This is a genomic window from Clostridium cuniculi (assembly GCF_004353185.1).
Taxonomy (GTDB): domain Bacteria; phylum Bacillota; class Clostridia; order Clostridiales; family Clostridiaceae; genus Clostridium; species Clostridium cuniculi.
Map to the genome: position 1 here is coordinate 1 of NZ_SMUS01000016.1, position 87,432 is coordinate 87,432.

An 87,432-nucleotide genomic window follows, 5' to 3' on the forward strand; every position below is an offset into this window, starting at 1 on the left:
CATAGTGTTTACTATCTTAACTACTTTTATTACAACTATTTATTCTGTACTCTTCGTTATTTTTCTCTATGAAAGTATTATTTAAATTACTATAAATACGGTTTAGTTTCCTACACTATATTTCTTTAATAAATCACTAATATATAATTTTTATAAACTTCTATATGTTTATCTTTATATTTCTTTGTTAAAGATATCTTTTCTTTAAACGTTTTATATGGCATTGCTGTACATACTATATTGCCTATCATTTAAACCACATCTTTAAAATTAATTTGATTATTAACTCTTATAATTTCATCTAGTAAAGCTGTTGGAGCTTTATAATCTCTTATTATTTCTTTAGCCTTTTCTGCTTGACTTCTCTTTATAGCTTTATATGATTTAACTTGAAACTCTCTTTTTACTTGTCCATAAATATCTGCATAAACTCTTCCTCTTAAAGATTTATCTTTATATGCAGGTGTTCCATATCCTGTTACCCTAGTACACACTTTCTTTATTAAACTTGTAATTTCATCACAATCAACACCAAGTAACGGAAGGTTATCTTTTAAATCCTTAAAATCTTCTTTAAGCTCTATTACTTCTGCTTTAACCTCTTTTGCATATTTAAATTGAAGTTCCAACATTTCTTCTGTAGTAAGCGGTCTAGCTTGTCCACTATTAACTTGTTCTCTCATTTGGAAATATCCATCAACTAATTTATCGTATTGTTCCCATGCAAAATCATCTTCTAGAATTTTAAGAAGTTTTGAATAACCTCTTTCTGATAAAAGATATATATTTTCACTTCTATTTATTGCATTTTGAGTATAAATTCCGTTATCCTTCAAAAGGATATCGAAATTACCTTTTAAATCTAATACATCAATTCCATCTAAAAATCTTTTTCTATTTTTATTAATTAACTCATTAATCTTTCCAGTATCTCTTCCATGGATATAAGCAATTTCCTTAACTAACATTGACTTCTTACTTTCACCAAATCCACCTTCTATATCGTGGAACTTCATTCCATTAACATTTACTAATCCATTAACTTTTACATTTGGTTTTCTTGAACCGTGCTTTAAATTTTCCATTTGTTATCTCTCCTTTTTAAACTATTAAATTCAAACTCTTAGTTGTAATACTCTGGTATTCTCTTAACAAGTTTCGCAATTTCTCGTTTTCTTTTTCCAACCTCTCGGCTCTTTTTTCTAATTTTCTTCTTTCTATTGGTGAAAGAGGATTAGTATTACCTAATGATTCAATTTTTAATATTTCATCTATGTGATATCTTGGAGTTTGCAAGCCAGAAACTCTTGTTAATATCCCTAAAGATTCATATTTCTCAATAACTTTACTAGATGTAAAATCCCATCTTTTCGCTAAGCTTTGTCTACTTAACAATGTTTTTTCGTTATGTAAACTCACTATTATCCCCCTCCTAATCTACTACTAATTTTTACTCTATAAGAGTATTATTTAATATTTCATCTAAAGATATTCCTAACTCTTTTGATATATCAAAAGCAGTTTCTAAACTTGGTTTTTTTCTTCCACACTCAATATCACATATAAAACTTGGACTCTTAGAAATTTTCCTAGCTAAATCGCTCTTAGATAAATTAATCTCACTTCGTGCTCTCATCATTTCTTTTTTGAATTCTTCCAAATAAGTCATTTCTTCCTCCTTACTAACAATTACGCTTTACGAGTAATATTTTATTACGCTATAAGAGTATATTCAAGGTTCATTTTTTACGCTATCAGCCTAAATATTAAGAATAAACGAGATAATCTTCTATTCTCTTAAAATTTCTCTATTTTTCAAAGAATTACGCTTTTAGTGAAGTTTTACACCAATAGCGTAATATAATATACTGATTAAAACAGGAGGTTTTGATATGAGTATAGGTGATAAAATTAGATTCTTAAGAAAACAAAATTCTTTTACACTAAAGGATTTACACACTAAAACTGGATTATCTATATCTTTTTTATCAGATATAGAAAATAAAAGGCGTAACCCAAGTATTGAAAACTTAAAATTACTAGCAGATACATTTGGTGTAACTGTAAATGAGCTAATTAGCGATAAATCAATTTCATTAGAAAATAAGACGAAAAAGAAAAGAGACTATTCTTTAAATGAAAAAGAACAAAAAAATATAGATGTAGAAGCACAAAAAATACTTGATGAATTATCAATGTCATTTTCTAAAAATAAAGATATATTAACAGATGAAGATTACTTTGCTATAGAAAATGCTTTGAAAATTACTCTTGAGTCCATAAAAATAAAAAATAAGAAGAAATTTACACCAAACAAATATAAATAAAAATAGCCAAGGGGATGAGAACTTGAGTATTTATAGATATATACAAAACGTTGCAGATAACGTTATAGATACTTATGATAGCGTAAGACCTTTAGATATAGTTAAAAACCTAAAAAGAGTTGAATTTAAAGTCTTACCTTTAACAAATTCAATAAATGGATTTTATAAATATATTTCACCAAATAGACAAATGATTGTTATAAACGAAAATCTATCAGAAGAAATGTTTAACTTTACTTTATTTCATGAATTAGCTCATTATTTTTTAGGACATAAAAATACACTACTTTTAAACTCTTCTTTTACATCTACGCTAAAAGAAGAGTTTCAAGCAGACCTATATGCTACATATATGTATTTACATTACATAGAAGCATATACCTCTTGCTCTTTAGAAGAAGTTTCTTTGCCTAAAAGAGTAAATGAATTAATACATTATTTTTATTAATTTTTTTATAATTTTATACGAACATACATTCTTGAAAAAGGAGATTTGCTATGGATTTTAATAAATATGAAATACCAAAAGAATATACAGATAAATTTAAAGTTACTGAAAGAGATAAAAGACAATTCAAAAAATTCTGGAATGATGAATTGATTTTGTTAAATAAAATGAATAATTTATCAAAAGATGATATAGAGATAATTCACAAATCAATCATTTCTATATTTTGGATTGCTAAGGGTATAAATAAAGAAAAGTTTACCCCATCAAAATATAAAAAAAATATTTATTCAGATTAATATTAGATAATAAATTTAGGGAGGGATTATTAAATGGATTATAACATTACTTATAGACAAAAAGATAAAGGTTGGCAATATATAATAAGTTATAAGGTCAACGGTAAGTGGAAACAAAAATCAAAGCAAGGGTTTAAGACAAAAAAAGAAGCTAAGCCAGCTGCTGAGTTAGCTGCAAGAGAATTACAAGATACCTTAAGTCTAAATCAAGAGTTTAAAAACTTAACATTTGAAGAATTTAAAGATATGTATATTTCTCATATAAGTTTATATATGCAAGAAAATACAATAAGATTATATAATATGGCATTAAAACATTTTGAACCATTATACAAATTAGAAATTACAAAAATAAACACAATCCATATACAAAATTGTTTAGACTCAATGGTAAAGCAAGGTTTATCATATGGTACTATTATAACTTACAAAAATAGAATAAATTCCATCTTTAATAGTGCTGTAAATAAATATAATATTATTCCAAAGTCCCCTGCTATTAATTTAGAAATTAAAACCTCTAAAGATCCAAACAAGAAAAAAGCATTAACAGAGTATGAATTAAAAGACCTAATAGATAAAACTGCTAATCTTAAATATAAAGTTATATTTTCTTTAGCTGGTATGTGTGGTCTTCGAATCGGTGAAATTCTTGGTTTAACATGGGATAAAATAGATTTCAATAGGAATACTATTAATATTAATATACAGTGGAAGAACATTCAAAATAATAAAGTCGGATTTGGAGAATTGAAATCAAAAAACTCATATAGAATAGTTCCTCTTCCTCCTAAAGCAAAGGAAATACTATTAGAATGGAGAAACTATTCTTATGAGAATTCAAGTGATAGAGTTGTTGTTTATAATTGTGTATCTGGATTAACTAATATGTTAAGAAACTATACTAAAAAAATAGGTTACAATTTATCAATACATGAATTTAGACACACATATGCAACAACATTAATTTCTAATGGTGTAGATTTCAAGACCGTTGCTAAACTTATGGGGCATGATATAGAACAAACTATGAAAACATATTCTCACGTTACAGATAATATGTTGAATAATGCAACTAATTTATTGACTAAAATTTTTTAAAAGTTTTTTTGACGATTCTTTTGACGTTTTATATTTTATCACTCTAAACCATTGATTTTAGCTATATTTTATATTTTTATATTATTTTCCCTTGCATAATAGAATAAGTATTGTTGTGCAAGACCTGCAAGCTCTCCAAATTTATCCCTACCAAAAACTCTTATCTTATTTAATGATACATCTGGCGCTAAGTAAAAATGAATCATTGCTCTTTTTATCCATACGTCAACTGGAAAAGCTGAATGCTTGCTCATTGAAAATAGCATTATACAGTCTGCAACCTTAGCTCCTACCCCCATAAAGTTTTGAAGAGCCTTATGACACTCATCAACAGGTAATGACTTTATGTATTCTAAATCGAATTGTTGTAACTCTTCATTTAGAGTTCCATTATTTTTAGCTTCAATAGCAGCATTAACCTTTGATATAGTATCTATTATGTATTTACTTCTGAAAGATGCTCCTGTTTCTTTTATTTCTTCTAATGTTGCTTCTTTTAATTGCTCTGGAGTTGGGAATGCATAATAGATATTTCCTTTATATTCAATTTTATCTCCCCATCTTTCAGATATCTTTTTAATAGTCTTCATTATTGAAGGAATACTATTTCTTGCAGATATTATAAAGCTTATTAACATTTCAAAAGGATCTTGATTTAATATTCTTATACCATAACCAAATTCAACACTCTTCTTTAAAAGTTCATCTTTTGATAATTCCTCTTTTACCTCTTCATAATTAACATTTAAATCAAAGTAATCCTTCCATATTTCATCAAAATCTTTCATATTAGTATTAAGAATTGTTACTTTATCTCCTTCTTGAACTACTTCTATAACTCTTCTATATGCAACAATTATGTAATTTGTATCACTTATTCTTTCCCATCTAAAACATTGACCACATTCTAATATTTGTTTTATATTGAAATCTTTAACATTCTCTAATATTATTGAATTTTCTTTTTCTATTATATTTGTATAATTCATATTTACACCTCATTATTCATGGTAATTTCTAAAGTTATAATTACTATTTTTATTCTTTCTAAGTTTATAATTTTATATTCTACAGAAAATTATTATTAATAAATAATCTATATTTATTATGCTATATTAACTAATATGATTTTTCAATATTAAAGATTTATCTATTTATTGAATATACTTGTTTATATTCATTTATTATTTCTTCTAGAACTTCAGCGGATACCATCATCATTTTTGAACATCTTCTTTCAGAATCATAATATTTTTCCTTTAGCGGTATACAATTTAATGTTTCCATTCTGCTATTAAATTCACTTAAAAATTTTCCTGTCATCTCTCTTACATGTGGACTATTATGCCCTCTATCATCAGTAAACATAATTCCTAAAGTTGCTATTGCACCTGTTGCTGCACCGCACGTACTTCCTATAGCCATTCCACCACCAAATGATGCCATAGTCATTAAAGTTTGTTTAGAAATATTTAAATCATACTCTTCATTAGCTGCTACAAGAATACATTCAGCACAGTTCAAATCATACTTTTTATCGTAATATTTCATTGTTGTTTCTAATAACATTAAATTATTCTCTCTTTCTGTCCTAAACTTAATTTTTTATAAAGTTACATATTCATTTATAACATTAAATACCTTTCCAAGAAGTTGATCCATATTTTTACCTCTTAAGAATTGCATTTCTATTTCTATTCCTCCTGTTAAAAATAACTTAATTTCAGAATCAATATCAAAATGCCCTGCTGTCTCTATTGCATAAGTTACTATCTTATTATAAGGTATTGCATAATACTCAGTCTTTTTTCCAGTAATACCTTGTTTATCACATATTAATACTTTTTTATCTGTAAATAATGCCGCATCTCTAACAGTCTTTACAGCAAATAAAGCTCGCTCATTTCTACTCACAAAAGCCATTAATGATTGTGGAATTTCTATCTCTCCATAAAAATTAAACACTTTCTTATTATTTTCTTCCATACCTAAATTCCTCCCTAATACACATTGGCATCATAAAATTTTATTATATTATATCATAAGACAATAAAAGGTAACTACCCGTCAGCAGTTACCTTTTAAAGTTAAATTAAAGCGCATTTTTATTCTTTTTAAATATATAAGCAAATATTTTATAACATCAATTAAGCATTATAGTTGTAGAATCCTCTTCCAGTTTTTCTACCTAACCATCCAGCTCTAACATATTTTCTTAAAGTGCTGCTAGCTCTATATTTAGTGTCTCCTGTTTCATTATATAAAACATCCATGATAGCTAAACAAACATCTAGTCCAATTAAATCGCCTAATGCTAAAGGCCCCATTGGGTGATTTGCACCAAATTTCATAGCTGTATCTATGTCCTCAACTGATGCAATTCCCTCTTGAAGAATAAATGAAGCTTCGTTAATCATTGGGATAAGTATTCTATTAACTACAAATCCTGGTGCTTCTGCAACTTCTACCGGCTCCTTACCAATTGCTAAAGATAATTCCTTAACAGCATCAAAAGTTTCTTGTGATGTAGCCATACCTCTAATAATTTCAACAAGCTTCATCACTGGAGCTGGGTTAAAGAAATGCATTCCTATAACCTTTTCTGGTCTACTAGTTGCTGAAGCAACTTCTGTTATTGATAAAGAAGAAGTATTTGAAGCTAAAATAGTTTCAGGTTTACAAATCTTATCTAACTCTGCAAATATTTCTTTTTTAATCTTCATATTTTCAATTGCAGCTTCAACAACTAAGTCGCAATCTGCAGCTAAATTCATATCAGTAGTTCCTGAAATTCTAGATAATATATCTTCCTTAACTTCCTCTGTCATCTTTCCCTTAGAAACTAATTTAGATAGGTTCTTATTGATTCCAGCAAGTCCTCTCTCAACAAATTCATCCTTTATATCTCTAACGATAACTTCATAACCTTTTTGAGCAAAAGCTTGAACTATTCCAGCACCCATAGTTCCCGCACCTAAAACAAAAATCTTTTCCATTATAACCTCTCTCCTTTATTAACTCTCAAATATCCCATTTTTTATTTATATTTAAAACATTTTACCTGTATTATATTAAATTCTACAAACTAATGTTTCTTCAGTTTCTGAATATTCTTTTAATTTATTTATCATTTCTGGTATAACTTTATTTAAATCGCCAACTATAGCATAATCAGCAACCTTCATAATTGGAGCACTTTCATCTTTATTAATAGCTATTATCATATCTGATTCTTGCATACCCGCAACGTGTTGAATTGCTCCTGAAATACCACAAGCAATATAGATTGTTGGTCTTACAGTCTTACCAGTTTGTCCAACTTGATAATCTCTTTCTACCCATCCTTTATCTACTGCACCTCTTGATGCACCAACAACTCCTCCTAAAGTAGTTGCTAATTCTTGTAAAAGTTCAAAGTTTTCTTTACTTCCAACTCCTCTACCACCAGCAACTATAACTTTAGCTTCTCCAATATCAACTATATCTTTATTAGCTTTAACTACTTCTAAAACTGTAGTTCTAATATCTGATGCTTCTAAATGAACATCAACCTTTTCTATATTATAATTCTCTTTCTTTTCAGTTAATTTTGAGAATACTCCTGGTCTTACTGTAGCCATTTGAGGTCTATGATTTGGACAAGCGATTGTTGCCATTAAGTTACCACCAAATGCAGGTCTTGTTGCAAGTAAATCTCCATTAGTAACATCTACTTCTAAAGATGTACAGTCTGCAGTTAATCCTGTTGAAAGTCTAGCTGCAACTCTTGGACCTAAATCTCTACCTATGAAAGTAGCTCCAATAAATAATATTCCTGGCTTTCTTTCATTTGCTAAATCACAAAGAACTTTTGTATATCCATCAGTTGTATAATTTTCTAATTCCTCATGTTCAGCCACTAGTATTTCATCAGCACCATGTTCACCTAAAATATCAGCTAAACAAGCTACATTATTTCCTAATAATACAGCAGTAAGCTTAACCCCTAACTCATCTGCTAATCTTCTACCTTCTCCTAATATTTCTAAAGAAACCTTTTGTAATTCACCATTTCTTTGTTCAGCGAATACCCAAACGCCATTATATTCTGATATATTCATCTCCAATTACCCTCCTATTATCTTAGATATAGTGTTTTTCCTTTAACTTTCCTAAAACATATGCTACTGCTTCTGGAGCTGATTCCTTAATAACTTCTCCTGCGCCCTTAGCTTCTTTAGTCATTGATTTTTTAACCTTTGTTGGTGAACCCTTTAATCCTAGTTCTTCAACTGGTACATCAATATCTGCTGCAGTCATTATTTTTACTTCTTTATCTACTGTATCAAATATATATTGAACGTTCATATATCTTGGATGATTTAATTCCTCAATTGCTGTTAAAAGAACTGGAGTTTGAACTTTTATTAATTCATATCCATCCTCTAATGCTCTATTAACTATTAATCCATCCTCATCAACTTTAACATCTTGTACATATGTTACTTGAGGTACATTTAAATGTTCAGCTATTTCTGGTCCAACTTGTGCAGTATCTCCATCTATAGCTTGTCTTCCAGCGAAAATTATATCGTATTCTAATTCTCTAATTGCTGCTGCAATTGTTTTTGAAGTTGCTAATGTATCAGCTCCTCCAAACGCTCTATCAGTTAAAAGAATAGCTTCATCAGCTCCCATACATAAAGCTTCTCTTAACGCATTCTTTGCTTGAGGAGGTCCCATGCTGATTACAGTCACGTGTGCCCCATAATTGTCTTTTAATTGTAATGCTGCTTCTAAAGCATGTTTATCTTCTGGATTTATTATTGAAGGAACACCATCTCTTATAAGAGTTCCTGTTTTTGGATCAATTTTTACAACAGTTGTATCTGGTACTTGTTTTAAACAAACTACTATCTTCATTATTAAAGCCTCCTCTTATCTTAATGCAGCGCCTGCGATAACCATCTTTTGAACTTCTGAAGTTCCTTCGTATATTTCAGTTATCTTAGCGTCTCTCATCATTCTTTCAACTGGATATTCTTTAGTATATCCATATCCACCATGAAGTTGAACAGCCTTAGTTGTTACATCCATAGCAACTTCAGCAGCAAATAATTTTGCTTTAGCAGCATCTACTGAATATGGAAGTTTATTTTGTTTAAGCCATGCAGCTTTATAAACTAATAACTTAGCAGCTTCAATTTTTGTTTCCATTTCAGCAATCATCCATTGTAACCCTTGGAATGCTGATAAAGATCTACCAAATTGTTTTCTCTCCTTCATATATTTAATAGTTTCTTCATAAGCTCCTTCTGCAATTCCTAAAGCTTGAGCAGCTATACCAATTCTTCCTCCATCAAGAGTTTTCATTGCTATACCAAAGCCTTTACCTTCTTTACCAATTAGGTTTTCTTTTGGAACTATGCAGTTTTCAAATATAAGCTCTGTTGTAGAAGATGCTCTAATTCCTAACTTATCTTCTTTCTTACCAATTGAGAATCCAGGGAAGCCTTTTTCAACTATGAAAGCTGATATTCCTCTAGTTCCTTGTGACTTATCAGTCATAGCAAATACTATGAAAGTATCAGCAACACCACCGTTTGTGATGAATATTTTAGAACCATTTAAAATATAATTATCTCCATCTAATACAGCTGTAGTTTGTTGTCCTGCAGCATCTGTACCTGCACCTGGCTCAGTTAAACCAAACGCACCGATTTTTTCACCTTTTGCAAGTGGTACTAAATATTTTTCCTTTTGAGCTGGTGTTCCATTTTCATATATTAATGACGCACAAAGTGAAGTATGGGCTGAAAGAATAACACCTGTTGTTCCACAAACTTTTGATAATTCTTCTACTGCGATGATATATGATAATACATCTCCACCAGCTCCACCTAACTCTTTAGGAAATGGTATACCCATCATTCCTAGTTCACCCATTTTCTTTACATTTTCCATTGGGAATCTTTCTGTTTCATCAATTTCAGCAGCTATTGGTTTTACTTCATTAACTGCAAATTCTCTTACCATTTGTCTCACTAACTCTTGTTCTCTAGTTAATCCAAAATTCATTGCTTTTTTACCTCCCTGCAATACCCTCATTTATGTGTACAATACACTTGCTTATATATTTAAATTTAATTAAATAACTACTTATTTTGGAAGTTCTTTGCTCTTCTTTCTAAGAATGCAGTCATTCCTTCAACTTGATCTTCAGAGTCAAAACACTTACCGAAATCTTCTGCTTCAATCTCAATAGCTTTATCTATATCTACTTGCATACCTCTATTAATAGCATCCTTACAAAGCTTAACTGCTATTGGAGCATTAGCACAAATAGTAGCTGCCATTTTTTTAGCTTCTTCCATTAAATTTTCTAATGGTACAACTTTATTAACTAACCCAATTCTTAAAGCTTCTTCAGCATTAATCATTGCACAAGTATAAATTAATTCTTTAGCTTTACCTAAACCAACTATTCTAGGTAATCTTTGAGTTCCTCCAAATCCTGGTGTAATTCCAAGTCCTGCTTCTGGTTGAGCAAACTTTGCTTTTTCTGAAGCTATTCTTATATCGCATGCCATAGCAAGTTCACAGCCTCCACCTAAAGCAAATCCTGAAATTGCAGCTATAACCGGCTTGTCTAAATTTTCTAATCTTCTAAATACTCTATTACCTAAAAGTCCAAATTCCTCTCCAGCTTTAGAATCTAAATCCTTCATTTCAGCTATATCTGCCCCAGCAACGAAAGATTTTTCTCCTGCTCCTGTAAGTATTACACAATAAACATTACTATCATTTTCAATATTTGTGATAGCTTTATCTAAATCTTTTAAAGTATCTGAATTTAAAGCATTTAATGCTTTAGGTCTGTTTATTGTTATAACAGCTAAATTTCCATCCTTTTCAAGAGTTACATTCTTTAACTCTTCCTCTAAAATAACATTTTTAATTTCCATAAAATCTCCTCCTATTATCCCTATCAATACCATAAATACCCTTTTAATTGTTAGATAATTAACAAAGAATCTTAAAAAAAACTCTCTATTTCTTTTTTCTTTGGTTAGAAGATTCTGAATAATTATAACTCATCTATAATTATAATATCTAAATTTATCATTTGCAATCAATATTTTCTTAATTAGTATATAAATTACATTTTTTTGAATCTATTTCTTAGAATACGTTTTCTTTTTTCTTTTCAATTGTATACTTATTAACAAAAAATAGCTGTTGCATAAGCAACAACTATTTTAATTATCCTTCATTAAATATACTAAAGTTAATAAACTTTCTGATAAATGAACATTTTCTACTTTAACATCATCAGGTACAACTAAGTCTACAGGTGCAAAGTTCCAAATACCTTTTACTCCACTCTTAACTAGCATATCAGTAACTTTTTGAGCATTAATTCTTGGAACACATATAATTCCAATATCTGTACTATTTTCTTGTAAATATTGAGTTAATGTATCTATATCCTTAATTTCAATATCCCTTATTCTCATTCCTATAAGCTTTGGGTTAGCATCAAAAATACATTCAATAGATAAACCTGATTCAGAAAATCTAGTATAGTTTGCAATCGCCTGACCTAAATTACCTGCACCAATTATTACTCCTGTATATTCTTTATCCAGTCCTAAAATTAAACTTATTTGTTTATATAGTTCTTTTACATTATATCCGTATCCCTGTTGTCCAAAGTCGCCAAAATTATTTAAATCTTGTCTTATTTGAGATGCTGTAAATCCAATTTTCTCTCCTAACTCTTTAGATGAAATTCTATCTACATCATTTCTCATTAACTCTTTCAAATATCTATGGTATTTTGGTAATCTTTTAATTACTGCCATAGAAACATTCTTCTTTTTTTCCATAGTATATGAATCTCCTTAATAAACTTCAATAATATTCCTATCTCAATCAAACTTTGATAATATAATAACATAGTTTTCATTTTTTTTCTATATTTTAATATATAAGTAAAACTTTTTATTATAATTTCCAAAATTAGTTTTTACTATTTTATTGGTTTTTATTTAATTTTATTAATTTTTATATATGAATTTTTTTAAAGATTGGTAAATATTCGTACTTACTTAAAAAATAGAGACCTATGTATAACTTAGCAGATCAGTTATACATAAGTCTCGTATAGAAGCAAAGTCAGATATTATGGACTATCTGACTTATATACAAGCATCAAAGTGATCTTGTATGCTATGCCCTTACGCCTAAAATGTTCTCGACTTATTTTATTATAAATCAATGGGATATTCTTTGTCAATATTTATCGAATTATCCTCATTGAATTTAAAACTGCTATTAATGTTACTCCTACATCAGCAAAAACTGCAGCCCACATATTTGTTAAACCTAATATAACTAATAACATTACTATAATTTTAACACCTAATGAAAATATAATATTTTGCCATAAAATCATATTAGTTCTTCTAGATACTCTTATAGCCTCTGATATTTCTTCAATTTTGTCTTTCATTAAAACAACATCAGCTGCTTCTATAGCGGCATCTGAACCTATTCCACCCATTGCAACTCCTATATCGGCTCTTGCTAAAACTGGAGCATCATTTATTCCATCACCAACGAATAATACTTTTCCCTTTGAACTTTTTTTATTTAATATCTCTTCTATCTTACTAACCTTATCTCCAGGTAAGAGTTCTGAATATACCTCGTCTATTCCTATATCCATTGCAACTTTATCAGCAACATTTTTATTATCACCTGTAAGCATTATAATTTTCTTTATTCCAACTTCTTTTAATTCAGTTAATGCTTCTTTAACATTTTCTTTTATTTCATCTGAAATAACTATATTTCCTTTATACTCACCATTAATAGCAACATGAACTATTGTTCCAATAGAATCTATATCATTATAATCTATATTGTTACTCTTCATTAATTTGCTATTACCAAGTAAAACATCATTTCCCCTTATAGTTACCTCTATTCCGTGACCTGAAATTTCCTTATAATCCTTTATTTCATCTTTGTTAACTTCTTTTCCATAAGCATTTGCTATTGACATTGCAATTGGATGATTTGAAAGTGACTCTCCCATAGCAGTAATTTCTAATAATTCTTCCTTGCTCATATTTATAGAGTTTATTTCTGTTACTTCAAATATACCTTTTGTTAAAGTTCCTGTTTTATCAAATACTACTATCTCACTATCTCTAAGTGCTTCTAAATAATTTCCACCTTTAACCAAAATACCTTTTTTAGAAGCTGCTCCTATTCCTGAGAAAAATCCTAATGGAATTGAAACAACTAAAGCACAAGGACAAGATACAACTAATATTGAAAGTGCTTTATAAATCCACTCCGAAAAAGTAGCATCCTTAATTATAGTAGGTGGTATTATAGCCACTAATACAGCAATTGCAACTACTATAGGTGTATAAACTTTTGCAAATTTAGTTATAAACTTTTCTGTTGGAGCTTTCTTATTAGATGCATTTTCCACTAATTCTAATATTCTAGCAACTGTTGATTCTCCGTATTCTTTATCTACTTTAACTTTTAAAACCCCATTATTATTTATGGAACCTGATAATATTTCATTTCCAGTTGTAACTTCACGTGGTACTGATTCTCCTGTCAATGCAGAAGTGTCTATAAAACTTGTTCCTTCTAAAATAGTCCCATCTAAAGGTACTCTTTCTCCTGGTTTAACAATAATAAATTCACCTATTGATACATCTTCTGGTGATACTCTAATTTCCTTGTCATCTCTTAAAACATTTGCATGGTCAGCTCTTATATTCATAAGAGAAGATATTGATTTCCTTGACTTATTTACAGCATATCCTTGGAATACTTCCCCTATTTGATAAAACAACATAACTGCAACAGCTTCTGGATATTCTCCAATAAAGAATGCTCCTATTGTAGCAATACTCATTAAGAAATTTTCATCAAAAATTTCTCCCCTTATGATATTCTTAATAGCATTTAATATTACTTCTCCACCTATTATCAAATAACTTACGCCAAATAAAATAAATGATAATAAATTTTCATTGCTTTTATAAGCTAATGCAATAATATAAACTATAGTTCCTATTATTAATAATAAATTATCTTTAGCATATCCTAAAAATCCATTATTTTCTTTAAATTCATGGGTATGACCATGATGTTCTTCATTATTACTTTCATGTTCATGACTATTAGTACAACAACTACTAGTACATTCTGATTTATTAACTTTTGTATCTTTATTATCCGTTTTTTCAATTACCTTAACATGAGGTTCTAACTTTTTAACTATTGATTTAATCTCATTTACTATATTATTTTTTTCTTCTTCTTTATTAATTTTTACCGTTAATACTGTTGTTGAGAAATTTAATGAGGCATTTTCTATTCCATTTATTTTATTAACTTTAGTTTCTATTTTATTGGCACAATTAGCACAATTTAATCCACTTAAAACTAATTTAATTTCCATACAATATTATCCCCCTTATTTTTTTATTATATCTACTCAGTGATATGTTTTAATCCTTCATCAAATATATGCTTAATATGCTCATCATCTAAAGAGTAATAAATTATTTTTCCTGCTCTTCTAAACTTAACAAGTCTAGCAGATTTTAAAACTCTCAATTGATGAGATATTGCTGATTGACTAACATTTAGTAAAGCTGACAAATCGCAAACGCACATTTCCGACTCAAACAATGCACAAAGTATTTTTATTCTTGTACTATCTCCAAAAACTTTAAATAACTCTGCTAAATCATATAAAACCTCATCTTCAGGTAATTTATCCTTTACTTCACTAACTATTTCTCCATGTATAACATTACAGCAACAACTTTCAATATTATTATCAACTTTAGTCTTCATAGTGCATTCACTCCTATCATATATAGTATTTGAATTTAAATTAATATTTATTTTCACGTTTTAACATATGAATAGTTGTTCATATGTTTATATTATCATTATATGCTTATCATACTAAAATAGTCAACATTATTTTTCCAAATAATTCTTTAATTTTTATATAATAAAAAGTACCCAAATTAGTAATATACTTTAAACTAATTTGAGTACTCAACTTTTCTCGCTTTTAAGCTATGCTATATTTTTTAATGTATTATTTTCATTGCTTGAAATTTTTCTTTTTGATTTTTTATTATTTATTATTTCTCCTATAACCTTAGTAAATTGAATTATTAATGTTGGTATAAATGCTAATACATATATTGTGATGTACTGACTTGTCATTAAGTTTTCTACCTCAAATAACCCTTGAAGTCCAGGAATAAATAATACTGCATTTAATAATACTAATCCTACTCCAAATGCATACCAAACATACTTATTAGAAAATACACCTAATTTAAATATTGATCCTTTACCCCTACAATTAAACCCATGGAATAATCTAGCTAAACAAAGTGTTGCAAATGCCATAGTTGATGCTGTTAGAGGTGTTTTCATAGGATTTCCTGCATAAAAGGCAATTATAGTAAATATACCGATTAATAAACCTTCTACACCTAATCCTAATAAGAAATCTTTACTTAAAATAGATTCATCCTTACCTCTTGGTTTATCTTTTAATAAATCTCTATTTGATTGTTCCATTCCTATTGCTATAGCTGGTAAACTATCTGTTAAAAGATTTATAAACAATAAATGTACTGCTGCAAAAGGCATTGGTAATGCCATAATTGAAGAGTATAAAACTGCAATTATTCCTGAAGTATTACCTGATAATAGAAACTTTATAGAATTTCTTATATTGTTATAAATGCTTCTACCATTAGAAACAGACTTTACTATTGTAGCAAAATTATCATCTGTTAAAATCACCGAAGCCGCATCCTTAGATACTTCTGTACCTGTTATCCCCATAGCTATACCTATGTCTGCCTGTTTTAATGCCGGAGCATCATTTACACCATCACCAGTCATAGCAACTATTTGTCCCTTTTCTTGCCATGCTCTTACAATTCTAATTTTATGCTCTGGAGATACTCTTGCATAAACAGATATATGTTCAATATTTTCTTTTAATTCTTCATCTGACATTTTATCTATTTCTAATCCTTCGATTGCTCTATCTCCATCTCTTAAGATTCCTATTTCTTTAGCTATAGCTGATGCTGTTATTTTATGGTCTCCAGTAATCATTATTGGTTTTATACCTGCCATTATACAATCTGCAACAGCTTGTTTGCTTTCTTCTCTTGGTGGATCAATCATTGAAATTAATCCGATAAAAGTGTAATTATATTCATCATTTAAATTTAATTCCTTAACTTCATTTAACTCTTTATATGCAAAAGATAACACTCTTAAACCCGACTCTGATAATCTTCTATTTACATCTAATATTTCATTCTTATCATTTTCTGTTAATTCTCTTACTCCATCTGAAGTCATTATAAATTTAACTCTATCTAATATAACGTCCAAAGCACCTTTAGTAAACATGATATTTTTGTTATCAATTTTGTGCAGTGTACTCATAAGTTTTCTATCTGAATCAAATGGAATTTCTGCTAATCTTTCATATTTACTTCTTAACTCTACTTCATTTATTAAAATTTCATGTCCTAAGTTTACTAATGCTACTTCTGTTGGGTCTCCAATTTCTTTTCCATCCTTAGAAGTTGAATCATTACATAAAATAGAATTTTTAATTAAATATTCTTCAACTTTATTATTCACTGAAATCTCAGAACCATTAATTAATTTTCCATCAACATATATTTTTCTTACTGTCATTTTGTTTTGAGTTAAAGTACCTGTTTTATCTGAACAGATTATAGAAACTGATCCTAAACCTTCAACAGCTCTAAGTTTTTTAATAATTGCATTTTCTTTTGCCATCTTTTGAGTTCCTAATGCTAAAACAATAGTAACTATAGAACTTAAAGCTTCAGGAATAGCTGCAACCGCTAAAGCAACTGCAAACATTAACGAATCAAGAACTGGCATTTTTCTATATAAAGATAACCCAAATACAATTACACATATACCTAATATTATAATAGCAAGTTTTTTACTAAAATCATCTAAACTAACTTGAAGGGGAGTTTTCTTTTCTTGAGTTTCCTCCATAAGAGTAGCTATTTTACCTATTTCTGTTTTCATACCTGTACTTGTAACAACAACTAATGCTCTACCATAAGTCACTAAAGATCCAGAAAACACCATGTTTTTTTGATCACCTAAAGCTACTTCCTGACTTTCTATCTTATCAGTAACTTTATCTACACTTAATGACTCTCCAGTAAGTGAACTTTCATTTACTTGTAATGAATAACTCTCTATTACTCTACCATCAGCAGTAATCAAATCTCCAGCCTCTAAAACTAAAATATCTCCTGGAACAACATTTTTTGATGGTATTTCTATCTTTTTTCCATCTCTTATTACTTTTGCACTGGGTGCTGATAATGCTTTTAAGGAATCCAAAGATTGCTCTGCTTTAAAATGTTGCACCGTTCCTAATATTGCATTTAAAATTATTACAGCAAATATTACAATAGTGCTTTCTACATTGTTACTTAGCATTGATATTATTCCGGCTGCAATTAAAATAAATATTAACAAATCCTTGAATTGACTAAAGAATACTTGTACAATGCTTTTCTTCTTTTTTTGATTTAGTTCATTAAGACCATAGGCTTCTAAATTTTCTTTAGCTTGTTTACTACTTAACCCTGATTTTGATACATTAAAGTCATTTAATGATTCTTGTGTAGTTTTACAAAAATATTTTTCCATAAAATCCTCCTATTTAATAATAAATTTTATAATTACTTTGATCACTTTTATTAATAAATAAAAAAGAGACCCTTAATATAATCCTCAAACTTAAGATATAACAACTTAAGGATTATATTAAAAGTCTCGTAACCAAAATGGTATATAACACCAGGCAAAAGCCGCGATTGTTGATGCTATATTTTATACTACTCCCCTTTAATAGAGATATTTAGTTTTATAGAAATTATTATATTCTAGCCAAATCAATTTGTCAATTATTACCCATAATATTTTTGAATTAATTTCTTTTATTGTAATAACTCATAAAAAATATATTTTTCTCAAAATTATGAATATATTTCATTTTATTATTTGTATTTTTATGGTACAATTAATTCATAAACCTACCAGGCAAAAATAGGTTTGAAACAGGGGTATTCTGCTAGTGCTCCTGTTTTTGCATTTTTAAAACGTATTTTTGTAATCGTTTAACTTTTATTGAAATATATATGTATAGAAACATTAAAATTTCAATTTATATTTTAATAAGTGAGGGGTCAATATGGAGGGTATTTATAAACACAATAACGATTGCTTTGATGTATATATAAGCGATAAAGGTATAACAGATACTGATGAATTTCTAGGCAAAGTCTTAAAATACTTAATTAATAATGGTTTCTCAGTTTCTTTAAAAGGATTTGATAAATATGATCGTCCTTTAGTTGAAATTAATGGAGTAACTCATACAGCTGATAGAAATTTAGCTTGTTGTATTGTAGAAAGATTTATTAACGTTAAACATGAAACGTCTTTAAAGGAAAACTTAGAAAGGTATAATAAAATTTATAGCTTTATGCTCTAATATTAAATAATAACTTATAGAACATTCCATTTTTATATTAAAACGCATCGAGCACTAAAACGATGCGTTTTTATTTATTAATTTATATTAAATAAACTCTATAATTCCTTTACCTAACTTTCCAATTCTAGCTAAAGAGTAAACATCATATCCTTTTTCATCTAAAATAGCTCGTCCTGGTTGGAATGATTTTTCTATTACTATTCCTATTCCTCCAACCTTTGCTCCAGCTTCTTCAATTAATCTTATGGCACCTAAAGCAGCTTCTCCATTTGCTAAAAAATCATCTATTACTAATATATTATCTTCTGGAGAAATATACTTTTTTGATAATGTCAATTCATAATCAGAACCTTTTGTAAATGAATGTACTGTTGTTTGATATACATCTCCATTTAAAATTTTAGAGCTTTGCTTCTTTAAAGTAACCATAGGAAGTTCCATCTGCATTGCTGTCATTACTGTAGGTGCTATTCCCGAACTTTCAATAGTAAATATTTTAGTAATTCCATGGTTTTTATAATATTCCTTAAAATAAGTTCCTATATCATACATTAATCTTGCATCTACACCATGATTTAAAAATGAATCTACTTTTAATACAGTTTCACTTAATGCTCTACCTTCTTGTAATATACGTTCTTTTAAAATATCCATTATCTTTTCTCTCCTCCACAAACATCTTTATAAAAAAATAAACACCTCATATAAATTGAGGTGTTGACACTGCTTATACATAAAAAAAAATATATAATTTCAACTCCTCGTAGTCTACTGTTTTACGGTCAGTAGGTAGAAACTTTCGGACCAATTACCGATTTTATACGAGATTTTTACAAATTCACTTAATTGGTATTATACCACGAAGAATATTATTGTAAATATATATTTTATTTTCATATATTTTTATTTACTTCTATTTTTTATGTTAAATAATAATAACTTCGCAATACTATTAAATAAATGTATTGCGAAGTTATTACTAATATCTACAAATTATTGTAGTTTTATCTTCAATATTATTATAAATTGCCTCTGCTACACTATATGGCATGTTAACACATCCATGAGATCCATTAGTTTTATATATGCTTCCTCCAAAACTACTTCTCCAGCTTGCATCATGAAGTCCTATTCCTCCATTAAATGGCATCCAGAAGCTAACTGGTGAAGCATATCCATCACCTCTTAGTACAAAGTCTTTAGCTTTCCAATCTAATCTATATACTCCTGATGGAGTAGAATATCCTTTACTTACATCCCCTGTAACTACATTTCCTTGAGTAATTAATTCACCATTTTTATAATAAACAATTGTTTGATTACTTAAGTCAACTTCAACAAAAGTATTTATTACATAATCATCAGTTGCGCTTGGTGTTTTAAATGATAACTCTTTTGTTGTTTCAGCACCATTGCTTATAGCTTCAACAATTTCTGATACAGTTGAATCCCTATCTACATAATATATTCCTGGTGTAGTACTAACTTTAATAACTTCACCGGACCATCTAGTAAATGTTCTAGTACTTCCTATATTATCATAACTATCTCCTAATTCATTTATATACTCTCTAATAGAATCTTCATTAAGAGTAACATTAAAATCCTCATCTACATTAATCCATGTATTTATTAAGCTAGAATCTATTACTATTTCATCTCCTGAAGTAGTATAAATAATTTTTGATGATATATATTTATCAACAGTATTTTTAGCTTGAACCACAACATCTGCTTCACTAGTATACTTTGGATCTTCATAGCATTTCTCTTTATCTAAATCTAAAACATCATTTACATTTTGAATATGAGTCAATACCTTTGAATAGAATTCATCATATTTTATTCTATTACCATTATCCTCTTTTATAATTTCATATTCAGTACCTGTATAATTAATATACGCACTTACAGGTTCTTTTACATTTGATTCATCAAGACAATTAAGATTACCTAAAAATTGCTTTAATAATTCTTCATCATAAGAAATACCTTCAGTTACTGTGTACTTATTACTAACAAATATAGATTTAATCCATAAAAATGGATTTTGACTTTCTAATAGTTCATTTATTCCATTAGTAAAATCATATTTTAAATTAATATCTTTTCCATTTAACTCTTCAGTACTATCTTCTCTCTCTTTAATTGTTAAAACATAATTATCAGCTTTTTCCGCCATAAAATCTTGTGCTGATTTATTACTTTTTCCAGTAACATTAACTCCATTTATATAGGTTCTAAAGAAAAAATGACTATTAAAATATGCTGTCATTATTAAATATATAGCTAATAAACTAGCTACTATAATTCCTGTTGATATCCAAATCTTATTATATTTTTTATCTTTTCTAATCTTTTCAGTAACTTCTACCGTTGCCATCTCAACATTTTTTTCTATTTCTTTAGTTTTTATTGAATCTTCTAATTTAACTTTATCTGCAAACATCTTATTAAGCTTGTCCACATATTCTGAATATTCTTTAATACCCAGTTTATTAGCAAATAATACTATGTTTTCTTTAGCTTTATTTATATCTTCTTTAGTATTGTTTGGTAATCCTATATAATATTCATCTAATAACTTATGTTTATATTCATGTATATTATTATATCCTAAGAAGTCACCTAAAATCTCTAATTGATTATCCTTATCTCCATACTTATATAATAAAGCCTTATATATATTTTCATTATAAGGATTTAATTTTATTATTTCTTTTATAGTATTTTCTTCCTCACCCTGTGGAATTTTATTTTCTAATAACTCTTTAATTAAATTATTTGATTTATTTACATCTTCAGCATCATTATATGATTCTACTTGAGCTATATTATAGTGATTTAAAATATCTATTACTGCAAAATTAATATTAAATATACTCTCTACCATAGCATTTACTAATTTATTTATTATATCTAGAGAAATACCTCTTTCAATTTTATCACTATCTAATATTATATTTTTTTCTTTTAGTCTAAAAGGTTTCTTTATTAATTCAGAATTTATATTTAACTTAGCATATGTTATATCATTTATCTTATTACTATCTATATTTTCTTGATTATTTTCATTTTTTATTTCCTCTAAAGTATTTTCCCATGTACAATAATTATCTAAATAATAATTTTTATTAAATGTATCATTATCAATTTCTTTTACTCCAAATTCATTAACAATATCTATAGCTTTTGAAATGTAACTATTTAAATATTCATATCCAAAAGATTCTCCATCCTTTAACAGTTGCTCAATACTATCAAATTTTTTAATACATTCTTCAGTAAATATTGAAGTCGAATCAAAAGCATATTGTAAAAATTCTGCTCTTATCTCATTTAGCTTAACAAACTCATCTGAAAAATAAATATCCCCATTTAATACTTTAAAGTTCATACTTTCCTCCCATTTCATTAACATTTAATTAGTTAATGCATTACCCCATTTATTTCTGCATCTTTCATTATAATATTAAATCATTGTTAATTTATTACAATTTTAACACAAAAATCTTATCTTTCATATATAAATTTTTATAATAATATTTATTATTTTTATTTTAAAAATAAATAACTAAAAGCATAACCTGCATATATAAAGGCAAAATTCCAAATAGTAATTCCTATAACTGAATATAGAGTAAAATTTACAAATCCAACATTAAAAGTTCCTGCTACTAAAGATATTAATGTTCTAGCAACTGGTATTACCCTAGCTATAAGTATTCCACTGTTACCATACTTATCCATATATTTATAAGTTTTATCTATAGCTTTTTTTAATTTTGGAAATTTATTTTGTATCTTCTTTAAAATGGGTTTTCCACAATAATGTCCTAATGCATATAAAACAAAACTGCCTAATAATCCTGAAATTACCGATATTATAAGAGTATATATAAAGTTTAATCCATCATATTTAACTAATATACCTGCAGCTGGCATTATTATTCCTGCAGGTAAACCAGGCAAATTTAAATACTCTAAAAAAACTATTATAGCTAAGAATATATATCCATATTGCTTTATATATTGAAGTATGTTATTTATATCTGCCATATTTTACATTCCCTTCTATCTAACTAGTTCTATTTTATCATAATTTTCCTAGGAATATTATAACTGTTATCGATCCACATAAAACTCCTATTATTCCACCACCAATAACATCTGAAGGATAATGTACACCTAAATATACTCTTGAAAAAGCAATTAATCCTGCTAATAATATTATTCCTAAAGATGCTGCATTATCAGTTTTAATAAATACAGTAGCAACAGCAAAAGATGAAGCAGTATGTCCTGAAGGAAATGAATGTGTAATTGGCTTTGATATTAAAAGCTCCTTATCATCCTCATCATAAAAAGGTCTCTTTCTCCTAACAATGTTTTTTATTATTCCTTCACCTATAATAGTAGTAATTATAAGTGCTGTAAGTATCATTTGTCCTAATATCCTATAATCCTTTTTAGTCATTAATAAAACCGATATTGTAATCCATATAATTCCCAAATTCCCTGCTGAAGTTATAATTGGCATTATCTTATCAAAAGTTTTATTTCTAAGTTCTACATTTATCCATCTTAAAATTGTATTATCTATCTTTTTTAAAGTATCTCTCATCTTATTCTCACCCTTAATAATATACTTTTATGAATTATACTCTTTATATTCTTTCCCTTATATATATGCTATATTCATTGATATTTCCTATGAAAAAAGTGATATAAAAGTGTACTTAAACAAATTTACATCACATTCTAAAGAAAATTATTTACTTAATATTTTTGTATTTTCTATTCATTCCATAATTGTGAAGTATAAATGCCCTTATGTCCTGATATAAAGACTGCTATCATACATACAAGCATTGCAAATATAATATTATTCTCTAAGTACATCATAAAACATGCAATAGGTGCATTAGTTGCTCCTGAAAAAACTCCCACAAGACCTAATGCTGCTGAAAATGCAAAAGGTAAACCAAGTATATTTGACAAAGTTGCACCTAGTGTAGCACCTATAACAAATAATGGAGTAACCTCTCCTCCTTGATATCCAGCTCCTAAACACAAAGTAGTTAACATAAGCTTAATAATAAATGCTAAATAAGACACATTTCCATCAAAAGCACTACTTAATAGTCCTAAACTTAAATTATTATATAGATTATTTCCTAAAAGTAATGTAGCTAGTACCATTAAACTACCACCTACAAATATCTTTAGATATTGATTTTTACAATACTTTATTAGTTTTTCTTTAAACCAATGTGTCATATACACAAATAATCTACTCGCTAATCCAAAACAAATTGCTAATATAATAACTTTTAAAATATTAGTTAAATCAAAAGACTCTACTAGTGGTATTTTATAATGACTATGTTTAACTCCTAAAAGCTTAACAACTGAATTTCCTACAATTGCTGATGTTATTGCTGGAATCATTGAATTATAATTTAAACTACCTATATTAGAAATTTCTAAAGCAAATATTGTTCCTGTAAGAGGTGTGCCAAAAACGGATGAAAAACCAGCTGCTACCCCACTTATTAATAGTATTTTCTTTTCATAAGTAGAACATTTTAAAATCTTTGATAAAGCATTTCCTATAGTTCCTCCTATTTGTACTCCCGTTCCTTCTCTTCCAACTGAACCTCCAAAAAGATGAGTTAATACGGTTCCTAAGAAAACTAATGGAGCCATAATAAATTTTATTTCTTCCTTACTACCGTTTATATTTTCAATAATTAAGTTATTGCCCTTCTGTGAATTACCCCCATACTTACTATAAAGGAATGTCATTAACATACCTGATAAAGGAAGTATAAATACTAAAAATTTATGCTTCAAATTAATATCTACAACTTTTTCTAGAAATATTAGAAATATTCCTATAAACAATCCAGAAATTCCACCTATCAATATCGAAATTAATATTAATTTTAATATGTTTTTACTTTTCACCCATCTCACCCCATATATAATATTTATAATTTTAAGTTTCCCTAAGCCTAAAAATATATTTATTGATTAAATTTATTTGACTCTGTTTAATTTAATTATTTTAAACAACAATTTCTTGGTCATCCTTTCCTTGATTTAGTAATTTAGATGATGAAATTTTAATACCAATAGCTCCGATAGGAGCAGTAACTAATACACTTAAAATAGCAATAGCTTGCATTACTTCACCGCCAATAACACCCATTTGTAGAGGAATACCTGCTTTAGCAGATTGAACAGTTGCTTTAGGTAAATAAGCTATGATACAAAAGATTTTTTCTTTAAAAGATAAATCTGTTCCAATTAAGGAAATAACAACTCCTATTGATCTAACAGTTAGAGATATAATAAGCATTGCTAATCCTATCCATAAAAATTTCCCCACAAGAGAAGGATTAATTGCCATTCCAACAAAAGCAAATAAATAAATCTTTCCATATTTCCAAACAACATTTATTCCATCTTGAATTTTAAGAGCTAAATCATCTAAGAATGCTCTTAAGAAGAAGCCATAAATCATTATAGTTAATAAAGAATTAAACATTTTTAAATCAAAAGTAGTTTCTACTAATCTAATTAATAAACAAATTATAAATGCAAGAATAACTCTTAAAGCATTAATTTTAATAGATTTTAATAATTTTTTAGTTAAAAAGGCAAGTAGCCACCCTATAAATATACTTATAATAATGGTAATAGGAATTGAAAAAATCTCATTAGCAATAGAAATAGATTGTCCATTAGTACTAGACATATAAATTTCTAAAAAAGTTGTAAATAAAGTAATTGCAACAGTATCATCTGCAGAAGCACCAACTAAAAGCATTTGAGGAATTGCTTTATCTTGACCTACTTTTCTTTTAATTAAATCAACCATTGATGGTACTAAAACAGCTGGACTTACAGCAGCTATTATAAATCCTAATATTGCACCTTGTACAAAAGTAAAGTTAAGAAATATCATTGATAAAAAAGCAATTGTTAATCCTTCTAGAGTTGCAGGTATTATACTTAATAAAACAGCTGGTCTACCTATTTGCTTCATTTGATTTATACTTATTCCTAGTCCACCTATAAATAATACTGTTACTAAGGCAATATCCTTGATATAGGGAGAGATATTCAAGGTTGATTGTGGAACAAGATTTAAAAATGATGGTCCTATAAACATTCCAAGTAAAATCATACCTATAAGAGAAGGCAATTTTATAAACTCCACTAACTTCCCACTATAATTAGCCAATATTCCTATTAATATTAAGCTCACTATAATTACTAAAAATTTAATTAACATAAATAATCCTCCTAGAATAAATTAAAAATAAAAAAAGCTAATGATTTCTACAACAAAAAAAGTTGTAGAAGTCATTAGCTTATTAAGCGGTTTTGATAAGTATCAAGGGAGTACTTCATTCCCTGTTTTTTGATTATAGCAAAATTAAATATACTATACAAGTGTATAATTTAAAAGGCTATCTTTTTATTTTTTTATCTCTCTATTATTTTTCTAAGGGAATAATCATTATGAATTCACTCCCTTTATTAACTTGACTTTTGACTATTATCTCTCCACCATGAGCATTAATAATTGATTGAGCAATACTTAATCCAATACCACTTCCACCAGTTTTTCTTGTTCTAGAGCTATCAACTCTATAAAACCTTTTAAAAATATGTTTAATATGCTCTTCACTTATTCCTACTCCTGTATCTTTTATAGATATATATCCATTTTTATTATCACTATAACAGCTTATAGTTAAAGTTCCTCCTTTAGGTGTATATTTAATACTATTAGATATTAAATTAATCATTGCTTGAATTATTTTATCCTTATCTATATTAAGAGTTAACTTTTTAAGATTTGTTTTTAATTCTATCCCCTTATCAAATACTTGCTTTTCAAAATTTATAATAACTCCATTTATTAACTGGCAAATATCAATTTCTTCTTTCTTTAACTTTAAACTATCATTGTCATATTCTAATAGCTTTTCTAGGGATTCTACTAATCTTGTTAATCTAATAATTTCATATTGGATTCCTATAAGTCTTTCCTCACTAGCTTCCCATACTCCGTCTATTAATGCTTCTATTTGTAATTGTATAGTAGTTAATGGTGTTCTAAGCTCATGTGATATATCTCTTGTTAAATTCTTTCTCATTTTTTCATCCATTTCTAAACTATCAGCCAATTCATTTATAGAAACAATCATCTCATTAATTTCTTTAACCTTATTGTTATTACTTAATCTCTTTTTATATTTTCCATTTATTATCTCTTTAGTTGAATTAGCAATTTCTAATACAGGGCTACTTATATTAGAGGATATTAAAATTCCCATAACAACAGATAGTACTATAGCTAAAATTGTTACTATAATTAATGATATGTTAAGTCCATTAAAAAACATAATATCCGAATTGTTATAATATATAGGTCCATAATATCCTATTTCAACGTATCCTATATCTACTCCATTTACATCTAAATCATAATATTCTTCCACATACTCTCCTTGAGAACTTGGACTTATACTTTTAAAATTATCATTCATTTCATTTAACATAAACTGACACATATCATTATAATTATTATTAGCATCCCATATTATATTTCCACTATTATCAACTACCTTTATTATTAATCCTTCCTCAAGAGCCTCTACCCCTATTCTCTCAATTTCTTTAACATTCCATTTATTATGTAAGTATGTATAGCTTATACTTTTTAATACCGTACTCTTCTCACTATCTATTCTATTTTTTATATAATTATTAAAATTATTTTTAATTAAAATATTAGATATAAAACTAATTAAAAAAATTATTGATAGGGAAAATATAAATAATATTAAAATTATTATATTCTTAAGCTTAATCGTCTTTTTTACCATCAAATTTATACCCCATTCCATATACGGTTAATATATATTTAGGTTCCTTGCTATTATCTTCTATTTTAGATCTCAAATTTTTTATATGAGAATCAATTATCCTATCTATTGCGTCTATTTCTTCACCTATAGCCTTATCTAAAAGCTCATTTCTTGTAAAAAGTTTTTTACTATTTTCTGAAAAAATTAATAATAACTTATATTCTGATGGAGTTAATTTAACTATATCCCCATTTTTCTTAACTTCACACTTATCCTTATCTATAATTAAATCTCTATTATTAAATGACATAATTTCATTTTTATTAACTTTATATCTTCTTAAAATTGCTGTAACTCTTGCTATAAGCTGTTTTACACTAAATGGCTTAATAACATAATCATCGGCACCTTGTTTAAATCCATTTAAAACGTCATCTTCATTAACCTTAGCAGTTAACATTATTATAGGTATATCTATTTGATTCTTAATTTTTTTACATATCTCTTCACCTGATATATCTGGTAACATTAAATCTAAAATAATTAAATTAATTTTTTTATCATTAAATATTTTTAAAGCTTCAGTACCATTACTTGCTGTAAATACAGTATATCCTTCCTTTTTTAGGTATACCTCAATTACATCAACTATAGTTTTTTCATCATCTACTACAAGAATATTTATATTATTTTTCATATATTTTCTCCATTCAATTATTTAGTATCAATTATTAAAACCCACTATACACTAGTGGGTTTTAATGATTTTTACCTATATTAACTCTTAATATTAAAAGTTTTGAACTGCCTCATTACTATCTTCATTTAAACTTGTACCATAATTATTTCTCATCATATTATTTTGCATCATGTTATTTTGCATCATATTATTTCTATAATTTGAATTACTTTTATTATTTCCATGACAGTAATTATACATCTCATTATAAAAATCCTCTTCTGTTCCAAAATAGTTCTGATTATCATCACTTACTTTTGCGTATCCTAATTTATTAGTATCAATATTTAATTTATCTGTTTTTTCCTGTGCATTAGCCATTATAGCTCCTGAGCCTAATATAAATGCACTTCCCAAAACTAAGCTAATTATTTTCTTATAATTTTTCATAATTTCCTCACCTCATAATATATATTTTCAAAAACATTGTAAATTCAAATTATGTATAAATTATGAAGATAGCTTATAACAAAAATTTATTTAAATAATTTTGAAATTAAAAAACTGATATTGGATTCAATATCAGTTTTTTTAACTATATATTTTCTATCTTAATTACCTCATATCCCATGTCTTCAATTTTTTCTTTTATTGAATCATCAGCTTCATTTGTTTCTACTACTGCATACTTTCCTTCTAAATTAACTTCAATGCCTTTTGCATCATTTAATTCTTCTAAAGCTTCAGTTACATGAGCAACACAATTTTTGCAACTCATTCCTTCAATTAATATTTTCTTTTTCATAAAATCTCCTCACTTTCAACTTCTTTAATATAATCTATATTTTAATATTATTAATAACTATTTATACTTATTTATTAGGATTAAATCCTCTTAATCTTAATGCATTTGTTAAAACTGAAACTGAACTTAAGCTCATTGCTGCTGCTCCTATCATTGGATTTAACAATGGTCCTCCAAATATATGAAGTACTCCCATAGCCACCGGAATACCTAAGACGTTATATCCAAATGCCCAGAATAAATTTTGTTTTATATTTCTAATAGTTGCTTTACTTAACTTAATAGCTGTAGCAACATCTTTTAAATCACCTTTCATAAGTACTATATTAGCTGATTCAATAGCTACATCAGTACCTGTACCAATTGCAATACCAATATCTGCTTGTGCTAGTGCTGGGGCATCATTTATTCCGTCTCCAACCATGGCAACTTTACTACCCTTTTCTTGAAGCTTTTTAACTTCATTTGCTTTATCCTCTGGTAGCACTTCTGCAAGAACAATATCAATTCCAACTTGTTTTGCAATAGCATCAGCAGTTTTCTTATTATCCCCAGTAATCATAGCAACCTTTATTCCCATCTTATGAAGATTTTCAATGGCTTCCTTACTACTTGGTTTAACTGTATCTGCAACTGCAATAATACCTTCTAATTTATTATTTATTGCAATATACATAGGTGTTTTACCTTCATTTGCTAATTTATCTGATTTAACACCTAAATCTCCAATTTCAATAGAGTTTTCAGTCATTAATTTTTTATTTCCAAGTAAGATAACCTTACCTTCTATTTCAACTTGAATTCCATGACCTGGAATGGCTTTAAAGTTAGATATCTCTTTAAACTTAATATTTCTTTCCTCTGCACCTTTTACTATAGCTTCACCTAGAGGATGCTCTGAACCTTTTTCACTGCTTGCCGCTATAGATAATAATTCATCTTCTGATATTGTAGTAGTAATAATATCCGTTACTACTGGTTTACCTTCAGTAATAGTACCTGTCTTATCAAATACAATTGTATCAATTTGGTGAGTAACTTCTAGAGCTTCTCCACCCTTAATTAATACTCCATATTCTGCACCTTTTCCTGTTCCAACCATAATTGCTGTAGGTGTTGCTAGTCCTAATGCACATGGACAAGCTATAACTAAAACCGAAATAAATATTGTTAATGCAAATACTCCACTTTCACCAGCAATTAACCATCCGATACTAGCAAGTATTGCAAGACCAATTACTATTGGTACAAAATATGATGCAATAATATCTGCCATTTTTGCAATAGGAGCTTTTGATCCTTGAGCATCTTCAACTAACTTAATAATTTGAGATAATGCAGTATCTTTACCAACTTTAGTAGCTTTGTATTTAATAAATCCAGTTTTATTAATACTAGCTCCTATTACCTTACTTCCAACTGTCTTTTCAACTGGGATACTTTCACCTGTAAGCATAGCTTCATCAACTGCAGTAGCCCCTTCTATAACTTCACCATCAACAGGTAACTTTTCTCCAGGTTTAACTATAACTATATCTCCAACAATAACTTCATCTATAGGAATAACTAACTCTTTTCCATCTCTTACAATAGTAGCTGTCTTTGGGGCTAATCCCATAAGTTTTTTAATTGCTTGAGATGTTTTTCCTTTAGAAATTGCTTCTAGATATTTACCTAAAGTTATTAAAGCAAGTATTGTAACAGCAGCTTCATAATATAGACTCATAGCATAAGAACCATCGCCTGTATAAATTTTATATGTTCCATATAAACTATAAATAAAGGCTGCACTTGTACCTATTGCAATTAAAGAATCCATATTAGGACTTAATTTAAATAAATTTTTATACCCAATATAGTAAAACTTATATCCAATTATCATAACTGGTATTGTTAAAACCAATTGAATTATAGCAAAGTTAAGTGGGTTCATCATTGGATCAATAATCTTAGGTAATGGCATACCAACCATATGCCCCATTGTTATTGTTAAAAGAGGTACTGCAAATATTAATGATAATATTAATCTCCACAATAGCTTTCCTTTTTCATCTAATTTCTTTTTCTTTTCTTCTACTTTTTGCTCATCTTCTCTTATTAATTTATATCCTACCTTTTCAACCTTTGCTTTTATATCTCCAAAGCTTACAAAATCTGCATCATAACTTACTGAAAGTTTTTCTGTTGCAAAATTAACTACTGCATTTTCAACACCCGGCATTTTATTTGTAACTTTTTCAACTCTACTTGCACATGCTGAACATGTCATGCCTTCTATTTTGTAAGTATGTGATTGAATATTTTTTTCTACTTTATATCCTATTTTTTCAACCTTTTGTTCAATCTCTGCTTTAGTAATTATTTTATCATCATAATTAACTGTTAATGTTTCTGTTGCAAAATTAACATTTGCCTCTTTAACACCATCCATTTTGCTAACTACTTTTTCAATTCTATTAGCACAGGCAGAGCATGTCATTCCTCCTATTTTAAATTTATTATTCACTTATATCACTCCCTTTAACAAAAGTATTTATTTAAATTACTATCTCTTTTTATCACACCCCCCAGGGTGGGGGTATACACTTATTATATTCTTTTTTTTATTATTTGCAATAGTTTTTTTATTATTTAATGAAATTGTTTATCATTTAGAATATAAAAAATAAAAGTAACAAATTGAATTTAATATTAAAACTCAATTTATCACTTTTAACTCTTCATTAAATAAATGTTCCAAACTCTGGACTACCATTAATGTCATTAAGCAAATGCTTAATTTCCTGATCCTTATCTTTATCCATTACTAGGATAACATCACCTGCATCAACAACGACTAAATTATTAACTTCAAAACCTTTAATCTTTTTTACATAACATTATTATATTTATCTATAATAATGTTAAGCCTGAATTTATAATGTTATTTCTATTTTAGTGCCTTTACCTAAGGTACTACTAATCTTAATCTCTCCATTATGAGCATTTATAATTTCTTTTACTATGGACATTCCTAATCCTGACCCTTTATGAGCTTCCCCAGTATTTGTTCCTCTATAATATCTTTCAAATATATTATTTAAATCTTCTTCACTTATTCCTATACCATCATCCTCAATTATAATATATAGCTTTTCGTCTGTAAAAATAGTAACTATTATTTTTACATCTTCATTATTATGAATTAATGCATTATACATAAGATTATTTATAACTCTTTGAATTAATATCTTATCTATATTTTTAACTATTCTGATATTTTCACAATTAAACTCAATATTTGATTTATTATAATTAGAATCATTTAATATATCTATAATACAATTTTTTACTAAAGTTACTATGTTAACTTCTTCTTTATTTAAAATTAATTTATTACTTTTCAACTTCATATTTAAATTTAAATCATCTACTAACTCCTTAATATAATCAGCCTTATTATTTATTATTTCAGCATAATCCTTTATCTCTTTATTTGAAAAATTATAATCTTCACTTAAAAATTCTGCATATCCTTTTATTGATGAAAGAGGAGTTTTTATATCATGAGAAATATTTGCAATCCATTCATCTCTCATCTTATCTAATTTTTTGCGTTCAATTTCATTTTGTTTTAATTTATATGCTAAATTGTTTAACCTCTTAAAAACATTAGAATAAATACCTTTTTCCTCCATATACACTTCATATTTTCCTAAATATAAATCATCTATATAATCTATACTGGTTTTAACTGGTCTAAGCAAACCTTTACTAAATATATATCCAACTATGACTGCAATAAAAAAATCTACAATCACTATACTTATCAACGAATATTTTATAGATTCAATCATAGTTGATGTCTCTGCTATCAATACAAACTTTTGCAAATTTTTTTTTGGAAAACCTATTAAATAAGTGTAAGTTATATTATTGAATATTTTATCTCCAGCTAATATTTGTGAAGTATCTCCTAATCCACCAGCATATTTATATCCGTTTATAATTTCAATTGGTGTATACTTATTTTTAATAATTTCTGGTTTGTTATAACTATATACCTCTTTGTTATCCTCATTCAATATTTGAATCCATGCCTCTTTATCATCTATTAATTGTTTACCAGCATCAGTAACATATATGTTGTCATTCTCACTCTCTAAATATATTTCATACTCTCTTACAAAATCACTTATATCAACTTTTCTATCATTTTTATTTTGAAGGTTAATATTTTGTGATAAAAACACTATAGTCAGAATATTTATTATTACTACAATGATAGCAACTGTAGCTATACTTAAAACATATATAAAAGTTAACCTTATCTTCATCACTATTCATCCTTTATTTGCAACTTATAACCTAAGCCCTTTACAGTTATGATATACTTAGGATCTGATGGATTATCTTCTATTTTTTCTCTTAATTTTCTTATATGTACCATAATTGTATTATCAAAGCCTATAAATTCATCTCCCCATACTTCCTCACAAAACCTCTCTTTACTTATAATATGGTTTCTATGTTTAATCATATATACAAACATTTTATATTCCTTAGCTTTTAAATCAATCAATATTCCATTTTTTCTTACTTCCATTTTTTCTTCATCAACTTCAAATGGATGAAGTATTATTTTATTATTGACTTCAGCAGTATTGTGCTTTATCATCATACTCTTTGTAAGTTGTATTTTAACTCTAAGTGCAACTTCTTTAGGACTAAAAGGTTTTGTAATATAATCATCTGCACCTATAACTAGCCCCATTATTCTATCTAATTCTTCACTTTTTGCTGATAAAAATAATATAGGAACATTTGATGTCTTTCTTATCATCTTACATATATCATATCCTTCAATATCTGGAAGCATTATATCTAATATAGCTAAATCTATCCCAACATTCTTAAAAATCTTTATGCAATCTTCTCCATTAGTAGCCGTATATATTTCCTCAAATCCCTCTTTAATTAGAACCATTTTTAATAAATTTAATATTTCAATCTCATCATCTACTATTAATATTTTGCTTTTCTTTATGTTTTTCATAGCATGCTCCGTAATTATAATTTATATTTTATATGTTAAAAAAGCTATTTCAAAAATAGATCATTTGAAATAGCTTTCTAAATTAAATTCCCATTCCGTTTCCAATAAAAATTGAAAATAATAATAATAATAATAATAATACATAAATATGAACTAGATAATAAAAATAAAAGAAATATTTCATACTTCTCCTTTATTATTATACAGAAGAATTATTATTAAATCAAAAATCATAAACCATTGAATGTTTACACTGAAAAGTGCCACCATAACAACTCCCTTAGATATATTATTCACAACAAAAATAACTATACAATAAGCTATATGATTAGAAAATCCCTTTCAAACATCTATTTTCTTGTTCCTTGTTGTTCTATCTTTCCTAGAGCCTTTTCTGGAACATTTTGTTTTTCAACAATGCTCTCTCCTAAAGTTATTGTTTTGCTAGAATCAACTTTAATATATGTCCCTGGTGTATAGTAATTTTCTGGAGTTCCTCTTACAACAAAATTTAATTCTTTAGAGTTTCCTTGCTCATCATATCCAATTAAATCATATTTTTTCCCTTTTTCTTGTTTAACTCCATTAGCATCTACTAACCAAGATTCCTCATTTACTTCATCTATCGGTACTTGTGTATAATAGCTTTCTGTAGCTACATATCTATCGTTATAGTATCCTTTCGCCCAAAAAGCCCCTAATACAATTGCAATTACTACTGCTATAATTGATATTATTTTTTTCATATTAACCTCCTAAAATTCAAGTTCTTTCTTTTTAAATAAAATTATTGATATCATAACTGGTATAATTATATAAATAGCAATTCCCATAAAATTAATTAAATTAAAACTACCATTTTGTATAAAAATATTTTTTACTGAATATAGAATTAATGTATATAGATATTTACTTAAATCACCAAATGTATTAATAATGAAACTCTGTCCCAATATTAATGTTAATATTATAAATATTATATTTGATGTTAGTAAAAGATATCCCACAATACCAATTACTGCATTTTGCGCTGTATATACTAAAATTGATGATATACTTAAATAACCAACTATCTTTAATGTGCTTATTACAATATCTAAAATAGCTTCTATTATTTCAGCACCTGTAAATTGAATTTTTAATACTATTGGTATACTTAAAATTAAAATTCCAAATATAAATCCTATTACTATAGATAATAGAATAGATTCGATTACTTTGGATAATACTACTTTATATCTTGGAATACCATATCCTATTGCTATTTGCATAGATTTGCTTTTAAAATCATCATAATATACTGATAAAAATATAGGAATTCCTATTACTATTGGATAAAATTCCAAAAATGCTTCAGTTTTAGATATATATTCTATACCATTAAAATTAGGAGTATATATAATAAACATCATGATAAGAAATAATAATAAATATCCTAATGTAACATATAGAAATGATTTTTTATTTATTATTCTATTTAAATCTGCTTTAATGTAATTTAACATTCGCAGTCACCTCCTATAATCTCAAAATAGTAACTCTCCAAAGTTTTATTTACTATATTTTCCTCCAATATTTCTATATTATTTTGTTGTAGTATAGTCTTTGCTTTCGCTAAATCACTTAATTTTAGTTCAATAGCATTTGATTCTTTATCTAATTCTTCTTTTGAAATTTCACATAATACCTTTCCCTCATGAACTATTCCAAATCTATTTGCAGTATTCTCCAATTCACCAAGAATATGAGAAGAAACTATAATAGTCATTCCATATTCACTATTTAATTTTTTAATTAATCTTCTAATATCGGCAATACCTTGTGGGTCTAATCCATTAGTTGGCTCATCTAATATAAGTATTTCTGGATTACCTAATAAAGCATTAGCTATACCTAATCTTTGCTTCATTCCCAAAGAAAAACTTTTGTATTTTAGTTTTGTATTTTGTAATCCAACTATTTTTAACACTCTTTCTACTTCATCTTTATTTTTTATACCTTTTAATTGTCTGTAATAATTTAAATTATCTCTGGCATCAAGATAATCAAAAAAGTTTTTACCAATGAAAAACCCTATTTCTTTTCTATTAGAAAGTAATTCTTTATCATTAGAACCACCATTTATAGATAATTCTCCATCTTTAAAATCGGATAAGCCTAAAATTATCTTAAATATAGTAGTTTTTCCTGCTCCATTTTTGCCTACTAATCCATAAATCTCACCTTTATGTATATTTAAATTTAAATCTTTAATTACATGAAACTTATCATAATATTTATTAATGTTTTTTAATGTTATCATATTTGCTCCTTTTCATTTACATTATTCAATTTAATAAAATACTTTGCCATTTTTTATTTACTCTATTAGTATCAATATTGTTAATTTCATCTATATCCCATGAATCCTCTGTAGAACATCCTTTACTGACAGAACTACGAATTTTATTATATTCATTTAAACTTATGTCATTATAAATTTAACCTTAAATAAACCTTAAATTTTATTTTTATTTATTAACCATGTGAATCTATTCTATTTACTAACTATATATGTGTTACTTAACTTATCAAATATAAGTATTTTGTCATTCCTTTTAACATGAGTAATTATATTTATAATACAAGTTATATCAATGGCTAATTGAATAAGCATAAATAATAAAATAATGTTGCTATCACTTACCCCCAAAAAATTTCCTATAACCAGTAATAACTTATTAACCCCAAAAAATATGTAAATTATCATTCCATATCTCTTAAATAAAGATAATAAACTTAAAGTCTCTTTCGTTGATTTAATCCTTATTCCCACTATAAAACATCCAAAGGTAACTCCCTTTGTAATATAAGGTACTAACATAAAATAAATAAATGAAAAAATTAGAAATGATACAATGCTTGTTTTTTCACTAATAAATATTAAATTAAATAATATCCAATCTAAAACAAAAGCTATAAATCTCTTTGTAAATGATGCCATTTTTTTATATTCCACTGATTTATTTTCTAAGTCTTCTATGCTAGGTAATACATATTCAAATACTGGCTCAATATAAAAACCTATAACTCCACCTAAAGTATTGAGCATTAAATTATCTACATCAAATAATCTATATGGATATTTATATATTCCGTATATACCTGTTAATTGAGTTACCTCTACAAATATAGAAAATAAGAAGCAAACTAACATCGTTACCTTAATATCTTTTTTAAACAAATATCTTATATATACTCCAAGAGGTAAAGTTAATAAAACGTTAAAAAATGCTTGAAAAAAAGCTCTTCCTGTAAATATGCTTACGTATGTTCTTGGATTATAAATATTTATACTTGCTTCTTTTAATATATCTCTAATAAAATTGAAAGGTATCAGATAACATTATAAAAATAAAAGTGACAAATTGAATTCAATATAAAATTCAATTTGTCACTTTTAACTTTTCATTAAATAAACGCTCCAAAATCAGGATTATCATTAATATCATTAAGCAAATGCTTAATCTCCTGATCTTTATCTTTATCCATTACTAGGATAACATCACCAGCATCAACAACGACTAAATCCTTAACCCCGAAACCAATAATTAATTTTTCATCTCCTCCAAATATGGAGCAATTTTCACAATCCTGGATATAGACATTGTTACTTATCTTATTGTTCCTATATTCGCTTAAATACCTACTTAAGGCACTAAAGCTTCCTATGTCATCCCATTGAAAAGCTCCTTTTATTACATAGGCTTTTCTAGTTCTTTGCATTACTCCAAAATCTATAGAAATACCATCGATGTTTTCATATTCTTCCCTAATTACATCATCCTCATCTTCTTCTCCTAGATGTTGATAGATTTTCATTAATGACTTATACATCTTAGGCAAATACTTTTCAATTTCCCTTAATATAACATCTGCCCTAAAAACAAACATACCTGAATTCCATAGATAAGTTCCTTTTAATAAAAAATCCTTAGCTACTTCCATATTAGGTTTCTCTGTAAACCTTGCAATTTTATATGCTTGAGAAGCAGATGTTATTCGTTCTCCCATTTCAATATATCCATAACCAGTTTCAGGCCTAGTTGGAGTAATGCCTATTGTAACTATTCCTCTACGTCTATTAGCTATTTCAATAGCTTCTGATAGTGTATCTAAATAATCCTTTTGCCCATCAATGTGATGATCAGAAGGTAAAACTACCATTACAGCATCATTATCTTTTTTCAATAACTTAATAGCTGATAATCCTATACAAGTAGCAGTTTCTTTATTTGCTGGTTCAGTAAATATATTTTCAGAATTAACATCTGATAACTCATCTCTTATTTTTTCTACATAATCCCTGTTAGTTACCACATAAATATTGTCCTTCTTAATTAAAGGAGTAATTCTTTCAACTGTATTTACTAAAAAGCTTTTATTATTAATAACCTTTAAAAATTGCTTAGGTTGATTTGCTCTTGATAAAGGATATAGCCTTGTACCTTTTCCTCCAGCTAAAATTAGCGCGTATATCACAAAATTCCACTCCACGTAGTACTATGATTTATTATATGAGTGCCTTTTGTCAATTGTGAAATCATATTATTATTTCATTACTTTCTTTAAAATATTTATTTTTTCTTTATAAGGCGCAAATCTTACATTAAATTCTACAAATGTTCCTCTCTCCATAACTGACCTTTTATGAGTAAAAGTATCAAAACTAGCCTTACCATGATAATTACCAATTCCACTATTTCCTACTCCACCAAATGGTAAATTGCCATTAGCAACATGAATTACAGTATCATTTATAGTTACCCCTCCAGATGTTGTACATCTTAAAATATTACTTATGCTCTTTTTATTTTCTGAAAAATAATATAAGGCTAAAGGTTTTTCTCTCTTATTAATAAAAGTTATTACATCTTGTATATTATTAAATTCTATTACCGGTAATATAGGTCCAAATATCTCTTCAGTCATAACTTTGGAATTAACATCTACATTAGTTAGAATCGTCGGTTCCATATACAATTCAGTACTATCAATGTTACCTCCATAATATATATCTCCATCATTAATATATTCTTTTAACCTATTTAATGAAGCATTATTAACTACTCTCGGATAATCAGGACTATTTTTAACGTCTCTTCCAAACTGTTTATGTATTTCTTCAACAATTAATTTTAATAATTTATCTTTTATATTCTCATGAACAAATAAATAATCTGGTGCTACACATGTTTGACCTACATTTAAAAATTTTCCCCATACTATTCTCTTGGCTGCAAGTTCTAATTTGGAATCTTTATCAACTATACAAGGACTTTTTCCACCTAATTCTAATGTTATAGGTATTAAATTTTTAGCAGCCTTCTCCATGACTATTTTTCCTACTCTAACACTACCAGTAAAGAATATATAATCAAATGGAAGATCTAATAAGTATGATACTGCTTCTTTCCCCTCTAATGGACTAACTACTTTCAAGTACTCTTCATTAAAGTTTTCATTAATCATTTCTTCTAATAATAAAGATATATTTTTTGTATTCTCTGACGGCTTTATTATGGCTGTATTACCAGCAGAAATAGCTCCAATTAATGGAGCTATTACTAATTGAAATGGATAGTTAAAAGGTCCTATAATTAATGTTACCCCATAAGGTTCTTTATATATATAGCTTCTAGAAGGATAATATATTATTGGTGACTTTCTCTTTTCTATTTTTGCCCACTTTTTAATATTTTTTATGTGCATATTAATTTCATCATATACAATTCCAACTTCAGTTGCATAACCTTCAAAATTAGACTTTCCTAAATCTTTTCTTAATGCCTCTAAAATCTTATTTTCATTTACTTTAATTACTTGCTTTAGCTTTTTTAAAGTCTCTATTCTAAAATTAATATCATTTGTTTTTCCTAAATTAAAGAATTCTTTTTGTCTATTAAATATTGGTTTTATATAATTCATTCATTAACCCTCTTATTTGAAAATTTTGATTATATTTTACCATATTTCAAATTTCCTTCAAGAAGATTATTAGGGATAATAAACTCTGATATTCCTGCTGCATATGGAGCTATTTCATATAATCCAAAATAAATGATAACTGTATTATTTTTTATATAGAAATTTTGATTATCCCCTATTCCATTAAATCCATCTTTACCAGTAAAATACCTATCAGGATCTTTACTTATCTGTCTACTTATTTCCTTATTAATTACATCCTTATAATTATAATTATCTTTAAAAATATCCTTTAATTGCATCTCAATGCCACTTGATTTTTCTATATTATAAGCAATTCTATTTGTTATACCATGAGCTCCACCTGAAAATTGATAATAATCTATATAAAAACTAATAATATCTGAATTGTTAGTAAGCTTGTATCTTGCATATAATTGATATGGCATTAATGGTGTTGGCTTATCCTTAAAGTATTCATCTGCAACTTGTTTAACTTCATTAATCCAGTTTTCTGTCCACTTTATAATCTTATCATTAATTGCATCTTCTTGTTTTTTATCACTTATACCTGTTACTTGTGGAACAATTACATTAATGTCTAAATAATTGTTTTTAGATTTGTATATTTTATCCACAATTTTTACATTTGAATTATCTTCATTCAATCCACCACTTTTCAACATAGCCTGTGGATAACTTTGAATACTTATCAACAACACTAACACTACTAAAAACCACATTTTTAGCCATTTCATAAAATATCCCTCCTCTACATTCGCTAAATTTTACACTTATTTTATTATTATCTACAATAATGTTTATAATTATTAACTTATATATCAACATTTTTTTAACAAGTTATCCACAGGCACCTGTGGATTATGTGCGTAACCTCTAGTTTTTGTTAATTTTATAAATATATTTCATATTTAAATTTTATTTCTTGTTGATTTTATCCACAACCTATATATAGTATTAATAAAATGTCCTAAATCTAAACATCAAATAAAAAAATAAACCATAATATAATAATAAAATTTTATTATTATATTATGGTTAAAATTTATCTAAGCTAAATTCTCTTGAATTGATTTTAAAGTAATTTTAAATATTATTCTTCATCAACTTCCTTTGTTTTTCCTGATGTTGATATTAAGCTATTTAATCCTTTTAACTCTTTATAAGTTAAATCTCTCCATTCACCAATTCTTAACTCACCTAAGTTTATATTCATTATTCTAATTCTTTTTAATTTTACAACTTCATATCCTAAAGCTTCACACATTCTTCTTATTTGTCTATTTAATCCTTGAGTTAATATTATTCTAAATGTATTATTGCCTTCTTTTTTAACATAACACTTTTTAGTAACTTGCCCTAAAATCCTAATTCCATTACTCATTCTTTTCACAAACTCTTCATTAATAGGCTTATTAACAGTTACTATATATTCCTTTTCATGATTATTTCCTGCTCTTAATATTTTATTAACTATATCTCCATCATTAGTCATTAATATTAATCCTTGAGAGTCCTTATCTAATCTACCTATTGGAAATATTCTTTTTCTATGATTTACAAAATCAACTATATTACCTTTAACCTTATGCTCTGTTGTACAAGTAATTCCTACTGGTTTATTTAAAACTATATAAACTAAATCCTCATCTTTAGATATTAGTTTACCATTTACCTTAACTTTTTGACCTTTTGATACTTTTGTTCCCATTGTAGCTTTAACACCATCAATAGTAACTACTCCACTTTCTATTAACTTATCTGCTTCTCTTCTTGAACAAAAGCCTGATTCACTTATATATTTGTTTAATCTAACCGTATCTCCTCTATCATTATGAACAATTACATTTTTCTTTTTTATAGACCTTTGTTGCATATTTACCTTCCTTTGTTTTTCTTAATTTTAAATTAGAAATTAAACTTTTAACTTTTTTAAAATTTTACCTAATTTAACTTATGTTCAGATCCAGCATTATTTAATCTTACCTTTAAATCTTTTTTATAAACAAAATCCGCTGTTTCTTCTAAACTATTATGTTTTAAAGCTTTCCCAGTAATTGTTATAACTATTCCTGAATCCTTTACCATTTCATTTTCATTAGCATATTCTATTATTTTACATAGAGCTTTATCAATATTATTATCTAACACACTAGTTTCAGCAATTAATGTCTTCCCTTTTTCAGTAGATGAGCTAACATCTAAAACTCTATTAAATCCGTTTATTTCTAATCTAATTGGCGAAGTAGTTTCTACCACTACTGTACTGACAACATTATTATATTTATATATTATAGATAAAACAAAAATTAATGCAAAAATAGATATAATAGATACGTATAATTTATAATCCTTTAAACTCTTTTTTTCTATAGCTTTTATTTCTTCTCCCCTAAAACAAGTCTCTTTCAATTTAAGCTTCTTAAATTCACCTATAGATGTCATAACAATAGCATTTTTTTTATTGCTCTCTAAAACTATTCCATCATGCCCCATTTTTTCTTCATATTCTATTATATCTTTTCCTAAATCCTCTTCAGTATTTTCAACTATTTGAATATAATCTTGTAAATTTTTATAATTTGGGTTTCCTAATATTAATGTATATGCAATTATATAATCCCTATATTTATTAATATATTTTGAATCTACTCTAGCTGCAATACGTATTGCATCTACCGGAATATCTTCTTCTTTTATAAATCTATCATACAATTCAACGTTATTAGTTATAAACATTGCTATATTTAGTAACTCATTTCTTATTGAATAACTTACATTATCTTTAATTAAATCTCTCACTAAAACTTTATATTTTAATAGCTCTGAAGTAAGATTTATTACCTGTTGATTTCTAAACTCTATTACTTCATCACTAATTAATATCAATGGTTTTATTGAAGAAAATCTGTATTTATTTTTATGAAACTTGTCCATTTTTGCCTCCAACAATTACAAATCTTCTCTTCCTATTAGTTTTCCTGTTACTATTACTCTTCGTTTAGATCCTATAGTACATGTTATTAAAGTCATTTTCTCATAATCAGCATCATCCAAAACTTCAACCTGATCAGGATCAACTATAAAACTACTATCTACTTCATAAGTATATCTTCCATCTTTAGTTGTAACAATAACTTCATCTCCAACCTTAACTTTATATAAATTTATAAATGCATCTGTAAAATCTGAAACTCTATGTCCTGCTACCGCGAAATTTCCTACCTCTCCTGGCATTGCTGAATCTGGAAATCTTCCTAGAAAATATTTAATTACATCTTCTGTAATTCCATCAACAACTGGTTGTTTCAATTTAATTGATGGTATTTCCATTATAGCTACTGGTGTATATCCGTTTATTGGTTCTAAACTTACTGGCTCACTACTTTCTTCATTCTTAACCTCTACTAGCTGACTTTCAAAAGCTTCTAATAATTCATTTTGTTTGTGCGATGTTACTATTTTTTTATAAGCAACATTTACTATTATCCCAACACCTATAAGTATTAATACAATTCCAAATACTCTTCTAAACTTTCCCACTCATTTCACCCCTAAAAAATAATATTTTTCTATTTTTGTACATATATAATTTTTTCTACATATATTATAACATAAAGCATAAAAAAAACATTAATACATTTTAATGTAAGTTATATGGGGGAGTTTATGAAATATAATAAAGATAATGTGATTTACATCGATTTCATATTCAAAAGAAAAAGAATTAATTCTAAAATCATTTTATTTTTTTATAAGCTTTACTCAAAGCTAATTACAATATTACCAAGTAAAATAAAATTATCTAGAAATAAAAAAACATCTTTATATAATAATCGCAAAACTTCCAACTATTAATTATAAATATCCCATTTTTATTATATTCATATTTCATCTTGTGATAAAATATATTTAAAAAAATTAACGAGGTGATTTAATGAGAATAGGAATGGGATATGACGTACATAAATTAGTTGAAGAAAGAGATTTAATTCTAGGAGGAGTTAAAATTCCTTATGAACTTGGTTTATTAGGTCATTCAGATGCAGATGTATTATTACATGCAATAATGGATGCTTTACTTGGAGCTTCTGCCTTAGGAGATATCGGCAAACACTTTCCGGATACAGACCCTAAATATAAAGGAATCTCTAGTATTGAATTATTAAAACATGTAGGTAACCTTTTAAGTACACATAATTATAAAATTGGAAATATAGATGCAACAATAATTGCTCAAAAACCTAAAATGGCTCCACATATACCTACAATGAGAGAAAATATTGCCTCTGCTCTAAATATATCATTAGACCAAATAAATGTTAAAGCAACTACAGAGGAAGGACTTGGCTTTACTGGAGAAGGACTTGGAATTTCTTCTCAAGCTATTTGTTTACTTTTTAATTAAGAAATCAACCTTTTAATAAATCTTTTCTAATTAAAAAAAGTTAAGAGTTGCTAATTGCAACTCTTAACTTCTAAACTACTTTGTTTTCTTTAACTACAACATTTTTATTCTTTTTTCTATGATACCAAACTATAGCGATAATAGCTGAAATCCCCATTAAATATGGATAGAATAAATATTTCATTATTGCAAAAGGCGAAAGAGCTGCTAATCCTGCTGCAGATATAAGTTGTGCTCCATATGGTATAATTCCTTGGAATACACATGAGAACATATCCATAATACCTGCAACTCTCTTAGGTTCAAGTCCAACTTCATCTGATATATCTTTAGCTATAGGACCTACTGTAACTATTGCAACTGTATTGTTAGCTGTGCAAACATCTACTAAACTTACTAAAGCAGCAATTCCAAGCTCTGCTCCCATTTTACTCTTAAATCCTCTCAATCCCTTATTTATTATAAAATCAATTCCACCATTATATTTTATTATTTCTATAGTTCCTGCAATTAAAATTGATATTATTATAAGTTCACTCATTCCAGCAATACCATCTGCTATTGCTCCAAAGAAACCTAATAGATCAAAACTTCCTCCTATAAATCCTATAATTCCTGCTATTACTATTCCACCTAATAAAACCACAATAACATTTAAACCAACTAATGCTCCAACTATAACTGCTATATAAGGAACTATCTTAATTAAACTATAATCTAATGCTTCAACAGTAGTTACTGCTCCACCTTTTGCTATTAATACAAATATAAATGCTGTGATAATAGCTGCTGGTAATACTATCTTAAAGTTCATTTTAAACTTGTCCTTCATTTCACAACCTTGAGTTCTAGTTGCTGCAATAGTTGTATCTGAAATCATAGATAAGTTGTCACCAAACATTGATCCACAAACTACTGCTGCTACAGCAATAGCTGTAAGTATTCCTGTTTTTTCCGCAACTCCAACTGCAATTGGTACTAACGCAACTATTGTTCCCATTGATGTTCCAACTGATAATGATATAAAACAAGCAATTACAAATATTCCTGCAATCATTATATTACTTGGAAGTATAGATAATCCTAAATTTACAGTTGAATCAACTGCTCCCATAGATTTTGCAACTTGTGCAAAAGCTCCTGCTAGTATAAATATTAATACCATCAAAATAATATTAGTATTTCCTGCTCCCTTACAGAATATCTCCACTTTATCTTCAAATTTCACTTTTCTATTCATTACTAGCGCCACTAATGCTGCTGCTAAAAACGGAACTATTATCGAAACTGTATAAAAATCTTTAGCTAATAAAGCTGATGATATATAAACAATTATAAATACAAGTAACGGTAATAATGCCCATCCATTCCCTCTCTTGTTCATTATTAATTCCTCCTACATTAATTTTTTAACAAAAAAAGCTTCTGAGAAACTCAGAAGCGTAACTATCAAAACTACATATATTTCTCTCATCTATCAGGATTTAGCACCACGTTCTACTAGTGACAAGTTACAGATCACAAGTGACAAGTTAAAATTTAACAACTTGTCACTTATCACTTGTCCCTTGTCATCTACGACAGGTTGCCGGGTTTCATAGGGCCAGTCCCTCCACCGCTCTTGATAAGTTATTTTCAATTTTCATTAATAAGATTAACAAATTAATAAATTAATGTCAATAAAAAAATTTTTCCTATAATATTTTATTGTAATTATTGTAAAATTTTCTAATTTATTAAATTTAACTTTTTTAAATCTATTTACATAAAAAAAGGAAGTAACTACATTACTTCCCTTTTAATGGTGCGCCATCACGGGTTCGAACCGGGGACACCCTGATTAAGAGTCAGGTGCTCTACCAACTGAGCTAATAGCGCATAAAAAAATGGAGCGGGTAGTGGGAATCGAACCCACCTTTCCAGCTTGGAAGGCTGGAGTATTACCGATATACGATACCCGCATGTTCTTGACAGTAATAATTATAATAAATACTAATTACACTGTCAAGTTTTTTTATATTACTTCAGTAAGATTTTTTTGCAATATATTTCTAAATTTTTCTCCCGCTTGTTTATTACTAGTAGCATTTTTACACAAGTCTAACCATGCTATTATATCTTCCTTATTTTCTTTTCTAAATGCTTCTTCACTATTTGACATATAACTTGAATCCAGAACAAACTTTCCTAATTCCTCAGGTTTTTCAAAAATTTTTAAATATAAAAACTCACTACTATCTCCATACCAAGTTCTATTAAAGTCTCTTACAAATTTCTTTAGTTCTAGCATTAATTTATTCTTAGGTAAATCCCAACACTTCTTAATTATAGTAACTTGATGTCTCATCTTTTCTGCTTCTTCTTTAGTGATTTTTTTACTTCTTTCTCCATCACTTATTACTTGTTCTACAGGCTTTATAGGAATTGCTGATACTCTACCATCTCTAGAATTAATCCATATATAAAAAGCTTCTGGTAAAAAAGAGTATTGAATATACCCTATTAAGGCTCTAATATCTGGTACGTAACCCCAAATATTATTTAATCCACTCTGCCTGCAGAAAATCAATGTGTGAATATAGAGGCTTTTATCTGTGGGCCTCCTATTCATAAGCATATGCCCTCTAATAGTTTTGTTCTCACTAATTAGCTCCTTCCAATAGTCAAAAGAATTATAATTTTGCCTCACATTATCACCTTCTTCATAATTTTTAATATAATATATTATAATATATTATATATTAATACTAACACTTTACACTAAAGCTAATCAATAGTAATGGTTTAAAGTTATGTAAATTTGATATTTCACACAATTTAGATTATAATATAATAAAAGGATTAAAGGGGGCAATCCATTGTACAATTGTGAGATATGTGGCGATAAAGCGGATATTCATCATATAATTCATAGGAGTGAAGGTGGTTTTGATATCGAGATAAACTACAAGTATTTATGTGCTTTGCATCATAGAGGTAAAAACGGTCCGCATCAAAATCAATTCGTTGATCTTCAATATAAAATTGATATGCAAACTAAATTGTACAGCATTCTGCCAAAAGAATATTATTCTCCAAAAGAAATATCTCAAATTTTAGGTATTCATAATAACTCTTTAAAAAGGTTATTAAAAAATCTTAAAAGATATAAAGAAGGATATAAAAAAGAGGATATAATCTTTACTTTAATGGGTTGTGTCAGATATACTGTAGATACTTTAGAAGAACTTGCTTTAGATTTATTAATAGATGCTCTTTAATATTAAAATTCTGAAATTATAGTAGTATGTAATAAGTTTTCTTATTTCTACTACTTTTTTTGAAATAAATTCATTAATATATTCTTAAGATAACAACTTTTTAAATTCCTCTATACTCATTGGATCAACTTCAATTCTTTTTAGTTTATATCTATTACTTTTATAAGATATTTTCCCTTTCTGTATAGTTACAGCCGCTTTTATATTAAGTTCATTTGCTATATTTATTACTTTATTACTATACCATCCAAAAGGATAAGCTAAGTAATCTCCACTTGCACCAATATTATCTCTTAAAAATTCTTGTGCACCCTTTATTTCATTATAAATATTTTCTCTTGATAATAAACTTAATCTTGCATGATCTATAGTATGATTTTCTATTTCCATACCTGTGCTTTGCATTTCTTTTAACATGTCAGCTGTCATATAATAACCATCACCAACAAAATTTGTTATTACAAAAAATGTAGCTTTTATATTATTTTCTTTCAAAATTGGAAATGCATTTTCATAATTATCCACATATCCATCATCAAAAGTTATAACTATGGGGTTTTCTGGAATTAAATCATTTTCTAAGGCCATTATTGCCTCATCTAATGTTAATGAATTAAAATCATTATCATTTAACCATAACATTTGTTCTTTAAACATATTTATTGGTAAAACCATCTTATTTTCAGGATCATTATCATTTATGGAATGATACATAAGTATTGGAATCTTTATATTTTTGTTATTATATTTTTTATTTTCTTTAATAGATACTATTTCAAATTTATGACCATTATTTTCACTTATAAAAAATATACATAAAGACATTGTTATTACTAAAATACTTGTTAATAAGAGCCTCTTCATTTTATGCTAAAACTCCTTTTATATTAAATCATTACTTTTATCACCCTTAATACTTCATAATATTATTTTAACTATTTTAAGTTTTATTATAATAAATTATTTCTCTCTCTTAACATTACTGAAAAAATTTATCTTATTAGCATAATATTTTAGAAAATAAAAAAAGCTGTGAAAAAACACAGCTTTGATTTGGAGCGGGTAGTGGGAATCGAACCCACCTTTCCAGCTTGGAAGGCTGGAGTATTACCGATATACGATACCCGCATATTTATTTTTTATTAAGTTCCTCTGAACAATTAAGATTATATTATTATTAATACAACTTGTCAATATATTTTTTAAAATTTATATAATATTTTTATATTCTCATATTAAGTTGTACAAAAGCTTCTCCAGAAGGTTTTCTGAATTCGTAAGTATTCCCTCTTTCCTTATCCCCTATTATGAATAATCTTCTATCACTTATTATTGTAAATCTATTAAAAAATGCTTCTCTATTATTTCTCCAATATCTTAATACCCAATGATTAGATCTACTTGAAAAGTATTGAAGCCAATCATAAGAAGAAAATTCTATAGAATTATAATCATACATAAAACTCACTCCTTAAACTTTATTTATACAATAAAATACTATGCTACTTTACTTAATAATATGACTTGTTAAGCAAAAATATTTTCCCCTACAATTTATTGACATTACAAAGCTAGATAATTATAATTATTGTTAAGTAAAATTCTAAATTATTTTAATTCGATGAAGAGACGAGTAAATTAAACCTTCATTTTCAGAGAGAAAATACATTAGCTGGAAGTATTTTTAAATGAAATTAATTGAAGACTACCTCTGAGAGACTCTAATCAAGTCCGTCGCATCACGTTACGATGTTTACTTAAGTGGTCTATATTAGACAATTAAGGGTGGAACCGCGGGAATTATAATGCTCTCGTCCCTTTTCTATACTATTTTGTATAAGAAAAGCGACGAAGAGCTTTTTTTATACAGTAAATTAACACTATATTTAAGATAAAGCATAATTCATTTAGAGTTAATTTAAAATCTGCTACACAAACACTTTAATTCTTTTTATTACTGCTTAATTCTTAAATAATATAAAATGAAACTCATTGTTATATTCAATTCGATGAATAAGTTCAATTAAATGAAGGGAGATATAGAAATGATAAAAATCACTTTAAAAGATGGATCAATTAAAGAAGTTGAAAATGGATCATCAGTTTTAGACGTTGCTAAATCTATAAGCGAAGGTTTAGCAAGAGTTGCTCAATGTGGAATAGTTAATGGTAAAGTTGTTGACTTAAGAACAACTTTAAATGAAGATTGTGAATTAGAAATTTGTACTTTCGATTCTCAAGAAGGAAAAGATGCTGTAAGACACAGTGTTTCTCATGTACTTGCAGCTGCAGTTAAAAGATTATTCCCAGAAGCTAAAATCGCTATTGGACCTGCAATTGCTAACGGATTTTACTATGATTTCGATGTAGAAAAACCTTTCTCTGCAGAAGATTTAGTAAAAATAGAAGCTGAAATGAAAAAAATAATAAAGGAAAATCCTCAAATTGAGAGATTTGAACTTCCTAGAAATGAAGCTTTAGAGCTTATGAAAGATGAACCTTATAAGGTTGAATTAATAAATGATCTTCCAGAAGATGAAATTATTTCTTTCTATAAAATAGGTGATTTCACTGACCTTTGTGCAGGACCTCACGTATTATCATTAAAGAACATAAAAGCTATTAAGCTTATAAGAAGTGCTGGTGCTTACTGGAAAGGTGACGAAAAGAACAAAATGCTTTCTAGAATATACGGAACTGCATTCTTAAAGAAAGCTGACTTAGATGCTCATTTAGAAGCTTTAGAAGAAGCTAAAAAGAGAGATCATAACAAATTAGGTAGAGAACTTGGAATCTTTACTACTGATGAAAAAGTAGGTCAAGGTCTTCCTCTATTCATGCCTAAGGGAGCTAAATTATTCCAAACTCTTCAAAGATGGATTGAAGATGAAGAAGAAAAGAGAGGTTACGTTTTAACTAAGACTCCATTTATGTCTAAGAATGACTTATTCGTAGCTTCTGGCCACTGGAGCCACTATAAAGATGGTATGTTTGTATTAGGTGATGAAGAAAAAGATGCTGAAGTTATGGCTTTAAGACCAATGACTTGCCCATTCCAATTCACTGTTTACAATGCAGAACAACACAGTTATAGAGATCTTCCAATAAGATACGCAGAAACTTCTACTTTATTTAGAAAAGAAGCTTCAGGTGAAATGCACGGTCTTACTAGAGTTAGACAATTCACTTTATCAGAAGGTCATATAATCTGTACTCCAGAACAATTAGAAGATGAATTTAAAGAAGTTGTTGATTTAATAAACTACGTTATGGAAACTCTAGGAATCTCTGAAGATATATCTTACAGATTCTCTAAATGGGATCCAACAGACACTGAAAAATATATAAATAACCCAGAAGCTTGGGAAGCTACTCAAAACCAAATGAGAACTATATTAGATCACCTAGGAATAGATTATGTTGAAGCTGAAGGTGAAGCTGCATTCTATGGACCAAAACTTGATATCCAATCTAAAAACGTTCATGGAAAAGAAGATACAATAATTACTGTTCAAATTGACTTTGCTTTAGGTGAAAGACTTGGTATGACTTATATCGATAAAGATGGTGAAAAGAAAATACCATTTGTTATTCACAGATCATCAATTGGATGTTATGAAAGAACTATCGCAACTTTAATTGAAAAGTATGCTGGTGCTTTCCCAACTTGGATGTCTCCAGTTCAAGCTAAAGTTCTTCCATTATCAGATAAATACGCTGATTATGCTAATGAAGTTGTTAAAACTTTAAGAAAAAATGGTGTTAGAGTTGAAGCTGACCACAGAGTTGAAAAAATTGGTTACAAAATTAGAGAAGCTAGACTTGAAAGAGTTCCTTATATCTTAGTTGTAGGTGAAAAGGAAGCTGCTAACAATGAAGTTTCTGTAAGAAGCAGAAAGAATGATGATGAAGGAGCAATGGCTTTAGATGCATTTGTTTCTAGAATCACTTCTGAAATATCTAATAAAGAAAGATAATTAAAATAAATAAGGATCTATCGATTAAAACCCTTAATCGATAGATCCTTATTTTATATTAATTTTTATTTATATATATAAAAATCAGTTAAAAGCCATGAATCATTAAATTTCACAAAATTATAAGTTTGAGTAGCTACATCATCATTAGTAATTTGTTTGCTATAAACTGCCTTTAATGTTGTTTCAGTTTGTTCTATTTTTAAATCATCATATTCTACTGATATCTCACCACTAATACCAAAGTTTCCACACGCAATATATACTTGCCCATCTTTCTCAATAGTATAATTATCTATCAAATAATAAATTGTATCATTTGTACAATATTCAGATAAAGCCTCAATGATTTGTTGCTTTGTTTTATACTTATATGAAGGAGCAAAACTATGATTTTCTATAATATTGTCTAAATATCTACCCTCTTCTATAATATTATAGAAATCTAAATTTTTAGCATCCATTACACTATCAATTGCATTCTTAGCTCTCAATGAAATCTCTCTTATTTCTTCCTCTGTAAGTTGTCTATATTCAACATTCAAATGAACAATAAAACTTCTACCATATTGTTCATTTATACCTTCATAAATAAAGATACCTATATTATTGGTATTAACATCTTTTTCACTCCATGATATTGGAACACTAATATTTTCACCATTTACATTTATTACCCCTTCTGCTGGTAGTTCATATTTATCTCCTTGTGATACACTATAATTATACTCTATTTTATCAAATCTATTTTTTATATCTGTAGCTATTGAAATCATATTATCTACATCAACCTCATTATCTATAGCCATTTTTATTATATTGTAAGCATCATCTAATCTATTATAATTTATATACTCATCCTTTATTTCTATATATAAATCTTTATTCCTCTTATCCATTAATATTGCTTTTTCATATAATTTTTTTGCTTCATCAAAATTATTTTCTTTCAAATATTCACTTGCTTTTTTCTTTAAAACTTCTACCTCTTCTTCTTCTGCCTTTATATCATCTCTAACATTTTCAGATATAACAACTTCCTTTGCTATTGGTTTACATTGATCTAATAATATGCCAGCTACGCTCCCAATTAAAACTAATGATATAATTGATACAATTGCTCTTTTTTTCATTTTATTTATTCCCCCTTGCTCTTTATATTTACATTATATAAATTAAAATTTTCTAATTCTTATAATGTTGTTTCCAAATTGTTTCTAAAACAAGGAAGTTTTATATTAACAATAATTTTTTCTCCATTTGTTATAGTAATTTCTCCATCATGATCCTTAACTATTTCACTACATAAGTATAGCCCCAATCCTCTACTATCTTCATCTTCATAATTATTATTTCTAATGAATGGATCAAATATAGAGTTATATACTTCTTTTTGAATTATCTCTCCTGAATTTATAACTTCTATGATATAATTATCTTCTTTTACTTCTCCATTAACATAAATATCATTAGAATTTCTTGAATATTTTATGGCATTATCTATTATATTTATAATTAACTCTCGTATTTTGTTTATCCTACCATAAATAAATCCTTCATATATATCCCTATTTATATTAATTCTATATTTATTTGCTTTTATTTGCATATCATCACATATTTGATTAAGTACATCACCTAGATTTATATCCACTTTATTTTCATCTATTGTAGATATTCCTTTTGATATATTTATTAAATCTAAAACTAATAAATTCAGCCTTTCACTTTCTGAATATATTCTCTCTATAGATTTTTTCTTAAACTCCTCGTTATCAACGATATTATCTTTAATCATCTCAGCATATCCTATTATTGCTGTTAAAGGAGTTTTTATTTCATGTGTAACATTATCAAAGAATTGTTTTCTACTTTTTTCAAGGGTTTCAACCTTTTCTTTTTCTCTTTTTATTGTAGTAATTTGTTGTTGAATCTTACTATTCATATTATTAAATTCTTTTGATACTATCGCAATTTCATCATTTCCCTTATAAGAAATAGATATATCATAATTACCTTCACCAACTTCTTTTATTGCACTTGTAAGTAATGTTATTGGATAAGTAACTCTACTAGCTATTAAATATGATAATATTAATATAAATAAAAATATTATTATAACTGTTAATCTAATAAACACAATTACTTTATTATATTGTATATAGGTATCATCAAAATTCTTTTCTAAATGTAATACTCCTAAACTTTGTTTATTAATAAATATTAAATATGTTAAATATCCGTCTACTCCTGTATCTGTGTACTTTAGATTAACAACAACTTCTCCATCTAGAGCCTTTAAAAATAATGTATCTATATTATCGAGCTTATTCTTTATATTACTTATATATACTTCATTATCTAATCCCATAATTTTAGAATTACTTTCATAATTTAAAGATATATAATTATTCAAATACTCAGCTTCCTGTAATAACAACTTTCTTTTATCTACTGACGGATCAATAGTTAATCTATATTTTATTGCCTCCCTAGTACTTTTCATTACTTCTTCTAGAGAATTAACAATTTTATTTTCCATATCTTTTTTTAAAATAGCAGATATAGAAAAGTTCATGACTATTCCTAATATTATAAGAATAGTTAGAATACCTATAGTTAATTTATATTTTATTTTCATTATATCTCCTCATAATATAACCAATCCCAAATACGGTCTCTATTATAGACTTAGACTTCACCTGGTCTAACTTACTTCTTAATCTTCTAACATGTATATCTATAGTTCTTAAATCGCCATCATATGTAAATTCCCATACATTATCCAATAACTCTTCTCTTGAAAATACCCTATCTCTATTTTGAGATAAAAACTCTAATAACTGATACTCTTTAGGTTTTAAAACAACTTCCTCCGAATCTTTCATCACAGTTCTACTCTCATAATTTATTTTTATATGTGAATTTAAATTTATAAACTTCGATTTTGATTGGTCACTATACTTTTCTACTCTTCTTAATGCTATTTTAACTCTAGTTAATACCTCTTTAATATGAAACGGCTTTGTTATATAGTCATCTGCTCCCAATTCCAATCCGAGAACTTTGTCAAAAACATCATTGCGTGCTGTAAGCATTATTATAGGAATACCATAATTACTATTAATAAATTTACATAAATCAAATCCACTTTCATCTGGTAAATTTATATCAAGTAATGTTAAACTAGGTAAAAAGTTATCCAACAATTCTCTAGCTTCGTTTCCATTAAAAGCACTTCTCACTATATATCCCTCTGACTTTAAAGAATTTACTAAAATATCATTTATACTTTCATCATCTTCAACTACTAAAACCTTATTATACAAAAAATCATCCTCCATTATAATAAATCCCATTTAATACTTATTATATCAAAATATAGTTTAATTGTATTTTTATTGATAATATTATCATCTATTTTGGTTATTTCTTCTAAATATTTAACTTTTCAATTATTAATAATCTACTATATATAATCAACATAAAAATTATTAATTTGTATATAATTATATATATATGAAATATTTAGTATAAAGAGGATTGATTGATTTTGGACTTTAATGAAAATAGTAATATCAAATTAACTAAGGAAGAAATTGAAAGTTGTAGGCATAAATCTGAAAAAAAGTGGTATGGAATTTTAGTATTTATCAATTTCGCTATAATACTATCAGTAATAGTTTTTTGTATTATAAATATTCATAATTACAATACTTTACCAAATACTTTAAAGGAATCTTTTTCAGATCCTTCTGCATATGCAAATGTTATAATATCCCCTAGCTCTACTTTAAATAATTTCCCAACAGAACTCCAACTATTAATAACAGGGATAATAGTAATAATTGCATTTCCTTTTGGAGTAAATCTTTATTATGCAAAATATAGATCAAGAGCAATAAAAATAACTGAAAATAACTTTCCAGAAGTATACTATAGTATCTTAGAATACTCTAATAAGCTAGGCTTTAAAAAAACACCTGAAGCTTTTTTAATTCAACAAAATGGTGTAATGAATGCCTTTTCTGCATTTATAATTCATAAACAATATATTGAAATAGATAGTGATTTATTTGAAATTGCTTATAGAGAATATAATGATTTAGAATCTATTAATTTTATAATAGCCCATGAATTAGCACATATAAAATATAAGCATGCTACATTTTCTTATAATTTATTTATTTTATTTTCAACTTTAATTCCTATAATAGGAACAACTGCCTCAAGAGCTAGAGAGTATAGTTGTGATAGACTCGCTCAAAAAGTTACAGGTAATAGCGGTGTTGAAGCCATGTTTTCCTTATTTGCAGGTAAACATCTTTATAAGAAAATTGATGTCTATGATTATATTGAAAGTAGTAAAGATATCAAAGGATTTTTTGTATGGTGTAATAATTTAGTAAATTCTCATCCAATACTGCCCAAAAGAATCAGAGCTTTAATAAAAGGTGAAGGTAGTGGAGATCTTTACTAATTGTAAAAAAAATTACTTTATAAAACTTTCTGCATTATGTCTATATAAAAGAAAATGCTAATGTGATCTGCACATCACATTAGCATTTTTCTTTTCACACAACTTATTTAAATTCAACAGTGGCTTACAAATAATACAAGATATAATTTTTAGAGAAAATTTTTTCCTTAAAGGAAAGATGATTTTAACTAGTTTTTAGAATAATACTCTACAACTAAAACTTCATTAATTTCTATTGGAACTTCAGTTCTTTGAGGAAGTCTTTCTAAAACTCCAGAGAAATTAGCTTCATTTTTACTTAAGTATGGTAAAACATTAAGTATATTTGATTCAAAGTTTTCTTTGAACATAATATTCTTTTGAGATTTTTCTCTTAATTTAATTTCATCTCCAACTGAAACATTGAATGATGGAATATCAACCTTTTTACCATTAACTAAAATATGACCATGAACAACCATTTGTCTTGCTTGTCTTATTGAGTTTGCAAAACCTAATCTATAAACTAAATTATCTAATCTGCATTCTAATAAGTTAATTAAAGCATGACCTGTTAATTCTTTTGATTTAGATGCTTTTTCAAAGTAGTTAGCAAATTGCTTTTCCATAACTCCGTAATAAGCTCTTAATCTTTGCTTTTCTAATAATTGAGTACCATAGTCAGAAAGTTTTTTATCATTTCTTGCTGTACCTTTGGCTGCTCTTTTCATCGCTTTTGGATGTCCACAAACATTTAAGCCTAATCGTCTGCACTGCTTAAATCTTGGTCCCATCATCTTTGCCATACAATCATCTCCTTAAATTATTTCTAAGCCTAAATACAATATAACATATAATTTTTCATTTGTAAATGATAATAATTATCATTATCATATTTTATTTTTTACATTACTTTAATTTTTATCCAATAAAAAAGAGATCGTATAAAATTAAAATACAATCCCTTTATTTATTTTATCTACTAGGCAACTATTAATTTCTTTGCATCTTCATAATTATCTTCATTTTTTAGATTCTCAATGAACTTCTCCACATATGCTTCTGAAGTACATTCAATAAAAATTGCAACTTCACCACTTATACTTTTATCTATAATTTTTATATTATTAAAATTTTCCCTACACTTATTTATTGCTTCATCTATATTTGATGTCTTTATTCTCAATATGCAATTACATGTTTTACTTGCAAATTTTATTACATTTGCTTCTTCTTTATTAAAACTATCAACATCAGTAAATCTATTATTTATAATATCATTTAAATCGCTATAAACAGCACTTCCTGTAGGTAATTTTCCAGCCCCCTTACCTACAAATAATAATTCCCCTATTTCATCTCCATTTAAAATAACTGCATTAACTTCATTATCAATTTTAGCTAATATACTTTGTTCATCCACCAATATAGGCTTTACAGATGTATATATTCCACTTTTACATTTAAATGATTCTGCAACAAGCTTAATCTTACAATTCAACTTATTAGCATATTTAAAGTCATTTTCATCTATATCAGTAATTCCTTCTATTGATATATCATTCCACTGAAATTTCTTATCAAAAGCTAAACTTGATAATATTGCAAGCTTTCTAGCAGAGTCATAACCCATAACATCTGATTCTGGATTAGCTTCAGCAAACCCAAGATCTTGTGCTTCCTTAAGAGCCTCTTCATAAGATAAACTTTCACTATTCATCTTAGTTAGTATAAAATTAGTTGTTCCATTTAATATTGCCTGTATACTATTTATACCATTCCCATAAAGACTTTCAGTTAATGGTTTTATTATAGGTATTCCCCCTGCTACTGCTGCCTCAAATTTTAAAGAAACATTATTTTCCTTAGCTAATTGAAATAATTCATGGCCAAATGTAGCTATCAAGTCTTTATTTGCTGTAACTACATGCTTCTTTAATAATAATGCATTTTTAACATAATCATAAGCTGGATGAAGGCCACCCATTACTTCTATTACAACATCACTTTCTGCAGAAAAAAATTCTTCTACACTAGTAGTAATAACTTCTCTATGACTTGAATCAATATACTTATCTTTATTTCTCACTAAAATACTTGTTATAAGTATTTCATTTTTACTGTGGTTTTCCCTATTTTTATCTATTAATTCAATAAGCCCACTACCTACTACTCCATATCCCATAATAGCTACTTTAGTCATTATTATTCCTCCTCTCATTTCTTATATAGCTTTTAATGCTTGACTAATATCATTAATTAAATCTTTTGTATCCTCTATTCCAACAGAAAGCCTTAATAAATCTGGTGTAACACCACTTGCTAATAATTCTTCTTCATTTAATTGGCTATGACTTGTAGTTGCCGGATGTAAAAGGCAACTTCTCGCATCTCCTAAAGTTACTGCTAATGCTATTAAATTTAATCTCCTACTAAATTCTTTAGCATTTTCTATTCCACCTTTAATTCCAAAAGTTAAAAGACCACTTGCTCCACCTTTAAGATATTTCTTTGCTAAATTATAATATTTACTTCCTTCAAGTAAAGGATAATTAACCCATGATACTTTTTCTTGAGTTGTTAACCATTGCGCTATTTCTAATGCATTTTTAGAATGTCTTTCCATTCTTAAATGTAAAGTTTCTAATCCTAAGTTAGTTAAATAAGCATTAAATGGACTCATGCAAGCTCCTAAATCTCTTAATAGAGTTACTCTAAGTTTAACTATATATGCTGCATCTCCAAAGCTTTCAACATATTTAATTCCATGATAACTTGGATCTGGCTCTGTAAAATCATTAAATTTACCATTTGTCCAATCAAAATTTCCTCCATCTACTACTATTCCCCCAATAGTTTGGGCATGTCCTTCAGAATACTTTGTTGTTGAATGAACAACTATGTTTGCTCCATGTTCAAATGGATTGCAATGATAAGGTGTTGCTACTGTATTATCAACTATAAATGGCACCTTAATTTTTTTAGCTACACTTGAGAATTTATCAAAATCCAAAACATTTAACCCTGGATTTCCTATTGTTTCTCCATATATAGCTTTTGTATTTGCCTTAGCCTTAGATAAAATTTCTTCTTCAGATGCATCTGGTTCCACAAAAGTAACTTCTATCCCTAAATTTTTTAAGTGGACTGAAAATAAATTTACTGTGCCACCATATAAAGATGTTACAGAAATTAAATGATCTCCAGCTTTACAAACATTTAAAACTGCATAAAGAATTGCTGATTGACCTGAAGCAGTTGCAACTGCACCAACTCCACCTTCTAATTTTGCATACTTTTCTTCCAATGCCCCAACTGTTGGATTAGAAATTCTGCTATATAAATGACCATCAGCCTTTAAAGCAAATAAAGCTTCTAATGTATCTGGATCATCATATTTATAAGTTGCACTTTGATAAATTGGTAAAACTCTTGGTTCACCTGATTTTGGTGAATATCCTCCGTGAATTCCTACTGTTCCTTTTCCTAAATTAATTGCCATAAAAAATCCCCCTTTTTATTAGTTAGAATTTAGTAGTTTTAATTATTAGATATTTTAAAACTATGCTCCTATCTTCATTTAATTTTTAATACTTATTGCTTTTTATTAATAGATAATTTTCAAATATTGTTTATTATCTAAAATGCCCCTAATTTTTTGTACAAAAAAAGCTATTTCTTATTATCCTTTATAGATAATGAGAAATAGCTAAATAAGCTTATTTACTAATATATACTCTCATTTCTCAGGTTAAACCTGCAGGATTTAGCACCAGCGTCAATGAGTGACAAGTTTCAAGTGATAAGTTTCAAATTATTTAAAACTCCTTAGGGAACTTTATTATTAACTATTCACTTGCCACTTGTTACTTGTCACTTGCGACAGGTTGCTAGGCTTCTCAGGGCCAGTCCCTCCACCATTCTTAATAAAAGATTTTTTATTTAATTTATTATCTTTATTATACATATATGGAATATTTTTTCAAGTAATTTATTTTATTTTTTTAAATTTCATCAATTTTTATAAATTCATTATTAGTTATTATATAATTGACTTTAATATCATGAGGTTCATTTTCAATATTATTTACTATCTGAAAATCATAAGCCAATACTAATTTATTGCTTATTTCTTTAAATTGTGAAAGATATTTATCATAATATCCTCCACCATAACCAATTCTATTTCCTTTTCTATCAAAAGCTAAACCTGGCATTAATATTAAATCAAAATCTTCACCTATTTTATTTTTATCCACACTTTTAGGTTCAAGAATACCCCAGTTATCCACACTCATGTTATCTAAACTGTTAATTCTTATTGCAACCATTTCCTTTTTAGTTTTATCAGTCTTAGGAACATAAATTTCTTTATTATCATTTAAAGCATATTTTATAAATTTAATAGTATCTATTTCAGAACCAAAACTTACATAAGTAAATATTTTTTTTGACTTATTATAAATATCACTTTCTATTAACTGTTTAAATATTAAAGCATCGTATTCTTTTTTTACCTCTGGCAATAAATTATTTCTCTTTTTTATTATTTTTTCTCTAACCTTTTTCTTATCCATAGTTATCCCCTCCAAAAAGTATTATATTTATCAGTATAATACTTTTTTAATATTATAGTTATTTTAATAGTGAAATTTTTGTAGTAATTACTTCTGGTTCTCTTTTAAATAAGAATTCACCTTTTCTAACAGAACAATTAACTCCAACTCTTTCTAATATTGCATCAAACTCATTTTTTGCGTTTAATACTATAAAGTTAGCATCTTTACCTTCCGCTATACCATATTTATCTTCTATATGAAGTGTTTTAGCACTATTTATAGTAATTAAGTCTAGTGCATTTTTAATTTCTTCAAATGACATCATATGACAAATATGAATTCCTGCATCAAGAATATTCATTAAGTTTCCATTGCCTAATGGATACCATGGATCTGAAATTGAATCTTGCGCAAAACAAACATTAATACCAGCATCATTTAACTCTTTGACCCTTGTAAGTCCTCTTCTTTTTGGATATGTATCATATCTTCCTTGCAAATGAATATTTTCAGTTGGACATGATATAAAGTTAAGTTTTGATAATGCTAGAAGTTTAAATAATTTAAAAGTGTATGCATTGTTGTAAGATCCCATTGCACAAGTATGACTTGCTGTTGTAAGCTCTCCAATTCCATTGATATAGGCTTCAGCAGCTAATAGTTCAATAAATCTTGATTGCTCATCATCTGTTTCATCACAGTGAATATCAATTAACTTGTTATATTTAATAGCAAGTTCTACAGCTTTCTTAACAGATTTTTCTCCCATTTCTCTTGTAAATTCAAAGTGAGGTATAGCTCCTACTACATCTGCTCCCATTTTTAATGCTTCCTCTACTAATTTATCTCCATCTTTATATGAATACATCCCCTCTTGAGGAAATGCTATAATTTGTATATCAACTATATCCTTTACTTCTTCTTTTAATTCCATAATTGCTTTTAAACAAGTAAGCTTTGGATCTGTTACATCTACATGTGTTCTAATATATTGAGTTCCATATAAAATCTCCTTTTTTAGTGCAATTCTCGCCCTATCTTTTATTTCATCCTTTGTCATATTAGATTTTGTCTCAGACCATCTTTGTATTCCTTCAAAAAGAGTTCCTGTTCCATTATTTGCACCAGCCATACGAGCTGTATATACATAATCTAAATGGATATGTGGATCAACATAAGGTGGAACAACTAGATTTCTTTCTAAATCATAAGTCTCTATATCTTTATATTTTTGTGAAAGATCTGGACCTATTTCTTTATATACTCCATTTTCAACAAGTAAATCAACTAATTCTTCATTACCTTTTAATCTAGCATTTTTAAATAATATTACCTTCATTTTAATACTCCCCCTTTTATTATTTTAATTATTTCATTAGTAACATCCAAAGTTTAACATTTAAATATATACTAGTCATTGTACTAAACATACAATAATCTTTTACTATAACTGTGCACATAAAGAACACATTTTAGGGTATTTATTTGTATTTTTAGTACATTGCAATGTAGTATTTTCCAAGTATATACTATTAGTACGCTGATGCTTCTTAAGAATAAAAAGCTCAGTACGTAAAATACTTAATTAATTTTTTGACTTAAAAGGGGGATGTTATTATGTACGAAAAATTTAAAATGAAGAACATGACATGGCAAGAATTTGCTAAGAAAAAGGATAATGTAATTATTCTACCAGTAGGTGCTACAGAACAACATGGTCCTCACCTGCCAACCTGTGTAGATGCTGTATTAGCAGAAGAATTTGCTTGCCGTATAGCAGAAAAAATAGATGGTGTAGTTGCTCCAACTCTTTCTTATGGATATAAATCAAAACCATTAAGTGGTGGTGGTCCATTATTTCCTGGAACTATTGACTTAAATGGAGCTACATTACAAGCTTTAGTAATGGATATAATTGATGAATTTGTTCGTGATGGATTTACAAAAATATTTATTTTAAGTGCTCACTTTGAAAATGAAGCATTTATTGTAGAAGCTATGGACTTATGCTCTGCAAAATATGGAGATAAAGTAAAACTTCTTCTTACTAACTGGTGGGATCCAATGTCACCTGATGTAATTGATAAAGTTTTTGATGAAGTACCATTCCCAGGATGGGCTCTAGAGCATGCTGCTGTTACAGAAACATCATTAATGATGTATTTTGCACCAGAACTTGTTAGAGAAGATAAAATATTAGATACAGAAAACGCTAGTCCAGCAACTTATTTTAGATATCCTATTGAAAAAGATATCGTCCCTGAAACTGGAGTACTTGCATCAGCTAAATCATCTTCTGCTGAAAGAGGAAAAATAATTGTAGACGACGTTGTTCCAAATATAATAAAAATAGTTGAAGAAGCATTTAAATAAATATTTTAGAAAGAAATAGGTAAATTTATGAAATTAAAAGGAATAGTTTTAACAATGCTATCCTCAATTACCTTTGGTTTCGCCTTTACATTAGGGCCTATGACATATGGTGCTGGAGGAAGTAATCCTGTAACATTAACTTTTTTAAGAAACTTTTTAAGTTTACCCTTTTTATTGCTAATAGTTTTATTTTTAAAAGTTGATTTAAGAGTAACAAAAAATCAACTAAAAAACTTAGCAATATTAGGGTTTATAGGAAATTCAATAACAACATTAATGCTTAATATAGCTTTTGCTCATATAGATGTAGGAATAGTAACTCCAATCCACTTTACTTATCCTATCTTTGTAACTCTTGGATGTGTACTATTCTTTCACGAAAAGTTAAGCAAGCAAAAGATTATTGCATTAGTTATAGCAATGTCTGGTATAGGCTGCTTCTTTATTGAATCATTAAATTCTGCTTCCTTTAACTCATCTACATTAATTGGATTAATTTTAGCAGTAGCTTCAGGGGCATTTTATGCATTCTATATTATATTTATGGACAAAAGTGGTTTAAAAAGTGAATCTCCATTTAAAATAACATTTTATGTAGCAATTGCTTCAAGTATAGGTATGTTTTTCTATGGTATTTCTACTAATCAACTTGTTTTATCTTCTCTAACAACTAAATCATGGATTATATCTGCAGTATTTGCATTTTTATGTACAGTTGTTGCTTTATCATTATTACAAGTTGGTATAAAACATATTGGAGCAAGTGAGGCCGCTGTTATAAGTACTTTTGAACCTATAACTAGCGTAATATTTGGAATATTATTATTAAATGAAAAAATAACACCAATAAAAATTATTGCTTGTATATTAATTTTTTCAGGGGTATTAATATTATCTTTTGCAAAAAATAATACATCAGAGATTAAACAGGAATTGAAATCTTAAAATTAGCCCCTATGTATTATCATAGGGGATTTTTATTTTGTAGGTTAATAAATTCATAAATTAATATGCTATTAAAAAGTTCTAAATCTATCATTGCATCATCTAAATCTATTTTTAAAAGCTCCTTGATTATTGCTAATCTATAAATCAATGTATTTCTATGGATAAAAAGTTCTTGAGATGTCTTTAATAAATGTCTATTATTTTGGAAATAACATTTTAAAGTTCCCATTAAATCCATCCCATGATTTTTATCATGTTCTAAAATTGGTCCTAGGTTTTCATAACAATATTCCTGTATCTCTTTAATATCAGAAACTTCTACTAACCATCTAATAATCCCCAACTCATTATACTTAATAATTCTTGAATCCCTATTACATATATCAATCATAGATAGAGCTTTAAAAGCTTCCTTATAACTTATTTTTATATCAGAATTCGATTCTCTTATACGACTAAAACTTAAGCTGCTTTTAATTTCTGGATATCTAATATTTACAAGATTAAATACGGCCTCAACAACCTCTAATGATTTTTTACCTTCTTGATAATCATTTGTAAATATTAAAAACATTAAGCTACTTGCATACTCCATTGGAATTATAGTTTGATTATTTATATTTAATTCTTCTTCTAATGAATGAATTATATATTTACTAATTTGTTCTAAATCATAGGAAATATTATCTGTATTTTGAGATGTATTTTCCATTTTAAATATACATATATAATGAAAAGGTTTTAACTTTATATTATAAAATTCTGCTAGAGCATGTACATCTTCTTGTAAATGATGTTGAGAAAAAATAATTGATTCTAAAAAACCTTTTGCATTCTTTTTTTCTTCCTGCTTTTGTTCTGATTTAAATAAAATTTCTTGTGTAATATCTATTAATTTAATATTCCAAGGCATTATAAATACAGGAAAATCAGCTTCATTTGCTCTATCTATGATAATTTTAGGTATACTACTTATATGTTTATCATCAATTAAAATTACAATTCCAGAAAGATTCTTATAAATACACTCTTCTATTAACAATAAAAAACTATTATCATCTTTTCCTATATCTGTGTAAGTAACAAATATTAATTCCTTCCCATAAAGCCATTGAGAAATAGATTCAGTCATTCTTACATAAGGCCAAGAAATTTCACGGTATAATCCCCTTTCTCCAGCTAATAGCTTTGCCCTTGAGAAATTTTTAAGCTGAAATAAATCCCTACAACAAAGAGCCATAAACCCATACCTTCTTTCTTTATAAAAAATAATTATTTTATAATTATATTGTAAATTTATAATTATATTACAAATTCAAAGTGAATACATGATACAGTTCATTATATGCTACTCTAAACTTTTAACTAATACTAAATCTCTTAATATTGATGCTGCAGCATTCCTTGTACCAGAAGCACCTCCAATTATGCTTATATCTCCTAAACTATCAGTTTTAAAGAAAACTCCTTTATTTTTATAATCAACAAAATAAAGTGGATGATCTTCTTTTATTTTTATTGGTCTTACATAAGCCTTTACCATATTATCTTCTCTATAAACTCTACCTATTAATTTTAACTTTTCATTTTCTTTTTTAGATTCTTTTATTGTATCTAGCTTAACTTCTGTTATTCCCTTTACTTCTATATCTTCTAATTTTATATTTGCATCCATAAGAACATTAGCTAATATTACTATCTTACATGCAGTATCATATCCTAAAACATCAAGACTTGGATTAGCTTCTGCTATTCCATCTTTTTGTGCTTGAGCTAAGGCCTCTTCATAACTAACTTCCTCCATTGACATTTTACTTAATATATAATTTGTTGTTCCATTTAATATACCTTCAATAGCTTGTATCTCACTACCAGCAACATCATATAAGCCTCCATTAATTGAAGGCAATGCTCCTCCAGTTGTACAACCAACCTTAAGCTTTACTGAGTTTTTATCAGCAATTTCTTTTAGTTCTTTGTATTTTAATATAATAGGTCCCTTATTACCTGTCACAACATTTATTCCACTTTCCAATGCTGTTTTTATATGTGTTAATCCTGGTTCTCCCGTCTCTATGTTAGTAGATGTTAACTCTACTAAGGTATCAACATCATTATTTTGAATCATCTCTTCAAACTTTAAATTTTCTTTCCATAATATATGCTCTTTAATACTTTTCTTTTTATTAATAAATTCAGCTAACTCTTCTAAATCAATTCCATTTGATTCATAAATTCCACCATCACTTTTTAATATATATTTTACTTTTAAATCTAAATTATATTTTTCAAAAATATATTTTTTCTTTTCTACCAATAATTTTACAAATGCTTGTCCTATTCCTCCAAACCCTATTAATCCTATATCCATAAATTCACCTCAAACTTTATATTAAAGGCACTTATCCATAACAGATAAATGCCCATATGTTATCTATAAATATTTACTTTAATTTCAGTTCGTTCTTTTAAATTTAATATTTTAAAACATAAAATCATTAATATTACACCTATTATAGGTACTACAATAAACAATATAGTTGTCCATATTTCAGTACTAGGATAATAAACAAAATTCACTAAAAGATTATTGGCAAAATGCATTATCATACATAAATAAATTGACTTAGTATAATAAAATACAGTTCCTAATATTAATCCTAATAAAAAAGCATTGATACCTTGCGGTATATTTAAATGTGCTATACCAAAAATTAATGCTGAATAAAATATAGCTTTTTTACTACTATACTTATTTATTAATCCTTTTAATAATATTCCTCTATATAATGTTTCCTCAAAAATAGGTGCAATTACACAAGTTTCTATTAATAATATTACTATAGGTAATGAATTAAAGTATTCCATTGCAGATTCAAACATATCCCCAGTTGGAATTGAAAATAATATATAATCAAACCATCCATAAGTAATAAATATATATGAAACAATTAATAATGGTGCAACTAAATAGTCTCTTTTTCTTATTTTAAATTTATTAGTAACTTCGTTAGATGTATCAAACCTTTTATTTATAAATACAGTAATAATTAAAAGAGAGCCAAATTGATAAATACATGATAATAATGTAGATATAATATACCAAAAATCATTATATGTATTAACCCCCATATTACTTAAAGCAGTATAAAATATATCCGTTGGAGTATTCAAAAACATAAGTACTATATCAAATAAAAATGATAATCCTAATGCTTGCCAGAAATTTATTGGGTTTATTTCTATTCTTTCTTTATTCAAATCTTTAAAATAATTTATAATCATAAAATCCTTTTCCTTTTATATTAATATATTCATTTTATTTTATTCTCCATTTAATGTAAACATTATTGTAAAAATAAAAAAGCTAGGTTAACTAGCTTTTTTATTTTTACTTATCTATTTTGGATGCAAATGTTGCACATTCAGTTTGTACTTCTGATAAAGCATAAGAGCCTTCTATACTTATATTGTCAGCTTCACATTTCTGATTATTGTTATACTTACAATTTTCTGCTTCACACAATACATCTAATAAATTTTTAGGTGATTGTGTATTATTAGTAAGCTCGCCTTCTTTTCTTCTGAAATTTTCACAACTTGTAAAAGTTGCAGTAATTGTATTCTTCCCTGCAACTTTTATATATTCTCTGCAACATAAATTATTCTGATTATGAGTACATGTGTTAACACTACACATTAAATTATTCATTTTCTAATCCTCCGTTAAAATACTACTATCAGATAATATTATTTTATTAATATTACTTTTTTATACTGTATTCTAATTTAAAGTAATATATAAATTATATTATCTTTAGTTCTTAACTAGTAATTATCTAACTTTTTCTATAAGCTACTTTATTTTTTACTTATATTCGATTAAAATTATTAATAATAGCCAAAATATATGTTATAAATGTTATATACTTAGGAGATAATTATTTTTTATAGAATAATTTAAATTCTTATATAAATATTTTTAACTCAAAATTAATCGTTAATAGGAGAGGTAAACTATGTCAACTGAAATTAATTCTTCTAATTTTATAAGAAATATAATAGTAGATGATTTAGAAAGCGGAAAACACAAAGAAATAATAACTCGTTTCCCACCAGAACCAAATGGATATCTTCATATAGGTCATGCAAAATCTATACTTTTAAACTTTGGTTTAGCTGAAGAATTCAAAGGAAAAACTCATCTTAGATTTGATGATACTAACCCAGTAAAAGAAGATACTGAATATGTTGAATCAATAAAAGAAGATGTAAAATGGCTTGGTGGAAACTGGGATGAACTTTATTTTGCATCAAACTATTTTGATGAAATGTACGATAGAGCTGTTCTTTTAATAAAGAAAGGATTAGCTTATGTTTGTGACTTAACTCCAGAAGAAGCTAAAGAATATAGAGGTACTTTAACTCAACCAGGTAAGGAAAGTCCATATAGAAATAGATCTGTAGAAGAAAACTTAGATTTATTTGAAAGAATGAAGAATGGTGAATTTAAAGATGGAGAAAAAGTTTTAAGAGCTAAGATTGATATGTCTTCTCCTAATATGAATATGAGAGATCCTATTATCTATAGAATTGCACATGCAACTCACCATAATACAGGAGATAAATGGTGCATCTATCCTATGTATGACTTTGCTCATCCATTAGAAGATGCTATAGAAAAAGTAACTCACTCTATTTGTACTTTAGAATTTGAAGATCATAGACCTCTTTATGATTGGGTTGTTAGAGAATGTGAAATGGAATCTCAACCTAGACAAATCGAATTTGCTAGATTAAACATGACTAATACAGTTATGAGTAAAAGAAAACTTAAACAATTAGTTGATGAAGGTATTGTTGATGGATGGGATGATCCTAGAATGCCTACTATCTCAGGTTTAAGAAGAAGAGGATGTACTCCAGAAGCTTTAAAGAACTTCTGTGCTGCAATTGGTGTTGCTAAAGCTAACTCTACAGTAGATTCTCAAATGCTTGATTATTTTGTAAGAGAAGATTTACAAATGAAAGCACCTAATGCAATGGCAGTTTTAAGACCTTTAAAATTAGTTATTACTAATTATCCAGAAGGGCAAACTGAAATGCTTGAAGTTAGCAATAATGCTAAGGATGAATCTTTTGGTAAGAGATTGGTTCCATTCTCAAGAGAATTATATGTTGAACAAGAAGACTTCATGGAAGTTCCAATAAAGAAATATTTCAGATTATTCCCTGGAAATGAAGTTAGATTAATGGGAGCTTACTTTGTTAAGTGTAACGAAGTAATTAAAGATGAAAATGGTAATGTAACTGAAATCCACTGTACTTATGATCCTGAAACTAAGAGTGGTTCTGGATTTACAGGAAGAAAAGTTAAAGGAACTATTCATTGGGTAGATGCAAATAATTGTGTACCTGCTGAATTCAGATTATATGAACCTTTAATTTTAGATGATGCTCCTGAAAATGAAGGAAAGCACTTCTTAGAACAAATAAATCCAAATTCTATGGAAGTTTTACAAGGATTTATAGAACCAACAGCTGTAGAAAATGCTAAACCTCAAGATAAATTCCAAATGGTTAGAAATGGATTCTTTAACGTAGATCCTAAATATACTACACCTGAAAAGTTAGTATTTAATAGAATAGTTTCTTTAAAATCTTCATTTAAATTAAAATAAGAGAAAGGCAAATGCCTTTCTCTTATTTTAATTAGGTATAGTGAGTGTCTTTGAGGTTTCATACACAGTAATCTTATAATTTTATAATCAGGTACACACAAGTCGCCACTTATATAATCATTTTTTTAGAGTTCCTCTATCTTCATGGAACCCATAATCACCAGTCAAATCGTTTAATAAATTACAATCACAATCTATATCCCAATATTGAGAAGTTAAATGATTGTCTTCACTTTTATAGGTATAAAGATTCTTTTTGTCATTATCTATCCCATCGGTCTGCCCTCCTAACACTCTTATCGATATTAGTTTGCACTATATTATTATTTTAATACTAGTACTTATTACTATAATTCTAAAAAATTATATTTTACTAACTTAACTCCATTGATTATTAGTTGCAGTTTTTTCTTGCTTTTCACATTTACATTTATCAGTAATAGTTGATTTTACACTTGCAGGTGATGCCCATTGATTATTTACTGCAGATTTGGGTGCACCACTATTACATCCACATCCACAAGTAGATTTACAAGAATTTTTTTCCTCTGTATGACATCCACAGTTTGAATGTTTATCCATAACACTTACCTCCAATGTCCTATTGAATTTAGTCCTGATACAGCCAAGTCTATTACTTAGTTCTACCACCACTACAATAATAGTTTGTACATTATCACTACTTTGATACCTTGTATTAATTGTTGCTATTAGCAGTACACTCTCATTTTTTCTATAATATAATCTAGTTTATTTTTTTACCCAATGTAAATTAAATTTAGCATATCTAATAATATTTCTATAAAAGAAAAACTCCCTATTTTTGAGTAGTCTCTGTCTACTTAACAGAAGACTATTCATTTTATAGAGAGTTTTACTTTTCAATATTTTATTGCATAGAATTTTGATTTGAATTTTGTTGAGCTTTTTTATATGCATCAATATTTGAATCAATTTGAGCACTACTCATCCCATTTTGCATAGCATTTTGATTATTGTAACTGCTTTGCATATTGTTTTGTTGTTGTGGTTGCTGAGATTGTTGTGCATTGCTATTCATGCTTTGAGCACTACTGCTCATACCTTGTTGTGCATTATTACTCATAGCTGAATTATTTTGATTTTGCTTATTCATATTGTTCATAATATTACCTCCAATTATATTTTTCGGTATTATTTTATGAATTTTAAACCATATAATACATGCCAATATATTCAGCTTAAGTTTAATTTTGTAATGTAATATAATAAATAAATTTTAATATAAAAGTGCTGTATTATATTTAATACAGCACTTTACTATTATAAGCTTAAAAACTTATTAAATCTTTCTCTAACTCTTTCTTCTCCCATAATTTGCATTATAGTATAAAGATCTGGAGTATTTGTTCTATGTGATAATGCACTTCTTACAGCTCCTGCAACATCAGAAATCATACCCTTATATGCATCTGGATTAGCCTTGAATTCTTTTCTATTTGCACAATATCCAAGCTCTGCTCCAATTACTTTTAATTCTTCAAACCAATTTTCTTGGCTTCCTATATTGAAAGTAAATTTCTTTGCATATTCTTCAATTATAGCTTTAGCATTTTCTAAAGATAAAGTCTTTGGTAATTCTACTTGTTCAGCAGTTTCATTATAGAATAATTCATCAAAGAAGTAGAATATTTTATCTTTAACTTCATCCCATTTAGCAAAGTCTTTTCTTGGCTTTGGACCTTCTTTATCTATATTAAATATTTCTCTAGCCATAGCTTCATTTGAAGTTACTAAGTTATACATTTCTTCGTCATATTGCTTAGCCCATGCAGTATATTGTTCATATACTTTATCAGCTGGCATTCTAGCTATAACATCTTTAGAAACGTCATTTAATTTTACTAAATCAAATAATGCTCCACTCTTACTCATTTTTTCTAAAGCAACATGGAATTCATGGTAATCAGCAGTTGGATTTTCTGCTCTCCATTCTTCATAGCTTGAATTTACTATGTTTAATAAGTATTCAATAACACATACTACTGGATATCCAACTTCATTATAGTAAGAAACAGCTGCTTCAGCATCTTTTCTCTTAGAAAGCTTTCTCTTAGATCCACCTTCTTGTTTCATTATTGTTGGAATATGAGCATAGTTTGGTCTTTCAAATCCTAATACTTCAAATAATTGAACGTGTATTGGAAGCGATGATAACCATTCTTCTCCTCTTATTACATCAGTAGTTCTCATTAAATAGTCATCTATTGCATGTGCAAAGTGATATGTTGGAAGTCCATCACCTTTTATTAAAACTACGTCTTGATTATTTTCTGGGAAAGATATATCTCCCTTTATTAAATCGTGGAATTCTACTCTATTTTCAATATTTCCTGGTGATTTTAATCTTAAAATATAAGCTTCACCATTGTTTATTCTTTCAATAGCTTCTTCTTCAGTAATATTTCTGTATTTAGCATATTCTCCATAGTATCCTGGAGTTATTTTATTAGCAATTTGTTCTTCTCTTAATGCTGCTAATTCTTCTGGAGTACAGAAATCTGGGTATGCTAAACCTTTTAATAATAAATCCTTAGCAAAAGTTCTGTATATTTCAGCTCTTTCACTTTGTCTGTATGGACCATATTCACCTTTTGAAGTTTCTTGACCAGTCATTCCTTCGCTGAAGTCCATTCCAAAGTTGTGCATAGTTGCGATTGTATCTTCAATAGCACCTTCAACTTCTCTTTTTTGGTCTGTATCTTCTATTCTTAAATAGAAAACTCCTTCACTTTGACTTGCTAATCTTTCATTGATTAATGCAGCAAAAACTCCACCTATATGTTGGAATCCTGTTGGTGATGGTGCATATCTAGTTACTCTAGCACCTTCTTTTAAGTTTCTTTTTGGATATTTTGCTATATAATATTCTCTATCATGTTCAACATTAGGGAATATTATTTCAGCTAACTTTTCAAATGCCATATTTAATTCTCCTTTATATATAATGTAAAAAAATGGCTGTTCCCCGGAGGCACACCCATTTATATCCAAATAAAAAAGTTTCCATCCTAAATATTATTAGGACGAAAACTTATATTCCGCGTTACCACCTAAATTGGTTAATATAAATTATTAACCCACTCAAATACTTATTAATTTTTATTGCTCCAAGGTTTCCTTCAATAGTTTTAAATTTTAGGCTTACACCATCCCTAAATCGCTTTAAATTAAAATTCTATTTACTGCTCCTCTTCAGCGCAATTACTATATTATTTTTAACAATTTACAAATTAATTATACAGATTCAAATTATTATTGTAAAGTATTTATACTATTTCACTTAATTTATTCATTATTATCCATAAAATATTATATCAATAAAATGTATTATATAAAAAACAAATATAAATGGAATTATCATAAACGATAATTCCATTTATATCTATTGAAAATCAATTTACTTTTTATTATCTTACTGCAAAATATATTATAAATAATACCGCTAAAACATACATAACTGGATGTATTTTTTTAGCTTTTCCTTTAAATATCATAAGAACTACATATGATAAAAATCCGAATGCTATACCTTCCCCAATGCTATAAGTTAAAGGCATTAATATTACAGTAAAAAATGATGAAATTGAAACTTCTGGTTTATCCCATTCAATTTCCTTAAGATTACTACACATTAATGATCCAACTAAAATAAGAGCTGGTGCCGTTACTGCCGAAGTAATTACTGTAAGTAGTGGTGAGAAGAATAATGAAATTAAAAATAATATTCCTACTACAACACTTGAGAATCCTGTTTTTGCTCCTACTGCTACTCCTGATAATGATTCAACATAAGAAGTAGTATTAGTAGTTCCAAATATTGATCCTATACAAGTAGCAACTGAATCTGCAAGTAATGCCTTAGATCCATTTTCAACTGAACCATCTTTTTTAAGTAATCCAATCTTTGAACCAACTGCAACTAATGTACCTGCTGTATCAAAGAAATCCATAAATAAGAAAGTAAAAATAACTAATATCATTTGTGGATTAAATATATTTCCTATGTTTTGAAGTGCAACTCCAAATGTAGGTGCCATTGATGGTGGCATTGATATTATTGAAGTTGGAACATCTATTAATCCAAATATCATTCCAACAACTACAGTTGCTGCCATTCCAATAAATATTGCTATATTAGATCCTCTAACCATTAATATTGATATTACAATAAGTCCAAATATTGAAAGTAATACTGTTGGATTTGTTAAATCTCCAAGTCCTACAAATGTTGCTTCATTTGCTACAACTATTCCTGCATTTTTTAAACCAATAAAAGCTATAAATAATCCGATTCCTGCGCTTACAGCTAATTTTAAATTTGTTGGTATTGCTTTAATAATTAACTCTCTTAATCCTGTTGCTGATATTATTAAAAATATAATACCTGATGCAAGTACTCCTGATAATGCTGTTTGCCAAGGAATGTCCATTCCTATACATACACTATACGCAAAGAATGCATTTAATCCTACTCCTGGTGCTAATCCCATTGGAAACTTTGCAAATATCCCCATTATTAATGTACCAATTGCTCCAGATAATGCTGTTGCAACAAAGACACTTTTTTCTGGCATCCCTGCTTCTGCTAAAACACTAGGAATTAAAAATAATGCATATGCCATTGTTAAAAATGTCGTTATTCCTGCTATTGTTTCTGTTCTGAAACTTGTCTCTTTTTCTTGAAAATTAAAATATCTAGATATGAAACTTGTCATTTGCTTACTCCTCCATGCATTTTTCTGTAATCGCAATATTTATCGCATGTTGAGCATAAAATTTAATATGTAAATTAGTGAATATTTTTTATTTATATGTTTAATATACTATTTAGATTTGATTATTACATTTTATATAAAACATATCGTAGTCAAATCCTTTATGGTGATTTGGTAGAAACTGTTGGACCCTATCTCCAACTTTATACGATAAACACGATTACCTTTTTTAATTATATGAATAATATTAATACAAATACGAATATTTGTCCATATTTTTTAGTTATTTTTCATAAATATCGCTTTTTTTTCATGTAAACGTTCGTGTTTTTTCTTTTTAATATTAAATTAATATTATATACTAATAAATATTTAACCTTTATTTATATATAAAATAAAAGACATACCTTGTATTTAAGATATGCCTTTTAAAAATATTATAGTAATTCTTATTTTTATTTAACCTACATAAACAATATAGATACCATAGAAAACAAACAAATTACTACATATAATATCATTCCTACATTAACCCAAATAGTTTTAAATGCAGTTCCTTTTTCTAATTTAATTTCACCATCTAATAATGATATATTTTTTCTATTTTTTATTAATAATACTAAACCTATTATTACTATTGCTAATAATACAAGACCTACACATCCAGCAACTACTATATTACTACCATCACCAATGGCTGCTGGTAAAATAACGCCTCCCATTATATTTACAACTATATGTAGTATTATTGAATATTTTATAGTTCCTGTTTTTAATGCAACATAAGCAAAAATCATACCTAATGCTACCGCATAGAAAAATTGTGAGAAGTTTGCATGAAATAATCCAAATAATATTGCAGTTGTTATTATTGCAACTTTATCACCATATCTTCTTAGCTTATTTAACATTACACCTCTAAACATCATCTCCTCAATTATAGGTGATAATATTCCTGCAAAAATTAATGACCATATCCAATTGCTTCCTTCAAGCATATTTACTAATGGATTTGTAACTTCACTACCTTTAATTACTGCTATCAACATCATAAGAAGATTAGTCAAAAAATTAACTATATATACTATACTATAAGACATAAAACATATTTTTATAACTTCAAAAACTCCAAGTGTTTTACTTTCTCTTTTTTCTTCTTCCGGTAAATTTTTAATCATAAGATAAAATACAGGAAATCCTATTAAATAAAAACTAATTGCAATTGACGCATAATTTACCCAGGGCGCTGATAATAATTCTTGATTAATTACTGCAATAACTCCAAAAAACATTACTTGAATTATACTCACCAAAATCATTGTAACAAAAGTAGCAAGTCCAATTCTATTAAATACCTTTTTATTATCTACTTTTACCTTTAATTCCATATACCTCTCTCCTCTAATTTATTCTTAGAATTATACACCTAACATTTTACCATTAACTAACATAATTGAGAACTAACTTCCTAACAATTTGTAAAATGCTACAAAAAAAAGAACCACATTCTTAATATTAAAAATGTGATTCTTAACATCTGTAAGATTAATTTATTAGTCTAATTTCTTAGTATCAATCCAAGACATCATTTCTCTTAATTCTTTACCAACCTTTTCAATTGGATGTTCAGCTTCCATTCTTCTCATTGCATTAAATTGTGGTCTACCAACTTGGTTTTCCATTAACCAATTTCTAGCGAAAGTACCATCTTGAATTTCAGTTAATACCTTCTTCATTTCTTTTTTAGTTTCATCAGTAACAATTCTATTACCAATCATATAATCTCCATATTCAGCAGTATCAGAAATAGAATATCTCATAGCAGCCATTCCACCTTGATACATTAAATCAACAATAAGTTTCATTTCATGTAAGCATTCAAAGTAAGCATTTTCTGGAGCATATCCTGCTTCAACTAAAGTTTCAAATCCAGCTTTTATTAATGCTGTACATCCTCCACAAAGAACTGCTTGTTCTCCAAATAAATCTGTTTCAGTTTCATCTTTAAATGTAGTTTCTAAAACTCCAGCTCTTGCTCCACCAATACCATTTGCATAAGCTAATGCTAATTCTCTAGCTTGTCCTGTTGCATCTTGATGAACAGCTATTAAGCATGGAACTCCTGAACCTTCAGTATAAGTTCTTCTTACCATATGACCTGGCCCCTTTGGTGCAACCATAAATACATCAACATCTGCTGGTGGAACTATTTGTCCATAGTGAATGTTAAATCCGTGAGCAAATACTAAAGCATTTCCAGCTTCTAAGTATTGTGCAACTTCTTCTTTATATAACTTAGCTTGCTTTTCATCTGGTACAAGCATCATTACAACATCAGCACTTTTTACAGCATTAGCAACTGTTGCTACTTCTAATCCAGCTTCTTTAACTCTATCCCAAGATCTACTTCCTTCATATAATCCTACTACTACATCTACTCCACTTTCATGAAGATTTAATGCATGTGCATGACCTTGGCTACCATAACCAATTACTGCAACTTTTTTTCCTTTTAATAAATCTAAATTTGTGTCCTTTTCATAAAACATTTTTGCCATTTTTCATACCCCCGATTTATTTATATTCTTTATTTATTAAAATTTGCTACCATTATTCCTATGATAGTAATTTAGATTAACATTCTAAGTCTTCTTCATTTATTATTTGATGAATTGGTGCACCTGGTGCAACCATAGGAAATACTTTTTTATCACTATCTATCCTATAATCAATAATTACAGGTTTATTTATAGCTAATGCTTCATTTAATACATTTTCCAACTCATCTCTCTTTTCAACTCTAAATCCAACTCCTCCAAAAGCTTCTGCAAGTTTAACAAAATCAGTTGCTCTATCTAGAGTAGTTTGTGAATACCTTGCTTCATAGAAAAGGCTTTGCCATTGTCTAACCATTCCTAACGCGTTATTATTCATTACAATAATTTTAATTGGAATATTATATTTAACTGCTGTTGCAAACTCATTACAATTCATACCAAAGCTTCCATCCCCAGCAATATTAAATACAGTTTTTTCTGGGTTAGCAATCTTAGCTCCTATAGCAGCCCCTAATCCAAATCCCATTGTTCCAAGACCACCTGAAGATATTAATGTTCTAGGAGTTTTAAAGTTAAAAAATTGTGCTGTCCACATCTGATGTTGTCCAACTTCTGTTGCTATAATAAAATCCCCTTTATCCATATCACTAAGTTTTTCAAATAAAAATTTTGGAGTTAACTCTTCACCATTATCATTGTTATTTTTAGTTACAGCTAAAAGCTTCAAATCATCTACAGTATTTAACCACTCTTGATTCTTTTTATCATCTAATAAAGGTATTAATCTTTGTAATGCAACTTTTATATCACCTATAATAAATGAATCAACTTTTACATTTTTATTTACTTCAGCTGGATCAACATCTATTTGTATAACTTTAGCATTATTAATAAATTCTCTATCACTTATTACTCTATCGCTAAACCTTGCCCCTAACGCAATTATCAAATCACATTTTGTAGCTAAAATATTAGATGCATTACTTCCATGCATTCCTATCATACCTGTATTTAATCTATGTCCAGAAGGAATTGCCCCTCTACACATTAAGGTTGTTGCTACTGGTGCATTTAATTTTTCTGCAAAATTAATTAACTCCTCTGTAGCATTAGCATTAATAACTCCACCACCAGCATAAATAAGTGGTTTAGAAGATTCATTTATATATTTTGCAACTTCTGCTAAAACATCTTCTGTTATATGCTTACTTTTAGGTTCAACCTCTAATGGTTTTAAATCTTTATATTCTGTTTTATTAGATGTTATATCTTTTGGTATATCTATTAGAACTGGTCCTGGCCTTCCTTCTCTAGCAATAAAAAATGCTTTTCTAATAGTTTCTTGTAAATTATTAATATCCTTAACAATAAAATTATGTTTTGTTATCGGCATTGTTATTCCAGTTATATCAACCTCTTGAAAACTATCTTTCCCAAGTAAATCCTTAGAAACATTCCCTGTTATAGCAACTAAAGGAACAGAATCCATATAAGCTGTTGCTATTCCTGTAACAAGATTAGTTGCGCCTGGTCCTGATGTAGCTATACAAACACCTACTTTTCCAGTAGATCTTGCATATCCGTCTGCCGCATGAGCTGCACCTTGCTCATGACAGGATAAATAATGTTTTATTTTATCTTTATATTTGTATAAATAATCATAAATATTTAATACTGCCCCTCCGGGGTATCCAAAAATAGTATCAACACCCTCGTTTAATAAAGATTTAACAAGAATTTCAGCCCCTGTTAATAACACTTAACTAACCCCCCTTTATTCAGTGACAAGTGGCAAGTTATAAGTGATAAGTTTATAGAATTTTCTATCTCTTATAATTTTCTTTATCATTAATATTGCCCTTGTCTATCTTGAACTTTATATTTGCTTTTTTGTCGTTTTTATAATTGAATTTAATATTTTAGATATCTCTCTACATTTATTTAGAATTTCGTTTCCTAAATCTTTTTCTATAAATTCTGTTTCAACTAATAATAGAATCCAATATTCTGTTTCATCAGCTTCCTTTAGTGCTATATACATTTTAGCTAAAAAATCCTTTTTACTTTGTCCCCGTAATCCTTCTTTAACATTTGCTCCTATACTAGTTCCTGATCTTAATAGTTGATTTAACAAAACATAATTTTTATTACTAGTTGATAATCTTTTATATAAATTAACTATATCAATAGCAAAATCGAAAGATTTGTTTGCAATAATACTATCTCTCAAAATACACCTCCAAAATATAATAATATTTAAACTATTACCATATTTTATAAGTATATTCACTTCACTAACTTGCTACTTGAAACTTATCACTTGAAACTTGTCACTACTTATAAACTGCTCCTGTACTTGCTGAACTTACTAACTTAGCATATCTTGATAAATAACCCTCCTTAACCTTTGGTTCCATTGGTTTTAAGGCTTCTCTACGCTTAGCTAGCTCTTGGTCACTTACAAGTAAATCTAAATTTCCATTTAATATATCTATAGAAATAATATCTCCATCTTGTACTAAAGCAATATTTCCACCTTCAGCTGCTTCTGGTGATACATGTCCTATAGCTGCTCCTTTTGTTGCCCCACTAAATCTTCCATCAGTTATAAGAGCTACTGACTTATCTAATCCCATTCCACAAATCGCTGATGTTGGTGATAGCATTTCTCTCATTCCTGGTCCACCTTTTGGCCCCTCATATCTAATTACTACAACATCACCTTCAACTATTTTCTTACCTAATATAGCTTCTATAGCCTCTTCTTCAGAGTTAAAAACTTTAGCTGGTCCTTGATGTTTTAACATCTCCTTAAGTACTGCAGATCTTTTAACAACAGCTCCATCTAAAGCTAGATTTCCTTTTAAAACTGCAATTCCACCAGTTTCACTGTATGGTTCTTCAATATGTTTTATTACTGAATAATCTAAAACCTTAGCATTTTCTATATTTTCTCCAACAGTTTTTCCTGTTGCTGTAATACAATTTAAATTTAATAAATTCTTTTTGTTTAGCTCGCTCATTACAGCTCTTATTCCACCTGCTGCATATAAATCTTCAATATGAGTGTCAGAAGCAGGTGCTAATTTACAAAGATTAGGTACCTTAGCTGACATTTCGTTTATAATCTCTAAATTTATAGGAGATTTTGCTTCATTTGAAATAGCAGTCAAATGTAAAACACTATTTGTTGAACATCCAAGAGCCATATCTACTGTTAAAGCATTTTTTATAGCATCTTCAGTAATTATATCTCTTGGCTTTATATCTTTTTCTAAAAGATTCATTACTGCCATACCAGCATATTTAGCAAGTCTAATTCTTTCTGAATAAACAGCTGGTATTGTTCCATTTCCAGGTAAAGCAATTCCTAATACCTCACATAAACAATTCATAGAATTTGCTGTAAACATTCCTGAACATGATCCACATGTAGGACATGCTTTTTCTTCTAAATCAGCTAAATCTGACTCTAACATTAATCCACTTTCCACAGATCCAACAGCTTCAAACATCGTAGATAAAGAAACTTCCTTATCCTTGAATTTACCAGCTAACATTGGACCACCACTTACAACTACTGATGGTATGTTTAATCTTAAAGCTGCCATAACCATTCCTGGAACTATCTTATCGCAGTTTGGTATAAATACTAATGCATCAAAAGCATGAGCCTTTGCCATACATTCAATGGAGTCTGCTATAAGTTCTCTTGTAGCTAAAGAATATTTCATTCCTTCATGCCCCATTGCAATACCATCACATACCCCTATAGTTGGAAATACTAATGGCGTTCCTCCAGACATTAAGATACCTTTTTTTACACCCTCAACAATTTTATCTAAGTTTATATGTCCTGGAATTATATCATTTTGAGATGTAACAACACCTATTAAAGGCTTATTTATTTCTTCATCAGTTAATCCTGATGCCTTAAATAACGATCTATGTGGAGCCTTTGTGACTCCTTTCTTTACTACATCACTTCTCATTTAAATCCCTCCGTAATTAGTTTTAAGTGACAAGTTTCAAGTAGCAAGTTTTCATAGTAAATTTAGTTAATACAAAATTATATATTCTAGAAACTCCCCTAGGAGTTTCTTCCCTAACTTATCACTTGTCACTTGCAACTTGTTACTCACCAACTCTTGCCACTTACTAAATTCTCTCTACAACAAGATCTCCCATTTCCTTAGTACCAACAAGAGTAGTACCTTCACTCTTAATATCTCCTGTTCTATAACCTTCTTCTAAAACTTTAACTACTGCATTTTCTATATCCTTTGCTTCATCTTCTAAATTAAAGCTATATCTTAACATCATAGCTGTAGAAAGAATTGTTGCTAATGGATTTGCTATTCCTTTTCCTGCAATATCAGGTGCAGAACCATGTATTGGTTCATACATTCCTAAAGTACCTTCCCCTAAAGATGCTGAAGGTAACATTCCTATTGATCCAGTAATCATTGATGCTTCATCTGATAATATATCTCCAAACATATTTGAAGTAACAATAACATCAAATTGTCTAGGATCTTTAACTAATTGCATAGAAGCATTATCAATATATAAGTGATTAACTTCTACTTCTGGATAATCCTTAGACATTTCTTCTACTACACTTCTCCATAATCTAGAACTTTCTAATATATTAGCCTTATCAACACTTGTTAGCTTCTTATTTCTTTTCATTGCTGTATCAAAGCCTATTCTTACTATTCTTTCAATTTCTTTGATATTATATCTTTCAGTATCATATGCTGAAACAACTCCATCAACAACTTCTCTACCTCTCTCACCAAAGTAAATTCCTCCAGTAAGTTCTCTTACAACACAAATATCAATTCCATCTCCAATTATTGTGTCTTTTAATGGTGATGCTTCTTTTAATGCTTTATATAAAAGTGCTGGTCTTAAATTACAGTATAAATTTAATCCTCCTCTTAATCCCAATAAAGCTTGTTCAGGTCTAACTTTTGCATTAGGATCATCCCATTTTGGCCCTCCAACAGCTCCTAAAAGTACTGCATCACTTTTCTTACAAACTTCTAAAGTCTTATCTGGTAATGGTGTTCCTAAACTATCTATTGCACATCCACCTGCTTGTAAAAATTCAAATTCAAAATTATGATTATATTTTTCCCCAATTTTACTTAATACTTTTATTGATTCATCCACAACCTCTGGACCTATTCCATCTCCTGGTATAACTGCTATATTAAAATTCATAATTTATCCCCCTTAATTACATATATAAACTAAGTACAGCTAATTATTTTTTAATCTATCTCATGTACTTAACTTACTTTTTATGCTTATTGCTTCATATTTTAAATTTAATAATCTATTATTTTTCTTGAGAATTTTTTATATATCCTATAAGACCATTACTATTTATTATTTTTTGCATAAATTCTGGGAATGCTTCCCCTTGATACTCTTCATTCTTAGTTAAATTTTTAATAACTCCAGTATCAAAATTTACTTCTAACTTATCCCCTGCTTCAATGCTTTTAACTGCTTGGTCACATTCAAGAATTGGTAAACCAATATTAATAGCATTTCTATAGAAAATTCTTGCAAAAGTTGAAGCTATAACACAACTAATTCCACTTTCTTTAATTGCTATAGGTGCATGTTCTCTAGATGAACCACATCCAAAGTTTTTATTTGCAACTATAATATCACCTTCTTGGACTTCCTTTGCAAAATCTAAATCTATATCTTCCATACAATGTGCTGCTAATTCTTTAGGATCTGATGTATTTAAATATCTTGCTGGTATAATTACATCTGTATCTACGTTATCTCCATATTTAAAAACTCTTCCTGTTGCTTTCATATTTATTTACCCCCTTAAAGTGTTTCTGGATTTGTTATTTTTCCTGTTATTGCTGAAGCTGCTGCAACTGCTGGACTTGCTAAGTAAACTTCTGATTCAACATGTCCCATTCTTCCTACAAAGTTTCTATTAGTAGTTGAAATTGCTCTTTCACCTTTTGCTAATATCCCCATATGTCCACCTAAACATGGACCACAAGTTGGTGTTGAAACAACTGCCCCTGCCTCTACTAAATCTTTTATTATTCCTTCTTCTAACGCCTGTAAATAAATCTTTTGAGTTCCTGGGAATACTATACATCTAACTCTCTTATTTACCTTATTTCCCTTTAAGATATCTCTGGCAACTCTTAAATCTGAAATTCTTCCATTTGTACAAGATCCTATTACAGCTTGATCTATATCTATATCACCAACTTCATCAATAGTTCTTGTATTATCAGGTAAATGAGGGAAAGAAACTGTTGGTCTTAAAGTAGATAAATCTATTTCATAAACTTCATCATATTCAGCATCTTCATCAGCTTCATATACCTTCCACTCTTTCTTTCCATGTTCTTTTAAATACTCAATTGTCTTTTCATCTACTGGAAATATTCCATTCTTTCCACCAGCTTCAATAGCCATATTTGCCATTGTAAATCTATCATCCATAGATAAATACTTTAGTCCGTCTCCAAAGAATTCCATTGATTTATATAAAGCACCATCTACTCCTATCATTCCGATAATATGAAGTATTACGTCTTTACCACTTACCCATTTTGATGGTTTTCCTTTTAAAACAAATTTTAATGCTGAAGGAACCTTAAACCAGCATTTTCCTGTTGCCATTCCAGCTGCCATGTCAGTTGAACCTATTCCTGTAGAGAATGCTCCTAATGCCCCATAAGTACAAGTATGAGAGTCTGCACCAATAACTACATCTCCTGCAACTACTAAACCTTTCTCTGGTAATAAACAATGTTCTATTCCCATTTCTCCTATTTCAAAAAAGTTAGTTATTCCTTTTTCTCTTGAAAACTCTCTAATAAATTTACACTGCTCTGCAGCCTTTATATCTTTATTAGGAGTAAAGTGATCTGGAACTATTGCTATCTTATCCTTATCAAATACTTTTTTTACTCCAAACTTTTCAAATTCTTTTACTGCAACCGGTGAAGTAATATCATTTCCTAATACTAAATCTAAATTTGCTTCTATTAATTGTCCTGCTTTTACACTTTCTAATCCTGCATGTGCAGCTAATATTTTTTGTGTCATTGTCATTGCCATGAGTGTTTCCCCCTTTAAAAATATGCTTTTGCTTTTCTTTCAATATCTTTTATAAGCTTATACTCTATTGAATCAACTAATGCAATCCAACTTGCTTGAATTACATCTTTAGATACCCCAACTGTACTCCAACTTTCATTGCCATCAGTACTTTCTATTAATACTCTAACTTTTGCACCTGTAGTGCTTTCAGAGTCTAAGACTCTAACTTTATAATCAACTAATTTAACTTCTTTGAGTTCTGGATAAAAAACTTCTAATGCTTTTCTAAGTGCTTTATCTAAAGCATTTACAGGTCCATCACCTTCAGCAGCTGTCATTTCAGTTTTTCCATCAACAGTTACATTGATTAAAGCAGTTGAGCTAAACTCTCCATTACTCCATGGATTTTCTCCCATTGTTTTAAAATGATTCAGTTTGAAAAACGGCTTGTACTTACCTATTGTTTTTCTTATCAATAACTCAACGGTACCTTCTGCACCCTCAAATTGATATCCTTCATACTCTAAATCTTTTAATCTCTTAGTAACTTTTTTAACTTCTTCTCCATCTTTCTTTACATTTGGAAAAATTTTGTGTATTTCTTGTAAAACTGTACTTTTACCACTTACCTCTGATAATAAAAATCTTCTTTTATTCCCCACCATCTCTGGTTTTATATGCTCATAGGATTGTGGTGTTTTACAAATAGCATCTATATGCATTCCTCCCTTATGTGCAAATGCCGCTTTACCAATATAAGGAGCTGAGTCTTCTAATTGAATATTTGATATTTCAGAAATGTATCTAGCTTTTGCTGTTAAGTCTTGCAAATGCTCTTTTGCCTTTATATCAATATTCATCTTAAGTACTATAGTTGGAATTACAGTACTTAAATTAGTATTTCCACAGCGCTCACCTACACCAATAAAGGTTCCTTGAATATGTGATATACCTGACTCTACTGATAATATTGAATTAGCTACTGCCATTCCAATATCATTATGGCAATGTATTCCTATTATGTTGCCAAATCTTTTAACAACTTCCGATGTTATTTCTTTTATTTCATTAGGTAATGTTCCACCATTTGTATCACATAAAACTAATGTCCTTGCCCCTGCTTCCTTTGCGACTTTTAAAGTAGACATTGCATATTCACTATTCTCTTTATATCCATCAAAGAAATGTTCTGCATCAAATATTACTTCTTTGTCATTTTCTTTTAAGTACTTTATAGTTTCTTCTATCATCTTTAAGTTTTCTGATAAAGATGTTTTTAATATGTCAGTAACTTGAAAAGCTGATGATTTTCCAAATATTGATACCACATCTGTTCCTGCTTCTATTAAGCTTTTTATATTTATATCATCTTCAACTTTTATATCTGATTTTCTGGTAGAACCAAAAGCTACTAGTTTAGAATTATTTAATTTTATATCTTTCACTAACTTGAAAAATTCCATATCCTTAGGATTTGATCCAGGATTACCAGCCTCAATATAGTCAATTCCTATATCATCTAAAGCTCTAACTATTTTCAATTTATCCTCTAATGAAAATGATATGCCTTGTCCCTGGGCTCCATCCCTTAAGGTAGAATCAAAAATTTCTATATTCCTATTCAAATTTAAAAAGCCCCCTTTATAAATAGTTAGTCGTTTTTAATTTTTAGTTAGTAATTTATTTCTGAACTCATAACTACTAACTAATTAAATATTTCACAGTAATCTGTTATGTCATTAGCGCCCCTTTCTAATGCACATAATCCTGTTCTTACTAACTCCTTTATCTCATACTCTTCTAAAAGTTTTATAAGAGCACTTATTTTACTCTCATCTCCTGTTAATTCAATAGTCAATGTTTCTGGAGAAACATCTATTATTTTGCTTCTGAATATCTTTACCACTTCATTTACTGCTGCTCTTTGCTCCGCATCAGCTTTAACCTTAATAAGTACTAACTCCCTATATACGGAATTATCGAATTTTAAATTTAATACTCTTAAAACATCTTCTAACTTATTTAGTTGTTTGGTAAATTGCTCTAAAACATCTTCATTCCCATTTAAAGTAATAGTCATTCTTGAAATCTCTGGGTTCTCAGTTCTTCCAACAGTTAAACTATCAATATTAAATCCTCGTCTTGCAAATAACCCTGAAACTCTTGTTAGTACTCCTGAAGAATTCCTAACTAAGACAGATAACACATGTCTTTCCATTTTAATACCCCCAATGAAATAATTTGTAATTATTGAACAAAATGGTTCTAAATTAGGTTAAAAAAATCCCACCCTTAATGATAAAATCATAACGGTGGGATAAAATTCCTCATCATTAATATCACTAGGTTCCAACAAACCCTTGCATTTAACGGTGCTTACCGGTAACTCCCTACTTATTATTAACTAATGTTCAGGATACAGCTCAAGAGTGATCGTTATTTAGTTAAAGTATCCATTCGCAGCATCCATGGACTCTCTGAAACTTTTTTGCCTAAATAAGCACCTCTATCACAGCTTTTGTTTCTCAAAAGAACTTCCAAAATATTCTATTGTTAATATCTTACTCTTTCTTTTAATACTCTGTCAATACACTGTTTCTATTTTTAGTAAATTAATTATATTTTTTACATTTCATTTATCATTTTTGATATTTTAAAAATATTTTACCGATTTCATTGTCATATTAATATTTCTATTAAATAATTAATATCGTATTAATAATATATAACTTTTTTTATAAAATTTAATATATTACATATTTTTCTAAATCTTATATAAATATTTATAATAATATAATAAATTCGTAATTTTTCACAAAAAAAATTAATGCTCTTACGAACATTAATTTTTTAATATATTAAATTTTGCTTAATATTAAATCTACTAAGCTATTTGCCATTTCATTTATTTCTTCTTGATTTTCTCCTTCAAGCATAACTCTTACTAAAGGCTCAGTTCCTGATGGTCTTATAAGAACTCTACCAACACCATTAAGTTTAGCTTCAACAGCTTTTATAGCTTCAATTATTTCTGCATCTTCTAAATAAATATTTTTCTTTTCATTTGGAACTTTAGCATTAACTAATACTTGTGGTAATTCCTTCATTACTCCAGCTAACTCACTAAAAGTCTTACCACTTTCCTTAAGTATTGCTGCAAT

The 87,432-nt window shown here is 27.8% G+C and carries 81 protein-coding genes, 3 tRNA genes, 2 pseudogenes, 5 riboswitches and 2 other annotated features; of the genes and pseudogenes, 12 read left to right on the forward strand and 74 right to left on the reverse strand.

Annotated elements, in window-relative coordinates; genetic code table 11:
* Positions 1-125: 125 nt before the first annotated feature.
* The 4 genes from EJJ37_RS21030 to EJJ37_RS09630 are packed head-to-tail and all read right to left on the reverse strand — an operon-like array spanning position 126 to position 1,669.
* Entirely contained in the window at positions 126-251 is a 126-nt protein-coding gene (locus EJJ37_RS21030) for a hypothetical protein (protein ID WP_275547945.1), read from the reverse strand.
* Positions 252-1,085 (reverse strand): ORF6C domain-containing protein, encoded by an 834-nt coding sequence (locus tag EJJ37_RS09620; RefSeq protein ID WP_133015370.1) that lies wholly within the window; start codon positions 1,083-1,085, stop codon positions 252-254.
* Between the two features lie 16 nt (positions 1,086-1,101).
* Positions 1,102-1,419, reverse strand: a complete 318-nt coding sequence (locus tag EJJ37_RS09625; protein WP_243124863.1) for a transcription factor — start codon at positions 1,417-1,419, stop codon at positions 1,102-1,104.
* A gap of 31 nt (positions 1,420-1,450) precedes the next feature.
* Positions 1,451-1,669 (reverse strand): helix-turn-helix transcriptional regulator, encoded by a 219-nt coding sequence (locus EJJ37_RS09630; RefSeq protein WP_133015371.1) that lies wholly within the window; start codon positions 1,667-1,669, stop codon positions 1,451-1,453.
* Between the two features lie 223 nt (positions 1,670-1,892).
* Between EJJ37_RS09630 and EJJ37_RS09635 the strand changes: the two genes are divergently transcribed.
* From EJJ37_RS09635 to EJJ37_RS09650, 4 genes are read left to right on the forward strand one after another with little or no spacing between them, the layout of a single operon-like run.
* Positions 1,893-2,327 (forward strand): helix-turn-helix domain-containing protein, encoded by a 435-nt coding sequence (locus EJJ37_RS09635; protein ID WP_133015372.1) that lies wholly within the window; start codon positions 1,893-1,895, stop codon positions 2,325-2,327.
* A 22-nt stretch (positions 2,328-2,349) separates the two neighbouring features.
* A complete protein-coding gene (locus EJJ37_RS09640) occupies positions 2,350-2,775 on the forward strand; it encodes an ImmA/IrrE family metallo-endopeptidase (protein ID WP_243124864.1) in 426 nt (141 codons plus the stop codon).
* Between the two features lie 50 nt (positions 2,776-2,825).
* On the forward strand, positions 2,826-3,074 hold the full coding sequence (locus EJJ37_RS09645; RefSeq protein ID WP_133015373.1) for a hypothetical protein: 249 nt from the start codon (positions 2,826-2,828) through the stop codon (positions 3,072-3,074).
* A 33-nt stretch (positions 3,075-3,107) separates the two neighbouring features.
* Entirely contained in the window at positions 3,108-4,175 is a 1,068-nt protein-coding gene (locus EJJ37_RS09650; RefSeq protein ID WP_133015374.1) for a site-specific integrase, read from the forward strand.
* A gap of 68 nt (positions 4,176-4,243) precedes the next feature.
* Here the strand turns inward: EJJ37_RS09650 and EJJ37_RS09655 are convergent, their stop codons facing one another.
* The 12 genes from EJJ37_RS09655 to EJJ37_RS09710 form a co-directional block, all read right to left on the reverse strand.
* The gene (locus tag EJJ37_RS09655) at positions 4,244-5,164 is read right to left on the reverse strand and encodes a DNA-3-methyladenine glycosylase family protein (RefSeq protein WP_133015375.1); all 921 of its coding nucleotides are present in this window, start codon (positions 5,162-5,164) and stop codon (positions 4,244-4,246) included.
* A gap of 157 nt (positions 5,165-5,321) precedes the next feature.
* Positions 5,322-5,744, reverse strand: a complete 423-nt coding sequence (locus EJJ37_RS09660; RefSeq protein WP_133015376.1) for a C-GCAxxG-C-C family (seleno)protein — start codon at positions 5,742-5,744, stop codon at positions 5,322-5,324.
* Positions 5,745-5,780: 36 nt separating this feature from the next.
* A complete protein-coding gene (locus EJJ37_RS09665) occupies positions 5,781-6,161 on the reverse strand; it encodes a PH domain-containing protein (protein WP_133015377.1) in 381 nt (126 codons plus the stop codon).
* Positions 6,162-6,322: 161 nt separating this feature from the next.
* Positions 6,323-7,171, reverse strand: coding sequence for a 3-hydroxybutyryl-CoA dehydrogenase (locus EJJ37_RS09670; protein ID WP_133015378.1), 849 nt, complete (start codon positions 7,169-7,171; stop codon positions 6,323-6,325).
* Positions 7,172-7,246: 75 nt separating this feature from the next.
* Positions 7,247-8,275 (reverse strand): electron transfer flavoprotein subunit alpha/FixB family protein, encoded by a 1,029-nt coding sequence (locus EJJ37_RS09675; protein ID WP_133015379.1) that lies wholly within the window; start codon positions 8,273-8,275, stop codon positions 7,247-7,249.
* Positions 8,276-8,297: 22 nt separating this feature from the next.
* Positions 8,298-9,077, reverse strand: coding sequence for an electron transfer flavoprotein subunit beta/FixA family protein (locus tag EJJ37_RS09680; protein ID WP_133015380.1), 780 nt, complete (start codon positions 9,075-9,077; stop codon positions 8,298-8,300).
* Between the two features lie 15 nt (positions 9,078-9,092).
* Positions 9,093-10,232: an acyl-CoA dehydrogenase gene (locus tag EJJ37_RS09685; RefSeq protein WP_133015381.1), complete on the reverse strand. Its 1,140-nt coding sequence runs from the start codon at positions 10,230-10,232 to the stop codon at positions 9,093-9,095.
* A gap of 77 nt (positions 10,233-10,309) precedes the next feature.
* Entirely contained in the window at positions 10,310-11,119 is an 810-nt protein-coding gene (locus tag EJJ37_RS09690) for a short-chain-enoyl-CoA hydratase (protein ID WP_133015382.1), read from the reverse strand.
* Positions 11,120-11,413: 294 nt separating this feature from the next.
* Positions 11,414-12,043 (reverse strand): redox-sensing transcriptional repressor Rex, encoded by a 630-nt coding sequence (locus EJJ37_RS09695; RefSeq protein ID WP_133015383.1) that lies wholly within the window; start codon positions 12,041-12,043, stop codon positions 11,414-11,416.
* Positions 12,044-12,456: 413 nt separating this feature from the next.
* Complete coding sequence (locus EJJ37_RS09700) at positions 12,457-14,649, reverse strand: heavy metal translocating P-type ATPase (RefSeq protein ID WP_133015384.1); 2,193 nt, start codon at positions 14,647-14,649, stop codon at positions 12,457-12,459.
* Positions 14,650-14,681: 32 nt separating this feature from the next.
* Positions 14,682-15,050, reverse strand: a complete 369-nt coding sequence (locus EJJ37_RS09705) for an ArsR/SmtB family transcription factor (protein WP_133015385.1) — start codon at positions 15,048-15,050, stop codon at positions 14,682-14,684.
* Between the two features lie 231 nt (positions 15,051-15,281).
* On the reverse strand, positions 15,282-17,948 hold the full coding sequence (locus EJJ37_RS09710) for a cation-translocating P-type ATPase (protein WP_133015386.1): 2,667 nt from the start codon (positions 17,946-17,948) through the stop codon (positions 15,282-15,284).
* Between the two features lie 544 nt (positions 17,949-18,492).
* On the opposite strand from EJJ37_RS09710, the gene EJJ37_RS09715 reads away from it, so the two are divergent.
* Positions 18,493-18,795: a hypothetical protein gene (locus EJJ37_RS09715; RefSeq protein WP_133015387.1), complete on the forward strand. Its 303-nt coding sequence runs from the start codon at positions 18,493-18,495 to the stop codon at positions 18,793-18,795.
* An 87-nt stretch (positions 18,796-18,882) separates the two neighbouring features.
* Here EJJ37_RS09715 and EJJ37_RS09720 read toward each other — a convergent pair whose 3' ends face one another.
* The 24 genes and pseudogenes from EJJ37_RS09720 to EJJ37_RS09835 all read right to left on the reverse strand — a co-directional run bounded on the left by EJJ37_RS09720 (position 18,883) and on the right by EJJ37_RS09835 (position 43,736).
* Positions 18,883-19,452, reverse strand: a complete 570-nt coding sequence (locus EJJ37_RS09720) for a xanthine phosphoribosyltransferase (RefSeq protein ID WP_133015388.1) — start codon at positions 19,450-19,452, stop codon at positions 18,883-18,885.
* A gap of 90 nt (positions 19,453-19,542) precedes the next feature.
* A riboswitch (purine riboswitch) is annotated at positions 19,543-19,643 on the reverse strand.
* Positions 19,644-19,777: 134 nt separating this feature from the next.
* Complete coding sequence (locus tag EJJ37_RS09725) at positions 19,778-22,195, reverse strand: L,D-transpeptidase family protein (RefSeq protein ID WP_166484729.1); 2,418 nt, start codon at positions 22,193-22,195, stop codon at positions 19,778-19,780.
* Positions 22,196-22,353: 158 nt separating this feature from the next.
* Positions 22,354-22,857 carry a DedA family protein gene (locus tag EJJ37_RS09730; RefSeq protein ID WP_133015390.1) on the reverse strand — a complete coding sequence of 168 codons (504 nt, stop codon included), beginning with the start codon at positions 22,855-22,857 and terminating at the stop codon, positions 22,354-22,356.
* Between the two features lie 37 nt (positions 22,858-22,894).
* Entirely contained in the window at positions 22,895-23,422 is a 528-nt protein-coding gene (locus EJJ37_RS09735; RefSeq protein WP_133015391.1) for a phosphatase PAP2 family protein, read from the reverse strand.
* A gap of 173 nt (positions 23,423-23,595) precedes the next feature.
* On the reverse strand, positions 23,596-24,768 hold the full coding sequence (locus EJJ37_RS09740) for a chloride channel protein (RefSeq protein ID WP_243124865.1): 1,173 nt from the start codon (positions 24,766-24,768) through the stop codon (positions 23,596-23,598).
* Between the two features lie 100 nt (positions 24,769-24,868).
* On the reverse strand, positions 24,869-26,101 hold the full coding sequence (locus EJJ37_RS09745; RefSeq protein WP_133015393.1) for a cation:proton antiporter domain-containing protein: 1,233 nt from the start codon (positions 26,099-26,101) through the stop codon (positions 24,869-24,871).
* A gap of 58 nt (positions 26,102-26,159) precedes the next feature.
* A riboswitch (Fluoride riboswitch) is annotated at positions 26,160-26,233 on the reverse strand.
* Between the two features lie 73 nt (positions 26,234-26,306).
* Entirely contained in the window at positions 26,307-27,704 is a 1,398-nt protein-coding gene (locus tag EJJ37_RS09750) for a sensor histidine kinase (protein ID WP_166484730.1), read from the reverse strand.
* A complete protein-coding gene (locus EJJ37_RS09755) occupies positions 27,685-28,383 on the reverse strand; it encodes a response regulator transcription factor (protein ID WP_133015395.1) in 699 nt (232 codons plus the stop codon). Before EJJ37_RS09755 ends, EJJ37_RS09750 begins: the two co-directional genes overlap by 20 nt.
* Before the next feature lie 93 nt (positions 28,384-28,476).
* Positions 28,477-28,815 (reverse strand): hypothetical protein, encoded by a 339-nt coding sequence (locus tag EJJ37_RS09760; protein WP_133015396.1) that lies wholly within the window; start codon positions 28,813-28,815, stop codon positions 28,477-28,479.
* Between the two features lie 145 nt (positions 28,816-28,960).
* Complete coding sequence (locus EJJ37_RS09765; protein ID WP_133015397.1) at positions 28,961-29,170, reverse strand: heavy-metal-associated domain-containing protein; 210 nt, start codon at positions 29,168-29,170, stop codon at positions 28,961-28,963.
* A gap of 67 nt (positions 29,171-29,237) precedes the next feature.
* On the reverse strand, positions 29,238-31,676 hold the full coding sequence (locus EJJ37_RS09770; RefSeq protein WP_133015398.1) for a heavy metal translocating P-type ATPase: 2,439 nt from the start codon (positions 31,674-31,676) through the stop codon (positions 29,238-29,240).
* A gap of 217 nt (positions 31,677-31,893) precedes the next feature.
* Positions 31,894-32,034 (reverse strand): annotated as a pseudogene (locus EJJ37_RS21035) (mannose-6-phosphate isomerase); the annotation flags it as partial.
* 51 nt (positions 32,035-32,085) lie between these two features.
* Positions 32,086-33,486, reverse strand: coding sequence for a sensor histidine kinase (locus EJJ37_RS09780; RefSeq protein ID WP_133015399.1), 1,401 nt, complete (start codon positions 33,484-33,486; stop codon positions 32,086-32,088).
* A 2-nt stretch (positions 33,487-33,488) separates the two neighbouring features.
* A complete protein-coding gene (locus EJJ37_RS09785) occupies positions 33,489-34,205 on the reverse strand; it encodes a response regulator transcription factor (protein ID WP_133015400.1) in 717 nt (238 codons plus the stop codon).
* A gap of 350 nt (positions 34,206-34,555) precedes the next feature.
* A complete protein-coding gene (locus EJJ37_RS09790) occupies positions 34,556-34,951 on the reverse strand; it encodes a YxeA family protein (protein WP_133015401.1) in 396 nt (131 codons plus the stop codon).
* Between the two features lie 9 nt (positions 34,952-34,960).
* Positions 34,961-35,710, reverse strand: a complete 750-nt coding sequence (locus EJJ37_RS09795; RefSeq protein ID WP_133015402.1) for a hypothetical protein — start codon at positions 35,708-35,710, stop codon at positions 34,961-34,963.
* Entirely contained in the window at positions 35,704-36,507 is an 804-nt protein-coding gene (locus tag EJJ37_RS09800; protein WP_133015403.1) for an ABC transporter ATP-binding protein, read from the reverse strand. Before EJJ37_RS09800 ends, EJJ37_RS09795 begins: the two co-directional genes overlap by 7 nt.
* Before the next feature lie 234 nt (positions 36,508-36,741).
* The gene (locus EJJ37_RS09805) at positions 36,742-37,584 is read right to left on the reverse strand and encodes a VanZ family protein (protein WP_166484732.1); all 843 of its coding nucleotides are present in this window, start codon (positions 37,582-37,584) and stop codon (positions 36,742-36,744) included.
* Positions 37,585-37,655: 71 nt separating this feature from the next.
* Positions 37,656-38,726: a mannose-1-phosphate guanylyltransferase gene (locus tag EJJ37_RS09810; protein WP_133015405.1), complete on the reverse strand. Its 1,071-nt coding sequence runs from the start codon at positions 38,724-38,726 to the stop codon at positions 37,656-37,658.
* A gap of 69 nt (positions 38,727-38,795) precedes the next feature.
* Positions 38,796-40,172 (reverse strand): aldehyde dehydrogenase, encoded by a 1,377-nt coding sequence (locus EJJ37_RS09815; protein WP_133015406.1) that lies wholly within the window; start codon positions 40,170-40,172, stop codon positions 38,796-38,798.
* A 29-nt stretch (positions 40,173-40,201) separates the two neighbouring features.
* Positions 40,202-40,930, reverse strand: a complete 729-nt coding sequence (locus tag EJJ37_RS09820) for a DUF3298 and DUF4163 domain-containing protein (protein ID WP_133015407.1) — start codon at positions 40,928-40,930, stop codon at positions 40,202-40,204.
* Positions 40,931-41,286: 356 nt separating this feature from the next.
* Positions 41,287-42,069 (reverse strand): 23S rRNA pseudouridine(2604) synthase RluF, encoded by a 783-nt coding sequence (gene rluF, locus EJJ37_RS09825; protein ID WP_133015408.1) that lies wholly within the window; start codon positions 42,067-42,069, stop codon positions 41,287-41,289.
* Positions 42,070-42,137: 68 nt separating this feature from the next.
* On the reverse strand, positions 42,138-43,130 hold the full coding sequence (locus tag EJJ37_RS09830) for an anti-sigma factor domain-containing protein (protein WP_133015409.1): 993 nt from the start codon (positions 43,128-43,130) through the stop codon (positions 42,138-42,140).
* 15 nt (positions 43,131-43,145) lie between these two features.
* The gene (locus EJJ37_RS09835; RefSeq protein WP_133015410.1) at positions 43,146-43,736 is read right to left on the reverse strand and encodes a class D sortase; all 591 of its coding nucleotides are present in this window, start codon (positions 43,734-43,736) and stop codon (positions 43,146-43,148) included.
* A 394-nt stretch (positions 43,737-44,130) separates the two neighbouring features.
* On the opposite strand from EJJ37_RS09835, the gene ispF reads away from it, so the two are divergent.
* Positions 44,131-44,601 (forward strand): 2-C-methyl-D-erythritol 2,4-cyclodiphosphate synthase, encoded by a 471-nt coding sequence (gene ispF, locus EJJ37_RS09840; protein ID WP_133015411.1) that lies wholly within the window; start codon positions 44,131-44,133, stop codon positions 44,599-44,601.
* A gap of 70 nt (positions 44,602-44,671) precedes the next feature.
* On the opposite strand, the gene EJJ37_RS09845 is transcribed toward ispF, so the two are convergent.
* From EJJ37_RS09845 to EJJ37_RS09860, 4 genes are all read right to left on the reverse strand, one after another.
* Positions 44,672-45,985 carry a Na+/H+ antiporter NhaC family protein gene (locus EJJ37_RS09845; RefSeq protein WP_133015412.1) on the reverse strand — a complete coding sequence of 438 codons (1,314 nt, stop codon included), beginning with the start codon at positions 45,983-45,985 and terminating at the stop codon, positions 44,672-44,674.
* Between the two features lie 83 nt (positions 45,986-46,068).
* Positions 46,069-46,232: riboswitch (SAM riboswitch) on the reverse strand.
* Positions 46,233-46,403: 171 nt separating this feature from the next.
* Positions 46,404-46,479 (reverse strand) — tRNA-Lys (locus tag EJJ37_RS09850).
* A 9-nt stretch (positions 46,480-46,488) separates the two neighbouring features.
* A tRNA-Gly gene (locus EJJ37_RS09855) sits at positions 46,489-46,562 on the reverse strand.
* A gap of 53 nt (positions 46,563-46,615) precedes the next feature.
* Positions 46,616-47,212 carry a hypothetical protein gene (locus EJJ37_RS09860; RefSeq protein WP_243124867.1) on the reverse strand — a complete coding sequence of 199 codons (597 nt, stop codon included), beginning with the start codon at positions 47,210-47,212 and terminating at the stop codon, positions 46,616-46,618.
* 247 nt (positions 47,213-47,459) lie between these two features.
* Between EJJ37_RS09860 and EJJ37_RS09865 the strand changes: the two genes are divergently transcribed.
* Positions 47,460-47,861 (forward strand): HNH endonuclease signature motif containing protein, encoded by a 402-nt coding sequence (locus EJJ37_RS09865; protein WP_133015414.1) that lies wholly within the window; start codon positions 47,460-47,462, stop codon positions 47,859-47,861.
* An 84-nt stretch (positions 47,862-47,945) separates the two neighbouring features.
* Here the strand turns inward: EJJ37_RS09865 and EJJ37_RS09870 are convergent, their stop codons facing one another.
* The 3 genes from EJJ37_RS09870 to EJJ37_RS09880 form a co-directional block, all read right to left on the reverse strand.
* On the reverse strand, positions 47,946-48,725 hold the full coding sequence (locus EJJ37_RS09870; protein WP_133015415.1) for a polysaccharide deacetylase family protein: 780 nt from the start codon (positions 48,723-48,725) through the stop codon (positions 47,946-47,948).
* Between the two features lie 190 nt (positions 48,726-48,915).
* Positions 48,916-48,989: transfer RNA gene (locus tag EJJ37_RS09875), tRNA-Gly, on the reverse strand.
* A gap of 94 nt (positions 48,990-49,083) precedes the next feature.
* A complete protein-coding gene (locus tag EJJ37_RS09880; protein WP_133015416.1) occupies positions 49,084-49,320 on the reverse strand; it encodes a hypothetical protein in 237 nt (78 codons plus the stop codon).
* Positions 49,321-49,473: 153 nt separating this feature from the next.
* Positions 49,474-49,683 (forward strand) — a binding site (T-box leader).
* A 223-nt stretch (positions 49,684-49,906) separates the two neighbouring features.
* Here EJJ37_RS09880 and thrS point away from each other — a divergent pair.
* Entirely contained in the window at positions 49,907-51,838 is a 1,932-nt protein-coding gene (thrS, locus tag EJJ37_RS09885) for a threonine--tRNA ligase (protein ID WP_133015417.1), read from the forward strand.
* 65 nt (positions 51,839-51,903) lie between these two features.
* On the opposite strand, the gene EJJ37_RS09890 is transcribed toward thrS, so the two are convergent.
* From EJJ37_RS09890 to EJJ37_RS09900, 3 genes are read right to left on the reverse strand one after another with little or no spacing between them, the layout of a single operon-like run.
* Positions 51,904-52,971, reverse strand: coding sequence for an Ig-like domain-containing protein (locus tag EJJ37_RS09890; RefSeq protein ID WP_133015418.1), 1,068 nt, complete (start codon positions 52,969-52,971; stop codon positions 51,904-51,906).
* A gap of 59 nt (positions 52,972-53,030) precedes the next feature.
* Positions 53,031-54,479 (reverse strand): sensor histidine kinase, encoded by a 1,449-nt coding sequence (locus EJJ37_RS09895; protein ID WP_133015419.1) that lies wholly within the window; start codon positions 54,477-54,479, stop codon positions 53,031-53,033.
* Positions 54,463-55,167, reverse strand: a complete 705-nt coding sequence (locus EJJ37_RS09900) for a response regulator transcription factor (protein WP_133015420.1) — start codon at positions 55,165-55,167, stop codon at positions 54,463-54,465. Before EJJ37_RS09900 ends, EJJ37_RS09895 begins: the two co-directional genes overlap by 17 nt.
* Positions 55,168-55,391: 224 nt before the next feature.
* Between EJJ37_RS09900 and EJJ37_RS09905 the strand changes: the two genes are divergently transcribed.
* The gene (locus EJJ37_RS09905; RefSeq protein ID WP_166484731.1) at positions 55,392-56,318 is read left to right on the forward strand and encodes a M48 family metallopeptidase; all 927 of its coding nucleotides are present in this window, start codon (positions 55,392-55,394) and stop codon (positions 56,316-56,318) included.
* 188 nt (positions 56,319-56,506) lie between these two features.
* Here EJJ37_RS09905 and rpsD read toward each other — a convergent pair whose 3' ends face one another.
* The 5 genes from rpsD to codA all read right to left on the reverse strand — a co-directional run bounded on the left by rpsD (position 56,507) and on the right by codA (position 62,195).
* Positions 56,507-57,103, reverse strand: coding sequence for a 30S ribosomal protein S4 (gene rpsD / locus EJJ37_RS09910; RefSeq protein WP_133015422.1), 597 nt, complete (start codon positions 57,101-57,103; stop codon positions 56,507-56,509).
* A gap of 176 nt (positions 57,104-57,279) precedes the next feature.
* Positions 57,280-58,500: a homoserine dehydrogenase gene (locus tag EJJ37_RS09915; protein WP_133015423.1), complete on the reverse strand. Its 1,221-nt coding sequence runs from the start codon at positions 58,498-58,500 to the stop codon at positions 57,280-57,282.
* Between the two features lie 21 nt (positions 58,501-58,521).
* The gene (locus EJJ37_RS09920) at positions 58,522-59,799 is read right to left on the reverse strand and encodes an O-acetylhomoserine aminocarboxypropyltransferase/cysteine synthase family protein (RefSeq protein WP_133015424.1); all 1,278 of its coding nucleotides are present in this window, start codon (positions 59,797-59,799) and stop codon (positions 58,522-58,524) included.
* Between the two features lie 234 nt (positions 59,800-60,033).
* A riboswitch (SAM riboswitch) is annotated at positions 60,034-60,230 on the reverse strand.
* 71 nt (positions 60,231-60,301) lie between these two features.
* A complete protein-coding gene (locus EJJ37_RS09925) occupies positions 60,302-60,874 on the reverse strand; it encodes a 5-formyltetrahydrofolate cyclo-ligase (protein ID WP_133015425.1) in 573 nt (190 codons plus the stop codon).
* A 58-nt stretch (positions 60,875-60,932) separates the two neighbouring features.
* The gene (gene codA / locus EJJ37_RS09930) at positions 60,933-62,195 is read right to left on the reverse strand and encodes a cytosine deaminase (RefSeq protein ID WP_133015426.1); all 1,263 of its coding nucleotides are present in this window, start codon (positions 62,193-62,195) and stop codon (positions 60,933-60,935) included.
* A gap of 278 nt (positions 62,196-62,473) precedes the next feature.
* On the opposite strand from codA, the gene EJJ37_RS09935 reads away from it, so the two are divergent.
* Positions 62,474-63,229 carry a creatininase gene (locus EJJ37_RS09935; RefSeq protein WP_133015427.1) on the forward strand — a complete coding sequence of 252 codons (756 nt, stop codon included), beginning with the start codon at positions 62,474-62,476 and terminating at the stop codon, positions 63,227-63,229.
* A gap of 27 nt (positions 63,230-63,256) precedes the next feature.
* The gene (locus tag EJJ37_RS09940; protein ID WP_133015428.1) at positions 63,257-64,174 is read left to right on the forward strand and encodes a DMT family transporter; all 918 of its coding nucleotides are present in this window, start codon (positions 63,257-63,259) and stop codon (positions 64,172-64,174) included.
* 19 nt (positions 64,175-64,193) lie between these two features.
* Here EJJ37_RS09940 and EJJ37_RS09945 read toward each other — a convergent pair whose 3' ends face one another.
* The 4 genes from EJJ37_RS09945 to EJJ37_RS09960 all read right to left on the reverse strand — a co-directional run bounded on the left by EJJ37_RS09945 (position 64,194) and on the right by EJJ37_RS09960 (position 67,889).
* The gene (locus EJJ37_RS09945; RefSeq protein WP_133015429.1) at positions 64,194-65,417 is read right to left on the reverse strand and encodes a PucR family transcriptional regulator; all 1,224 of its coding nucleotides are present in this window, start codon (positions 65,415-65,417) and stop codon (positions 64,194-64,196) included.
* A gap of 108 nt (positions 65,418-65,525) precedes the next feature.
* A complete protein-coding gene (locus EJJ37_RS09950; protein WP_133015430.1) occupies positions 65,526-66,548 on the reverse strand; it encodes a homoserine dehydrogenase in 1,023 nt (340 codons plus the stop codon).
* 59 nt (positions 66,549-66,607) lie between these two features.
* On the reverse strand, positions 66,608-67,462 hold the full coding sequence (locus tag EJJ37_RS09955) for a CPBP family intramembrane glutamic endopeptidase (RefSeq protein WP_133015431.1): 855 nt from the start codon (positions 67,460-67,462) through the stop codon (positions 66,608-66,610).
* A 106-nt stretch (positions 67,463-67,568) separates the two neighbouring features.
* Positions 67,569-67,889, reverse strand: a complete 321-nt coding sequence (locus tag EJJ37_RS09960) for a DUF1540 domain-containing protein (RefSeq protein WP_133015432.1) — start codon at positions 67,887-67,889, stop codon at positions 67,569-67,571.
* A gap of 307 nt (positions 67,890-68,196) precedes the next feature.
* Here EJJ37_RS09960 and EJJ37_RS09965 point away from each other — a divergent pair, with 307 nt between their 5' ends.
* Positions 68,197-69,858 carry a glutamine--tRNA ligase/YqeY domain fusion protein gene (locus EJJ37_RS09965; protein ID WP_133015433.1) on the forward strand — a complete coding sequence of 554 codons (1,662 nt, stop codon included), beginning with the start codon at positions 68,197-68,199 and terminating at the stop codon, positions 69,856-69,858.
* Positions 69,859-70,236: 378 nt separating this feature from the next.
* Here EJJ37_RS09965 and EJJ37_RS09970 read toward each other — a convergent pair whose 3' ends face one another.
* From EJJ37_RS09970 to EJJ37_RS10040, 15 genes and pseudogenes are all read right to left on the reverse strand, one after another.
* Positions 70,237-70,440, reverse strand: a complete 204-nt coding sequence (locus EJJ37_RS09970) for a hypothetical protein (protein WP_133015434.1) — start codon at positions 70,438-70,440, stop codon at positions 70,237-70,239.
* Positions 70,441-70,747: 307 nt separating this feature from the next.
* Positions 70,748-71,002, reverse strand: coding sequence for a hypothetical protein (locus EJJ37_RS09975; RefSeq protein ID WP_133015435.1), 255 nt, complete (start codon positions 71,000-71,002; stop codon positions 70,748-70,750).
* A gap of 158 nt (positions 71,003-71,160) precedes the next feature.
* On the reverse strand, positions 71,161-72,822 hold the full coding sequence (gene gltX, locus EJJ37_RS09980) for a glutamate--tRNA ligase (protein WP_133015436.1): 1,662 nt from the start codon (positions 72,820-72,822) through the stop codon (positions 71,161-71,163).
* A 94-nt stretch (positions 72,823-72,916) separates the two neighbouring features.
* Positions 72,917-73,105 (reverse strand) — a binding site (T-box leader).
* Positions 73,106-73,307: 202 nt separating this feature from the next.
* Positions 73,308-74,615 (reverse strand): NCS2 family permease, encoded by a 1,308-nt coding sequence (locus EJJ37_RS09985; protein ID WP_207751652.1) that lies wholly within the window; start codon positions 74,613-74,615, stop codon positions 73,308-73,310.
* Positions 74,616-74,744: 129 nt separating this feature from the next.
* Positions 74,745-74,846: riboswitch (purine riboswitch) on the reverse strand.
* 233 nt (positions 74,847-75,079) lie between these two features.
* A complete protein-coding gene (locus EJJ37_RS09990; RefSeq protein ID WP_133015437.1) occupies positions 75,080-76,003 on the reverse strand; it encodes a CPBP family intramembrane glutamic endopeptidase in 924 nt (307 codons plus the stop codon).
* 165 nt (positions 76,004-76,168) lie between these two features.
* Positions 76,169-77,173: a ketol-acid reductoisomerase gene (gene ilvC, locus EJJ37_RS09995; protein ID WP_133015438.1), complete on the reverse strand. Its 1,005-nt coding sequence runs from the start codon at positions 77,171-77,173 to the stop codon at positions 76,169-76,171.
* A gap of 76 nt (positions 77,174-77,249) precedes the next feature.
* Positions 77,250-78,932 (reverse strand): biosynthetic-type acetolactate synthase large subunit, encoded by a 1,683-nt coding sequence (gene ilvB, locus EJJ37_RS10000; protein ID WP_133015439.1) that lies wholly within the window; start codon positions 78,930-78,932, stop codon positions 77,250-77,252.
* Positions 78,933-79,049: 117 nt separating this feature from the next.
* Positions 79,050-79,403, reverse strand: coding sequence for a four helix bundle protein (locus tag EJJ37_RS10005; protein WP_133015440.1), 354 nt, complete (start codon positions 79,401-79,403; stop codon positions 79,050-79,052).
* Positions 79,404-79,506: 103 nt separating this feature from the next.
* Positions 79,507-81,165, reverse strand: a complete 1,659-nt coding sequence (ilvD, locus tag EJJ37_RS10010; RefSeq protein WP_133015441.1) for a dihydroxy-acid dehydratase — start codon at positions 81,163-81,165, stop codon at positions 79,507-79,509.
* Between the two features lie 166 nt (positions 81,166-81,331).
* Complete coding sequence (gene leuB, locus EJJ37_RS10015) at positions 81,332-82,402, reverse strand: 3-isopropylmalate dehydrogenase (protein WP_133015442.1); 1,071 nt, start codon at positions 82,400-82,402, stop codon at positions 81,332-81,334.
* 118 nt (positions 82,403-82,520) lie between these two features.
* Positions 82,521-83,015 (reverse strand): 3-isopropylmalate dehydratase small subunit, encoded by a 495-nt coding sequence (leuD, locus tag EJJ37_RS10020; protein WP_133015443.1) that lies wholly within the window; start codon positions 83,013-83,015, stop codon positions 82,521-82,523.
* A gap of 14 nt (positions 83,016-83,029) precedes the next feature.
* On the reverse strand, positions 83,030-84,289 hold the full coding sequence (gene leuC, locus EJJ37_RS10025) for a 3-isopropylmalate dehydratase large subunit (RefSeq protein WP_133015444.1): 1,260 nt from the start codon (positions 84,287-84,289) through the stop codon (positions 83,030-83,032).
* A 14-nt stretch (positions 84,290-84,303) separates the two neighbouring features.
* Positions 84,304-85,896 (reverse strand): citramalate synthase, encoded by a 1,593-nt coding sequence (gene cimA / locus EJJ37_RS10030; protein WP_133015445.1) that lies wholly within the window; start codon positions 85,894-85,896, stop codon positions 84,304-84,306.
* Between the two features lie 80 nt (positions 85,897-85,976).
* Positions 85,977-86,489: an acetolactate synthase small subunit gene (gene ilvN, locus EJJ37_RS10035; RefSeq protein ID WP_133015446.1), complete on the reverse strand. Its 513-nt coding sequence runs from the start codon at positions 86,487-86,489 to the stop codon at positions 85,977-85,979.
* 640 nt (positions 86,490-87,129) lie between these two features.
* Positions 87,130-87,432: pseudogene (locus EJJ37_RS10040) on the reverse strand (phosphoglucosamine mutase); the annotation flags it as partial.

Excerpts from the sequence above, each read along its gene's own strand:
- EJJ37_RS09960 (WP_133015432.1), bottom strand. The coding sequence starts at position 67,889 with ATGAATAATTTAATGTGTAGTGTTAACACATGTACTCATAATCAGAAT.
- ilvD (WP_133015441.1), bottom strand. The coding sequence starts at position 81,165 with ATGAGAAGTGATGTAGTAAAGAAAGGAGTCACAAAGGCTCCACATAGA.
- EJJ37_RS09665 (WP_133015377.1), bottom strand. The coding sequence starts at position 6,161 with ATGGAAGAAAATAATAAGAAAGTGTTTAATTTTTATGGAGAGATAGAA.
- EJJ37_RS09760 (WP_133015396.1), bottom strand. The coding sequence starts at position 28,815 with ATGAAAAATTATAAGAAAATAATTAGCTTAGTTTTGGGAAGTGCATTT.
- EJJ37_RS09705 (WP_133015385.1), bottom strand. The coding sequence starts at position 15,050 with ATGAAGACTAAAGTTGATAATAATATTGAAAGTTGTTGCTGTAATGTT.
- EJJ37_RS09950 (WP_133015430.1), bottom strand. The coding sequence starts at position 66,548 with ATGGATATAGGATTAATAGGGTTTGGAGGAATAGGACAAGCATTTGTA.
- EJJ37_RS09680 (WP_133015380.1), bottom strand. The coding sequence starts at position 9,077 with ATGAAGATAGTAGTTTGTTTAAAACAAGTACCAGATACAACTGTTGTA.
- EJJ37_RS09890 (WP_133015418.1), bottom strand. The coding sequence starts at position 52,971 with ATGAAAAAAAGAGCAATTGTATCAATTATATCATTAGTTTTAATTGGG.
- EJJ37_RS09925 (WP_133015425.1), bottom strand. The coding sequence starts at position 60,874 with ATGGATAAGAAAAAGGTTAGAGAAAAAATAATAAAAAAGAGAAATAAT.
- EJJ37_RS09745 (WP_133015393.1), bottom strand. The coding sequence starts at position 26,101 with ATGTTAATTAAATTTTTAGTAATTATAGTGAGCTTAATATTAATAGGA.
- EJJ37_RS09880 (WP_133015416.1), bottom strand. The coding sequence starts at position 49,320 with ATGTATGATTATAATTCTATAGAATTTTCTTCTTATGATTGGCTTCAA.
- EJJ37_RS09620 (WP_133015370.1), bottom strand. The coding sequence starts at position 1,085 with ATGGAAAATTTAAAGCACGGTTCAAGAAAACCAAATGTAAAAGTTAAT.
- ilvC (WP_133015438.1), bottom strand. The coding sequence starts at position 77,173 with ATGGCAAAAATGTTTTATGAAAAGGACACAAATTTAGATTTATTAAAA.
- EJJ37_RS09715 (WP_133015387.1), top strand. The coding sequence starts at position 18,493 with ATGGAGGGTATTTATAAACACAATAACGATTGCTTTGATGTATATATA.
- EJJ37_RS09750 (WP_166484730.1), bottom strand. The coding sequence starts at position 27,704 with ATGGTAAAAAAGACGATTAAGCTTAAGAATATAATAATTTTAATATTA.
- EJJ37_RS09675 (WP_133015379.1), bottom strand. The coding sequence starts at position 8,275 with ATGAATATATCAGAATATAATGGCGTTTGGGTATTCGCTGAACAAAGA.
- ispF (WP_133015411.1), top strand. The coding sequence starts at position 44,131 with ATGAGAATAGGAATGGGATATGACGTACATAAATTAGTTGAAGAAAGA.
- EJJ37_RS09945 (WP_133015429.1), bottom strand. The coding sequence starts at position 65,417 with ATGGCTCTTTGTTGTAGGGATTTATTTCAGCTTAAAAATTTCTCAAGG.
- rluF (WP_133015408.1), bottom strand. The coding sequence starts at position 42,069 with ATGCAACAAAGGTCTATAAAAAAGAAAAATGTAATTGTTCATAATGAT.
- gltX (WP_133015436.1), bottom strand. The coding sequence starts at position 72,822 with ATGGCATTTGAAAAGTTAGCTGAAATAATATTCCCTAATGTTGAACAT.
- EJJ37_RS09695 (WP_133015383.1), bottom strand. The coding sequence starts at position 12,043 with ATGGAAAAAAAGAAGAATGTTTCTATGGCAGTAATTAAAAGATTACCA.
- EJJ37_RS09785 (WP_133015400.1), bottom strand. The coding sequence starts at position 34,205 with ATGAAAAACATAAAGAAAAGCAAAATATTAATAGTAGATGATGAGATT.
- EJJ37_RS09975 (WP_133015435.1), bottom strand. The coding sequence starts at position 71,002 with ATGAACAATATGAATAAGCAAAATCAAAATAATTCAGCTATGAGTAAT.
- EJJ37_RS09795 (WP_133015402.1), bottom strand. The coding sequence starts at position 35,710 with ATGTTAAATTACATTAAAGCAGATTTAAATAGAATAATAAATAAAAAA.
- leuC (WP_133015444.1), bottom strand. The coding sequence starts at position 84,289 with ATGGCAATGACAATGACACAAAAAATATTAGCTGCACATGCAGGATTA.
- EJJ37_RS09895 (WP_133015419.1), bottom strand. The coding sequence starts at position 54,479 with ATGAAAATAAAATATAAATTAACTATAGGTATTCTAACTATTCTTATA.
- EJJ37_RS09690 (WP_133015382.1), bottom strand. The coding sequence starts at position 11,119 with ATGGAAATTAAAAATGTTATTTTAGAGGAAGAGTTAAAGAATGTAACT.
- EJJ37_RS09920 (WP_133015424.1), bottom strand. The coding sequence starts at position 59,799 with ATGGCAATTAATTTAGGAAAAGGAACAGTAGGAATTCACGGAGGATAT.
- EJJ37_RS09755 (WP_133015395.1), bottom strand. The coding sequence starts at position 28,383 with ATGAAAAATAATATAAATATTCTTGTAGTAGATGATGAAAAAACTATA.
- EJJ37_RS09915 (WP_133015423.1), bottom strand. The coding sequence starts at position 58,500 with ATGACTAAAGTAGCTATTATGGGATATGGAGTAGTAGGTAGTGGGCTT.
- EJJ37_RS09815 (WP_133015406.1), bottom strand. The coding sequence starts at position 40,172 with ATGAATTATATAAAACCAATATTTAATAGACAAAAAGAATTCTTTAAT.
- EJJ37_RS09735 (WP_133015391.1), bottom strand. The coding sequence starts at position 23,422 with ATGAGAGATACTTTAAAAAAGATAGATAATACAATTTTAAGATGGATA.
- leuD (WP_133015443.1), bottom strand. The coding sequence starts at position 83,015 with ATGAAAGCAACAGGAAGAGTTTTTAAATATGGAGATAACGTAGATACA.
- EJJ37_RS09670 (WP_133015378.1), bottom strand. The coding sequence starts at position 7,171 with ATGGAAAAGATTTTTGTTTTAGGTGCGGGAACTATGGGTGCTGGAATA.
- EJJ37_RS09630 (WP_133015371.1), bottom strand. The coding sequence starts at position 1,669 with ATGACTTATTTGGAAGAATTCAAAAAAGAAATGATGAGAGCACGAAGT.
- EJJ37_RS09935 (WP_133015427.1), top strand. The coding sequence starts at position 62,474 with ATGTACGAAAAATTTAAAATGAAGAACATGACATGGCAAGAATTTGCT.
- EJJ37_RS09955 (WP_133015431.1), bottom strand. The coding sequence starts at position 67,462 with ATGATTATAAATTATTTTAAAGATTTGAATAAAGAAAGAATAGAAATA.
- EJJ37_RS09655 (WP_133015375.1), bottom strand. The coding sequence starts at position 5,164 with ATGAATTATACAAATATAATAGAAAAAGAAAATTCAATAATATTAGAG.
- EJJ37_RS09660 (WP_133015376.1), bottom strand. The coding sequence starts at position 5,744 with ATGTTATTAGAAACAACAATGAAATATTACGATAAAAAGTATGATTTG.
- EJJ37_RS09860 (WP_243124867.1), bottom strand. The coding sequence starts at position 47,212 with ATGAATAGGAGGCCCACAGATAAAAGCCTCTATATTCACACATTGATT.
- EJJ37_RS09800 (WP_133015403.1), bottom strand. The coding sequence starts at position 36,507 with ATGATAACATTAAAAAACATTAATAAATATTATGATAAGTTTCATGTA.
- EJJ37_RS09780 (WP_133015399.1), bottom strand. The coding sequence starts at position 33,486 with ATGAAGATAAGGTTAACTTTTATATATGTTTTAAGTATAGCTACAGTT.
- leuB (WP_133015442.1), bottom strand. The coding sequence starts at position 82,402 with ATGAATTTTAATATAGCAGTTATACCAGGAGATGGAATAGGTCCAGAG.
- rpsD (WP_133015422.1), bottom strand. The coding sequence starts at position 57,103 with ATGGCAAAGATGATGGGACCAAGATTTAAGCAGTGCAGACGATTAGGC.
- EJJ37_RS09710 (WP_133015386.1), bottom strand. The coding sequence starts at position 17,948 with ATGGAAAAATATTTTTGTAAAACTACACAAGAATCATTAAATGACTTT.
- EJJ37_RS09965 (WP_133015433.1), top strand. The coding sequence starts at position 68,197 with ATGTCAACTGAAATTAATTCTTCTAATTTTATAAGAAATATAATAGTA.
- EJJ37_RS09645 (WP_133015373.1), top strand. The coding sequence starts at position 2,826 with ATGGATTTTAATAAATATGAAATACCAAAAGAATATACAGATAAATTT.
- EJJ37_RS09765 (WP_133015397.1), bottom strand. The coding sequence starts at position 29,170 with ATGAAAAAGAAAATATTAATTGAAGGAATGAGTTGCAAAAATTGTGTT.
- EJJ37_RS09725 (WP_166484729.1), bottom strand. The coding sequence starts at position 22,195 with ATGAACTTTAAAGTATTAAATGGGGATATTTATTTTTCAGATGAGTTT.
- codA (WP_133015426.1), bottom strand. The coding sequence starts at position 62,195 with ATGAAGGTAATATTATTTAAAAATGCTAGATTAAAAGGTAATGAAGAA.
- EJJ37_RS09790 (WP_133015401.1), bottom strand. The coding sequence starts at position 34,951 with ATGAAAAAAATAATATCAATTATAGCAGTAGTAATTGCAATTGTATTA.
- EJJ37_RS09830 (WP_133015409.1), bottom strand. The coding sequence starts at position 43,130 with ATGGACAAGTTTCATAAAAATAAATACAGATTTTCTTCAATAAAACCA.
- EJJ37_RS09940 (WP_133015428.1), top strand. The coding sequence starts at position 63,257 with ATGAAATTAAAAGGAATAGTTTTAACAATGCTATCCTCAATTACCTTT.
- EJJ37_RS21030 (WP_275547945.1), bottom strand. The coding sequence starts at position 251 with ATGATAGGCAATATAGTATGTACAGCAATGCCATATAAAACGTTTAAA.
- EJJ37_RS09870 (WP_133015415.1), bottom strand. The coding sequence starts at position 48,725 with ATGAAGAGGCTCTTATTAACAAGTATTTTAGTAATAACAATGTCTTTA.
- EJJ37_RS09700 (WP_133015384.1), bottom strand. The coding sequence starts at position 14,649 with ATGGAAATTAAATTAGTTTTAAGTGGATTAAATTGTGCTAATTGTGCC.
- EJJ37_RS09845 (WP_133015412.1), bottom strand. The coding sequence starts at position 45,985 with ATGAACAAGAGAGGGAATGGATGGGCATTATTACCGTTACTTGTATTT.
- EJJ37_RS09635 (WP_133015372.1), top strand. The coding sequence starts at position 1,893 with ATGAGTATAGGTGATAAAATTAGATTCTTAAGAAAACAAAATTCTTTT.
- EJJ37_RS09820 (WP_133015407.1), bottom strand. The coding sequence starts at position 40,930 with ATGAAATGGCTAAAAATGTGGTTTTTAGTAGTGTTAGTGTTGTTGATA.
- EJJ37_RS09990 (WP_133015437.1), bottom strand. The coding sequence starts at position 76,003 with ATGGAATTAAAGGTAAAAGTAGATAATAAAAAGGTATTTAATAGAATT.
- EJJ37_RS09970 (WP_133015434.1), bottom strand. The coding sequence starts at position 70,440 with ATGGATAAACATTCAAACTGTGGATGTCATACAGAGGAAAAAAATTCT.
- thrS (WP_133015417.1), top strand. The coding sequence starts at position 49,907 with ATGATAAAAATCACTTTAAAAGATGGATCAATTAAAGAAGTTGAAAAT.
- EJJ37_RS09730 (WP_133015390.1), bottom strand. The coding sequence starts at position 22,857 with ATGGCAGATATAAATAACATACTTCAATATATAAAGCAATATGGATAT.
- EJJ37_RS09720 (WP_133015388.1), bottom strand. The coding sequence starts at position 19,452 with ATGGATATTTTAAAAGAACGTATATTACAAGAAGGTAGAGCATTAAGT.
- EJJ37_RS09985 (WP_207751652.1), bottom strand. The coding sequence starts at position 74,615 with ATGACAAGTTTCATATCTAGATATTTTAATTTTCAAGAAAAAGAGACA.
- ilvN (WP_133015446.1), bottom strand. The coding sequence starts at position 86,489 with ATGGAAAGACATGTGTTATCTGTCTTAGTTAGGAATTCTTCAGGAGTA.
- EJJ37_RS09685 (WP_133015381.1), bottom strand. The coding sequence starts at position 10,232 with ATGAATTTTGGATTAACTAGAGAACAAGAGTTAGTGAGACAAATGGTA.
- EJJ37_RS09650 (WP_133015374.1), top strand. The coding sequence starts at position 3,108 with ATGGATTATAACATTACTTATAGACAAAAAGATAAAGGTTGGCAATAT.